107 protein-coding genes and 1 pseudogene (2 of these 108 cut by a window edge) are annotated in these 112997 nt (G+C 66.6%); 54 read left to right on the top strand and 54 right to left on the bottom strand.

Annotated features, from left to right (window positions below):
• A protein-coding gene (locus tag IEY58_RS16440) for an RT0821/Lpp0805 family surface protein (protein WP_189047684.1) crosses the window boundary here: on the bottom strand, positions 1-424 show its 5' portion. The gene continues 80 nt to the left of window position 1, outside the view; 424 of the gene's 504 nt are visible here — the first part of the coding sequence; the start codon lies at positions 422-424; its stop codon lies beyond the left edge, outside the window.
• Positions 425-708: 284 nt separating this feature from the next.
• Here IEY58_RS16440 and IEY58_RS16435 point away from each other — a divergent pair, with 284 nt between their 5' ends.
• Complete coding sequence (locus IEY58_RS16435) at positions 709-1110, top strand: DUF983 domain-containing protein (protein WP_189047682.1); 402 nt, start codon at positions 709-711, stop codon at positions 1108-1110.
• Between the two features lie 37 nt (positions 1111-1147).
• Here IEY58_RS16435 and IEY58_RS16430 read toward each other — a convergent pair whose 3' ends face one another.
• From IEY58_RS16430 to IEY58_RS16420, 3 genes and pseudogenes are all read right to left on the bottom strand, one after another.
• Positions 1148-1600, bottom strand: coding sequence for a DUF6455 family protein (locus IEY58_RS16430; RefSeq protein WP_189047680.1), 453 nt, complete (start codon positions 1598-1600; stop codon positions 1148-1150).
• A gap of 94 nt (positions 1601-1694) precedes the next feature.
• Positions 1695-1754, bottom strand: a pseudogene (locus IEY58_RS34650) (5-oxoproline transporter, DUF979 family subunit); the annotation flags it as partial.
• A gap of 15 nt (positions 1755-1769) precedes the next feature.
• On the bottom strand, positions 1770-2756 hold the full coding sequence (locus IEY58_RS16420; protein WP_189047678.1) for a bifunctional riboflavin kinase/FAD synthetase: 987 nt from the start codon (positions 2754-2756) through the stop codon (positions 1770-1772).
• Positions 2757-2892: 136 nt separating this feature from the next.
• Between IEY58_RS16420 and IEY58_RS16415 the strand changes: the two genes are divergently transcribed.
• The 3 genes from IEY58_RS16415 (at position 2893) to IEY58_RS16405 (ending at position 7059) form a co-directional block, all read left to right on the top strand.
• The gene (locus IEY58_RS16415) at positions 2893-3942 is read left to right on the top strand and encodes an aromatic ring-hydroxylating oxygenase subunit alpha (RefSeq protein ID WP_229743760.1); all 1050 of its coding nucleotides are present in this window, start codon (positions 2893-2895) and stop codon (positions 3940-3942) included.
• A gap of 328 nt (positions 3943-4270) precedes the next feature.
• Positions 4271-5497, top strand: a complete 1227-nt coding sequence (locus IEY58_RS16410; RefSeq protein ID WP_189047676.1) for a DUF1501 domain-containing protein — start codon at positions 4271-4273, stop codon at positions 5495-5497.
• A gap of 11 nt (positions 5498-5508) precedes the next feature.
• The gene (locus IEY58_RS16405; protein ID WP_189047674.1) at positions 5509-7059 is read left to right on the top strand and encodes a DUF1800 domain-containing protein; all 1551 of its coding nucleotides are present in this window, start codon (positions 5509-5511) and stop codon (positions 7057-7059) included.
• 21 nt (positions 7060-7080) lie between these two features.
• On the opposite strand, the gene IEY58_RS16400 is transcribed toward IEY58_RS16405, so the two are convergent.
• The 6 genes from IEY58_RS16400 to IEY58_RS16375 all read right to left on the bottom strand — a co-directional run bounded on the left by IEY58_RS16400 (position 7081) and on the right by IEY58_RS16375 (position 12735).
• A complete protein-coding gene (locus IEY58_RS16400) occupies positions 7081-7875 on the bottom strand; it encodes a DUF6675 family protein (protein WP_189047672.1) in 795 nt (264 codons plus the stop codon).
• Positions 7876-8028: 153 nt separating this feature from the next.
• Complete coding sequence (locus tag IEY58_RS16395; protein ID WP_189047670.1) at positions 8029-9030, bottom strand: branched-chain amino acid ABC transporter permease; 1002 nt, start codon at positions 9028-9030, stop codon at positions 8029-8031.
• Positions 9030-9920 carry a branched-chain amino acid ABC transporter permease gene (locus tag IEY58_RS16390; RefSeq protein WP_189047942.1) on the bottom strand — a complete coding sequence of 297 codons (891 nt, stop codon included), beginning with the start codon at positions 9918-9920 and terminating at the stop codon, positions 9030-9032. The genes IEY58_RS16395 and IEY58_RS16390 overlap by 1 nt, the downstream gene beginning before the upstream one ends.
• Before the next feature lie 78 nt (positions 9921-9998).
• Entirely contained in the window at positions 9999-11204 is a 1206-nt protein-coding gene (locus tag IEY58_RS16385; protein ID WP_189047668.1) for an ABC transporter substrate-binding protein, read from the bottom strand.
• A gap of 63 nt (positions 11205-11267) precedes the next feature.
• Entirely contained in the window at positions 11268-11990 is a 723-nt protein-coding gene (locus tag IEY58_RS16380; protein WP_189047666.1) for an ABC transporter ATP-binding protein, read from the bottom strand.
• Positions 11983-12735: an ABC transporter ATP-binding protein gene (locus tag IEY58_RS16375; RefSeq protein ID WP_189047664.1), complete on the bottom strand. Its 753-nt coding sequence runs from the start codon at positions 12733-12735 to the stop codon at positions 11983-11985. Before IEY58_RS16375 ends, IEY58_RS16380 begins: the two co-directional genes overlap by 8 nt.
• A gap of 260 nt (positions 12736-12995) precedes the next feature.
• On the opposite strand from IEY58_RS16375, the gene hisI reads away from it, so the two are divergent.
• A complete protein-coding gene (gene hisI / locus IEY58_RS16370) occupies positions 12996-13406 on the top strand; it encodes a phosphoribosyl-AMP cyclohydrolase (RefSeq protein ID WP_189047662.1) in 411 nt (136 codons plus the stop codon).
• A 36-nt stretch (positions 13407-13442) separates the two neighbouring features.
• Positions 13443-14930 carry a M81 family metallopeptidase gene (locus IEY58_RS16365; RefSeq protein ID WP_189047660.1) on the top strand — a complete coding sequence of 496 codons (1488 nt, stop codon included), beginning with the start codon at positions 13443-13445 and terminating at the stop codon, positions 14928-14930.
• 1 nt (position 14931) lies between these two features.
• Here IEY58_RS16365 and IEY58_RS16360 read toward each other — a convergent pair whose 3' ends face one another.
• The 7 genes from IEY58_RS16360 to IEY58_RS16330 all read right to left on the bottom strand — a co-directional run bounded on the left by IEY58_RS16360 (position 14932) and on the right by IEY58_RS16330 (position 22454).
• Positions 14932-15441, bottom strand: a complete 510-nt coding sequence (locus tag IEY58_RS16360; protein ID WP_189047658.1) for a hypothetical protein — start codon at positions 15439-15441, stop codon at positions 14932-14934.
• Positions 15442-15625: 184 nt separating this feature from the next.
• On the bottom strand, positions 15626-16585 hold the full coding sequence (locus IEY58_RS16355) for a flagellin N-terminal helical domain-containing protein (RefSeq protein WP_189047656.1): 960 nt from the start codon (positions 16583-16585) through the stop codon (positions 15626-15628).
• Positions 16586-16800: 215 nt separating this feature from the next.
• Positions 16801-17547: a cytidylyltransferase domain-containing protein gene (locus IEY58_RS16350; RefSeq protein ID WP_189047654.1), complete on the bottom strand. Its 747-nt coding sequence runs from the start codon at positions 17545-17547 to the stop codon at positions 16801-16803.
• On the bottom strand, positions 17544-18614 hold the full coding sequence (pseI, locus tag IEY58_RS16345) for a pseudaminic acid synthase (RefSeq protein ID WP_229743758.1): 1071 nt from the start codon (positions 18612-18614) through the stop codon (positions 17544-17546). The genes IEY58_RS16350 and pseI overlap by 4 nt, the downstream gene beginning before the upstream one ends.
• 82 nt (positions 18615-18696) lie before the next feature.
• Positions 18697-19752 (bottom strand): UDP-2,4-diacetamido-2,4,6-trideoxy-beta-L-altropyranose hydrolase, encoded by a 1056-nt coding sequence (gene pseG, locus IEY58_RS16340; RefSeq protein WP_189047650.1) that lies wholly within the window; start codon positions 19750-19752, stop codon positions 18697-18699.
• A complete protein-coding gene (locus IEY58_RS16335) occupies positions 19749-21338 on the bottom strand; it encodes an EAL domain-containing protein (protein ID WP_189047648.1) in 1590 nt (529 codons plus the stop codon). Before IEY58_RS16335 ends, pseG begins: the two co-directional genes overlap by 4 nt.
• A gap of 105 nt (positions 21339-21443) precedes the next feature.
• Positions 21444-22454 carry a 3-oxoacyl-ACP synthase III family protein gene (locus IEY58_RS16330; protein WP_189047940.1) on the bottom strand — a complete coding sequence of 337 codons (1011 nt, stop codon included), beginning with the start codon at positions 22452-22454 and terminating at the stop codon, positions 21444-21446.
• A gap of 192 nt (positions 22455-22646) precedes the next feature.
• Between IEY58_RS16330 and IEY58_RS16325 the strand changes: the two genes are divergently transcribed.
• The 9 genes from IEY58_RS16325 (at position 22647) to IEY58_RS16285 (ending at position 30406) form a co-directional block, all read left to right on the top strand.
• Entirely contained in the window at positions 22647-22880 is a 234-nt protein-coding gene (locus IEY58_RS16325; RefSeq protein ID WP_189047646.1) for a phosphopantetheine-binding protein, read from the top strand.
• Between the two features lie 29 nt (positions 22881-22909).
• Entirely contained in the window at positions 22910-23674 is a 765-nt protein-coding gene (locus IEY58_RS16320) for an SDR family NAD(P)-dependent oxidoreductase (RefSeq protein ID WP_229743757.1), read from the top strand.
• Positions 23675-23687: 13 nt separating this feature from the next.
• On the top strand, positions 23688-24776 hold the full coding sequence (locus IEY58_RS16315; RefSeq protein WP_189047642.1) for an aromatic ring-hydroxylating oxygenase subunit alpha: 1089 nt from the start codon (positions 23688-23690) through the stop codon (positions 24774-24776).
• Entirely contained in the window at positions 24773-25876 is a 1104-nt protein-coding gene (locus IEY58_RS16310; RefSeq protein WP_189047640.1) for an aromatic ring-hydroxylating oxygenase subunit alpha, read from the top strand. The genes IEY58_RS16315 and IEY58_RS16310 overlap by 4 nt, the downstream gene beginning before the upstream one ends.
• Positions 25876-26448, top strand: a complete 573-nt coding sequence (locus IEY58_RS16305; RefSeq protein ID WP_189047638.1) for a GNAT family N-acetyltransferase — start codon at positions 25876-25878, stop codon at positions 26446-26448. Before IEY58_RS16310 ends, IEY58_RS16305 begins: the two co-directional genes overlap by 1 nt.
• On the top strand, positions 26435-27604 hold the full coding sequence (locus IEY58_RS16300) for an FkbM family methyltransferase (protein ID WP_189047636.1): 1170 nt from the start codon (positions 26435-26437) through the stop codon (positions 27602-27604). The genes IEY58_RS16305 and IEY58_RS16300 overlap by 14 nt, the downstream gene beginning before the upstream one ends.
• Positions 27605-27704: 100 nt before the next feature.
• On the top strand, positions 27705-28778 hold the full coding sequence (locus IEY58_RS16295; protein WP_189047634.1) for a 3-oxoacyl-ACP synthase III family protein: 1074 nt from the start codon (positions 27705-27707) through the stop codon (positions 28776-28778).
• A gap of 3 nt (positions 28779-28781) precedes the next feature.
• The gene (locus IEY58_RS16290; RefSeq protein ID WP_189047632.1) at positions 28782-29555 is read left to right on the top strand and encodes an SDR family NAD(P)-dependent oxidoreductase; all 774 of its coding nucleotides are present in this window, start codon (positions 28782-28784) and stop codon (positions 29553-29555) included.
• Entirely contained in the window at positions 29552-30406 is an 855-nt protein-coding gene (locus IEY58_RS16285; protein ID WP_189047630.1) for an alpha/beta fold hydrolase, read from the top strand. The genes IEY58_RS16290 and IEY58_RS16285 overlap by 4 nt, the downstream gene beginning before the upstream one ends.
• A gap of 2 nt (positions 30407-30408) precedes the next feature.
• On the opposite strand, the gene IEY58_RS16280 is transcribed toward IEY58_RS16285, so the two are convergent.
• From IEY58_RS16280 to IEY58_RS16260, 5 genes are all read right to left on the bottom strand, one after another.
• Complete coding sequence (locus IEY58_RS16280; RefSeq protein ID WP_189047629.1) at positions 30409-31392, bottom strand: NAD-dependent epimerase/dehydratase family protein; 984 nt, start codon at positions 31390-31392, stop codon at positions 30409-30411.
• A complete protein-coding gene (locus IEY58_RS16275) occupies positions 31392-31904 on the bottom strand; it encodes a dTDP-4-dehydrorhamnose 3,5-epimerase family protein (RefSeq protein WP_189047627.1) in 513 nt (170 codons plus the stop codon). Before IEY58_RS16275 ends, IEY58_RS16280 begins: the two co-directional genes overlap by 1 nt.
• The gene (locus IEY58_RS16270; RefSeq protein WP_189047625.1) at positions 31904-32482 is read right to left on the bottom strand and encodes an NUDIX hydrolase; all 579 of its coding nucleotides are present in this window, start codon (positions 32480-32482) and stop codon (positions 31904-31906) included. Before IEY58_RS16270 ends, IEY58_RS16275 begins: the two co-directional genes overlap by 1 nt.
• Before the next feature lies 1 nt (position 32483).
• A complete protein-coding gene (locus tag IEY58_RS16265; protein ID WP_229743756.1) occupies positions 32484-33527 on the bottom strand; it encodes a GHMP family kinase ATP-binding protein in 1044 nt (347 codons plus the stop codon).
• Positions 33528-33686: 159 nt separating this feature from the next.
• Positions 33687-34706, bottom strand: a complete 1020-nt coding sequence (locus IEY58_RS16260) for a GDP-mannose 4,6-dehydratase (protein ID WP_189047621.1) — start codon at positions 34704-34706, stop codon at positions 33687-33689.
• 73 nt (positions 34707-34779) lie between these two features.
• Between IEY58_RS16260 and IEY58_RS16255 the strand changes: the two genes are divergently transcribed.
• Complete coding sequence (locus IEY58_RS16255; protein WP_189047620.1) at positions 34780-35850, top strand: FkbM family methyltransferase; 1071 nt, start codon at positions 34780-34782, stop codon at positions 35848-35850.
• 58 nt (positions 35851-35908) lie between these two features.
• Positions 35909-36634: a phytanoyl-CoA dioxygenase family protein gene (locus IEY58_RS16250; RefSeq protein WP_189047618.1), complete on the top strand. Its 726-nt coding sequence runs from the start codon at positions 35909-35911 to the stop codon at positions 36632-36634.
• A gap of 32 nt (positions 36635-36666) precedes the next feature.
• On the opposite strand, the gene IEY58_RS16245 is transcribed toward IEY58_RS16250, so the two are convergent.
• Together IEY58_RS16245 and IEY58_RS16240 are read right to left on the bottom strand one after the other, a co-directional pair.
• Positions 36667-37602 (bottom strand): hypothetical protein, encoded by a 936-nt coding sequence (locus tag IEY58_RS16245; protein ID WP_189047616.1) that lies wholly within the window; start codon positions 37600-37602, stop codon positions 36667-36669.
• A gap of 67 nt (positions 37603-37669) precedes the next feature.
• A complete protein-coding gene (locus IEY58_RS16240; RefSeq protein WP_189047615.1) occupies positions 37670-38479 on the bottom strand; it encodes an NAD-dependent epimerase/dehydratase family protein in 810 nt (269 codons plus the stop codon).
• A gap of 316 nt (positions 38480-38795) precedes the next feature.
• Here IEY58_RS16240 and IEY58_RS16235 point away from each other — a divergent pair, with 316 nt between their 5' ends.
• Positions 38796-39170: a hypothetical protein gene (locus IEY58_RS16235; protein ID WP_189047613.1), complete on the top strand. Its 375-nt coding sequence runs from the start codon at positions 38796-38798 to the stop codon at positions 39168-39170.
• A gap of 32 nt (positions 39171-39202) precedes the next feature.
• On the opposite strand, the gene IEY58_RS16230 is transcribed toward IEY58_RS16235, so the two are convergent.
• The 5 genes from IEY58_RS16230 to IEY58_RS16210 all read right to left on the bottom strand — a co-directional run bounded on the left by IEY58_RS16230 (position 39203) and on the right by IEY58_RS16210 (position 46110).
• Positions 39203-40180: an aldo/keto reductase gene (locus IEY58_RS16230; RefSeq protein WP_189047611.1), complete on the bottom strand. Its 978-nt coding sequence runs from the start codon at positions 40178-40180 to the stop codon at positions 39203-39205.
• 19 nt (positions 40181-40199) lie between these two features.
• Complete coding sequence (locus IEY58_RS16225; RefSeq protein WP_189047609.1) at positions 40200-42188, bottom strand: B12-binding domain-containing radical SAM protein; 1989 nt, start codon at positions 42186-42188, stop codon at positions 40200-40202.
• A 127-nt stretch (positions 42189-42315) separates the two neighbouring features.
• Positions 42316-43392, bottom strand: a complete 1077-nt coding sequence (locus tag IEY58_RS16220) for an alpha-ketoacid dehydrogenase subunit beta (RefSeq protein ID WP_189047607.1) — start codon at positions 43390-43392, stop codon at positions 42316-42318.
• Between the two features lie 14 nt (positions 43393-43406).
• On the bottom strand, positions 43407-44411 hold the full coding sequence (locus IEY58_RS16215) for a thiamine pyrophosphate-dependent dehydrogenase E1 component subunit alpha (protein ID WP_189047605.1): 1005 nt from the start codon (positions 44409-44411) through the stop codon (positions 43407-43409).
• A complete protein-coding gene (locus IEY58_RS16210) occupies positions 44392-46110 on the bottom strand; it encodes a glycosyltransferase (RefSeq protein ID WP_189047603.1) in 1719 nt (572 codons plus the stop codon). Before IEY58_RS16210 ends, IEY58_RS16215 begins: the two co-directional genes overlap by 20 nt.
• Before the next feature lie 191 nt (positions 46111-46301).
• Here IEY58_RS16210 and IEY58_RS16205 point away from each other — a divergent pair, with 191 nt between their 5' ends.
• The 3 genes from IEY58_RS16205 to IEY58_RS16195 all read left to right on the top strand — a co-directional run bounded on the left by IEY58_RS16205 (position 46302) and on the right by IEY58_RS16195 (position 51131).
• On the top strand, positions 46302-47030 hold the full coding sequence (locus IEY58_RS16205) for a nucleotidyltransferase family protein (RefSeq protein WP_189047602.1): 729 nt from the start codon (positions 46302-46304) through the stop codon (positions 47028-47030).
• Positions 47031-47145: 115 nt separating this feature from the next.
• A complete protein-coding gene (locus IEY58_RS16200) occupies positions 47146-49089 on the top strand; it encodes a tetratricopeptide repeat protein (protein ID WP_189047600.1) in 1944 nt (647 codons plus the stop codon).
• Between the two features lie 11 nt (positions 49090-49100).
• Positions 49101-51131, top strand: a complete 2031-nt coding sequence (locus IEY58_RS16195) for a motility associated factor glycosyltransferase family protein (protein WP_189047598.1) — start codon at positions 49101-49103, stop codon at positions 51129-51131.
• A gap of 28 nt (positions 51132-51159) precedes the next feature.
• Here the strand turns inward: IEY58_RS16195 and IEY58_RS16190 are convergent, their stop codons facing one another.
• Entirely contained in the window at positions 51160-51984 is an 825-nt protein-coding gene (locus IEY58_RS16190; protein ID WP_189047596.1) for an N-formylglutamate amidohydrolase, read from the bottom strand.
• Between the two features lie 355 nt (positions 51985-52339).
• Here IEY58_RS16190 and IEY58_RS16185 point away from each other — a divergent pair, with 355 nt between their 5' ends.
• Entirely contained in the window at positions 52340-53770 is a 1431-nt protein-coding gene (locus IEY58_RS16185; RefSeq protein ID WP_189047594.1) for a sensor histidine kinase, read from the top strand.
• A 55-nt stretch (positions 53771-53825) separates the two neighbouring features.
• Here IEY58_RS16185 and IEY58_RS16180 read toward each other — a convergent pair whose 3' ends face one another.
• The gene (locus IEY58_RS16180) at positions 53826-55277 is read right to left on the bottom strand and encodes a PilZ domain-containing protein (RefSeq protein ID WP_189047592.1); all 1452 of its coding nucleotides are present in this window, start codon (positions 55275-55277) and stop codon (positions 53826-53828) included.
• A gap of 192 nt (positions 55278-55469) precedes the next feature.
• A complete protein-coding gene (locus tag IEY58_RS16175) occupies positions 55470-56345 on the bottom strand; it encodes an IclR family transcriptional regulator domain-containing protein (RefSeq protein ID WP_189047590.1) in 876 nt (291 codons plus the stop codon).
• A gap of 100 nt (positions 56346-56445) precedes the next feature.
• Here IEY58_RS16175 and IEY58_RS16170 point away from each other — a divergent pair, with 100 nt between their 5' ends.
• From IEY58_RS16170 to IEY58_RS16155, 4 genes are all read left to right on the top strand, one after another.
• Positions 56446-57714, top strand: coding sequence for a glycerate kinase type-2 family protein (locus tag IEY58_RS16170; RefSeq protein WP_268237579.1), 1269 nt, complete (start codon positions 56446-56448; stop codon positions 57712-57714).
• Between the two features lie 44 nt (positions 57715-57758).
• A complete protein-coding gene (gene pyk / locus IEY58_RS16165) occupies positions 57759-59195 on the top strand; it encodes a pyruvate kinase (RefSeq protein ID WP_189047586.1) in 1437 nt (478 codons plus the stop codon).
• Between the two features lie 98 nt (positions 59196-59293).
• Entirely contained in the window at positions 59294-60868 is a 1575-nt protein-coding gene (locus IEY58_RS16160) for a peptide ABC transporter substrate-binding protein (RefSeq protein ID WP_189047584.1), read from the top strand.
• Between the two features lie 102 nt (positions 60869-60970).
• Positions 60971-61636 carry a tRNA-uridine aminocarboxypropyltransferase gene (locus IEY58_RS16155; protein WP_189047582.1) on the top strand — a complete coding sequence of 222 codons (666 nt, stop codon included), beginning with the start codon at positions 60971-60973 and terminating at the stop codon, positions 61634-61636.
• Between the two features lie 3 nt (positions 61637-61639).
• On the opposite strand, the gene IEY58_RS16150 is transcribed toward IEY58_RS16155, so the two are convergent.
• From IEY58_RS16150 to IEY58_RS16140, 3 genes are all read right to left on the bottom strand, one after another.
• Positions 61640-62482 carry a response regulator gene (locus IEY58_RS16150; RefSeq protein WP_189047580.1) on the bottom strand — a complete coding sequence of 281 codons (843 nt, stop codon included), beginning with the start codon at positions 62480-62482 and terminating at the stop codon, positions 61640-61642.
• Positions 62483-62642: 160 nt separating this feature from the next.
• The gene (locus IEY58_RS16145) at positions 62643-63893 is read right to left on the bottom strand and encodes a DUF1501 domain-containing protein (RefSeq protein ID WP_189047578.1); all 1251 of its coding nucleotides are present in this window, start codon (positions 63891-63893) and stop codon (positions 62643-62645) included.
• Positions 63894-63898: 5 nt separating this feature from the next.
• The gene (locus IEY58_RS16140) at positions 63899-65278 is read right to left on the bottom strand and encodes a DUF1800 domain-containing protein (protein ID WP_189047576.1); all 1380 of its coding nucleotides are present in this window, start codon (positions 65276-65278) and stop codon (positions 63899-63901) included.
• Positions 65279-65496: 218 nt separating this feature from the next.
• Between IEY58_RS16140 and IEY58_RS16135 the strand changes: the two genes are divergently transcribed.
• Both IEY58_RS16135 and IEY58_RS16130 read left to right on the top strand, forming a co-directional pair.
• On the top strand, positions 65497-66228 hold the full coding sequence (locus tag IEY58_RS16135) for a glycosyltransferase family 2 protein (protein WP_456057524.1): 732 nt from the start codon (positions 65497-65499) through the stop codon (positions 66226-66228).
• Positions 66228-66884, top strand: a complete 657-nt coding sequence (locus IEY58_RS16130; protein WP_189047573.1) for a TVP38/TMEM64 family protein — start codon at positions 66228-66230, stop codon at positions 66882-66884. Before IEY58_RS16135 ends, IEY58_RS16130 begins: the two co-directional genes overlap by 1 nt.
• A 28-nt stretch (positions 66885-66912) precedes the next feature.
• On the opposite strand, the gene glcF is transcribed toward IEY58_RS16130, so the two are convergent.
• From glcF to IEY58_RS16100, 6 genes are all read right to left on the bottom strand, one after another.
• Positions 66913-68205 (bottom strand): glycolate oxidase subunit GlcF, encoded by a 1293-nt coding sequence (gene glcF / locus IEY58_RS16125; RefSeq protein ID WP_189047571.1) that lies wholly within the window; start codon positions 68203-68205, stop codon positions 66913-66915.
• A gap of 5 nt (positions 68206-68210) precedes the next feature.
• Complete coding sequence (glcE, locus tag IEY58_RS16120; RefSeq protein ID WP_189047569.1) at positions 68211-69431, bottom strand: glycolate oxidase subunit GlcE; 1221 nt, start codon at positions 69429-69431, stop codon at positions 68211-68213.
• A 25-nt stretch (positions 69432-69456) separates the two neighbouring features.
• Positions 69457-70944, bottom strand: coding sequence for an FAD-linked oxidase C-terminal domain-containing protein (locus tag IEY58_RS16115; RefSeq protein WP_189047567.1), 1488 nt, complete (start codon positions 70942-70944; stop codon positions 69457-69459).
• 243 nt (positions 70945-71187) lie between these two features.
• The gene (gene ykgO, locus IEY58_RS16110; protein WP_189047565.1) at positions 71188-71313 is read right to left on the bottom strand and encodes a type B 50S ribosomal protein L36; all 126 of its coding nucleotides are present in this window, start codon (positions 71311-71313) and stop codon (positions 71188-71190) included.
• 160 nt (positions 71314-71473) lie between these two features.
• Complete coding sequence (locus IEY58_RS16105) at positions 71474-72460, bottom strand: methyltransferase domain-containing protein (RefSeq protein WP_189047563.1); 987 nt, start codon at positions 72458-72460, stop codon at positions 71474-71476.
• A 52-nt stretch (positions 72461-72512) separates the two neighbouring features.
• Positions 72513-74801 carry a histidine kinase dimerization/phospho-acceptor domain-containing protein gene (locus IEY58_RS16100; protein WP_189047561.1) on the bottom strand — a complete coding sequence of 763 codons (2289 nt, stop codon included), beginning with the start codon at positions 74799-74801 and terminating at the stop codon, positions 72513-72515.
• 237 nt (positions 74802-75038) lie between these two features.
• Here IEY58_RS16100 and IEY58_RS16095 point away from each other — a divergent pair, with 237 nt between their 5' ends.
• From IEY58_RS16095 to IEY58_RS16075, 5 genes are all read left to right on the top strand, one after another.
• Positions 75039-76292: an ABC transporter substrate-binding protein gene (locus IEY58_RS16095; RefSeq protein WP_189047559.1), complete on the top strand. Its 1254-nt coding sequence runs from the start codon at positions 75039-75041 to the stop codon at positions 76290-76292.
• 297 nt (positions 76293-76589) lie between these two features.
• A complete protein-coding gene (locus IEY58_RS16090; RefSeq protein WP_189047557.1) occupies positions 76590-78662 on the top strand; it encodes a hypothetical protein in 2073 nt (690 codons plus the stop codon).
• A gap of 69 nt (positions 78663-78731) precedes the next feature.
• A complete protein-coding gene (locus IEY58_RS16085; protein ID WP_189047555.1) occupies positions 78732-79130 on the top strand; it encodes a hypothetical protein in 399 nt (132 codons plus the stop codon).
• Between the two features lie 34 nt (positions 79131-79164).
• Positions 79165-79320, top strand: a complete 156-nt coding sequence (locus tag IEY58_RS16080; protein WP_189047553.1) for a hypothetical protein — start codon at positions 79165-79167, stop codon at positions 79318-79320.
• Between the two features lie 128 nt (positions 79321-79448).
• Positions 79449-80420, top strand: a complete 972-nt coding sequence (locus IEY58_RS16075) for a DMT family transporter (protein ID WP_229743755.1) — start codon at positions 79449-79451, stop codon at positions 80418-80420.
• A gap of 75 nt (positions 80421-80495) precedes the next feature.
• Here IEY58_RS16075 and IEY58_RS16070 read toward each other — a convergent pair whose 3' ends face one another.
• The 3 genes from IEY58_RS16070 to IEY58_RS16060 form a co-directional block, all read right to left on the bottom strand.
• Positions 80496-80783, bottom strand: a complete 288-nt coding sequence (locus IEY58_RS16070; protein ID WP_189047551.1) for a hypothetical protein — start codon at positions 80781-80783, stop codon at positions 80496-80498.
• A 65-nt stretch (positions 80784-80848) separates the two neighbouring features.
• The gene (locus tag IEY58_RS16065; protein WP_189047549.1) at positions 80849-81418 is read right to left on the bottom strand and encodes a Spy/CpxP family protein refolding chaperone; all 570 of its coding nucleotides are present in this window, start codon (positions 81416-81418) and stop codon (positions 80849-80851) included.
• Positions 81419-81532: 114 nt separating this feature from the next.
• On the bottom strand, positions 81533-82330 hold the full coding sequence (locus IEY58_RS16060; protein WP_189047547.1) for a prepilin peptidase: 798 nt from the start codon (positions 82328-82330) through the stop codon (positions 81533-81535).
• 87 nt (positions 82331-82417) lie between these two features.
• Between IEY58_RS16060 and IEY58_RS16055 the strand changes: the two genes are divergently transcribed.
• The 10 genes from IEY58_RS16055 to IEY58_RS16010 all read left to right on the top strand — a co-directional run bounded on the left by IEY58_RS16055 (position 82418) and on the right by IEY58_RS16010 (position 92417).
• The gene (locus IEY58_RS16055) at positions 82418-84160 is read left to right on the top strand and encodes a GspE/PulE family protein (protein ID WP_229743754.1); all 1743 of its coding nucleotides are present in this window, start codon (positions 82418-82420) and stop codon (positions 84158-84160) included.
• A gap of 4 nt (positions 84161-84164) precedes the next feature.
• The gene (locus IEY58_RS16050; protein WP_189047543.1) at positions 84165-85385 is read left to right on the top strand and encodes a type II secretion system F family protein; all 1221 of its coding nucleotides are present in this window, start codon (positions 84165-84167) and stop codon (positions 85383-85385) included.
• A complete protein-coding gene (locus IEY58_RS16045) occupies positions 85369-85854 on the top strand; it encodes a GspH/FimT family pseudopilin (protein ID WP_189047936.1) in 486 nt (161 codons plus the stop codon). Before IEY58_RS16050 ends, IEY58_RS16045 begins: the two co-directional genes overlap by 17 nt.
• On the top strand, positions 85844-86263 hold the full coding sequence (locus tag IEY58_RS16040; RefSeq protein ID WP_189047541.1) for a prepilin-type N-terminal cleavage/methylation domain-containing protein: 420 nt from the start codon (positions 85844-85846) through the stop codon (positions 86261-86263). Before IEY58_RS16045 ends, IEY58_RS16040 begins: the two co-directional genes overlap by 11 nt.
• Positions 86253-86870 carry a prepilin-type N-terminal cleavage/methylation domain-containing protein gene (locus IEY58_RS16035; protein ID WP_189047539.1) on the top strand — a complete coding sequence of 206 codons (618 nt, stop codon included), beginning with the start codon at positions 86253-86255 and terminating at the stop codon, positions 86868-86870. The genes IEY58_RS16040 and IEY58_RS16035 overlap by 11 nt, the downstream gene beginning before the upstream one ends.
• Positions 86871-87038: 168 nt before the next feature.
• Complete coding sequence (locus IEY58_RS16030) at positions 87039-88082, top strand: PilN domain-containing protein (protein WP_189047537.1); 1044 nt, start codon at positions 87039-87041, stop codon at positions 88080-88082.
• The gene (gene gspM / locus IEY58_RS16025; protein ID WP_189047535.1) at positions 88083-88652 is read left to right on the top strand and encodes a type II secretion system protein GspM; all 570 of its coding nucleotides are present in this window, start codon (positions 88083-88085) and stop codon (positions 88650-88652) included. It begins immediately after the preceding gene.
• A complete protein-coding gene (locus tag IEY58_RS16020; protein ID WP_189047533.1) occupies positions 88649-89317 on the top strand; it encodes a hypothetical protein in 669 nt (222 codons plus the stop codon). The genes gspM and IEY58_RS16020 overlap by 4 nt, the downstream gene beginning before the upstream one ends.
• Positions 89314-91563 (top strand): type II secretion system secretin GspD, encoded by a 2250-nt coding sequence (gene gspD, locus IEY58_RS16015; RefSeq protein ID WP_189047531.1) that lies wholly within the window; start codon positions 89314-89316, stop codon positions 91561-91563. The genes IEY58_RS16020 and gspD overlap by 4 nt, the downstream gene beginning before the upstream one ends.
• A gap of 2 nt (positions 91564-91565) precedes the next feature.
• A complete protein-coding gene (locus IEY58_RS16010) occupies positions 91566-92417 on the top strand; it encodes a type II secretion system minor pseudopilin (protein ID WP_189047529.1) in 852 nt (283 codons plus the stop codon).
• Between the two features lie 5 nt (positions 92418-92422).
• Here IEY58_RS16010 and gspG read toward each other — a convergent pair whose 3' ends face one another.
• Complete coding sequence (gspG, locus tag IEY58_RS16005; RefSeq protein WP_229743753.1) at positions 92423-92887, bottom strand: type II secretion system major pseudopilin GspG; 465 nt, start codon at positions 92885-92887, stop codon at positions 92423-92425.
• A gap of 146 nt (positions 92888-93033) precedes the next feature.
• Here gspG and IEY58_RS16000 point away from each other — a divergent pair, with 146 nt between their 5' ends.
• From IEY58_RS16000 to IEY58_RS15990, 3 genes are all read left to right on the top strand, one after another.
• Positions 93034-93732, top strand: coding sequence for a Rieske 2Fe-2S domain-containing protein (locus IEY58_RS16000; protein ID WP_189047527.1), 699 nt, complete (start codon positions 93034-93036; stop codon positions 93730-93732).
• A gap of 117 nt (positions 93733-93849) precedes the next feature.
• Positions 93850-95634, top strand: a complete 1785-nt coding sequence (locus tag IEY58_RS15995) for a patatin-like phospholipase family protein (RefSeq protein ID WP_189047525.1) — start codon at positions 93850-93852, stop codon at positions 95632-95634.
• 160 nt (positions 95635-95794) lie between these two features.
• Positions 95795-96799 (top strand): TIM44-like domain-containing protein, encoded by a 1005-nt coding sequence (locus IEY58_RS15990; protein WP_189047523.1) that lies wholly within the window; start codon positions 95795-95797, stop codon positions 96797-96799.
• Between the two features lie 48 nt (positions 96800-96847).
• Here the strand turns inward: IEY58_RS15990 and IEY58_RS15985 are convergent, their stop codons facing one another.
• Positions 96848-97558, bottom strand: a complete 711-nt coding sequence (locus tag IEY58_RS15985; RefSeq protein WP_189047521.1) for a GntR family transcriptional regulator — start codon at positions 97556-97558, stop codon at positions 96848-96850.
• A gap of 55 nt (positions 97559-97613) precedes the next feature.
• On the opposite strand from IEY58_RS15985, the gene IEY58_RS15980 reads away from it, so the two are divergent.
• The 3 genes from IEY58_RS15980 to IEY58_RS15970 all read left to right on the top strand — a co-directional run bounded on the left by IEY58_RS15980 (position 97614) and on the right by IEY58_RS15970 (position 99198).
• Positions 97614-98090 (top strand): OsmC family protein, encoded by a 477-nt coding sequence (locus tag IEY58_RS15980; RefSeq protein ID WP_189047519.1) that lies wholly within the window; start codon positions 97614-97616, stop codon positions 98088-98090.
• Positions 98091-98203: 113 nt separating this feature from the next.
• On the top strand, positions 98204-98650 hold the full coding sequence (locus tag IEY58_RS15975) for a YybH family protein (RefSeq protein WP_189047517.1): 447 nt from the start codon (positions 98204-98206) through the stop codon (positions 98648-98650).
• A complete protein-coding gene (locus tag IEY58_RS15970; RefSeq protein WP_189047515.1) occupies positions 98647-99198 on the top strand; it encodes a PAS domain-containing protein in 552 nt (183 codons plus the stop codon). Before IEY58_RS15975 ends, IEY58_RS15970 begins: the two co-directional genes overlap by 4 nt.
• 26 nt (positions 99199-99224) lie before the next feature.
• Here IEY58_RS15970 and IEY58_RS15965 read toward each other — a convergent pair whose 3' ends face one another.
• A complete protein-coding gene (locus IEY58_RS15965) occupies positions 99225-99656 on the bottom strand; it encodes a hypothetical protein (RefSeq protein WP_189047513.1) in 432 nt (143 codons plus the stop codon).
• A 482-nt stretch (positions 99657-100138) separates the two neighbouring features.
• Here IEY58_RS15965 and IEY58_RS15960 point away from each other — a divergent pair, with 482 nt between their 5' ends.
• Positions 100139-100693, top strand: coding sequence for an RT0821/Lpp0805 family surface protein (locus tag IEY58_RS15960; RefSeq protein WP_189047511.1), 555 nt, complete (start codon positions 100139-100141; stop codon positions 100691-100693).
• Between the two features lie 48 nt (positions 100694-100741).
• On the opposite strand, the gene IEY58_RS15955 is transcribed toward IEY58_RS15960, so the two are convergent.
• The 5 genes from IEY58_RS15955 to ugpB form a co-directional block, all read right to left on the bottom strand.
• A complete protein-coding gene (locus IEY58_RS15955) occupies positions 100742-100933 on the bottom strand; it encodes a hypothetical protein (RefSeq protein WP_189047509.1) in 192 nt (63 codons plus the stop codon).
• A gap of 158 nt (positions 100934-101091) precedes the next feature.
• Entirely contained in the window at positions 101092-102156 is a 1065-nt protein-coding gene (locus IEY58_RS15950) for a sn-glycerol-3-phosphate import ATP-binding protein UgpC (RefSeq protein WP_189047507.1), read from the bottom strand.
• A gap of 11 nt (positions 102157-102167) precedes the next feature.
• Positions 102168-103013, bottom strand: coding sequence for a sn-glycerol-3-phosphate ABC transporter permease UgpE (gene ugpE / locus IEY58_RS15945; protein ID WP_189047505.1), 846 nt, complete (start codon positions 103011-103013; stop codon positions 102168-102170).
• Positions 103013-103894 carry a sn-glycerol-3-phosphate ABC transporter permease UgpA gene (gene ugpA / locus IEY58_RS15940; RefSeq protein ID WP_189047503.1) on the bottom strand — a complete coding sequence of 294 codons (882 nt, stop codon included), beginning with the start codon at positions 103892-103894 and terminating at the stop codon, positions 103013-103015. The genes ugpE and ugpA overlap by 1 nt, the downstream gene beginning before the upstream one ends.
• A 28-nt stretch (positions 103895-103922) precedes the next feature.
• Positions 103923-105245: a sn-glycerol-3-phosphate ABC transporter substrate-binding protein UgpB gene (gene ugpB / locus IEY58_RS15935; protein ID WP_189047502.1), complete on the bottom strand. Its 1323-nt coding sequence runs from the start codon at positions 105243-105245 to the stop codon at positions 103923-103925.
• A 223-nt stretch (positions 105246-105468) separates the two neighbouring features.
• Here ugpB and IEY58_RS15930 point away from each other — a divergent pair, with 223 nt between their 5' ends.
• The 4 genes from IEY58_RS15930 to IEY58_RS15915 all read left to right on the top strand — a co-directional run bounded on the left by IEY58_RS15930 (position 105469) and on the right by IEY58_RS15915 (position 110264).
• Positions 105469-106122 carry a M48 family metallopeptidase gene (locus tag IEY58_RS15930; protein ID WP_189047500.1) on the top strand — a complete coding sequence of 218 codons (654 nt, stop codon included), beginning with the start codon at positions 105469-105471 and terminating at the stop codon, positions 106120-106122.
• 349 nt (positions 106123-106471) lie between these two features.
• A complete protein-coding gene (locus tag IEY58_RS15925) occupies positions 106472-107497 on the top strand; it encodes a sulfotransferase family protein (protein ID WP_189047498.1) in 1026 nt (341 codons plus the stop codon).
• A gap of 33 nt (positions 107498-107530) precedes the next feature.
• On the top strand, positions 107531-109216 hold the full coding sequence (locus IEY58_RS15920) for a methyl-accepting chemotaxis protein (protein ID WP_189047496.1): 1686 nt from the start codon (positions 107531-107533) through the stop codon (positions 109214-109216).
• Positions 109217-109286: 70 nt separating this feature from the next.
• Positions 109287-110264, top strand: a complete 978-nt coding sequence (locus tag IEY58_RS15915) for a methyltransferase domain-containing protein (RefSeq protein ID WP_189047494.1) — start codon at positions 109287-109289, stop codon at positions 110262-110264.
• Positions 110265-110302: 38 nt separating this feature from the next.
• On the opposite strand, the gene IEY58_RS15910 is transcribed toward IEY58_RS15915, so the two are convergent.
• Complete coding sequence (locus IEY58_RS15910) at positions 110303-111061, bottom strand: substrate-binding periplasmic protein (protein ID WP_189047492.1); 759 nt, start codon at positions 111059-111061, stop codon at positions 110303-110305.
• 74 nt (positions 111062-111135) lie between these two features.
• Positions 111136-112997 carry the 3' portion of a transglycosylase domain-containing protein gene (locus IEY58_RS15905; protein ID WP_189047490.1) on the bottom strand. Its footprint extends 232 nt past the window's final position, so the window shows 1862 of its 2094 coding nt (coding positions 233-2094); its start codon lies off the right edge, out of view; its stop codon occupies positions 111136-111138.

Here is a 112997-nt window from a genome sequence, read left to right as displayed (position 1 = left end):
CGACCGTCTGCTGGAACTCGCGGCAATATTGCCCGGGGTTCGGCTGATACGTGCGGACTGGCACGACCGTACCGTAGTGGCCGTTGTCCGGGTTGCGCCACTGCACCGGCTGGTTGGTCGGCGCGCTCTCGAGCGCGTTCTGCGTCGACTGGTTGAGCGCCGCCTGGTCGGCGCGATCGAGCGAGGCGCCGACCGAGCCGCCCAACAGGCCGCCCAGGACCACGCCCAGCGCCGTCGTCGCGAGCTTGCCCGAGCCGTGGCCCAGCTGCGAGCCGGCGAGGCCGCCGAGGCCCGCGCCGACCAGCGCGCCGCCAGTCGTCTTGTTCAGGCCAACTTCACCCGGCGGGGCATAGCCCTGCTGGCCCTGCTGGGCACAGGCGGCCAAGGTGACCACACAGAGCGCGCTGATGAGAACCTTGCGCATCCAATCCTCTCCATTTCGGCCGCCGGCCCGATCGGCGGGACGGCGGAAATCCCGCTCGGACGGCGCACGGCACCGGATCCGATCCGCGGGGAAAATCAATCCCGATTATGGCGGCTTTAGGGCGTGCGTCAAAGGGGCTCGCACCCGGCCACGTCGTCTGCCCGATCACGTGTGCACGCATCAGATGCGCGTAAAGACCGCAACCCGATCCCTCGCATCCGCCGGCCGGGCAGTTTATCTCATTCCCCATCCGATCTCGTTCGTCCCGGCCCGGAGCCGCCGCAATGCCCTATCTCGACACCGTGGTTCGTCCCGGCACCATGACCGCGCTGCTGCGCGGCTTCCGCCGGTGCTGCCCGCAATGCGGGCGCGGCGCGCTGTTCAAGCCCGGCTGGCGCAACATCCTGAAGCTCGCCGACGCCTGCCCGCATTGCGGCGAACGGTTCGAGGGCATCCGGGCCGACGATGCGCCCGCCTATTTCACCATCCTCGTCGTCGGTCACATTGTCGTGCCGCTCATGCTCGTGGCCGAGCAGCACGACATGTCGACGCCCCTGGCGATCTCCCTATTCCTGCCGCTGACCCTGGTGCTGACCGCCGTCCTGCTGCCGACCATCAAGGGCGCCATTGCCGCCGTCATGTGGTCGTTCGGCCTGCGCAACCAGGACACGCCGACCGAGCCGTAAGGTATCGACGACCTCGATCTTCGCCGGCGGGCGAAGATCAGTTGCAGGCGCCCTGTCGCAGCAGCTCGAAATTAGGCCGGTTCGGACAGAAGGCCGGGGCGGCGCTGACGGCATCCGCTCGCAGCCATTTCTCGCATATCTTGGCGGCCGAGCAGTGCCGACACACCCGATCCATGTCGCGGATCAGCGCCAGGTCGCAAGTCTCGGCCAGCGCCTCGACGCCCAGCTGCCGCTGCATCGCCTGCAGCCGGCGGGCCCAGCCCCGCACCGGCCGTTCGAGGACGGCGAGATCGCTCGGCGACAGCCCGCAATCGGCCAACACCTGATCCAGCTGCCCAAGATCGGCAAGCAGCGCCAATTCGTGCCGGAGCGTCTGACGCGCCCGCGCTTCCAGGACAGCTGCCGTCGCTCGCCGCTTCAGCCTCGCTGCAAGGGCGAGAATGCTTGATCCTCCCACCGGCGTTCCCGCCACTCGTCCCGCGCCGCCCATGCTCGTCACTCCTACAGGATACTTCGAGCAATGCTGCGGCCGTCGCCCATGTCGCGTCTTTGCGCTGGGTCAATTCGCGTGGGATGGCCGCCGGTACGATATTGAAGTTGGTCGCCATCGGCGTCATGAGCGTGCCGCAGAAGCGCGACAGCATGCCGATCGAGCCGGCTTATCGATCTGGCATCCATTGGTGTGCGTGGATGAACCGGGCGTAGATCGTCCGAGCCTGGGCGGCATCGGCGGTGATCTGCTGCTTCAGTTCGTCGAAGCTCGCGAATTTGCGTTCGGGCCTGAGATAATCGATGAGCGCCACGCGCAGATGCGCGCCGTAGAGGTCGCCCGAGAAATCGAACAGGTGTACTTCGAGCCGGAGATCGGTGCCGCCGACCGTCGGCCGCGTGCCGATGTTGGCGACGGCACCGTACCAATCCGTCTGGTGCTCGTGCTCGATGCCGGCCCGGACCGCGTAGACGCCGGCCGCCGGCCGGAGATATTCGCCCAGCATCAGGTTCGCAGTCGGAAAGCCGATCGTGCGGCCGCGCTGGTCGCCGTGCTCGACCCGGCCGTCGATCTCCCAGAACCGGCCGAGGAGCCGCGCCGCGTCGGCCGGCCGGCCGGCCATCAGATGCTCGCGCACGCGGGTCGACGAGATCACCTCGGTCTCGGCATCGGCGGTCCCGGCATCGGCGACCGGTTCGATCACCTTGACGCCGAATCCATGCCGCGCGCCCATTTCCTGCAAGAATGCCACGGTGCCGGCACGGCCGCGGCCGAACACAAAGTCGTAGCCCACGACGACATGGCGGACACGAAGAGCGCCGACCAGGATCTCGGTCACGAAATTCTCGGCCGAGCGCTGGGCGAACTCCATGTCGAAATGCAGGCTGAACAGCAGGTCGGCGCCGAGCGCCTCGAGCTCGCGCGCCTTGACCCTAAGCGGCGTCAGGCGAAAGGGCGGATCGTCCGGACGAAACACCTGGCGCGGGTGCGGCTCGAAGCTCAGGACACCGTGCGGTGCGCCGAGTTCGCGCGCGATCGCCCCCGCCGCAGCGATCACCGTGCCGTGACCACGATGCACGCCATCGAAGTTGCCGAGAGCCAGCACGGCACCGGTCGCGTCGGCTGGGAGGGGGGCATAATGCCGGAAAAGACGCATGGCAACAGAGGAGGTAGCCTGAAGCGCTCCGCCGATCAAGCCATTGGGCCTTGCGGATTGCTCGCTTCCGTCCTGGCGCGCGTGGCTGTAGTGTCCGGGCCGACAATCGTTCCCCATTTTCCCGACGAGTGAATCCTTGGACGCTCAAAGCACACCGCCGCTGCGCGACGCCTGGTATTACGCGCTTCCGAGCGAGCGCCTGAAAAAAGGCGACATGGTGCCGAAGAACCTGCTGGGCGAGCCGGTCATCATCGGCCGCGACAAGGAAGGCAAGGCCTTCGCGCTCGTCGACATCTGCCCGCACCGCGGCATCCCCTTGCGCTTTGGCAAGTTCGACGGCTGCGAGATCGAGTGCTGCTACCACGGCTGGCGCTTCGCGCCGTCGGGCGTCTGCACCGACATTCCGACGCTCATCGACGAGCAGAAGCCGGAGCTGACCAAGGTCAAGGTGCGTTCCTACCCCGTGCAGGAGGTGCAGGGCGGCATCTGGATCTTCTTTGGCGACAAGCCCGAGACGGCGCCGCCGGTGCCGGTGCTGCCGGGGCTCGAGGGCCATGAGCCCAAGATGGTCGTCACCATGATGTTCGACGGCAGCATCGACCATTCGGTCGTGGGCCTGGTCGACCCGGCGCACGCGACCTTTATCCACAAGGCCTGGTTCTGGCGCTCGCCCAAGTCGATCCGCAACAAGGCGAAGAAGTTCGCGCCCTCCCCATTCGGCTTCACCATGGTGCGCCATCCGCCCTCGGCCAACTCGCGCGCGTACAAGCTCCTGAACTTCTTGCTCGGCAAGCCCGAGGGCACGGAAATCGTGTTCCAGCTGCCGGGCGTGCGCTACGAGCACATCCGGGTCGGCGGCCATATCATGTGCCACCTGACGACGCTCACGCCGATCACCGAGTTCGAGACCGAGATCAATCACTCGGTGTTCTGGACGGCGCCGATCCTGACCCTGCTGCGCCCGCTGTTCTGGCCGTTCGCCCGCACCTTCCTCCGCCAAGACCGCGACGTCATCTCGCAGCAGCAGGAAGGCTTGAAGCACAACCCGCAGCTTCTGCTGCTGGGCGACCCCGACGTGCAGGCGCGCTGGTACTTCCGCCTGAAGAACGAGTTCGTCCGCGCCCAGGAGGAAAACCGGCCGTTCGTGAACCCGATCAAGGAACGCACGCTGCAGTGGCGGAGCTGACGGCGCCCGATCGAAGTCCGGGCAACGCCGTACCATCCCGAAGACCATGACGGCGCTCCGCAGGTGAAGTCTGCTCGAACGCGAGCCGATCCCGATCCGATGCGCAACGCGGCCAACTTCATCCAGGGCAATTTCACCCGGGGCGGCGGCGCCATTCCGCCGACCCATACACAAAATTCAATCCCATAAAATTATTTACACAAAACCTTAATATTTTTCACAATTCTTACGCGAACAATGAGTTGACTTAAATATTAGATCCAGCAGATATTGGAAAATAGTCCAGCGAAGCACATCCTAAGCACGATCCCGTCGGGAGCACACTGCCATGGGTATGGTTCGTCGCGACTTCCTGCGGGGCGCTGCGCTCGGCACGCTGCTCGCTGCACTCCCCCCTGGCGCGCGGATCGCTCTCGGCGCCACGACCGGCACCAAGGATGCATTGCTGTTTGTCATCCTGCGCGGCGGCATGGACGGCCTCAACCTGCTCGCGCCGGTTGACGACGCGAACCTCAACGCGGCCCGGCCGAAAACGCTGTTGCCGGCAACGGGTTTCCCACTCGCGAACGGCCTGACGAAGCAGGACTGGCGCCTGCATCCGTCCGCGCCCGAGCTCCAGGCGCTCTATCAGGCGGGTCATCTGGCACTTGTGCCTGCATCGGGCACGCCGGCCGCCTCGCGCTCGCATTTCGAGATGCAGCAGCTCGCCGAATGCGGCGTCACCGATCTTAACATTACCAGTCAGTTCGGCGGCTGGGTCGGGCGCTATGCCAATGCGACGGCGGTAGAGGGCACGTTTGCGGCCATGGCGTGCGGCGAGGCGACCTTGCCCTTGTCGATCAGCGACGACCTGTCGGCGCTCTGCATCGCGAACGCGGCCAGCTTCGCTGTCAGCAGTGCCCAAAAGCTCGCCTTCCTCGAGCAGGAGTACGGCGCCGCGGCAATCACCGCCCGCGGCTTGGCCGGTGCCCTCGCCCGCCAGGCGATGGCCGGGGTCAATGCGGTGCAGCGTTTCGAGACGATCAACAGCGGCTATGTGCGGCCGGCCACCTACGGCACCGACACGCTGGCGACAGGGCTCGCAATCGCGGCCGAGCTGATGAAGCAGGGTGCGGGCCTGCAACTGGGCGTGTTCGAATATGACAACTGGGACACGCACGTAAACCAGGAAGCCCGGTTCGCCCCTGCGGTCGCCATCCTCTCGCAGGCCTTGGGCGCTTTCTGGAACGATATCAACAGCACCACGACGGCCGGCGTCACGCTGATCGTCATGAGCGAGTTCGGCCGCCGCATCGTCTCCAACGCCAGCGGCGGCACCGATCATGGCCACGGCAACGTGATGCTGGTCTTGAGCAATGCCGTCGCCGGCGGCCGGATGTACGGGGCCTGGCCGGGCTTGGCACCCGCCGAGACCGACCTCGGCGACGTGGCGATCACGACCGACGCCCGCCAGGTCATCCTCGAAGCCATCACCGCCCGGCGCCACGATGCACCGGCCAACCTATTCCCCGGGCTGCAGGTGCAGCGCCCGCTGAACCTGTTCGCGGCGCATTAGAGGAGCCCGCCATGACGATGCCTTCGGTGGCCCTCGCCTACAACCGGCTGACGTTCGGCGCCAAACATGGCGATCCGGCCGCCCCGACCCCGCTCACGCTCAACGCTTGGCTGAGCGCGCAATTGACCGAGGCCGCGACCGACACGCCAGCGGTGACGGAGTCCTTGGTCAACGTGCGCCTGAAGTTCGTCGGCCAGGATCCGACGACCGGTGATCCGCTGCCGCCGCAGATGTTGCCGCTCACTTGGCTCAACGCCGACGAAGCGGCGCTCTGGGCGAATTTCAGGACGGCGGGCAAGGATTACGCGCAGACGCAGCGACCGGGCGCCGAGATCCAGGCCGCTTCCTACATCCGCGCGGCCCAGTCGCCGAACCAGCTCGCTGAGCAGATGGTCGAGTTCTGGCACAGCCATTTCAACGTTCAGGTCAATTCGTCCGAGCAGGCCGGCTCGACCTACCCGGCCTTCGACGCCGTGCTCCGCGCCAACGCACTCGGCAATTTCCGCAGTATGCTCGGCGCCGTCGCGAAATCGGCGGCGATGATGTTCTACCTCAATCAAGTGCAGTCGACCGGCAAGGCGCCGAACGAGAATTACGCCCGCGAGGTCATGGAGCTCCATACGCTCGGCATTCAGCGCTATCTCGGGCTCACGACGCCGCCAAACGAGGTGGGCACCGGCTATTCCGACACCGACGTGAAGCAGGGCGCGCTCATCCTCTCGGGCTGGACCATCGACTACGAGACCGGCGCCTTCGTGTTCAGGGCGGGCGAACATGCGTCCGGCGCCAAGGTCTATCTGGGCCACACCATCCCGGCGTCGGGCCAGGCCGAAGGCGAGCTGCTGTTCGATATCCCGGCGAACCACCCCGGCACCGCCAACACGATCGCCACCAAGCTCTACAAGCGCTTCGTCGGTGACACGCCGCCGGCGAACAGCGCCGCCGTCGCCGCCATGTCTCAGGCCTTCCTCGCCAATCTCCAGGCGCCCAATCAGATCGCTCTCGTGCTGCAGGCGCTGATCCTGTCGCCGGAGTTCGCGGCGTCGAGCGGGGCCAAGTTCAAGACGCCGTTCGAATTCGTCGTATCGCTGCTCCGCGTCGCCGGTCTGCCGATCAATCCCACGGCGACGCTGAATTTTCTGCTGAGCCAGATGGGCGATCCCCGCTTCGCCTGGGTGCCGCCGAACGGCAGGCCAGACGTTTCGGGACCGTGGATGAGCAACGGCTCCCTGCTCGAGCGTTGGCGCGCCGCGGAAACGATCATGGGCGTCGCCGCAGAGATCCTGCCGGGCGATTTGACCGGGATCTTCGATGTCCTGCAGCGCGTGCGGCCGGGCGGGCCGATCGAGCTCACGAATGCCGCACAAGCGGTCGACCGTGTCGTCGACGTCATGATCCCGAACGCCGGCCAGACGACGCGGGCCGCCCTCCTCGCCTTCGCCAGCACGCCGGAGATTCTGGGCACGCCTGGCACATTCACCAACGCGACCAGGCTGCGCGTGGCGCTGGGCCGGCTCGTCGCGACGGCGGCCGCGACCTCGGAGTTCCAGTTCCGCGGCTGACCGGTCGGCTACCCGCCGGCCCTACTCTTCCGTTGCAGCCGGCGGCTCCTGATCCTCCGGGATGCCGGCGAAATGGCGATAGATCGCCATCGCGCGGTTCTCGAACGAGCCGATATGGGGGCCGAACAAGCCCGTCAACCCGAGATGGGTCCCGCCGACCGCCCAGTAACCCCAGTCGTCGTTGCCGAGCCGCCGGAAGAAATAGACCGAATTGAGGTCACCGGGCGCGAACAGGCGGATGAACAGGAAATTGATGCTGCTGACGTTGGTGACCGAGACGGAGAACCCGTCCGGCCCGTTCGTCAACACATGCAGGCGATAGACAATGTCTTCGCGCCCGCGATTCTCCCGCTGCAGAAAATAGAGGTCGCGCCCGGGCACGAATTCGCCCGGCGCAAAATCCGGGCGGGCCTGCCGCGTTTCGGGATCGGTTACCGCCGCCGACCGTTCGAGCAGCACCTGCCAGCGCTCGTCGCTGATCGACCAGTATTTGAGGCCGGTCATGCTGGAAAACCGGCCGAAACCGGCCAGCACGGCCTCGACCCCGCCCGGATGCCGGAACCGGCCGGCCATGGCCAGCATGATCGAGAAGTCGAAATCGGGCCAGCCAAGGCAGGCCGGCACCGGGGCCGTGCGATCGAGCGCGTCGCCGCGCCAGACCGCGAAATTGGGCGGCGCACCGTCCGCCGGCAACGCGGGCAACGCTGCGAGCCGTGCACACGGCGGCACCGGCACGCTGGCGGCCGCGGCCGCCGTGCTCCATCCGAGTCCTATCGACAGGAGCGCCGCGGAGAGGCGTCGGGCGGCTAAGATCATTGCGAGCGGCTCTCCGTCCGGCGAAGGGCGCCGCACCGTGCCGCCTCCGGCCGGTGCGGCTTGTTCGGACCCAGAGGGCCACTCCTTAGTGATGCTAGGGACTGAGCCGCAACGTCAAGATCGCGCCGCTAGCGCTTGGCAAATTGACGAAACTCAGTGGTGCCCGCCGCCCTCGCTCGGCTGCTCGCCCTTGCCGCGGCGGACGAGGGCCGCGATCTCGCCGACCACGCCCTTGCGGAAGGTGAGCACGCAGACCACGAAGATCGCGCCCTGGATCACGGTCACCCACGAGCCGAACTCGGCAAGATAATTCTCCATGGTGACCAGGATGAAGGCGCCGACCACAGGGCCGAACACGGTGCCAACACCGCCCACGAGCGTCATCAGCACGACCTGGCCCGACATGCGCCAGTCGACATCGGTCAAGGAGGCGAGCTGGAACACGATCGCCTTGGTCGAGCCCGCGAGGCCGGCGAGCGCTGCCGACAGCGTGAAGGCCAGGAGCTTGTACTGGTCGACCCGGTATCCCAGCGAGATCGCCCTGGGTTCGTTCTCGCGAATCGCCTTCAGCACCTGGCCGAACGGCGAATGGATCGTCCGGTAGATGAGCCAGAAGGCGAGCACGCAGATCGCCAGCACGAAGTAGTACATGCTGTAGGTGTCGCCGAGGTCGAGGAAGCCCAGGAAATGGCCGCGCGGCACGGCCTGGATGCCGTCCTCGCCATGAGTGAACTTCGCCTCGAGCGCCACGAAGTAGAGCATCTGCGACAGCGCCAACGTGACCATGGCGAAATAGATGCCCTGGCGGCGGATGGCGAGCCAGCCGAACACGACGCCGAGCAACGCTGCGAACGCCGTGCCCGCAATGATGCCGAGTTCGGGCGGGAAGCCCCAGACCTTGACCGTGTGGGCCGCGATATAGGCGGCACCGCCGAAGAAGGCGGCATGGCCGAACGACAGCAGGCCGCCGTATCCCAGCAGCAGGTTGAACGCGGCGGCGAACAGAGCGAAGCACAGCGCCTTCATGAGGAAGATCGGGTAGAGCCCGAACGGTGCCACGAGCGCCAGGACAAAGAGCGCTGCAACGCCCACCTTTGCCAGGTTGCCGTTGCTGCCGGGCGCCACCGCCGCCGAGGGAATATGCACGCTGCTCATCACGCCGCCTTCCCGAACAGACCGGCGGGCTTGACCAGCAGCACGATCGCCATGACGACGAAGATCACGGTGTTGGACGCCTCCGGGTAGAAAACCTTGGTCATGCCTTCGATGATGCCGAGCCCGAAGCCGCTGATGACGGCGCCGACGATCGAGCCCATGCCGCCGATCACGACGACGGCGAACACGACGATGATGATGTCGGAGCCCATGAGCGGGCTCACGTGATAAATCGGCGCCGCCAGCACCCCCGCCATGGCGGCGAGTGCCACGCCGAAGCCGTAGGTCAGCGTGATCATGCGCGGCACGTTGATGCCGAACGCTTGCACCAGCTTCGGGTTCTCGGTCGCCGCGCGCAGGTAGGAGCCGAGCTTGGTGCGCTCGATCGCGAACCAGGTGCCGAAGCAGATGATGAGCGAAGCGACGACGACCCAGCCGCGGTAGGTCGGCAGGAACATGAAGCCCAGGTTATTGCCGCCCTTCAGCAGGTCCGGCACCGCGTCATAGGCTTGGCCGGACACGCCGTAGTAGTTGCGGAACAGGCCCTCGATGATAAGCGCCAGGCCGAAGGTGAGCAGCAGCCCGTAGAGATGGTCGAGCTTGTAGATCCGGTGGAGGAAGGTTTTCTCCAGGATCACGCCGAACGCGCCGATCAGGAGCGGGCTCAGGATCAGCGCCGGCCAGTAGCCGATGCCGAGATGATCGAGCATCAGCCACGCCGCAAACGCGCCCATCATGTAGAGCGCGCCGTGAGCGAAGTTGATGATGTTGAGAAGGCCGAAGATGACGGCGAGCCCAAGGCTCAGCATGGCGTAGAAGGCGCCGTTGATCAGTCCCAGCAGCAACTGGCCGAACAGCACCTGTGGCGGAATGCCAAGCAATGGAATCACGTACATGGATCGAACGTCCTACCTCGGCGGTCTGCAGGCGGGAGCCGCCTACGAGAGCGGCTCCCGAACTCGGGTCAATCAGCCCTTGACCAGCGGGCAGCCACCGTCGGCGAGCGGCCGGGTCACTTCCGCTGCCGGGATCTGCCGGATCAGCTTGTAATAGTCCCACGCCCCCTTCGATTCCTCGGGCTTCTTGACCTCGAACAGGTACATGTCGCGCACGGCCTTGCCGTCCTTGCGCAGTTGGCCGTTCTTGGTCATGAAGTCGTTGATCGGGTTGGCCTGCATCGCGGCCATCACCTTGTCGCTGTCGGTAGAGCCGGTCGCCTTCACCGCCTCGAGATAATGCTTGGCCGCCCCGTAGAGGCCGGCCTGCACCATCGTCGGCTCCTTCTTGTTACGCTCGAAGAAGCGCTTCGAGAAGGCGCGCGTCTCGTCGTTCAGGTCCCAGTAGAACGATTCGGTCAGTTCCAGGCCCTGGGCGGTTTTCAGGCCGAGCGAATTGACGTCGGACAGGAACACGAGCAGGCCGGCGAGCTTCTGGCCGCCAGACGTGATGCCGAACTCGGCCGCCTGCTTGATCGAGGTGACCGTGTCGCCGCCGGCATTGGCGAGGCCGATGATCTTGGCCTTGGACGATTGCGCCTGCAGCAGGAAGGACGAGAAGTCCGGCGACCCCAGCGGGGTGCGCACTTCGCCTAGCACCTTGCCGCCGTTCGCCTGGACGACCGCGGCCGTGTCGCGCTCCAGCGCCTGGCCGAAGGCATAGTCGGCGGTCAGGAAGAACCAGCTGTCGCCGCCCGACTTGGTGACGGCAGCACCGGTTCCCTTCGCCAGGCCGTAGGTGTCGTAGGTCCAATGCACGCCGGTCGGCGAGCACTTGGCGCCGGTCAGGTCCGACGAGGCGGGGCCGGAGAACATGACGATCTTGTGCTTCTCACGCGCCACTTCCTGGACTGCGAGCGCCACACCCGAGTTCGGCACGTCGAAGATCGCGTCGACATGATCCTGGTCGTACCATTGCCGCGCGATCGAGGTGCCGACGTCGGGCTTGTTCTGGTGGTCGGCCGAGACGACCTCGATCTTGTTGCCGTTGATGGCGCCGCCGGCGTCTTCGACCGCCATGCGCACCGCGTCGACGCCGCCGGGGCCGGACAGGTCGGTGTAGACACCCGACTGGTCGTTCAGCACGCCCAGCTTGATCGTCTCTGCCGAAGCCGTCATCGCGAAGCCGGATGCAAGTGCGGTCGCCGCGAGCAGCGCGGAAATTCCCTGAAGACGCATGCTTGTCTCTCCCCCTAAAAACCGCTGATTTCTGTTTTGGAACAGCGCCTTCGGCGCTGCCTATCAGACACCCAGATAGGTATGCAGCTTGTCCGCGTTGGCCGCGATTTCACTGTTCTTGATCATGTCGATGACCGTGCCGTGCTCGACCACATAATGCCGGTCCGCCACGGTCGAGGCGAAGCGGAAGTTCTGCTCGACCAAGAGGATGGTGAAGCCCTTGGCCTTCAATGTCCGGATCACCTCACCGATGCGCTGGACGATGACGGGCGCCAGGCCTTCGCTTGGTTCGTCGAACAGCAAGAGGCTCGCCCCCGTACGCAGGATGCGGCCGATCGCCAGCATCTGCTGCTCGCCACCCGAGAGCTTCGTGCCGGGGCTCCGGCGTCGCTCGAGCAGATTGGGGAAGATCTCGTAGATCTCTGGCACCGTCATGCCGCCCGGCCGCACGACCGGCGGCAGCATCAGGTTTTCCTCGACCGACAGGCTCGCGAAGATGCCGCGCTCCTCGGGACAATAGGCGATGCCGTGCTTTGCGATCTTGTTGGACGCGAGGCCGCACATCTGGCGGCCCTCGAACTGGATCGAGCCCTGGGAACGGCCCAGCATGCCCATGATCGCGCGCAAGGTCGTCGTCTTGCCGGCGCCGTTGCGGCCGAGCAGCGTTACGACCTCGCCCTGCCGGATCTCGAAATTCATGCCGTGCAGAATGTGCGATTCGCCGTACCAGCCGTGCAGGTCGGCGACCTCGAGCAGCGTCGTCGTCGCGGCGGATGCGTCAGGCATGCCCGGTCCCCACATAGGCTTCGATCACGGCGGGATTGGCCGACACTTCGGCATAGACGCCTTCGGCCAGGATCTCGCCCCGGGCGAGCACGGTGATGCGGTCGGAGAGATCGGCCACGACCGAGAGATTATGCTCGACCATCAGCACCGTCCGGTCGGCGGCGACGCGCTTGATGAGCGCTGCGATGCGGCCGATGTCCTCGGTGCCGAGCCCCGCCATCGGTTCGTCCAAGAGCAGCATCTCGGGGTCGAGCGCCAGCGTGGTCGCGATCTCGAGCGCGCGCTTGCGGCCATAGGCGAGCTCGCTCGCTTCGTGATGGATGAAATCCTGGAGCCCGACCGCGTAGACCAGCTCCTCCGCCCGCTCGTTCAAACTGTCGAGCACGGACTCGCTGCGCCAGAAATGGAACGAGTTGCCGAGCGGCCGCTGCAGCGCCACGCGCACGTTCTCGCGCACGCTCAGGTACGGAAATACCGCCGAGATCTGGAACGAGCGGACCATGCCGCGCCGGGCGACATCGGCCGGCTTGACCCAGGTCACGTCCTCGCCCTTGAAGGTGATGGTGCCCCTGGTCGGCTTCAGGAACTTGGTGAGCAGGTTGAAGACCGTGGTCTTGCCGGCGCCGTTGGGGCCGATCAGCGCATGGATCGTGCCGCGGCGCACCTGGAGATTCACGCCTTTGACGGCCGTGAAGCCCAGAAAGTCCTTGGTCAGTCCCGCAGTCTCTAGGATGTAGTCGCTCACGCCCCCGGCACCCCTCCCACGAAAATACGATCGGCCCGAACTTGTTTTGTAGTTCTATTGTTGCGCGGACGAACCGCTAGCGGAAGCTAACCAAAGGCGCCTGCGAACACAAGCGCTCGCCGCGGTGCCGCGAAGCCCGTCGCTGCACCGCCAAATCGGAACGGCCACCGCATCAGAGCGGGCGTGCATCGCGCGCCCCTTGCCTTCATGAGCCAGCGGCGCTCAACTGTGGACGTCTTCGATCGGAGGAATGTCGCGGCATGACCGCCCCCGCCCGCACCACGAGCGCCGCAATGCTCGACGAGATCCGCTTTGATGCCGCCGGCCTCGTGCCGGTCATCGCGCAGCAGCACGATAGCGGCGAAATCCTGATGATGGCCTGGATGAACCGCGACGCGGTGGCCGAGACGCTGGCGACCGGCCGGGTCTGCTACTGGTCGCGCTCGCGTGCGGCCCTTTGGCGCAAGGGCGAGACCTCGAGCCAGGTCCAGCGGCTGATCGAACTACGGCTCGATTGCGACGGCGACACGCTACTGGCGCTCGTCGATCAGACCGGGGTCGCCTGCCACACCGGCCGGCGCTCCTGCTTCTTCCGGGCGGCGCGCGACGGCGACTGGCAAGTGATCGCCGCGGTCGAGACCCCGCCCGACGAACTCTACGGCGACCGCTGACACGCCGATACGCTGACACGAGGGGGGAGACGGCCGATGCGCCTGCTGATCGCGATGATGAAGCACGAGACCAACAGCTTCTCGCCGATCGCGACACCCTGGCAGCGCTTCGTCGATTGGGGCGCCTTTCACGGCCCCGACGTGGTCCGGGCCTATCGCGGCACCGCCATGCCGATCGGCGCCTATATCGACCTCGCCGAGGCGGCAGGGGCGGAGATCGTGAGCCCGATCGCCGCCGAGGCCATGCCGAGCGGCATCGTTTCCGCCGACGCCTACCGCTGTCTGACCGACCCGATCCTCGAGGCCGTCGCCAAGGGCGGCATCGACGCGGCGATGCTCGATCTGCACGGCGCCATGGTCGCCGAAGCGACGCCGGACGGCGAAGGCACGCTCTTGGAGCGGATCCGCGCGCTTGCCCCCGGGCTGCCGATCGCCGTCACCTGCGACCTGCACGCCAACCTGACCGAACGGATGGTCGCCAACTGCACGGCGCTCATCGGCTACAAGACCTATCCCCATGTCGACATGCATGTGGTCGGCCGGCAGGTCGGCCGCATCCTGCTCGATGCGCTCGACGGCAAGGTCAAGCCGGTGATGGCCTGGGGCAACCGTCCGATCCTGGCTCAGACGCTGCGCATGGGCACGGACGACGAGCCGATGAAGGGACTGGTCGACGCCGCGAAAGCGGCCGAGCACGGCTCGATCCTGGCGGCGACGGTGTTCGGCGGCTTTCCGCTCGCCGACATGCCGGATGCCGGCCTCTCCGCAATCGTCGTCGCCGACGGCGACGCGGCCGTAGCAGCCGAGACGCGGGACCGGCTGCTCGACCAGGCCTGGCGGCAGAAAGAGGAATTCATCTATCGCCACGAGCCGCTCGGCGAGGCGGTTGCCCGGGCGCGGCAGATCGAGCAGGGCCCAGTGCTGCTGCTCGACCATGCCGACAATTGCGGTTCAGGCGGAACGCAGGACGTGATGACCGTGATCGAGGAGGTCCTGCGCCAGGACCTGCCCGATGTCGCCGTTGCCGCCGTCTGGGACCCGGACGCCGTCGAGGCGATGGCGCGGGCCGGCGTCGGCAGCACCGTCACCCTGCCGCTCGGCGGCAAGACCGACATGCCGTCGATCGGCCTCAAGGGCCGGCCGCTCACGGTCACGGGCAAGGTCAAGCTGGTATCGGACGGCGAGTGGGTCTGCCGCGGACCGATGTATACCGGCGTCACCGTGCAGATGGGCAAGACCGCCGTGCTGCAGGTCGGATTGGTCGAGATCGTCGTCGTCTCGCGTCATCACGAGCCGTGGGACTTGGGCGTCTTTACCTCGGTCGGCATCGATCCGCGGGCGAAGCGCTATCTGGTGCTGAAATCGCGCATCCATTACCGTGCCGGCTTCGCGCCGATCGGCCGGGCGACCATCACCTGCGACGGCGACGGCGTCACGACCTCCGACAATGATCTCCTGACCTTCAGGCACCTGCGCCGGCCGGTCTACCCGCTCGACCGGCCGAACGATTGGCCCTGGTTCTAGATCACTCCTGCGCCGGACAGGTGAGGTTGGCCTTCACGGTCTCCAGCGCCTTCGCGTCCAGGCTGCGGGTCGTGCAGAACGCGTTGTAGCTGTCGGTCTGCGCATTGTACTGCGCCACCAGCTTCTGCAGTTGCGGCGTCAGGTCGTAATAGAACTCCGCCATCGTCCGTTCCCGCTCCTCGACAAGGCGGCGATAGGCCTCGACCTGGTCGGGCTGCTTGACGTCGACGTTCGCCTTGCTGTCGGCCAGTTGCTTGTCGAGCGCCGCGAGCCGGTCCTGGACCTCCTGGTGATGCTTGGTCTCGGTGGCGAGCCGGGCATTCAGCGTGTCGACGGTCTGATGCGCGCACAGGCAATAGCGGATCTCGTCCGGCGCGGTGACCGGTCCGCTCCCCGGCGCCGGCGTCTGCAGCGGTGCGGCCGATTGGGCGAGCGCCGGACCGGCCGGGGCAACTGATACCGCGGCGGCAGACAACGCAGCGACTGCGAACAGGACGATCGAACGGGCCATGAACTTGGGTCCTCCAGCGGGCTGAGCAATGACGGCGCGGGCTTGCGCCAATGTAGGAACGCCCCGTCGGCGAAACCAATGCACCGGCGTCGCAGGGCGACACCAGCGCAAAAAATTGGACATGGGAAAGAAAAAGGGGCTCCCGAACCGGGAGCCCCTGGAAGCTTCGCCTGGAAGCGGCTCTTTAGCGGAGCAGCGTCAGGATCGAGGAGTTCTGCGTACCCGTGACCGACAGCGACTGGATGCCGATCTGCTGACGGAGCGTCAGCGCCTGGGAGTTCGCCGCCTCGACGTTGAGGTCGGCCAGCGTCAGCTTGTCGCCGCCACCCGAGAGCGTCGCGGAGTAGCTGGCGCTGAAGTTCGAGCGCGCCTGCAGGATGTTGATGTTGGTACCGAGTGCTGCGGTAAGCGCGCTGTTCTGGCTGATCGCCGCATCGATCCGGTTGTCGCTCGCCGTGAAGATCGCCGCCGCCTGCGACGCCGTGACCAAGGAGCCATAGTTCGTCGAGCTGGTCAGGCTCAGGGCCGAGAAGCCCTTGATCGTGCCGGCGCCATTCGCCGTCGACGCGATGACGTTCGAGAAGAGGAGCGTGCCGTCTACCTTGAACGCCACGACCGCCGCGGTGAACAGCGAGTTGGCGTTGCCGGCCGCGGTCGAGGTGTAGGAGAAGCCGCTGATGACGAACGTCGCCGCCGTCCGCTCCGAGAACTGGGTAGAGAGGCTGGCCGTGGTCTTGGTCAGCAGGTTGAGGCCCTGGTAGGAGGCGTCATTGACCAGCTGCGCCAGCTGCTTGGCGATGTTCTTGAACTGCACCGTCGCCGAGACGCGCGACGAGGTCGTGGCACCGCGGGCGCCTTCGAGCACGCCCTTGAGCTGCTTCAGCAGGCCGTCGACCGCCGAGGTCGCATCGAGCGCGGCCTGGACCGTCTGGATCGACTGATCGACGTTGGCCTTGCGGGTGAGGATGTTGCTGGACCGGTCGTAGAGCGACTTGGACCGGAAATAGGCGACTGCGTCGTCCGAAGCCGAATTCACCTTCTTGCCGGTGTTCAGCTCGTTCTGCGTCGTCGTGAACAGCGCCGAGGCAGACTGCAGGGACTGAATGGTCGCGGTTTGAGTCGCGGTAAGCGTAATGCCAGACATATGCGTCATCCTTTAAGGATGTTGAGGCCGAGGGCTTAGCCCTGCGGTTTCCCCATTTGGGGAGGTCGGGTTTCAGACGGCGGATCGGAAATTTTTTCCCACCCGTGGCCCGTCTGATAGACGTTATGGCCGAAAAGATTGACGAGAGTGTTAACGCGACGCGCTTTTTTCTGAAATTTCTGTGCCCGGGAATTTCCACACGCCCTTCGACGGCGTCACGCCACGGGCGTCTGCGCCACGTCCATGTTGAGCGCAGCCCAGTCCGGCCGCGCCCGCATCAGCGCCACGATATCGGTCCAGCCGAAATCGGCCCCGGCGAATTGCTCGACGATCCGGCGCGCGAGCTCGAAATCTGCCGGCGTGTCGACGCACCAGCGATAGGTTCGCTCGAGAGGCGCCGTCGACAGGAAGCGCGCCGCGTAACGTTCGGTGTTGCGGCGGATGAACGGCGTCACGTGCTCGCGATCTTCGCGCAAGACCGCCTCCGCCGCTGCCTCGTCGAGCGCCTGGCGGCTGAATACCTCGCAATCGAGGCCGCGCGGAAAGGTGCTGACGTCGAGGCTCGCGTAATGGCAGGCGTCGCCGGCACTCTCATAGAGCGCGATGGCCTGGTCGATCAGCGCCGGGTCGATCACCGGGCAATCCGACGTCACGCGTACGATCGTCGCGGCCCCCACGAGGGCTGCGGCCCCGGCGAACCGATCGAGCACGTCGTGCTCGGACCCTCGGAACACCGCCGCCCCTGCTGCCTCGGCGATCTCGACGATAGCGTCGGCCGCCGGCTCGCCGGTCGTCGCGACCACGATCCGGTCGACGCGGCGCGCCCGCTTCAGCCGGTCGAGATGCCACCACAAGAGCGGCTGGCCGGCGATGAGGCGCAGCACCTTGGCGGGCAGGCGATAGGAATTGATCCGGGCCTGCGTGATGCAGACAACCGGCCGCGTCGCCAGCTTCGTGCTCATCGGCCGCTCTCCGTGCCCGGTCCGACCATGGTCCAGTCGAGCGGCTCGCCCCGCTTGAGGGCCCGTGTCGCGGGCCGGCCCAGCACGTCGGGCAGATGTTTCGGCAGGAGGCCGAAGCCCGGCCGGATCGAGCGCACGTTCTTGGCCGTGAGCGGCGCGCCCGCGGCAATATCCTCGACGACATAGAGCGAGCGGCGCACGAAGCGCCCACCCCCCTCGCCCGGGCTCACGCCATAGTCGACCTGGCCCAACGCCGCCCAGGCCGTGCGGCAGGCGGCAACCATGTCCTTGAGTTCGGACGCCTCGAGTGAGAAAGCGGAGTCGGGGCCGCCGTCAGCGCGGGCGAGCGTGAAGTGCTTCTCGATGGCGACGGCGCCGAGCGCCACGGCGGCGACCGGCACCGCGATGCCCATCGTGTGGTCGGACAGGCCGACCGGCACGGCGAAGCCGTCCGCCATATGCCGGATCGTCCGGAGATTCGCCTCTTCCGGCGGCGTCGGATAGGCGCTCGTGCAATGCAACAGCAGGATCTGGGCGGCGCCAGCAGCGCGCGCGGCCGCGACCGCCTCCTCGATCTCGCCCAGGGTCGCAAGCCCTGTCGACATGACAAGCGGCTTGCCGGTGCGCGCCGCCCGCTGGATGAGCGGCAGATCGATCAGTTCGAACGAGGCGATCTTGTAGGCCGGCGCGTCCAGGCTCTCCAGCAGCTCGATCGCCGTCGGATCGAACGGCGAGGAAAAGATCGCGATGCCGCGCCGGCGCGCATGCTCGAACAGCGGGGCGTGCCATTCCCAGGGCGTGTGCGCCTCGCGATAGAGGTCATGGAGCGTCCGCCCCGCCCAGAGCCCGCCCTCGAGCCGGAAACCCGGCCCGTCATGGTCGATGGTGATCGTGTCGGCCGTATAGGTCTGCAGCTTGACCGCGTCGGCGCCGGCCTCGGCCGCGGCGTCGATGAGCCGCATGGCGCGCGCGATGTCGCCGTTATGGTTGCCCGACATCTCGGCGATGACATAGGGCGGATGAGCCTGACCGATCTTGCGGCCGGCGATCGTGACTTCGTCACTCACGGGCATGCGGCTCCCATCAATTGGACGGCGCCGTTCAACGGCGACCGGAGGCATAAGACAGCGGACCTTAGCGACAGTGTGGTTACCAGAGTGTTTGCATCGCGCTTACCAGCGCGTCGGCAACCCGGTCGACCCCGCCGGCATCGATGAGCCCGGCGGTCCGGTCCGCCATCGCCTGGCGCAATGGCGCATCGGCCCAGAGGGCGGCGGCGCGCGCCGCCAGGGTCGCGACGGCGCCGGATGCGCGGGCGTCGACGGCTTCGCACCAGCCGGCAGCGGCCGAGGCGGCAGCGCCTGCCACCTGGTTTTCCGCGACGATCGCGATCAGCGCCGGCACGCCCAGCGCCGCAAGCTCGCCGATCGTGCCGCCGGCAGCGGAGACCGCAAGACCGGCCCGACCCATGAGCGGCGCCATCTCGATCGGGTCGAGATGGACCGAAACCCGCGGGTCGAGCGCGGCGACGCGGTCGACGAGCCCAGCGCCGTTCGGCACGCTGCCGCCGATCACCACGTCGAGGGTCGCCTCCGGCCCCAGTACGCCTGCAAGCGCCGCTGTCACCGGCAGGGTAAGGCCAGTGGGATCGGCGCCGCCGAAGGTGACGAGCAGCGCCGAGCGGGCGGCGACCGGTCGCTTTGGCGCCGCCACGGCCCGGCGCAGCTCGCGGCGCAGCAGCACGTACCGCGGCCCCGTGAGGAAGGTTGCGGCCGGCGCCGCCCGGCGCCATTTCGTCTCTTCGGGCCGGGCGGCCGCGTTCAGCACCAGGTCGGCGTGGAGCGGCGCGCCGTCGTCCAGATCCTGGAACGCAAGGATGGGCACGCCCAGCGACCGGACCGCCTGGCGCCACGCGGCGCTGAAATGATAGCCATCGACGACCAGCGCGTTGGCACCGAGCGTGCGGCCGAGCGCTATTGTCGCCGCGGCGTCGTCAGGGTCCCCGGCGGGATGCACGTCGATGCGCTCGGCCGCGAGCCGGTGGGCAATCGACGGCGTCAGCGCCGCCGCGACGAACGCGACATCGATCGCGCGGTCGCGCAAGGCCTCGGCGAGCGCCAGGCAGCGCATGACGTGCCCAGTGCCCATGGCCGGCGTGGCATCGGCGCGAAACAGGATCAACGGTTGCAAGATCTTGGGGCTCAAGCCGGCACCTCTTCGCGCGGGGCCTCCTCCGCCTTCAGATGATGCGCACAAGGGCTCGGATGCGTCCGCCGAAAGTTCTCGAATTCGGCGAAGGGCAGCGGCTGCGCAAACAGGAAGCCCTGGGCGTAGGGCACGCCGCGCTGGCGCAGGTATTTGAGCTGCGTCACGGTCTCGACGCCCTCGGCGATGATCTCCATGTCGAGCTCGCGCGCGAGGTTGATGATCGAATCGACCACGGTGCGCGTCACGGCGTCGGTGCCGATCGTCTGCACGAAGGTCTTGTCGATCTTGAGATAGTCGCCGTGGAACTTCTGCAGGTAAGCGAGCCCGCTGTGGCCCGTGCCGAAATCGTCGAGCGCAATGCCCGGCCCCATGGTGCGGAGCGCGTCGATCACCTTGCGGCCGGCGTCGTCGATCGGGAACCGTTCGGTCGCCTCGAGCACGAGCATGGCCGGGGACAGGTTGCGCCCGCTGAAGATGGCGCGGATGTCGTCGACGATCGTGCGGTCCTTGAACTGGACCGGCGCCAGATTGATCGCGATGTGGAAGTCGCGCGGCAGGTCGACACCCTCGAAGTCGTCGCGGACCCGGTTCATCAGCCAGCGGGTGATCGGGATGATGAGCCCGGTTTCCTCGGCGACCGGGATGAACAGGTCCGGGCGGATCAGCCCCCGGTCGGGATGGCGCCAGCGGATGAGTGCCTCGGCGCCGACGCAGCGGTCGTTCTGGATGTCGATGACCGGATGGTAATGCACTTCGAACTGGCGCCGGCGGAGCGCCGCGCGCAGGCCGCGCGTGAGCGATTGCCGATTGGCGATGCCGCGGAGTGCGAGCCAAGCCAACATTGCCGACAGCATCACACCGGCCGCCCCGAACAGCGCCAGCTCGCGCCGGAACAGCGACCAGACCATTGCCCGCGGCACCGTCACGGTCGCCGCGACGTCGAACTTGTGCGAGCGCCGGCTGACGCAGAACGGGTGTTTCGCCATGCTTTCGATCGGCCGGCCGGCAGTGCGCAGCGGCGTCGCCTCGCCCAGCACGACGCTGACCGCGCCTGCGCCCTCGAACGACAAGGGTGTCGCCAGCTGGTCGAACAGTGCCAGATCGGCGACGGCGCCGATGCCCGCTTCGTCGTCGCGCCGGAGCTGGACGATGAGCGAGGTGCGATTCGTGACGATGGCGCGGCCGACGCGCATGACGAGACCGCCGCGTCGGGTCGAGCCCGCTGCCGTGCTGATGTCGGCGCGGAAGGCCCCCCGACTGGTGCAATAGAGCTGCCCCTTCCCGTCGAACAGTCCGGCCGAGCGGACGAGGGGCGATTCGTAGGTGAGATGGTCGAGCTGCTCGATCGTCGCGGGCGTGCAGTCGGTGCCGACCAGCCCCTCGCGCTCGTGCAGCCCGGTGACGATGTCGCCGATCAACCGGTCGGCGTCGGCCACGGCCGTATCCGCCGCGGCGTCCAGTTGCCGCTCGAGCTCCAGATTGGCTGTCCGCCAGCACAAGCCAGCGATCACCACGAGCGGCAGCAAGGCTGCCAGAAGGACGATCAGCCCTTCCGGCGACCGCATCAGGCTGGGTTTCAGCATGCTGGAGACACCGCGGATCCGAAGGATCGGAGCGAACGCCCGTCGCGCACAACACGATATTGGCCGGGGCGAAGCCGGCGCCGCCATTTCGGGAAGGTCATCGGGCTAGCACCAGGTCAGCAACGTGGCAGCCCAGGAATAGCCGACACCGAAACCAACCAGCATGACCCGGTCCCCGGCCTGCAGCCGGCCCTGGCTCGCCGCGCGACGCAGCGCGATCGGAATGGTCGAAGAGACCGTATTGCCGGCATCGGCGAGATCGACGAAGAACCGCTCGACCGGGATTTCGAGCTTGCGCCGAAGCGCCTCGAGCATGGTCGTGTTGGCCTGATGGAACACGAACAGGTCGACGTCCGCCATGGTGAGCGCAGCCTTGTGCAACAGGGCACGCACCGCCGCCGGCACGGCCGCGATCGAGAAATTGAACACCTCGGGCCCGTTCATATGCAGCGGCCGCCCCGCGCGCCGACGACCGCCATGGATGATATAGCCGTCATCTGGCGAGGCTTCGTCGACCGGCGCGCGCAAGCCGCCGGTCGGGACGATCAGGTGCTCGGCCCCCTTGCCATCGGTGCCGTAGACGAAGGGCCCGATGCTGCCGCCCCCGGCCTCGACAAGCGTCGCCGCCGACCCGTCGCCGAAGATCGAACGGACGCTCAGGTCCTCGACATCGATGAATTTGGAATAGGTATCGGCCGTCAGCAGCAGGACGCGGCTTGCCTGGCCGGAGTGAATGAGGCCGGAGGCCAGGCCCAACCCGTAGACGAAGCCCGAACAGCCGAGGTTGATGTCGACCGCCCCTGCTTCGGCGGGCAGGCCGAGCCGGCCATGGACGACGCAAGCACTGGTCGGCAGGAAATAGTCGGGCGCCTGCGTGCAAAAGATCAGATGGTCGACGCTCGTACGGTCGATGCCCGATTCGGTGAAAAGGCGCTCGCCCGCCGCCACCGCCAGATCGACCGCCGTCTCGTCCGGGGCCGCGACATGGCGCCGGTCGATGCCGGTCTTGGCCTTCACCTTCTCCGGCTGGAAGCGCGGATTGGCGGCGGCCAGGCTGGCGTTGTCCAGCACGGTCTCCGGAAGATGGTAGGAAATGGCGGCAATGCCGACTTGCATCACGACGGGGTCCCTGCGAAACGATAATCGCATCCTGTCAGGGAGTTGTTAGCCAGACTTTAACGCGCTGTGATCACTGACGGACGACGATGTTCGCTGCTTTAGGTCCGGGCGCGACAAGCGTTCGTTAACCATTATGGGCCCAGATTTGACCGACGGCTAAAGCCGGTCATCGATGATATGAGCGAACTCATGAAAACCTCCGATTTCCTCACACTCCTGGACAATACCCTCGATCTGCCGGAAGGCACGCTCCAGGGGAACGAACAGCTGAGCGACATCCCCGAGTGGGACAGCCTAGCGGTGATCAGCTTCATCGCGCTCGTGGACGAGCAGTTCGGCGTGATCCTCGAAGGCGAGAAGCTCGCCGAGGCAAAGAGCGTCGCCGATCTTCTGGCGTTGCTGAGCGTCCAGCTAGAGGCCTGAGTGACCTTCCCTCCGTCATGAGTTCCGCAATGCCGGTCGTCAATCCAATGGATCTGAGCGGCCGTCATGTCCTGGTGACGGGCGCCTCGTCCGGCATTGGCCGGGCGACGGCGGTGCTCTTGTCCCGGCTCGGCGCGCGGGTAACGCTGACCGGGCGCGACGCCGACCGCCTGCAGCAGACGGTCGAGATCATGGCCGGCGACGGCCATCGCGCGGCCCCGTTCGATCTGGGTGCCATCGACGAGATCCCGGCCTGGCTTCGAGACTGCGCCCAGGTGGGCGGACCGCTCTCGGGTCTCGCCCATTGCGCTGGCGTGCAGGTGTCGAAGCCGATCCGCAACGCCGACGCCGCCTTCATGAGCGACATGTTCCGCATCAATATCGCGAGCGGCCTGGCGCTCGCCCGCGCCTTCCGCCAGCGCGGCTCGGCCGTCGAGGGCGCCGGGATCGTGTTCGTCGCCTCTGCCTCGGCCTTCGTCGGTCAGGCGGGCAATGTTGTCTACTGCGCGACCAAGGGCGCTGTCGTCTCGGCCGCCCGCGCGCTTGCCGTCGAGCTCGCGCGCGACCGGATCCGCGTCAATTGCGTCTGCCCGGCCTTGGTCGACACGGAAATGGCCGACCGCTTCCGCTCGACCATGAGCGAGGCGCAGTTCGAAGAATATCTGCAGCATTATCCCATGGGCATCGGCCGGCCCGAGGATGTCGCCAACGCCATCGCCTTCCTGATCGCCGACACCGCGCGCTGGATGACCGGGACGAGCCTGCTGCTCGACGGCGGCCTGCTCGCCGGCTAGGACGATGGAGCCGATGACCGAGGCGCTGGCGCCGTCGACCTATTTCTCGCTGGAGGTCTCGGCCGCCGAGCGTCAGCGGATCTTCGAGCCCAGCTGGCAGCTCGTGGCATTGCGCCAGGAACTCGCCCAACACCAGGACTTCGTCGTGGCCGACCTCGCCGGCCGCAGCATCCTGGTGCAGAATTTCGACGGCGCGCTGCGCGGCTTCGTCAATGTCTGCTCGCACCGCCACGCGCGCCTGCGCCAGGCCGAGTGCGGCAACGGGTTGTTGCGCTGCCCCTATCACGGCTGGACCTACAATGGCGACGGCGTGCCGGTCGGCATCCCCGGCAACGCCGACTATTTCGGGCTCGACCGCGAGGGCCGGCAGGCGTTGGCGCTGCGCCCGGTCGCGGTTGCCTGCTGCGGCGACCTGGTCTTCGCCCGTCTCACTGCCGATGGCCCCGATCTGGCGACGGTCCTCGGCGCCTATGCGGAGCCGCTCGCCCATCTCTCGACGACGCTCGGCCGGCCGTTCCAACGCGCGGCGGTCACGTGGGCCGCGAATTGGAAGATCGGCGTCGAGAGCGCACTCGAGGGCTATCACCTGGACATGATCCACCCGCACTCGTTCCGCCCGATGACCGGCACGGTCAGGCCGAGCGAATTCGCGGGTCCCCATTCCTTCGGCCCGACTGATCTCGCGGACGAGGCACGCGCCTCGATGCGGCGCATGGCGACACGCCTCGGCCTTGCCACGACCGAGCGCTTCACCGGCTACGACCACTTCTTCCTGTTCCCGAACATGATGGTGATCGCGAGCGCCGGCACGTTCCTGAGCCTGCAGGTCTACGAGCCGACCGGCCCCGAGGTGACGCGGCTCAAGTTCTGGATGGCGGCCGGTCCGTCGAGCAAGCCGGAGCAGCGCCAGTCCGTCACCGGCCGCGCGATCGAGCGCAGCCTTGTCGAGTTCAACGACCGAGTGCTGGGCGAGGATCAGCGGATCTCGGAAGAGGTCCAGCACGGCAAGCACTTGGCCGAACGCCCTGCCCGCCTCGGCCAAAACGAGGACCGGATCGCGGCGTTCCATGAAGCGTGGCGTGCCGCGATGGAGGGCCGATGACCGAAAGCACGCTCTACACCCTGGCGCGCATTCCGCCCACGTTCTATCGGTCGGCGGATATCCTGACCGAGGAACAGAGCCGCATCTTCGAACGTAACTGGCAGTTCGTCGGCTTCACCGACGAGCTAGAAAATCCCAACGATTTCGTGACGGCGACGATCGGCCGACAAAATATCGTCATCCAGAACTTCGACGGGCGTCTGCGTGGCTTCCACAACGTCTGTTCGCACCGCCATGCGCGCCTGCGCGCCGCAGCATGCGGCAACGGCTTGCTGCGCTGCTCGTATCATGGCTGGACATACAACGAGGCCGGGGTTCCCGTCGGCATCCCGGCCAACGCCGAAGCCTTCCAGATCGACCGGAATGCACGCGAAGCCCTGGCATTGAAGCCGATCGCTGTCGAACGATGCGGCCGCTTTGTCTTCGCCCGCATCGCCGCCGACGGCGAGAGCCTTAACGCCGCGCTTGGAGCGTACGCGGACGCGGTCGCCGAACTGTCGGAAACCTTTACCGACTCGATTGCAGATTGCTCGATCGTCTGGACCGCCAATTGGAAGCTGGCGGTCGAGAGCGCCATCGAGGTCTATCATGCGGGCCTCGTGCATCCGACGACCTTTGCGAAAGTGACACCAAACGCCCCCGTATTCCAGGGCGAGTGCCTGGGCGAGCATTCCTATGGGCGCCTCGCCATGTCGGGGGACAATATCGCCTGGTGGGAACGCGTCGTCCGCCGCCTGAAGCTGCAGCGGCTGGAGCGATACCGGGCCTACGACCATTACCAGCTGTTCCCGAATCTGCTGATTGCACTCAGCTACGGCAGCCTGATGTGCCTTCAGACCTATCAGCCGATCGATGCCGGTCGATGCTTGCTGCGCTACCGACTGCGCTTCGCGCGTTCAACCGGCGAACAAAATCCCGCGGTGCGAAAGGCGGTCGTCGACGCGTTGACGGAGTTCAACAGCGCGGTGGTCGCGGAAGACATCGCTGTCACGACACGCGTCCAGGAAGGTGTCGCCGATGCGGCCGGGCCGGCGCTCCTCGGCGCCAACGAACGCCGCCTCGCCCATTTCCAAGATCGCTACATGGCCCGGATGATCTGATGCCCTTCACCTTCCGCCGCCCGACGATCGAGGACGCGAAGCTGCTGCTGGACTGGCGGACGCAACCCGACATCACGCGCTACATGCTGACCGACATCGATTATGATCTCGAAAGGCAGAAGCGGTGGCTCGCCGCAGTCGCGCATCGCAGCGACTATGAGCATTTCATCGTGCTGCGCCACGGCATGCCCGTCGGCCACCTGTCCTATTCCGAGATCGACCGCGTCAATCGCCATTGCGTGCCCGGAACTTATCTCATCCTCGAGCCGCATGAACGGCATCTGGCCGCCTATACCAATTCCTTCATCCTCGACTATTGCTTCTATCGCCTCGACCTGAACAAGGCGATTTTCACGATCATGAGCGGAAATGTGAATTTCGTGAAAGCCAAGCGCCTGATGGGTGTGCGAGAGGTCGGGGTGCTCAAGGAACATGTCTTCAAGTACGGCCAGTTCCACGATCTGCACATGTTCGAACTGACGCGCGCCGAATGGGAGACGAGGCCTCGGCTGTTCCCGCGGGAGAAGACGCTTTCTGCCTTTCCGAACGAGGACGATCATGCTGGACAATGATGCCCTGCGGCGCGCGCTCGATCGACTAGCCGAGCGCTGGGAGCGCTCGGCCAATCCCACCTTCCGGTTGTTCGAAGACGATCGCGTCGCCGCACTCGACCTGGGCGACCGCCCGCTCGTGCTGATCGGTGCAACACCTTATGCTCGTGCCTTCGTCGCGCAAGCTGGTGCACTCGAGATCATCGCGATCTGCGATAACAACGCGGCCGGCAAGAAGCTCGGTCCTTTCGATATCGTGGCCGAAAGCGCGCTTGCCGATCTCAAGCAACAGCACCCGCGCCTTCTCGCCGCGATGATGGTCGAAAGCAAGGGCGCTGCCGCTCATTTCGGCGCTTATTGCGACGCCTGGCACATCGAATGGCTGGGCCTGATCCATGCCTTTCGACGCGCGGGCTTCGCCTATCCGGCCGTACAGGCAAAGTTCTACGATCGGCTGGTCGAGTCGGCCTGGGGGCGGCGCGACCGGTGGCAAAGCTTCGCCGGTGCGCTCGACGACGAGCTCAGTCGCGGCGTGTTCTATAGCGTGCTGCTGTTCCGATTGACTGGCGAGCGACGCTATCTAGAGGCCGCCCACTTGGCGAGCGCCGCTGCCGGCGAGCCTGCCTGGCTCAGGCCGACCACGACCCATGTCTATGTCGACGGCGGTGCTTATGACGGCGACACCGTCGTCAAATTCATCGAGAAGTTCGGCCCCGCCTATGACCAGATCTATGCTTTCGAGCCCGACGAGGCGAATTTCGCGCTGCTCGAGGAACGGACAAAGCATCTGCCGGGTATCCAGCGCTTCCGCCAAGGATTGTATTCCGACCGCCGGACCCTGCGTTTCGCCGCCGGCAACGACCAGGGCAGCTATGTGAGCGAGGGGGGCGATATCGCGATCGAAGTGACCGCGATCGATCAAGTCGTCGACCGCCCCGTGACCGCGATCAAGCTCGATGTCGAGGGCTCAGAGGCTTCGGCGCTGAGCGGCGGCGCGAGCCAGATCTCCCGGAATCGGCCGGGCCTCTGCATATCGGCCTACCACCAGACCGATGATCTTTTCGACCTTCCGGCACAGATCGCGTCGATCGCCCCTGGCTACAAACTGTCGTTGCGGCAATTCACGCCGTGGCTCTACGACACGAACCTCTATTGCCATCAGGGCGCGCGCCCGTAGCGACGGACACCACTCGATGTGTTTAGCGGCCATTAATGCCTGCAAAGCTACCGTAGGCGGGTCGCCATAAAATGGCGGAAGAGACGAAGAGAGGGTTGCGATGAAAGCGACGATCAATGGCGTCCGGATTGCTGGGCTCCATGCCGCGGTGCCGACGCAGCGTCATTCCTTCGTCGAAACGCCGGAAATGTTTTCGCCGGAAGAGGCGCGGAAACTCGCGACCTCGATCGGCGTCCGGGAGCGGCGGATCGCGCCGCCCAATATGCTGGCGTCGGACCTTGCGGTCGCAGCGGCGGAGCGCCTCCTGGCCGACCTCGACTGGGATCCGTCGACGATCGACGCGATCGTGTTCGTGACGCAGGGTCCGGACTATCTGCTGCCGGCGACCGCTTGCCTGATGCAGAAGCGCCTGGGCTTACCGACGAGCTGTGCTGCATTCGACGTCAACCTCGGTTGCTCCGGCTACGTCTATGGCCTGTGGCTCGTCTCGCAATTGCTCGCAGGGTCGCAGGGACGGCGAGCCCTGCTGCTCTGCGGGGACGTGAGCTCGCGCCTGCTGCTGCCAGGCGATCGCTCGACTCGCCCGCTCTTCGGCGATGCCGGCGCCGCCACGGCGCTCGAGCGGTCGGACGAGGCCGCGCCCATCCATGTGACCGTCGGCACCGATGCGCGTGGCGCCGAGCATATCTCGATCAAAGCCGGCGGCCTTCGGCACAACCTGGTGCCGGTGCTGCGCGGCGGCGAGGCCGGCACGCTTTACGAGGACGCGCATCTGCATCTGAATGGGCCGGAGATCTTCACCTTCACGCTCCGCATCGTGCCGGCGCTGGTGCGCGACATCCTCGACCACGCCGGCTGCGACCTCGACGCGATCGACTATTGCGTCATGCACCAGGCGAACAAGTTCATCCTCGAGCATCTGCGCAACAAGACCAAGATCCCGCCCGGGAAATTCATCATCGACATGGAGAGCTTCGGCAACACAAGCTCCGCCTCGATCCCGCTGGCGATCTGCCATTCGCTGTCCGAGCCGGTTGCGACGCGGCGCCCGAAGCTGCTCCTCGGCGGCTTCGGCGTCGGCTGGTCCTGGGGCGGCATGGTCCTCGACATCGGGCCGATCGTGACGCCGGGCGTGATCGAAGTGCCGGAAGATTTCCCGCGGCTGGCGCTCTAAGCCTTGTCACCCCCCTCGCCCTGCGCGCTCGCCGACCGGCGCATCCTCGTCACCGGCGCCTCGGTCGACAGCGACATCGGCCGTGGGATCGCGAGCGAGCTCGCCCGGAACGGCGCGCGGCTCGTCCTGGCCGGCCGGCGGGTCGAGGCGCTCGAAGCGACCAAAGCACTGCTCCCGGCCGCGGAGCAGCATCTCGTTGCGCCTTATGATCTCACCGAGCTCGATGGCATTCCGGCCTGGGTCAGGCAGATCGCCGAAAGCGGCGGCCCGCTCGGCGGCATCGTCCATAGCGCCTCCCACCAAGGCTATTCGCCCTTGAGCAAGATCGGCGCCGCCGAGTTCGACCGCTATTTCTCGATCAATGTCGGGGCCGCGATCCTGCTGGCACGTGCGCTCCGGCAGAGAGGCGTCGCCGCTCCGGGCGCCTCGATCGTCTATATCGGCTCGGTTGCGGGCTTGCGCGGGCAGAAGGGCCGGACGCTCTATGCCGCGTCCAAGGCGGCGCTCGTTGCCGTGACGCGCTCGGTCGCTCTTGAGCTCGCCGACCTCGGCATCCGCGCCAATTGCGTGGCCCCCGCAATCGTCAAGGGGGCACAGGCGAAGAAGCATTTCTCAATGCTATCGGCCGAGCAGAATGCCGCCCTCGCCGCCGCTCATCCGCTCGGGATCGGCATGCCTGGAGACGTGGCGCATGCCGTCTCGTTCCTGCTGTCCGACGCCGCGCGCTGGATCACAGGGACGGTCCTCCCGGTCGACGGCGGATTCATGGCGCAATGAGCACGATTACACAGCCTCGCAGCGCGCCCGGCCGCCTGAAGCCAGAGTATGTCCAGGTCGATGGCGCCGAGATCGGCCTGCTTCGCATGGGCTCGCCGGACCGGCCGCCCGTCCTGCTCGTCCACGGCTTCTCCGGCGACATGCTAACCTGGCAGTTCAATGTCGCCCCGCTCGCCCGTGACCGCCATGTCGTGGCCATCGACCTACCGGGGCATGGATTGTCGAGCGCGGCTCCCGGCATCGGCCCTTGGCGGGACATGGCCCATTGGCTCGCCCGGGCGATCGGGACGTTGGGCCTCGACCGGCCGCATCTCATCGGCCATTCGCTTGGCGGGCGCCTTGCTTTGGGGGTCGTCGAGCTCGACCTGATAGAGGCACGCAGCCTGACCTTGATCTCATGCGCCGCAATCTCGCCGGAGCACGACTACGGGTTCCTGAAGCGGCTCTCCGAGGTGTCGAGCTTGGACGAGGCGACCGCCTGCTCGCGACATCTGTTTGGCGGGGCCGCAATCGACGTGACGCGCTTTGCCCGCGGGTTGCTCGCCAAGATCGCAGTGCCGGAGGCTCGTGCCGCCATGGCTGAATTCCTGCGGCAGAACTTCGACGCGTGCTGCACCATGGATGTGATGCCAACCGATTGGCGCCGGATCTCCTGTCCGCTACAGCTCATCTGGGGGCACGATGACCAAGTCGTTCCCCTGCCCGGCCCAGCATGGCTGCCGACCGACGCGCCGATCCATCTGCTGGACGCGGTCGGCCACCTGCCGCATCTAGCGGCGGCGGACTGGGTGAATGCGCTTCTGGGCGACTTTGTGAGGCGAGCGGATGAACCTGTTCGCTCAGCCGGCTGAGCTCATCGAGCCGGTCGCGGCGTACCATGAGCGGCGCGGAATGCGTCAATCGTGCGCCGAAAGCCGTCCTCGATCGGCACCTGTGATTTGAAGCCCAATAGATTACGAGCCAGGGAAACATCGAACAACCGCTTGCCAATCGTCCGCGGCTTGCTCGGATCGAAATGGATCTCGGCCCCAACATACTCGTCCGCGCGGATCGCTGTCTGGACGATCTCGTGGATGGAATAGCCGCGACCGCTAGCGATATTCACGACGAAATGGCGCCTGTCGATGGCAAGGGCACGTAGCGCGCCCTCGACGAAATCATCGATATAGATGAGATCGCGGACATCGGTCCCGTCGCCCCAAACGACAATCGGTGCGTGACGTTCAATCACGCGCCGGATCTGCGCGGCCGTCACGTGCGAACGCGCAAAATCCCATTTATCGCCGGGTCCATAGACGTTCGAGGGGCGGACGACAATCGTTGTCATGGGCCGATCGGCGATCCGCTCGGCGTAGATCCGACACAAGATTTCCGTGTACCGCTTCATCCAGCCGACTGGGTAGTAGACGGGTGGCGGGTCGCCGCGAAACATCTCGTCCTCGCGCAGCGGATGATCTTCTCCAAGGTCCGGATAGGCAGCGCCGCTGCTGATGAACAGGAACCTCTCGACCCCGGCATGGTGCGCGGCTTCGAGCATGCGGGCATTCATGATCACGTTCGGCGTAACGTGAACCAGCGGCGTGCTCGTGATGGCGGCGGCGCCGGAGGTGTTGGCGGCGCACATGAGCACGTAGTCGGCGCCCACGCAGGCCGACGCGCAGGCCTGCTCATCCTCCAAATCCACGCGCAACCATTCCAGATTGGCGTGGTGATAGTCTGGAGCACGCGAGAGATGGCAGCCCCGGACCAGGGCGCCAAGCTCGACCAGCCGACGCGTGAGCGCCCCTCCCAGAAAGCCGCTCGCCCCCGCCACGAGGATCTTCCTGCCAGCAAACATCAGCCGACGCCTTGGTCGCGCTCCGATGTGATCGGGTCGCGGACCGGCCACCAGATATTCAAGGCAGGATCGTTCCAAGCCAGCGTAAACTGTGACGCTCTGTCGTATTCAGTCGTCTGTTTATAGTGGAAGATAGCGGTCTCGCTTAGAACAACGTGGCCATTACCGAACCCCGGCGGCACAAGCACCTGCTTCCGGTTGGTGTCGGACAAAGTGAAACCCTGCCACTTCCCGAACTGCTGCGAGCCCGGGACGTTGTTCACGACGACGAAATAAAACCGACCGTAAAGACAGGAGATCAACTTCCATGTCTTGCGATCGCCGTGGATACCTCGCAACACGTGACGACTGGATACGGATATGTCGTCTTGCAAGAAATCCTGATCGACGCCCGCCTGTTCATAGAGCGTCCGGTTGTAAAGCTCCACGTAGTGGCCACGAAAATCTTCGAAGATCGTCGGCGGCTCGATCACAAGCACGCCATCCAAATCCGTCTTAGCAACCTTGACCATTACACTTCCGCCCCGGCGCCGTCGACGGCGCGATAGATAACCTCGACTGGATCCGTTAGGAGATCGACGGAAAGCCCCATCGTCGCCATCCCAAGCAAACAAAAAACCGCACTCTGCTCGATTTGACCGTCGGCCAGCAGCTGGCGAAATGCGGCGCGGTCCATCACCAGAGTTTCCGCCCCACTCTCTGCGGGACCGTCTGATTCCGCGCCCAAACCCAAAAAGAAATATTCCGACCACGAACATCGATTGGGCAGCAATCGGCCACGGCCCAGCCGATGGATCCGGCGACATCTATAGCCGGTCTCTTCCATGACCTCGCGCAAAGCCGCCGCTTCCGGCGTCTCCCCCGGATCGATGCTACCTGCCGGGATCTCGAGCGTCATCTGGCCGATGGCAGGACGAAATTGACGGACGAGCACGATTTCGCCGGTCCGCGTCAAAGGCAGGCAGATCGCTCCATCGGGGCCAGCCAGCCGATAATACGGTTGGCTCGCCGGATCCGCCCCAACGCTCTCCTCAATGACAAACCAAGGGGTCGAGAACGCCGACCGAAAACGCTCGCGCCCTTGAGCCACCTCAAACCTCTTCGAGATTGATCAGCGTCGAACCGCTAAAATCGAACCGTATCGGCACCTCGATCAGGTTCCTCAAGGCTGCCCGCACCTTATCCTGCGATCGTTCGGGCACATAAAAGGCCATGAAGCCCGCCTGCCCGGCCCCCAGCAGCTTGCCACCGAGCGCGCCAGCCGCACGAGCCGTATCGTAGATATCGTCGACCGTGTCGTTGGAGATGCTGCTGGTCAGGCTACGCTTGAGCAACCAGCTCTCGTGCAGCAGGTTCCCCATGTCATCGAGATCGCCGTTTTTCAGGATCGGGATCGCCTGATGCAGGATTTGCTCCATGGCCTCGATCTCCCGGCGCTTCGCATCGAGATTATCGATGAGCTTCTTTGCGAGGTCGGTCGAAAGCCGCGTCGTGCCCGCGAAAAACATCATGAGGCGGCCTTCGAGCAGTTCGCGCCGCTGCGGCGCAAGGCCGATGGGCTCCACCCCGATGGAACCATCCGTGTTGAATCGGATGACGTTGAGGCCGCCATAGGCCGCAGCCACCTGGTCTTGCGAACCGACATGGTCCTTGAGCCAGTTCTGTTCGAGATCGATCGCCGCCAACGCCAGTTCGTGCCTGGTCAGGCGCCGGCCGTGCATGGCACTTACCACGTTGATCATCCCGACGGCGAACGACGAGCTCGAACCGATGCCGGAGCGCGCCGGCAAATCGCCCTCGTGATGAAGCTCGATACCGTCCGCGTCCTTGTGTCCCAGCATTTGCAAACCGACGCGGACCGCGGGGTGCAAAATCTCGGAGATGGAATTCACCGTCTCGATATGGGACCAGACGATGCGATGCCGGATGCCGAAGAATGGCGGCAACCGCCGGCAGCTTATGTAGCAGTACTTGTTGATCGCGCCGGATAAAACGGCACCGCCATGCTTGAGGTACCACGCCGGATAATCGCTGCCGCCGCCGAAGAACGAGAGCCGAAACGGCGTTCTCGAAATGACATGCGGCTGAAGCTCGCGGTCGTCGTCAGGCCCTGCGCTTACCTGCCCAAGTTCCACGAGACTTCTTTCCGGACCATGGCTCCATTCGCGTCGTTTCATGACGGGAGCCGAAGCGGCGAGATCTAAGGAACGCACTTTGTGAGCTCCAGGTGTTAAACGGCGATCAGTTAAAGCATTAGTGACGAATTGTCTCCAGATCGTTAATACGACCTTGTCTCAGCGCGTGAGAAACCGCCCTCCCTCCGCCGCGATGCGCTGCCGCCAATAATCAAGCAGATCGCGCATTGTTGTCTCGAACGGAATGGCCGGCCGCCAGCCGGTGTGCGCCGCGAACTTGGCAACATTCGGCACCTGGAGATCCGCATCGATCGGCCGCAGACGCTCGGGATCCACCGCAACCTCGATCTCATGGCCGCGCGGCGAGAAGCTGAGCAAAGTATCCAGCAGATCCTTGATCGTACAGCTATAGCTGCCGCCGATGTTGTAATAGGCGCCCGGCACCGGATTGACCGTGACAAGCATGTAGTAGGCGCGAACCGCGTCGCGCACGTCGGCGATGGTCCGCATGGACTGGAGGTTGCCGACCTTCACCACCGGCGGGATCAGGCCGTGCTCGATCATCGCGATCTGCTTGGCAAAGGTCGATTCGGCGAACACGTCACCACGCCGCGGCCCGGTATGCGTGAACATGCGCGTCGTCATGACGGTCATGCCATAGGCCTCGGCATAGAATCGCCCGACGAGATCGGTGCCGACCTTGGAAATTGCATAAGGCGAGGCCGGGTGGAAGCTGCACTCCTCGTCGATTGGCAGCTTTTCCTTGGGCACCCGACCGAACACCTCGGACGAGGCGCAAACATGGATCACCGCCTTGGGCGCGAGCGTACGCAGCGCATCCAACACGCGCACGGTGCCCTGCACGTTGGTGTCGAGCGTATCGAGCGGGGATTCGAAGCTGGTGCGCGGGAAGCTCTGCGCCGCCAGATGGAAGACATAGTCGGGCTTCGACTTGGCAACCACATCCTGGATCGACAGCGTGTCACGCAGATCGCCGTTCAGGAGATGGGCACGGTCGCCCCGATTGATGCGGTCGATGATCGGGGCGAGATTGTCGAGCGGGCTGCGCCAGCGGCACATGCCATAGATGTCCCAATCCGTTTCCCTGAGCAGGAATTCGGCGAGATGGGAGCCCACCATGCCGGTGATGCCGGTGATCAACGCTCGAGGAGATGCCACGACTGAACCTCTATAAGCCCATGATCCTTGCCTGATATATAACAGGACGGCCAGGGGCCTGTCGGGGTTATCGATGTCGAAGCACTACAATACCATTTCACATTCGGCTGCCTTCAAAGCCACATCGCTCGCAGCCGAGTTCTCCCGCGCCCCCCTCGGGTTCGTCGATGTCGGCGCGCGGGGCGGGGTTCATGACCTCGTCGCACCGATCGCCGACATCACTACGGTTCTCGCCTTTGAGCCGGATGAGGAAGCCTGCAAAGGCCTGCTCGCCAACCAAGCGCTGGTGACGCCTTGGGCGGACTTCCGACTCGAACCCCTCGGCTTGGGCGAGTTTGCCGGACCGGCAAGACTGCACCTGACAGCGGCGCCGACGAACCACTCGCTTCTACCGGGCAACGGACCGTTCATCGAGCGGTACAGGATGGAGAAGTTTGCCCCCGTCGGCACGACCGACCTTCAGATCACCACTCTCGACCAAGTCATATTTGGCGCTAAACAATCTCAGACGCCGCACGGCGAGATCATCAAGCTCGACACCCAGGGAACAGAGCTTGCGATACTGCGCGGTGCTGAAAAAACGCTGCGAGAACATACGATCGCCGTCGTTTCCGAAGTCGAATTTTGTCAAATTTATCAAGATCAGCCGTTGTTTTCGGAGATGGAGCTCTATCTTCGCGCACTGGGCTTTTCCTTTTATGGATTTCAATCGATCCATCTGCGTTCAGGGAAGCGGATCGACAAGGCTCGAGCGCGCGGCCGCGAGCGTGCGCTGTGGGCTGAAGCCGTGTTCTTCAAGGATCCGCTGCAGGGCTCGGCAGTCCCCGTCGCGCTGCCCGAACGCAGCAGGAAAGCCTTGGTCCTGGCCGCCATGGCCCTTGGCTATTTCGACTTCGCGCTGGAACTGGCGCTCGCCTCCTGGGCCACGGGAGATGAGGCGGAGCAGATCAATTCGCTCATCAAGACGCTCGCCGCCGTGGATTCCAATGATGCGGTCGCAGCAGTCGAAGCACTGACGGCAGCGGTAACGGCAAGCCCGGAACACGCCCACCTCCTGCTCGGGCGCTTCATCGATCGACGCCGATGGTCGTGGGACTATGATGATGTCCCGCCGCAATCGGGCGAACCACAACTGCTCCCGTAGTGAACGACTCAAGACTACGGAATTTGCTTGCTCGATAAGGATGAACGGATCCGCCAACATGATAGCGCCAGCCTCTCGGTTTACTTTTGCTGCCAACGCCAACGCGGCCGAGCAGGAGTTCGACGAACAAGGCTTCTTCGTCGAGCCCGATGTCTTCGATGTTGCAGAGGTCGACGCGCTCGTTGCCGCAAGCCGGGACTTCGACAACGCCAAGAATGGCAGCCTGCTCCCGACGATGAACCCTCATCGCATGGTCCCGATTTTTTGCCAGGCCGCCCAGAAACCCCGTCTGGTCCAGATTATTGCGCGCTTAGTGGGCGGCCGTCCGATGGGCTTGCAGACGGAGTTTTTCTTCGGGCGGCCGGGCACGAAGGGATTTACTCCTCACCAAGACAACTTCTATGTGCAAGCCCCTTTAGGCGCCTTTGCCTCGGCGTGGCTCGCCTTGGACGACGTCGATCTCGCGAACGGCTGCCTCAATATCTACCCCGGTTCTCACAAATTCGGACTGCTCGAGGTCTCCGCAGTTGAGCAAACCTCTACCTTCGGACAGGATCCGGACGCAAATCGTCTGGCGTGCGCCATTCCAAATCAAATCTCCCCAGTCTGCGTTCCGGCACGCCGCGGCTCTGTAATTTTTCTACACGGCCAGATTATTCATGAGTCCAACGACAACACTACAGCCGATCGCTCGCGCCGGGCTTTACTAATGACTTATATACGTGAGGGGGTTGATTTCAACAAAGGCCGGTCGGCTGGGCGGCAAACATTTCAAGTGACGTAGCCGCCGAGCAGTAGCCAAGCCCAATCCTGCGATCAAACGAGACAGCGCCAGGCGAGGATCGAGTTCGCTTCGACAAGAGTGCTGCCGAATGGGACTCTGCGCGCCTCGATGATCTCGATCTTTCCGGCTGCTTGCTCGCCCTCCAGCACCGGCAACAAGCCAGCCAGGAAGTTTCTCTTCCGGTGGATCGCCAAAGCCGTATAGTCGACCAAGTTTTCTGGATCGTACCATTCAACGATCGGCTCGGCATGCAGAACGAGCGACGGCTTCATCGAAATCAAATATTTTAAAAAGTCGCCGAATCGGTCGCCAACCTGCTCCAGCGCTCCGATCGTGACAACAGCAGATCCTTCCTCAATCTCGAAATCATAATCCGGATTGAAGAAGTCGAAAACACGACCAAATACATTGTAGCGCTGATATTCCCTCATCTTGTCGATAATCGCAACGGACTCAGGCACCCAGTCCGAACCAAAAATCCTGGATTCCGGAAATATTTCCGCCAACGTATTGATGTTGAAGCCGGAGCCGCAGCCAAATTCATATATATTTGGAAATCCGGCCAGATACCGTCGAAAAAGACCTTTTCTAAATATCTTTACGAATTTGATCTCAAACTCTGGATCCAAAGAGAACGCAAAGTTCTTGTGAATCCTTAGCGGAATACCGCTGCGAAAATATTTTGGAATGAGGGAGGAAACGCTGCCTCGCGACGACGTGAACTCGTCGAGATTTTCTCGCCAGCCAGCATGCCACCGGGACCGATCACCTTCTCGCGCTATCGAGTAGTTGCCGGTCTCCAGCCGCTTCAGGCAGTCGAGAATGACGGCATCTCTTTGCTCGTCTGCCAACGGTTGATAGCGCCAATCTCCCGCCCCTATCGCTGCGATCTCGTCAGCATGAAGAGGCGCACCAACGGCTAGCTCGAAATCTTCGACAGAAAGGTGGCGTTGTTCCAGGCGTTGCATCTCAGATCTCACCTATCGAGGCACGGAGGCCTTCCTCAAAATAATTCAATTTTGTCTTTTGTCTGTATCACAGTTCGATCTCCGGCAGATTGGCGCGGGAACTGCCGACATCACGCCCAAAGAAATCCACATTCACCAGAAACTCATGCAACACGTCGGCTGTAGTTCTTTGGAGCGCCGGCAGTATTCGTAGCGCCCGAGCGTTATCGACCTTGGCGACCTGATAGTGATAAGCACCGTACCTCGGCGCAACTCCAAGCCAGTTCGCGACGTCGGCCAGCCGCAAATAACCTGTGCTCGCAATGTTGAAGATGCCGACGGTCTGAGTAGCGATTGCCGCCTCGATGAAATCGACCACCATATCGTGGGAGATGACGTTATACCGAGAGTCCGCGGCGAGAAATAATTTAGGCTCGGCTTCCAGCAAGAGACGAGTGAGGGACATCGGCCTCGCGTCGCGGCCGATCAACGTCGTCGGCCGAAGAACAAGATGACGGGGACAATGCTTGCGCACATAGGCCTCGGCGGCAAACTTCGTGACGCGGTAGGCGCCGGCCAGCTCCTCCCCTTTGACCTCGAAGTCCTCATCATAAGGGCCGCCGCTCACAGGATAGAGATCGACTGTGGAAACATAGACGAATAGACAATGCGGAACGCTGGCGAGCGTTCTGGTTAGCAATATATTATCATCAATATAGTCGTTGACATTGCCTGCATCAATCGATTTCGCAGAATTGACAGCGCAGTGCACGATCACGTCGTAATAGTTCGACGAGACAGCCCCAAGGTCCGTATCGCGTTCGAAAGCCTCCCCGCCCATCCTTTCAAGGACGCGGCGGCCCAAGCCGCGACGGGTACCCGATATCAGCATTCTCATACGGGGACGCTCATCTTCAGAGAGGAAACAAATCACGTTGCCCAGTGGCGACGCACGGAAGTGGGCCCAGTTCGCTCGCGCGCACCTTCTCCTCGATATCCGTTGTGGGCAGCATGCCAGGATTGACCATAGAGACCGACGGATGACTCAAAGCAATAGCGCAAGGCAATTTGATACGCCGCGTGCGGTGCCCCGCTGACGATCGCAACCTAGAATAAGTTTTTTCGCTTATCTTGCAAATTATCGCCATCATGAGTTGCGGATCTTTTTTTTTAGGTTATTCGTCCTTTGGACTATCCCCTGGAGGAACGCCGATATGAATCGAACCCTTGTTGCAGGCTTGGCAGCTCTCCTCTTTTCCAGTTCGGTCCATGCAGAAGAACGGATCGGCGCTTCATATTTCGCTGCGACGATCCCGGCCAACTCGACAGCGACAGTATTTGCCGCATCAGCCAACGTGAGCGGAGCATCCGTCAGAACGGCGAGCATCGCAACATCCGGCTCAAACAGTTATCTGCAAGCCGATTTTCCCGACGGCACACATCGGGTCATCTATGCTGTCGAGGCTGTCGCTGGGCAGGCTTCCTTTGGGATGATGGCATATCCGATCTTGCTTCCGCCTAACGTGGGCCTCTCCATCAGCAACGTTGGCGCTGCCAGCCAGGGTTTTGTCACCTACGACTTGCACTAACGGCAGGTTCCTCTGACGCATTGCTGGACGGTCTAAGGAGCTAATCGCTCAGGCGGGCGCTCCACCAGCAAATTCTCCAACATCTCGATTCGCGAGCGATCTTCGGCCGGCAACGGCCCGAAATCGCTCGCACGCACGTTTTCCTGCACGTCAGCCGCACCGAGCATTCCCGGAATCACGGTTGAGACCTCCGGATAACTCAGGCAATAGCGCAATGCGATTTGCGCTCGCGTTCCTTCAGTCCCCGGCATCATGCAGCCGAAAGCGTCATCCGCCCCGTCGATCCAACGCCCGACCTGCTGTGGCGACCAGCGGTTGCGGTGATCGCCCGGCCCGAAGCGCGTCTGCCGGTTGACCGCCCCGGACAAGAACCCCGAGCATAGCGGCGTGCGCGCGATGACCCCAAGCCTGCGCTCTGCTGCTCGAGCCAGCACGCCGTCCGTTACCGCACGGCGATCGAGCATATTGAGATTGACCTGGATAACCGAGATCGCGTCCAGCTCATCGAACGCCCACAGGTCGCGCGGGCTTGCGAGTGAGATGCCGAGCGCCCGGACCCGCCCATCGTCGAGAAAGCCCCCAAGCACCTTGATCGCCGCAGGCCATTTCTCGAGCAGGGACGGCGGGGGGCTGTGCAACTGCAATAAGTCGAGCCGGTCGGTGCCCAAGCGCGCCAGGCTCGCGTCGAGCGAGGCTTCGAGGTGGCGCTCGCTGAAATCGGCAGGCTGGTCGTAACGGGTCATGCCGACCTTGCTCGCGATGATCACGCGATCCCGTCGCCCGCGAATGAATGTGCCGATCAAGCGTTCGCTATGGCCGTAGCCATACACGTCAGCGGTATCGAAGAAGTTGACGCCCAGCTCGAAGGCGCGCTCGAGCGCCTCGAGCGAGGCCGCGTCCTCGGTTTCGCCATAGGACGTGGAGCCGGGCGTCGTTCCGCCGATGCCCCAGGCCCCGAAGCCGATTTCCGAGACGGAGAGACCGCTCGAGCCCAATGACCGATAGCGCATGATCCGTTCTCGAACCGGCTCAGAAATGGCCCGCCAGTTGTGGCTCCATGACGCTGTTCTGGTAGAGATAGGCGCCCTTCTTGTTGCCCCACCAGACGACCTCGCGACACCACCCATCGAAATCGTCCCACGACTGGCTGGCGCGGTCGATGTGCAGGCGCGCGGGCGCGGGCGTCAAATCAACCGGCTCGTTGCCGAGCACGCCGCGATAGAGCGACGCCACATTGAAGCGCGTGGCAACGGTCAGGCTGTCTTTGACGAATGGCTGCTTCAGGGAGGCACGGTTGAGCAGGATGGCATCCTCGAGCGGCTCCAAGGATTGATGCGGCGCCCGCGCCGCCACCAGCTCGGAGAGGATCGTCCGCATCTCGCCATAGAAGGCATCGAAATTGCCTTCGGCCGTCAGCCTGATGAACATGTATTCGTCGGCCGGCCAATAGATGCCGAGCCATTCTTCGGAATAGACATATTCCGGGCCGCCCTGTTGGATCGATGCCGCCTCCGCCAGGAAGAAATCCCGGATGCCGGAGATCAACGGGAAGCGATCAGCCGGTGCGTCATGCACAGCCTGGATGATGGCGCGATAGCTGAGACCGGACAGTTCCCGCGTGACGACGATCGGCAGCTGGCACAGCTTGTCGAAATAGAGGAACGCCGTCATCCAGGCGAACGAGCGCGCCCGGCGCCAGTCGACCCGCGGCATGGAGGCCGTCGCGATCACCAGCGACTGCACCTCGGGCACATCGTCCTCGCTCACGAGCTTCTGGCCGTGGATGTTGATGATCTCGGACTCGATCACCTCCATGCCGAATTTCTGCTGATATCCGATGTCGCCCATCTCGGCGTTCGGCAGGATCGACAGGTTGTTGAACTGAATGCGATTGTGCTGGCCAGTCTCGATCAATGTGTTGATGCCGTCGGCGAACGAATCAAACGTCTCGCCGGGCAGGCCCAGGATCAGGTCCGAATAGGTTTCGACTTTGTCGCGGGCGAAGCGCCGTTGCAGTTCGGTGTAGGTATCGAGCGAGATGTTGTCGCGTTTGATGTTGACCAGCGTCGCCATGTCCACGGTCTGCATCGACAGCGCGACGCCCTTGTTGAGCCCGGCGTCCGACAGGATCTTTTGCGTCTCATAGGCGCGATCCGTCGCGTTCTTGGTGTTCTGCACCGAGAGCGCCCTCGGATAGCCGGTCTTGGCCTTGACCTCGGCGACATAGCTCGCGATGTCGACATCGCGCTTGAGGATGCCGAAATTGGCATCGCAGCAGAAAATATATTCGATCCGATTGCGCGCGAACCAGTCGACCTCCGCCTTCAGCCGGTCTTCTTCGAACTTATTGACCTTGGCCGCGGTCGCCGACCCCCAGTCGCAGAACGTGCATTGAAAGGGGCAGCCCCGGTTGGTCTCCCAAAGGCCGATCCAGCTTTCACCGGGCTCGGCGGCGATCAGGCGGTCTAACGTGCCGTCGAGAAACGGTGACGGGATCTCCTCGAGATCGCGGATCCGGGGCGCGTTCGGGTTGCGCCTGAGGCTGCCGTCACCATCCAGATAGCTGATGCCCGGAATGGCATCCCATGCCCGCGTCGGAAAGCATTCCAGGATCTGGAGAAAGGTCTTCTCACCTTCATTATGCACGACCAGATCGATGAACGGATGGTCCCGAAGGAATTGGGCCGGGTCGTCCGGCACATGAGGTCCGCCGAAAATGATCAACTGGTCCGGCTTCAGCGCCTTGAGGCGGCGGGCGATCTCTAGTGAGATCCGTCCGTTCCAGACGTAAGTGCTGAACCCGACGACATCGGCCTCGCGCAGCCGTTCGACCGCCTTGCCGACGGGCAGCCGCTTGTAGATCGACGGCAACATTCGATAGCGCGCGGGATCGGCCGCATATTTCCGCACATAGGATTCGAGCAGGCCGATCGAATAAGGCAGATAGTTCTGTCCAGAAAAGCTGTTGTTGATCTGCACCAGCCCTACGGCAACAGTGTCTCTTGACGCGGCGCCCATGCCTCATTCGTCCTTCTGCGGGGATCCCGAGGATAAAGAAGCCTCCTCCGAGATCACGGCGACCCGAGCTTCTATTAAAGGAAAGGAAGCGTTAACGCCGAGTTGAAGCAAACCGGCCTATCTTCGGCTAGAACGGCCCTTTGAAGTGCTTGTAGAAATCCGTCATGGATTTGGCGTCGAGTATCGGCACGCCATGGTCCTCGCGGCCGCGCACAAGACGGGCCGTCGCATCGACGAGCACATGCAGGTCGGGATAATACATATCTTCCAGCGCCTTGGCTGTCGGACAAGGGGCCGGCGCCATGCCGAGGGTGACGACTGGCGCCTTCAGCAGCCTAGGATCGCGCTCGGCCACAATGCGGCAGATCTCGGCACTGACGCCGTAAGGCTGCCAAGACGTGTCGGCAACGACCAGGCGACCGGTCTTGGCGATGCTATCCAAGATCATCTGATGGTCCGGATGGGAGATCGAATGGAGGTCGATGATCTCGCAGTCGATGCCATGCGCGGCAAGATGCGCCGCCGCCCGGCGCGCCTCCAGCACCATGATCGAGGTCGCCACGATGGTGACGTCACCACCGCTCCGTTCGACACGTGAGCCGAATGGATGGGGCACCGTCGCCTGCCGCGCCGTCTCGAACACCAAATCGTACATCAGTCGGTGCTCGAGCATGATGACCGGCCCCGCGTGATGGGCGATCGCGTGGGCATAGGACGAGACGATCGCTTCGGGCGTCGACGGCATCAGCACGACCAGACCCGGAATATGGGCGAACAACGACTGCAGGCTCTGGGAATGCTGCGCGCCCTGGCCCCAACTGCGGCCGATCACCATGCGCACCATCATTGGCACGTTGAACAGTCCGCCGAACATGTATTTGTACTTGGCGGCGAGATTGATGAGCTGATTGGCGGCCAGCAGGCCGAAATCCGCGCGGATGTGGATATTGATCGGATAGACGCCGTTCAATGCCGCGCCGATGCAGATGCCGGTCACCGAGTCCTCGGCGAGCGGCGTCTCGATCACTCGGCTGGGATGGGTTTCAGCCAAACCCAGCACGGTGCCGAAGATGCCTTTGAAATCGGTCACACCCTGGCCGATGATGATCGTGTTGTCGTGCTGGTCGAGCGCGCTGTGCATCGCGTGCGCCAGCGCCTCCCGATAGCTCATCTGTGCGGGAAGGCCGTTGTGGATCATGGTCATGGCGGTCTCGGCTCTCACAGGACATCCTTCAGCAACGCGCTTCGATCGGGCAAGGGTCCGGCTTCGGCAAAGGCGACCGCCTCGTCGATCTCCTTCATGATCGCCGGGGTCAGGTCGGCTACCAGGTCCGCGTCCGCGATCAGCGGGTCCTTGGCCATCCACGACTCGATCTCGGCCCGAGAGCGATAACCCGCGGCAAAATCCTCGCCCGGACCGACATGCTCCTTGTAACGGCGGGTCAGGATCTCGATGAAGCGTGGCCGGCCATCCCGCCGCATGGCCTCGACCGTAGCGCCAACCACATCGCCGACACGTAGGAAGTCATAGCCTTCCTCAATGCGGAGTGCCTCGATCCCATAAGTGCCGACATGGTCGATGATCCGGTAGGCTTGCCGTGCGTCGGGCCTCGTGTGGACCGCGAGTTCATTGTTTTCGCAGATGAAAAGCACCGGCAACTGATGGAGCGCAGCGAAATTGAGCGACTCGTGGTGGACCCCCTGCTCGGTCGCTCCATCGCCATATACCACGACGCTCAACTGTCCGGTCTTGCGCAGCCGCGCCGCAAGCGCTGAGCCCACGGCATGCGGAATGGTCGAGGCCACCACCGCCGACGCCCCCATCATGCCGACCTCTGGTGCCGCCAGATGCATGGAACCCGCCTTGCCGCCCGAGATGCCGTTGGCCCGCCCATAGAGTTCCGCCATCAGTTCCGGCAGCCGCCCGCCTTTGGCGATATAGAAGGCATGCCCACGGTAGGTCGTCGACAGCAGATCCTCGCGCGTCAGGCTCTCGCACACGCCGACGGCAACCGCTTCCTGGCCGATCGACAGATGTACGGGGCTTTGGATCTTATCGAACGGATAGAGCTCGATGAGCCGCTCCTCAAAGAGCCGGATGCGCAGCGCCTGCGCAAACAATGCCTCGTACCTACTCGTGCGGACCATCTTCTGAACCCTTGATGCAGTCTCGACGCTCAATGCTGTCCCACCAAACCCGGCGCTACACCCGACGCACCGCATCGCCCACCAACGTGCGGAATCGCTCGATGTCCACCGGGGAGAATTGATGCCGGCTGCCGTCCTTAAGGTTACGCTCGGACATCCGGCGCAACAGATCGCGACCCGTGATCAGCCGTCGGAGTGCAGCCTTGAAGGCAGCATAGAACTCGGCATCGCTCGGATGATCCACCGCGCCATAAAGTGCGCGCCAGTCGCTGCGAAAGCCGCCGCCCGAGACGACGTCCGCCAGTCGTTTTCGCCCCTCAACCACAAGGCCGTTAACCTCGTGGGAAACGAACTCAGCCGCGTAATGGCCATCCGAAACGACCGGAACCAGCCCGCGCTCCATTGCCTGGATCAGACCGTTGCGAAATGTCGCAATCGCCGGCGAAACAAAGATGTCGTTCTCCGCCAGCATCTCCTCGTATTCGGCTTGTGGGATGTACTCGCGCCGCCAGGTGATCGCCGGATGATGCTCGACCAGATCGGCAAGACGCGCAGACAGGCTGCGCGGCAACTGTCCGCACAGTATTAGCCGCAGGTGTGGGAACTCCTCGTAAAGCTCGGCGAAAGCATTGATCGCGTCGACACCGCCGCGCATGTAAAAGCCGTCCTCCGATGGCGCGAAGCTCGCAGCGAAAAGCAACGTTACGGTTGGCTCCTCGCCACGTGGGCGCAAGCGAGTGCTGATCTCAACATCGGGCTCGACGCTGGATAGGAAATTGATGAAATGCGCCTTCTGCCCGAGGCGAGGGTTGTCGAAGACCGCCGAGAGCAGGGACTTTTGGGTCTCGGTGTAGACCTGGAAGCCCAGGCAGGCCGGTGAATCGAGCTCATGGCCGATGATACGGAACAGCTCTTCGTCGTCCTCCGGGAAGCTCATGTGCTCGGTCGGACTGAACGGGTAAAACAGCATCGGCATGAAATCGAAAATGACAAAATACGGCAGTTCGCCAAGCGTCATGGTTTGCTGCAGGGCGAGCTCGATTGCGCACCCCTGATGATTGACGAGCAGGGTCGGAAAGCGGGAGGCGACATAGCGCGCAGCGGCACGACGGCCGACACCGATCCCGGCCGCCATCAGCCGCTCGACCGCAAAGGCTGCGCGAGGCAGCGCGTCAATCGCCGCCGCCAGCAACCCCGCGCCGTAGCTCTCTGGCCGATAGCGCGGGATCGGATCCAAATATTCGCAGAAACGAAAATAGAGCGGGTGCTCACCCCCAAGCGGCGCGATATGCGGCAGACGATTGGCCAGCAGGACACCGCCTTGTCCGTCAAACGCAGGCGGCAGCACGCGTGGATGTCTAACGATGATCGCAGCCGCTTCGGCACGAAGCCGAAGCTCGAGCCTTGGTTCGGCCAGAACGGCCTCCACGACCGGTATCAAAAGACGCCAGTCTTCCGGCGCTTGGCTTAGGGCGGTCATGCCGACGGCAAAGGCTTCTTCCAAAGCGCCGCTGCGCAGCAGGATCTGTGCCTGCCGGAACCAATCTTCATTCGAGGCTCCGCCACGAGCAAGATGCCGCCGACCGGCAACGACAGCCTCCGGGAAGCGTCCCATGCGAGCCCAGGCGACGCGCTCGAGCGCGTCACGATCGGGATGATCAGCCGGAATGGCGAGAGCCGCTGTCAGCGCGGCATCGTAGTCGCGACGCTGCAACAGATCGAAAACGGTCTTCGCCGCCGAGACTATCTGCTCGCCCGAATGACCGCTAGACATGCACAGCTTCCCCCTTCGCCCACTAACAGGACTGGCTCCGACCCAACAACCAGCCCGATCACCGCAACTACTGTCTGCCCGGTGAGAGAAAACAAATCGTTAAGCATCTATGATCGACGATGTGCCATTCCGGTGCTTACCACGCGGTTGGCCCGCACGCTTTCGCAGCCTGACCGTGGAGTGGGATCGAGATGAAGTCGGAACTCGTCGATTGCATAGTCCTCGCCGGCGGCAAGGGCACGCGCCTTGCGAGCGTATTGAGCGCCGTGCCAAAGCCCTTGGCCCCCGTTGCAGGTCGCCCCTTTCTCGATTACGTGCTGGATCGCCTGGCGGCGAGCGGCGTGATCGGCAGCGCCGTGCTGGCGCTCGGTCATCTCGCGGACCAAATCGTCGATCATTACAGTCGTTGTGCTCCGCCCCTGCCGGTGCGGATGACCGTCGAAAGCGAGCCGCTCGGCACAGGCGGGGCGTTGCGTCATGCCTTGCCACTGGTTACCACCGACACCCTTTTCGCGACCAACGGCGACTCGATCGTCTCGATCGACTGGCAGACCTTGCTCGACCACCATCGTCGAACGGGCGCCGGAGCCACGCTGGCGCTGGTATCAATCGCCGACGCGGCGCGTTTCGGTTCAGTGCGACTGGACGGCGATCGGGTCGTGGAGTTCATCGAGAAAAAGCCCGGCAAAGGCCTTATCAACGCGGGGATCTATGTTCTTTCCCGCGATCTGTTGGCGACGATCGCCCCAGGCCCCTGCTCTTTCGAACGCGATATTTTGCCCCATTGGGTCGAACGTGGCCTGGTCACAGGCGTTGCGGTGAGCGAAGAGCTCCTCGACATCGGCTTACCGGAGACTTACGCGGACGCTAGCCGTTTCCTCGCCAGACAGGGCAATCTGTCCGACGAATGGAAGGTGTAGGATCCGCAAGGATAGAGGACTATGCGCTGCGAGCGTTTTCCATTTCATTAACCCTCACTGCGCTAGTTCAATGAGCTGCCGACGCGCTTGAAATCACCGGACGCAGGACCCCCCATTGCCCTCCACCTCCCCCACCCCAGCCCCCGGCAGCCTGACGCGCGACGAGGCCGTGCGTGCGGCGCTGGCGGCGATTGCGGCGAATGATCTCGAGCGCGGCATCGCGCTGGCCCAGCAGGTGAACGCGCTCGAGCCCAACAGCAATGTCGGGCTGCATCTGGTGGGGCTGCTCTCGCTTCGGCTCAACGAGCCCGGCAAGGCGGTCGAGGCGTTCGAGGCGGCGCACAAGGTGGCGCCCGACGTGCGCGAGCATATCGATGCGCTCGCCATCGTGTTCTCCAAGACCGGCCGGCTCGTCGACGGCCTCTTCTACGGCAAGCTCGCGACCGCGGCGGCCCGGGACACCGGCATCCCAGGCATGCTGCCCGACTGGCTCGGCAGCTTCGACCAGGCCTTCTACAAGATCGCCGACCGGCCGCTCGTCAAGGAGGGGCAGAAGCTGCTCCTGGCCGGAAACTATGACGGCGCCTGCGAGGCGTTCCGGCGCGAGATCGAGGTCGATTCCCGCTCGCTCGAGGGCTGGCGCGGCTTCACGGAAGCGCTCTACCGCGCCCGCCGGCTGGACGACGCCCAGGTCGCGGCGGCGGCGCTCGTGTCGGTCAGCGACGTCTCGGCCAGCGATCGGCGTGCAGAGGATCTTTCGCTCCAGGCGTTGGTGCTCGGCGCCTGCGGCCGGTTCGACGAGGCGCTCGTCGCCGGGCGCGAGGCCGAATCGCTCGCTCCCGACGACGCGACCGTCGCCTGGCGCACGGTCCAGGCACAGGGCCGCAGGCCCGACCCGGACCGGGCAATGCTCGCCGCACTCGCCGAGCGCTGGGGCCAGCGCTTCCTCGCCCATGAGAGCCGGCCGAGTGCCGCGGCCCCGGCGGAGTTCGCGACACGCCGCGTGCGCATCGGCGTGATGTCGGGCCACTGGGGCCATGGCGAGGGGCTCGACCTCGTCATCCCGGCGTTCGAGCAGCTCGACCGCCGTCGGGTCGAGCTCTACGTCTACGCCGACGGCCTCATCGATGCCCCCCTCGCCCGACGGCTCCGTGCCCGCTCGAACGGCTGGCAGGACCTGACCGACCTCGATTTCGACACTGCCGGCCTCATGGTGCGCAACGACGCGCTCGACGTGCTGATCGATCTCGACGATCCGTTCGTCACCAACCATGCCGCGATCATCGCCCAGGCGCCGGCGCCGCATGTGCTGGCGCTCTATGCCGACCCGGCGGTGGCGCTGGCGGCAGGCTTCACCGGCGTCCTCGCCGACCCGGCCGCCCTCGGCACCGACATCGATCCAAGAGCGCTGATCCCGGTCGAAGGCGGGCTCGCGATCCAGCCGACCGACCTGCCGCCGCTCGATCTGGACGCCCTTCCGGTGCCCGCGGCCGCCCCGGGCGGGTTTGGCGGGGGCATTACGCTCGGCACGCTCGCCGAGGGCACGCAGATCGACGGCACGACGCTCGCCGCCTGGCGCGACATCCTGGCCGCCCGTCCAGACGCAACGCTGCTCGTCGATGTCGCCCAGCTGGGTGGCGAAGCATCGGTGCAGCGCATCGCCGGCCAACTGCCGCAGGGCCGGCTCCGGCTGTGCGAACCGGGCCCGATCCAGGCGTATCTGGCGACGGTCGACCTGCTGCTCGATCCGATCGGCAACCAGTTCGCCGACGGGCTGGTCGCCGCCGCGGCACAGGGCATTCTGGGTCTCACGTGCCGCCAGCGGTCGCCGCGCGCCAATCTGGTCGCTTCCTGGTTCGAGCGGATCGGCGCGGACGAGCTTCTCGCCCATGATGCCGAGGATTACCGCCGCAAGGCCATCGCCGCCATCGCCGATCCCGGCCTCAGCCGGCGCTTCGCCGAACGCGTCGCAGCCGACCGCGAACCTGCCGCGGCCCAGCAGGCCGACCGCCTGCTGAACGCCATCGCCCACCTCGTCAATACCCCGTCCCAGCTGTGACTGACCCCGCCATGACCGCCCCCGCCGTGACCAAGAGCGCCATGACCGACAGCCCCGACGACCTGTTCGAGCGCAACATGGCTGCGCTCCGTCGGCGCTATCCTCATCTTTATGTCCGCATGCGCGCGATCTCTGAGCCGAGCGGCCGGCTCGTCGGCAGCGTCGAGACCGGCGACATCAACATCGACCTCGGCCACACCCTGCTCTATCCGGTGGATGCCAAGACCCATGCCGAGCGGCAGCTCGACGAGTTCCGCCGGAGCCCGCACCGCTTCTTCATGAACCCGCCGATGCACCACCAGGCGCCGGTCAAGCCCTATCACCATGACTACGTCACGTCGGCGCTCTACGAGTTCCTGAAGGGCCGCCAGCTCACCAAGATCCCGACCCTGCCGACACCGGACTCGGGCTTCCTCCTGATCTACGGCATCGGGCTCGGTTTCCACATGCCGGCGCTGTTCGAGGAGATGGACGTGCGCCATTTCATCGTGGCGGAGGAATATCCGGAATTCTTCTATCACGCGCTGCACCTGCACGACTGGGCGGCGATCTTCGACAAGATCGAAGAGCGCGGCCAGACGCTGCATTTCACCTTCAGCAACGAGCCGGAAACGCTTGCCGAATATGTCCATTGGACCATGCGCGGCCGCGGCTTCGGGCTCATCGACGGGTCCTATGCGTTCCGCCACTATTCCTCGCTGGCGCTCGACAAGGCCTACGAGGAATTCCGCGAGAAGCTGCCGCTCCTGCCGATCTCGATCGGCTTCGTCGAGGATGAATGGGTCATGCTGCGCAATTGCGGCACGAACCTGATTCGCAATGAGTTCAAGCTGCTCGACGACCGGCCGCGGCTCGAGAAGAACCTGCCGGCCTTCGTCGTCGGCTCCGGCCCCTCGCTCGACCAGGCGATCGACGCCATCAAGCGGCTCCAGGGCCAGGCGATCATCTTCTCCTGCGGCACCGGCATCCTGCCGCTGCTCAGGAACGGCATCCGCCCGGACTTCCATTGCGAGCTCGAGAACGTCTGGTCGTCCTACGACCACCTGAAGCGGACGTCCGACCAGTTCGGCTTCGAGGGCATCACGCTCATCGGCTCGACCACGGTCTGGCCCGAGATGCCGGGCCTGTTCGACAACAAGGTGTTCTATTTCCGCGACTCGGTCTCGTCGACCGGCCTCTGGGCGCCGGACAAGATCGGGCTGTTCGGCACGGCGCCGACCTGCACCAATCTCGCGATCCGCGCGGCCCTCCTCATGTGCTTCCGCGAGATCTACCTGTTCGGCGTCGACCTGGGCTCGCGCGATGCGGTGAAGCACCATTCGCAGGACGCGATCTATTACAAGGCCGAGGACTGGGGCAAAGGCTACACGTCGAGCCAGGAGGCCATGACGATCGAGATGCCGGCCAATTTCGGCGGCAAGGCCTATACCAACGGCACGCTGCACTGGACGCGCATGATGATGGCGGCCGGCATCGAGCATTTCTCGTTCGCCAAGATCTTCAACTGCTCGGACGGGGTGCAGATCCCGGGCACGCTGCCGAAGCTGCCGCGCACGCTCAAGATCGAAGCACCACCGCACCGCAAGCCGCTGGCACTGCAGCGGATCCGCGCCGAGCTCGTCGACAAGCGGCCGGGCGAAATGGTGCCGACCGGCGATCTGGTTGCGATCGAGGCGAGCTTCACGCGCTGGTATGAAGACATGCTGGCGTTCATCGACGAGGCCGCCGCCACGGAGATGCCGTTCCTCGATTTCTACGAGCGCTCTCTGCCGATGATTGCGGAAAAGGGCGAGAATCCGCACCAGCCGGCGCTGCGCGCGGTCAACGTCGGCTTCCTCATGCTGTGCTTCCAGATCGGCTATTACTTCTACCGCCGCGTCGAGCCGGAACTGCAGGTCGCGACGATGGCGACCTTCCTGGACGCCGTCCGCGCGCGCTTCGAGATCATCCGCCGGGACTGCACGGCGCAGTTCGAGATTCTGCACGCGCTCGCCAAGGATGCGCCCGTCGCGGCCGAGGGCGCAGCGCAGCCGGCTGCCTAAGCCTTCCGATCCCGGCGGCGCGCCGCCGTCAGAGGTAGAGCGCCGGCCGGTAGAGCGCCGGATCGGCCAGGATCGGCGCGAAGGCGGTCTCGAGGAAATCGGCGTAGCGCAGCACACCCTCGTCGGTCCCGACCTCGTCCTGGCGCATTTCCAGGAGCACGTTCGGCAGCCCACGCGGATTGACGTGATGACGCAGCGTGAAGCCGTGCGGATCGCGCGCCGAATAGGGCTCGTTGTCGCCGACCGCAAGGCCGTGCAGCCGCGCGAGATTGGCGATGAGCGGCACGGCGAGGCGCGGGTCGCGGTCCCACAGCACGCCGACATGCCACGGGCGCTCGAGGCCGTTCATGCGGGGCGTGAAGCTGTGCATGGAAATGACGGCCGGCGCCACACCGGCGGCGGCGAACCGGTCGAGCGCCGCGGTGACGGCACCGTGATAGGGCCAGTAGCACGCAGTTGCCCGCGCCTCGATTTGATCTGCACTCAACCCTTGATTGCCAGGAACGGTGATGCCGTCGCTGACCGCCGGCATCGAGGTTGCTTCGCCGAGTGTGCGATTGCAGTCAACCACCAGGCGAGAGAACCCCGATAGCACGGCCGGGGCATCCCATCGCCGCGACAGTTCGTGCGTGAGGGCTGCGGCCCCAATGTCCCAGCCGACATGCTTCGCGAGATCGGCGTCGGCGAGCCCCAGATTATCGAGCGCGTTCGGCACCGCACGGCTTGCATGATCGCACAGCAGCAGCACTTTCGCCCGGCCATAAGGATTGATGACAGTGAAGGGCGACGGGTCGCCCATGCGCAGCAGCGACGCCCGCCCGTCGGCGTCGGACACGGTCGTTTTCTCCGGCATGATGCTGCTTCACCCTCTCTCGGCAGAACCTGGTGCGCCCGCCGCGCTGGGCGCTTTTCCTGCAAGTTCAATAAGACTAGATACAATTGCTTGCAATTGGTTAGCGGCCGATTTGCGATTTCGATGGTAAATTTTACCAACCGTTAACGGCTATGGCCGCTAGTTATGCTCGTAATTTAACCATAGCCTCCCGATCTGCGCGCTGCGGTTTCTTGGCGACATAAGGGAAACGAGTCATCAAGATCGTTCCGCTCCGGAGCGTGACCTTCCTAGTCTGGTTTTCACCGCCCCCCATGGAGCGAGCGTGACGATCGTAGAGCCCGAGATATCGCCGATCCGGCCGGAAGCGATGCGTATGAATCGCATCACGCTGCGCTTCGGTGACGGCGCGCTCGAGGATCGTTTTATCCGCGACAATCTGCGATCAGCACTTACCGTGGTGCGCATGTTCCTCGTCAGCGCCGCCTTCCTTTGCGCGCTGTGCGGGCTCATCGATCCGCTGTCGGCGCCCGACGAATACCATCGGATCTGGGCGATCCGTTTCGGCTTCGTCGTCATGTCGCTTCTGTCGACGGTCGCCCTCACCTACACCCGGATGTTCCTTGTCTACGCCCAGCCCATCCTGACGGCGGCGATGCTGACGTCCGGCGGCGGCATCCTGCTGATGATCGCGATCTCGACGGGACCGGCCAAGGAAACTTACTACGCAGGGTTGGTGCTCGTCGTCATCTACGGCTCGAGCCTGCTCAGGCTCCATCACCTGAACGCGCTCGCAGCGGCGCTCACGCTGTTCGCGACCTATCAGCTGATCGCGCTCGAGATCAACCCGCTGCCGCTGCGCGTGCTGTTCAGCAACGATTTCTTCCTGTCCGTTTCGATTCTGGTCGGCACGCTGTCGAGCTATTTGCAGGAACTCTACGTGCGCCGCAGCTTCGTCCAGCAGGAGATGCTGCTCGAAGGCAAGGCCCGCGCCGAGCGGCTCCACGAGGCGGCCGAGGCGGCGAACAAGGCGAAGAGCGAATTCCTCGGCATCATCAGCCACGAGCTCCGGACACCGCTCAACGCCATTATCGGCTTCTCGGACATGATGCGGCAGCAGATGTTCGGCCCGCTCGGCGGCGAGCGCTACCGGACCTACGCCGCGGACATCCACGACAGCGGCAACCACCTGCTCGGCATCATCAATACGATCCTCGACTTGAGCAAAGCGGAAGCCGGGCGCCTCGGCATCGACGAGGCGGAAATCGACCCGGTCGAGGCGGTGCACAACTGCCTGCCGATGTTCCGCGACGAGGCGGAGCAGGCGGAGATCAGGATCCGCGTGCTGCCGCCGGCGCGGCCCTTCTGCATCGCCGCCGACGAGCGCCTGTGCCGCCAGATCGTCATCAACCTCGTGTCCAACGCGGTCAAGTTCACGCCGCGCGGCGGCAGCGTCACGATCAGCTTCCCGTCCGACGATCTTGGCCGCCGCGGCATCGAGGTGCGCGACACCGGCATCGGCATCGCCGAGAAGGACCTGGAACGGGTGATCCTGCCGTTCGTCCAGGTCGAAAGCTCCCTGAACCGCAATCACGGCGGCACCGGCCTCGGCCTGCCGTTGGTCAAGAAGATCACCGAACTGCACGAGGGCGCCCTCCTGATCGACAGCCGCTTGGGCGTCGGCACGGTGGTGACCGTCTGGTTCCCGAGCCGCCGCATCCTGCCGCCCATCGAGCGGCCGACGATCGAGCGTCAGGTTCCCGGACGCCAGGCCACCGAGCGGCCCCTGATGCGGATCGCCGTCTGATTCCGGTCCCATCGCCCGTTTCGAGCGATGGGACCGGCGCCTCATAAGCCCCGCTTCAGCGGGGCTTGCGCACATAGAGCGTGCAGACCCGGCCGGATGCATCGTCGCGCACGTCGACCTCCGCAGCACCCAGCCCTTTGGCCAACGCTCGCATGTCGTCGTGGCTGCGATAGACCACGGTCCAATCGCAGATGAACTCCATCGGCCAGAAGCAGCTGATGTCGCTGTCCTTGAGGTTGCCGATCATCAGCAGGCCGCCCGGCGCCAGGTGCTCGTAGAGGGCGGCGATGAAGGTCTTGGCCCGCCGCGCCTGGAAATAGTCGACCAGGCCCACGCTGTAGATCAGGTCCTGCGGCGGCAGCTTGCCGAACAGCTCGCCGGTGCGCAGCAGCTGGATGAACGAGGCGTTCAGGCACTGCAGGTTGGCCGTCCCGCCGTGGCGGATCACCGATGGGTAGGTCCGCTCGTAGGCGTAGCTGAGCGCGCCCTGGTCCTGGTCGACCAGCGTGAAGTTCGCCCGGCCCGGCATCATGTCGCGGTCGAGATAGCCGATGACCTCGCGGGCCGAGCCGCAGCCGAGGCTCGCGATATGCGTCACCCGCTCCGGCGCGCGGCGGATCTCCTGGTCGATCGCCTCGCGGACCATGTCGGCTCGCGTTGCGACGCAGGCGGCATTCTCGAGGCCCAGGCGATGCTGCAGCTTCTCGTAGAGCGTGCTGCCGACGCGCTGCCAGTCGTAGACCTGGTTCATGATCTGATAGTCGCCGGGGTAGCCCAGCGGCTTCTCGTAGGACCGGCGCCAGATGGCGCCTGCCATGACCTCGGGCGTCAGCACCCGCTCGGTATAGCGCTTGGTCGCGGCGAGCGCGTCCGGGTCCTGCCGGAGCGGCTCGACCAGCGCGTTGGCGCGCTTCCAGAACGCGTTCCAGGCCGGCACCAGGCGCGCCTCGCACCGATCGAGGAATTCCTGCGCCTCCGGCCCCTCCACATCGCCACCGTTGGCGCGGATACGCGCCTCCGCCCGGTCGGCGATCGTCCGGAACTCGCGGAACATGAACAGGATATCGGACAGGTGGCGCCGGTATTCGCCCGGCACCAGATCGTTCTCGGGCAGGGCTGCCCGGTCGAGTTCGCGCTCCAGCAGCACTTCCTGGTGCCGGGCGACCAGGCGCCGGACGTCGAGGAAGCCGGAGTTGAGCTGTATCGCCATGCGCGCGCCGGCCGACGTCGGCTCGACGCGCCGGACCTCGGCCTCACCCTCGTGCAGGAGCTCGTCGCCGACGCGCAGCCGAACGACCACGCTTGAGCCGAGTGCGGGCGGCTCGCTGTCGTTGGCGCCCACGACCGAGATCCCGGACATGCTGAGATCGTTCAGGACGTGCGACCGGTTGTTGATTTCGACGGTCGGCAACACACGGCCGAACGCCTCCCGGGCTGAAAAGCGCTCGGGGCGATAGAAGATCCGACGTCCTTTGGCACCGGGAAGTTCTTCGTAGGCTCGCATCATGACCTCTGGTTCGGATGTATCGGCTGTCCGACACTCCTTAGCGAGGCCCGTGCCAACGAAGTATGCAGGCGCAACTATCTGATTTATCTAAGATATTCTGGAAGCACGCCCGCTGGGGCCGGCAGTCCCCGCCGCGCGCGAATGGCCGCCCGGCAAATTCTGCCGGCAAAAAAGACTTAAGGAATCAGGCGTTTATCCGACGGGTTGCCGGCCCGCGCCGAGTGCTGCGCCGATCTCGGCCGCCGCGGTCGCGACCAGACGGCCGAGCGGCGCCAGGCGCTCGGTCGTGACCCGCGCGGTCGGGCCCGAGCAGGAAATGGCCGCAACCGGCTCGCCATATTCGTCGAGGATTGATGCCGCGACGCAACGCAGGCCGAGTGCGAACTCCTCGTCGTCGATCGCAAAGCCCTGCGCCGCGATCGGCCGGAGTGCCGCTTCGAGTGCCTCGGCATCGGTCAGCGTGTGCTCAGTATAGCCCGTGAAGTCGATACGCGCGTAGAGCGGCGGCCGCTCCGCCGCATCGAGGGACGCGAGCAGCGCCTTGCCGACACCCGAACAATGCAGCGGTGCCCGGCCGCCCGGACGGGCGAGTGCCCGCATCATCGCGCGGCATTCGATCTGCGCCAGGTAGACGGCATCGGCGCCGTCGAGCACGGCGAGGCTGACCGATTCGCCGGAATCCTCCATCAGCTGCCGCATGACCGGCCGCGCGGCGGCCACGACATTGCGGGTCCTGAGGAATGCGGCGCCGACCGTGAAGGCCTGGACGCCGACGAACCACAGCCCGCGCTCGGCATCGTGGCTGACGTAGCGGCGCTGCTGCAGCGTCTTCAGCAGGCGGTGGGCGGTCGACGGCGCGAGGCCGGTCGCCTTGGCGAGCTCGGTCAAGCCCGCGCCCTGCTCCGCGATCGCGACGGATTCCATGAGGTCGAGCGCGCGTCCGAGCGACTGGACCGCTCCCGAGGCGCCGGCAGCGCCCGCCTGGGGCGGACGGCCGCGCTTGCGCTGCGGCCCGGCGGCGGTCGAGGGCTTGACGATCGGTTGGGGCACATACTTGGCGTCGGGCATGTTTTGGGCTTATTTTCCGTTGCTCGAAAATTTTTCCTTTTTCGCGTGGTTTTGTCGACCTTCATCGACGGCAAATCAGACAAATCAAGAGGCATCGATCGTGAAGGGCGCCCTCGATCCACGAGCTTTCCTTGAAGGATTGTTCCACACGGCCTGCGCGGCCGCCGACCCGATGCAGGTCCTGCCGCGCCATCTGCCCGCCCCGCCGAAAGGCCGCACGATCGTGGTCGGTGCCGGCAAGGCGGCAAGCCGGATGGCGCTCGCCGTCGAGGCCCATTGGCCGGGGCCGCTCGGCGGTCTCGTCGTCACGCGCCATGGCCAGCGCCTGCCGCTCGACCGGATCGAGATCGTCGAGTCGGCCCATCCCGTGCCCGACCAGCATGCGGTCGAGGGGGCGGAGCGCGTGCTGGCCGCGGTCCAGGGCCTGACGCCCGACGACCTGGTGCTGTGCCTCATCTCCGGCGGCGGCTCCGCGCTCATGACGCTGCCGGCGGACGGGCTCAGCCTCGACGACAAGCAGGCGGTGACGCGCGCGCTCCTCAAATCGGGCGCCACGATCGGTGAGATGAATACGGTGCGCAAGCACCTGTCGCGCATCAAGGGCGGCCGGCTTGCGGCCGCGGCCGCCCCGGCGCAGGTCTTGACGCTCGCGATCTCCGACGTGCCGGGCGACGATCCTGCCATCATCGCCTCAGGCCCGACCGTCGCGGATCCCACGACCTTCCTCCATGCGCGCCACGTGATCGAGCGGTACGGCATCGCGCTGCCGCCGGCCGTTGCCCGTCATTTCGAGCGGGCGGAAGACGAATCACCGAAGCCCGGCGACCCGCGGCTCGCCAGCAACCGCTTCACCATGATCGCGACACCGCAGATGGCGCTCGAGGCCGCCGCCGCCGCCGTCAAAAAGGCGCAACGCAATGCCGTTATCCTCGGCGACGCGCTCGAGGGCGAGGCGCGCGAGGTTGCGAAGGTGCATGCGGCCATTGCCAAGTCGATCGCGCACCATGGCCATCCGGCCCAGCCGCCGGCCGTCCTCCTGTCGGGCGGCGAGACGACCGTGACGGTGCGCGGCCAGGGCCGCGGCGGACGCAACGCGGAATTCATGCTGGCGCTCGCCATCGCGCTCGAGGATCACCCCGGGATCTTCGCCATCGCCGGCGATACGGACGGCATCGACGGCACGGAGGACAATGCGGGCGCGATCATCGATCCGACCACGCTCAGCCGCGCCCGGGCGATCGGGCTCGACCCGCAGGCGATGCTCGACAATAACGACGCTTATGGTTTCTTCAAGGCGCTCGGCGATCTGGTCGTCACCGGGCCGACCTATACCAACGTCAACGATTTCCGGGCGATCCTGATCCATTGACCTGATCCGTCCAGCGAAGCCCATTCCCAGAGGATCCGCCTATCGTGAAGCTTACCGTTCGCCGGCAGCGCAGCGCCAAGATCGTTGCGACCCTTGGTCCTGCAAGCTCGACCGACGCCATGATCGAACGCCTGTTCCTGGCCGGCGTCGACGTGTTCCGCCTGAACTTCAGCCACGGCAGCCACGACGACCACCGGGCGAACGTCGACCGCATCCGGCATATCGAGAAGCGCTATTCCCACCCGTTGGGCGTGATGATCGACCTGCAGGGGCCGAAGCTCCGGCTCGGCACGTTCGACCAGGGCCGCGTCAACCTGCCGACCGGCGCCAAGTTCCGCCTCGATCTCGAGCCGACGATCGGCGGCGACAAGCGCTGCACCCTGCCCCATCCCGAGATTTTCCAGGCGATCACTGAGGGCACGGACCTGTTGGTCGACGACGGCAAGGTGCGGCTGCGCGTCGAGCGTTGCGGCGCGGACTTCGCCGAGCTTACCGCCGTGGTGGGCGGCGTGCTGTCGAACCGCAAGGGCGTCAACGTGCCGAACGCCGTGCTGCCGATCTCGGCGCTCACCGAGAAGGACCGCGCCGACCTCGCCTTCGCTCTCGACCAGAGCATCGACTGGGTCGCAATGTCGTTCGTGCAGCGCCCCGAAGACGTAGCCGAGGGCCGCAAGCTGATCGCCGGCCGCGCCGCATTGCTGGCCAAGCTCGAGAAGCCAAGCGCGCTCGAGCACCTGGAGGCGATCGTCGAGCAGTCCGACGGCATCATGGTCGCGCGCGGCGACCTGGGCGTCGAAACCCCGCCCGAGGACGTGCCGATTGCCCAGCGCCGCATCGTCCATGCCTGCCGGCAGGCGGGCAAGCCGGTGATCGTCGCGACCCAGATGCTGGAGAGCATGATCAAGGCGCCGACGCCGACCCGGGCCGAGGCGTCCGACGTCGCGACCGCCGTCTATGAGGGCGCCGACGCGGTCATGCTGTCGGCCGAGACCGCCGCCGGCGACTACCCGGTCGAGGCGGTCGACATGATGAACCGCATCATCACGCGGGTGCACCAGGACCCGCTGTTCCTGGCCCGGCTCGACACGGACCATCCCGCCCTGCAGGAAACCACGTCGGACGCGATCACCGCGGCCGCGCGCCAGGTTGCGAGCACGGTCAAGGCCGCGGCGATCGTGACCTACACCACCTCGGGCTCAACCACGCTGCGCGCCGCGCGCGAGCGGCCGCCCGTGCCGATCCTGTGCCTGACCGCCAGCCCGCAGATCGCCCGGCGCGTCGCCATGGTCTGGGGCGTCCATCCGGTCGTGACCAAGGACGTCTCGACCTTCTCGGACATGGTGCACAAGGCGAGCCGGATCGCCTATGCCCACGGCTTCGCCCAGGAAGGCGCCCGTATCGTCATCACCGCGGGCGTGCCGTTCGGCACCCCCGGCGCCACGAACATCCTGCGCATCGCATGGGTCCAGGCGCCGAACTGAGGCCTGGATCCCGCGGCTTATCGGGATCTCGCCGCTTGATTGAGTGGCGAGCTTTCGCGACGATCGGGCGTCGCGACAGGTTGATGGGCGACGGGGGGATGGCGGTGCGCGCATTCGGCTTTGCCTGCTGGGCGCTCGTGCTGATGCTCTGGTCGATCACGGCCACGGCAGCGGGCGAGCGCGTACTGCACCTGCCGGTGCCGAACGAGATCGAGACGCTCGACCCGCAGCTGCGCACGTGGGCCGCCGAACGGGTCGTCACGACCATGATGCTCGAAGGCCTCACGCGCGAGGACTCGAATGGCGATGCCGTGCCCGGCGCCGCCGCTTCCTGGGACATTTCCGCCGACGGCCGAACCTATCTCTTTCACCTGCGGCCCGAGGCACGCTTCAGCGACGGCCAACCGGTCACGGCGGCCGACTTCGTCTATGCCTTCCGCCGCTACGTCGACCCCAAGACCGGCGGCCGGTCGACAAGCGCCATCGAATCCGTGCTACATGCCCGCGACTGCCTGAGCGGCAAGCTGCCGCCGGAAGCGCTCGGCGTCGCCGTGGTCGACGAGCACACGCTGTCGGTCACCCTGTCGCACCCGCTGCCGTTCTTCCTCAACTGGGCGACGCTCCTGACCCCGCTCGAACGCCAGGTCGTCGAGCGCTGGGGCTCCGCCTGGACGGAGCCCGGCCACATGGTCTCGAACGGGCCGTTCGTGCTGGCCGCCTTCCGCCGCGGCGACGGCATCACGCTGGTCAAGAACCCGGCCTATTGGAACGCCGACCAGATCCGGCTCGACCGCATCGAGCTCATCGTCCAGCCGAGCCGCCAGGCGGCGAAGGAGATGTTCGCCCACGGCGATCTCGACGTGCTGGGCCTGACCGACGAAGAGGTGCGGGACCAGCGAACCCTGATGGGCGACCAGATCAGGATCCAGCCGCTGAACCGTATCGCCTATTACTTCTTCAACATGCGGTCGGGCCCGCTCGCGGAAAGCCACAGCCTGCGCCGCGCGCTTGCGCTGACGTTCGAGCCGGAGGCGATTGCGCGCAAGCTCGCAGCACAGACCGCTGAGCCCGCGAACTCGCTGGTGCCGCGCAGCTTCCCTGCCTATGCCCATCCGCGCCTCGATTTCGCCGCCCGCCCCATGGCGGACCGCCTGATCGAGGCGCGGCGTCTTTATGCCGAGGCCCAGTACGGGCCACAGCACCCGCTCGTCGCGACCCTGCTCGAAGGCAGCTTTGACCGCTGCGCCGCCGTGGCGGGCCTTTGGAAGGCCGCCCTCGGTGCCGAAATCCGCTGTAAAATCATCGACGACGAAGTCGCCCGCTTCACGGCCTACCGCCGGGACGAGTTCGACATTGGTTTCGTCACCGAAAACGCGGCGGCGCCCGATCCGCTCGAACTGCTCGCCGCCTTCCGGGGCACGCCGCTCAACGCAGGCAATCTCGGTCATTACCGAAACGCCGTATTCGACGACCTGCTGCGCCAGGCCGACAATAGCCCCGACTTCCTCGCCCGCGCCGAGAAACTCGCCCGCGCCGAGCGGATCCTGCTCAACGACCTGCCGGCGATCCCGCTCTCCTATGGCCGCGTCGCCTATATCGTCGCACCGCGCGTCAAGGGCTTCCGCATGCTGCCGTCGCGCAGCTTCTACGTCGACGGCGCCAGCGTTGAGTAGGGGATTGGGCGAGTAGCACCCAGTCCCTTACTCAACGCTGGCGCCGGCCGCTGATCCTGCTTGTTCTCGACAGGCGCCGGCAAACCGGCTTTCCTGCCGGCCATGGATTTAGAACTTCCCCAGGACGAGACCTGCCCGCGCTGCCTCAAGGCGACGGCGCTCTGCGTCTGCACCACGATCGAGCCCCTCGCCAACCGGGTGTTCGTGCTGATCCTGCAGCACCCACAGGAGCAGGATCGCGATCTCGGCACGGCGCGGCTTGCCGCCCTGCATTTCCAGAACGCCGCGCTCAAGATCGGCCTCAGCTGGCCGAACCTGTCGAAGGCGCTCGGCCGACCCGTGGCCGACCCCAAACGCTGGGGCGTGCTCTACCTCGGCCCCGCCGCCTTGCCACCCGAGGCGCGCGAGCGCGAACTGGCGGTGCTCGATCGCAAGGGCGCGCTCGGCCCGGCCCAGGGCGAAGCGCTAGCGCAGCTCGACGGCATCGTCCTGCTCGACGGCACCTGGAGCCAGGCCAAGGCGCTCTGGTGGCGCAATGCGTGGCTGCTCAAGCTGCGCCGCCTCGTGATCGAGCCCAAGACGCCGTCGCGCTACGGCAAGCTCAGGAAGGAGCCACGGCGCGAGAGTGTGTCGACGCTGGAAGCGGCCGCCATCGTCATGAGCCGGCTCGAGCATCGGCCGGACCTGCATAGCCGCATGATCCGCAGCTTCGATGCTCTGCTGTCGGCCTATCGGCAGAGTCGCAAGGGGCCGCCGCCCGCCGCTTGACCGTCAGATCGCGCCCGGCACAGCGGACGCCGCGCGGAGGAAGCGCGCCGACAAGGCCTGCCGGGCCGCTGCGAGCGCCGGCCTGAGCTCGGCGATTTCGCGCATCAGGACGTCGTGCTTGGCGGCATCGGGCGTGCCGCACGCCGCCTCGACACGATGCGCCGCGGCCGCCAGCTGCAGTGCGCCGACATTGGACGCGGCCCCCGCGAGGCTATGCGCCTCGCGTTCGAGGCTTGCCTGGTCGCCGGTCGCATGGGATTCCGCGATGCGCTCCAACCGCTGATCCGCGTTGTCGATGAACGCGCGCACCATCGCCGCGAATTTCGGCCCGGCGATCCTCGCTTCGAGGCCGGTCAGCCGGCTTTCGTCCAGGATCGGCACGGCCACGACATCGCCAGATGCATGGGGCGCTTCCGGCACGCCAGACCCATTGTCGATCCATCGGGCGAGGACCATCCGCACCATGGCGAGATCGAACGGCTTCGCCAGGCAATCGTTCATGCCGGCGGCGAGGTAGCGCTCGCGGTCGCCCGGCCTCGTATTTGCCGTCAACGCGAGAATCGGCGTCGTGCGATTCGGCCCTTCTTCGGCGCGCAACCGAAGGGTCGTCCCGATCCCGTCGAGCTGCGGCATCACGACATCCATCAGGATCGCATCGAAGCGATGGAGGGCCGCTTTCTCGAGCGCCTCGAGCCCATCATTCGCGATGGTGACGCGGTAGCCGTCGCTCTCGAGAAGCGCCGAAGCGATCATCTGATTGATCCGGTCTTCCTCGACCAGCAGCAAGGCCGAGCCCGTCTGTACGTCCCTCGCCGTCTCCACCGCCCGCAGCTGCGCCGTCGCCATCCCGACCCGCCCTCTCGTCGCCTCGTCACACGACAGAGGCCAGATACCGCATGATTACCGGAAAATTAACGCCGTGTCCGCTCTTTCGAGAGAAGGCCGAGCACTTTGCAACCTGTTGATTTTACGAGAAGAGTTTGTCCAACGGACGGCTGCACAACCTCTAGGCTCTGACGAGGCCACCCAGCGGTTTCACTGCTGCGCTGTCGGGGAAGACCGCCGTGTCGAGATGGGCCTGCGCCACGCCCAGATGATCACGCAGCACGCCCTTGGCAACCGCACGCAGGTCGGTCGCCATGCGCAGGTCGCGATTCTCCTCGAGCTGGCTCAGGCCCGGCCAGTCGCCGGCGACGCGCCCGCCCCTGACGGCGCCGCCCAAAAGCAGCGCCACCGACGCGGTGCCATGGTCGGTGCCGTTGGTGCCGTTCGGCGCCACCGTCCGGCCGAATTCGGTCATGATCAGCACGACGGTCCGGCCCCAGGCCGGGCCCAGGCTGGTCTTGAGCTGCGCCAACCCGTCGGCGAGGCCCCGCAGGTTGTCGGCGAGCCGGCCCTTGACCGTGCCCTGTCCGACATGGGTGTCCCAGCCGCCCATGTCGATCACCGCCACCCGCGGGCCGTCCGCCGCCGCGAGCAGGCCGCCTGCCGCCTCAGCCATCGGCTTGAAGGCGCCGGGGCCGTAGCCGCCGGCCTTGGCGAAGCGCGGCTTGCCGTCGGCATCCATCATGCCGGAGCCCAACACCTCGTCCGACAGGTTCTGTGCCTTGATGCCGTCGGCAAGCGCCGGGCCCAGGAGCTTGTCGCCGGCATACATCTGAGCGAGGGCGGCGAGCAGCGTCGGGTCGGCCGGCTTGAGGTTCGGCGGTTCCCAGGACGCGACCGCGACGCTGCCGCGCAGCATCAGCGGCACCGCGGGGCCGACCGCGAGCCCCAACCGCCGCTGCCGGTCGCCGCCCTGGATATCGACGAGCGCCCGGTTGAGCCAGCCGCTGGGCGTGCCGTGCCGCTCGACCAGTCCCATTTCCAACAGGTCCTGGGCGTCGAAATGGGACCGCGTATGATAGCCGCCCGCCGTCGCCGGCACGATCAGCAGCTCGCCCGCCGACCACATCGGCTGGATCGACGCGAGCGCCGCGTTGAGCGCGAACGTGCGGTCGAGCGGCAGCATGCCGTCCGGCTGACCCGGCATCGGCAGGGCCAGGTTCGCCCGCCGTTCGGGGTAGCGCGAATCGCCGTAGGGCGGCACGGCGGCGAGCCCGTCGAGCGCACCGCGCAACATGACGACGACCAACCGGTTCTCGGTCGGTGCCGCGGCAAAGGCGATCCGCGGCAAGCCGAGTGCCGCCAAGCCGGCGCTGGCACCGAGCGTGCCGATGAGCCGGCGGCGGCTGATGAGAGTATCGAGCGAGGTCATGGCGGTCACCGACGTTGGAAGGCGGGGCTCGCCAGCAGCATGGCGAGCGCGATCGGACGGCTTTCGGCGCGGGCGATGGCCTGGTGCTGGTCGGCGGCAATCGTGTCGCCCAGCACCGCCTCGGTCAGCACCGCCGGATCGACGTCGTCGCCGACCTGTCCGGCATAGGCCTGGGCCCATTCGACGCGACGCAGCACTGCCTCCGGTCCGACCCACGATGCGGCGTCATCGGGCCAGCCGGCCGGCGACGGCGCCATGTGCAGGCCCTGCCCTAGCCGGTTGAGCCCGTTGATCGCCTGTTCCGGTGTCAGCGGCTTGCCTGTTGCACGGATTGCCGAGGCGACGAAGTCGAACGGCGTCTTGATCTTCTGCAGGTAGCTGCTCCAGGCCTCCGGCTGATCGACAAGCGCCAGGCTCACGGCGCGGAGGTCGCCGCCGGTCTGCATGAACACCTGGGCGAGCCGGTCGACCGCGGCCGGCGGCGGCTGGTCGGTGATGAAATGCTGGGCCAGCTGCCGCGCCACATGCCGGGCGGTCGACGGATGGTTGGCGATGACCCGGATCGCCGCCAGCCCCTCGCCCATGCCCGCTTCCGGATAGCGCCGGCCGAGGAAGATCTTGTCGCCAGGCTCGTGGATCGCCGGCACGAAGCGGAAGCGGCCCGGCTCGTCGACCCGCGGCCCGCCGATCGACCAGCCGGTCAGGATGCGGGCGAGCGCGCGGACGTCCTCCTCGCTGTAACCGCCGTCGACGCCGAGCGTGTGCAGCTCCAGAAGCTCGCGGCCCAGATTCTCGTTCAGCCCGCGCGTGCTGCGCTGGCCGACGCGGGAATCCGGCCCCACCGAAACCCAATTGTCGAGATAGAGGCCCATGGCCGGGTGCTGCACGGCGGCCAGCACCAGATCCTCGAACCGGCCGGCGACATGGGGCCGGATCGCCTCGCGCTCGAAACTGCCGGCGAGCGGCCGCACGATCGGCCGGACGCCCGACACGGTGAAATGGTTGGACCAGAAGCTGACCAGCCGCTCGACAAAGGGCTTGGCGCTGGTCGTAACCGCGTCGAGCTTGGCCGCCGTCTCCTGCAGCACAGCCTGGCGCAGGACGCGCTGTTCCGGCAGCATCTGGTGCCCTTGGGGCTCGCCCGCGGCCGATGGCCGCGGCGACGCCTCGGCCTCGGCCTTGGCCTGCCGACGCTCCTGCCGCAGCTGCTGCAGGGTCACGACCAGCTCGGCCGAGCCCGGCAGCCCGGCGAAACGGGGCAACAGCGGCGCCTGCGGCGCCAATTGCGCCTTGAGCCAGCCGCGCGGATCGGCCGCGAACGCGTGCGTCCCGTCCGGTCCGGCGCCATAGCCGAACCGCGACGCGGCAATGATCGCCTCGTTCATTACAGAACCTCGAAAAGATACGCGCGGCCGATAGTTGTCGAACGGGGCCGCAACTGCGTGATCGGAAGTAATACGCGCGGCCAGACCCCGGCATCCCCTCGGCGCTCACCAGGATTGTCCGGTGGTCCGGCGGAAGTCGGTTGGTATGACCCGGCAAAACGTGGTACATGCCGCCGCTTCCAACCCCAACTAACGATCAGCACAGGACCGGCACCGCCTTGGATCTCTCCGTCGTCATTCCCGTCAAGAACGAGGCCGAGAACCTGGCGCCGCTGATTGCCGAGATCCATGCGGCGCTCGACGGCCTCGTCCAGTACGAGATCGTCTATGTCGACGATGGCTCGACCGACGACAGCGCTGAGCGGCTCGCCCGGATCCAGCGGGACGACCCGGTGCTGCGCCTGGTGCGCCACGCCAAGAGCTGCGGCCAGAGCACGGCGGTCCGCACCGGCGTCAAGGCCGCGCGCGGCCGCTGGGTCGCCACCCTCGACGGCGACGGGCAGAACGATCCGGCCGACATCCCCAGTCTCTGGCGCCTGGCACTCACCGCCGAACCCGGCCGCCCGGCGATCTTCTGCGGCCACCGCGCGAAGCGCCGCGACACGCTCGTAAAGCGGCTCTCCTCGCGCTTCGCCAACGGGTTGCGCTCGCGCCTGCTCGGCGACGCGACGCCCGATACCGGCTGCGGCCTCAAGCTGTTCGCGCGCGCGACCTTCCTCGAGCTGCCCTATTTCGACCACATGCACCGCTACCTGCCGGCACTCGTGCTGCGCGCCGGCGGCACGGTCGTCTCGGTCAAGGTCAACCACCGGCCGCGCGAGCGCGGCAAGTCGAACTACGGCACGCTCGACCGGGCGCTGGTCGGCATCGTCGACTTGTTCGGCTTGATGTGGCTGCAGCGTCGCGCCAAGGTGCCGGTGCTGCTGGACCCGGCGGACCCGCAGGCCTGATGCCGAAGCTCGGGAGCACCCTGCTGCGGATCGCCCTCGTGGCCCTGATCGTCGTGGCCTTCGCGCTGGTCTGGCGCGAGCGCGGTGAGTTCCAGCCGGCGCACCTCAAGGAGCTCATCGCCGGCAATCCTTACGCGCCGCTGATCTTCATCGCGATCCATATCGCAGCGAGCCTGCTGTTCGTGCCGCGCACGCCGCTGTCGATCGCGGCCGGCCTGATGTTCGGGCTGTGGTACGGCACGCTCTGGGCCGTGCTCGGCGCCATGGCCGGCTCGCTCGCGGGCTTCGCGCTCGCGCGCTACGTCAATGCCGGCTGGATCCGGCCCGACCGCCTGCCGAAGCTCGGCGAGCTCCTGGCACGGGTCGAGCGCGGCGGCTGGCGCGCGGTGGCACTCATCCGCCTCGTGCCGATCATGCCGCATACGCCGGTCAACTACGCCTTCGGCCTGTCGCGCATCTCGCTCGGCAATTATCTCGCGGGCTCGCTCGTCGGCCAGCTGCCGATCACGGTGTTCTGCGTCGATGTCGGCTCGGCCGGCGGCCAGGTGCTGACCGGCTCGCTCAACTGGATCGAGCCCACGCTCGTCGGCGTCGGCGCGCTGGCCCTGTCGCTTGTCCTGCCGAAACTCGCGGCCTCACGCCGGGATCAGCCGTGACCGAGGCCAGTCGCTTCGTCTGACGCTGCTATTGGCTGAGCGCCGCCGGCTTCGGCCCGCCGGTCGCCCAGTCCAGGAGCTCGACCGTGTGGACGATCGGCAGGGTCGTGCCGCTCGCGATCTGGGTGATGCAGCCGATGTTGCCGGCGGCGATCAGGTCTGGCGCGGTCGACAGGATGTTCTCGATCTTGCGCGCCTTCAGCCGCTCGGCGATCTCCGGCTGCATCAGGTTGTAGGTGCCGGCCGAGCCGCAGCAGAGATGGCCCTCCGGCACTTCCTTGACCGTGAAGCCGGCCGCCTTGAGCAGCGCCTTGGGCTCGTCGCGGATCTGCTGGCCGTGCTGCAGCGAGCAGGCCGCGTGATAGGCGACGGTAAGGCCGGGCGCGTGCTGCGTCGGAACCTCGAGCCCGAGTTCCGTCATCAGCTCGCTCACGTCCCGGGCCAGCGCCGAGACGGCCGCCGCCTTCTTGGCGTAGACCGGATCGTTGCGCAGCATGAAGCCATAATCCTTGAGCGTCGTGCCGCAGCCGGACGTGTTGACGACGATCGCGTCGAGCCCGTCCTCCTCGATCTCCAGCATCCAGGCGTCGATATTGGCCTTGGCCGCCGCGTGGGACTCTTCGGTGCGGCCCATGTGATGCACGAGCGCGCCGCAGCAGCCGGCACCCGACGCCACCACCACTTCGCAGCCGTGCCGGGTCAAGAGCCGGATCGTCGCCTCGTTGATGCCGGGCGCCAGCACCTGCTGGGCGCACCCGTTCAGGAGCGCCACCCGCTTGCGCCGGAGCCCCTCCGCCGGGAAGACCTGCGGCAGGTCGACGGGCGACGAGGTCGGCAGCGAGCGCGGCGCCAGGCGCAGCATCGCTTTCAACCGTGGCGGCAGCAACGGCGCCAGCGGCCGGGCGAGGCCGGCGCCCAGCAGCGCCAGGCGGAACAGCCATGGCCGCGGCAGCACCAGGGCCAGCACGCGCCGGATCTGCCGGTCGAGCCAGGGCCGCCGGTAGGTCTTCTCGATCCAGGCGCGACCGTGATCGACCAGATGCATGTAGTTCACGCCCGACGGGCAGGTCGTCATGCAGGACAGGCACGAGAGGCAGCGGTCGACATGGCGCACGACCTCCTCGGTCGCGGGCTTGTTCTGCTCCAGCATCCCCTTGATCAGGTAGATGCGGCCGCGCGGGCTGTCGAGCTCGTCGCCCAGCAGCACGTAGGTCGGGCAGGTCGCCGTGCAGAAGCCGCAATGGACGCAGGTGCGCAGGATCTTCTCGGATTCCCGCACGTCCGGGTCGGCGAGCTGGACCAGGGAGAAATTCGTCTGCATCGCGGCTAGCGCCCCTCAACCATGCGGCCGGGATTGAGCAGGCCAAGCGGATCGAAGCTCGCCTTGATGCGCCGGCTGAGCGCCGTCAGCGCCGGCGGCTCCGGCTCGAAGACCTGCGTCCGCGCCCGGGCCTCGGCACCCGCCCGAACCAAGGTCGCGTGGCCGGCCTGGCCCTTGGCCTGCCGTACCCGCGCGGCACCGCCGTCGGTCGAGGCCGGCAGCGCCAGCCAGACGAGCCCGCCCGCCCAGTCGAGATAGGCCTCGGCCTCCGGCAGGGCTGCGATCAGCCGGGCACCGTCGAGCGGCGCCACCGAGACGCGCCAGAGATCGCGCGCCGGGTCGGATGCCGGCGGATCGGATGCCAGCGGGTCGGATGCCAGCGGGTCGGCGTTGCCGACGGCGCGCCAGAACGCGTCCGACGCCACCCCCTCGAGCCGAGCCGCGGCGCCGGGAATGAGCGAGCCCAGCGCCGCCACGCGGTATGCCACCGATTCGGCCAGGCCCTCGAAGCGCAGCGCCGTCACCGCCGCTCCCTCGCCGATGCCGAGCCGCCCAGCGAGCGTCGCGGGCAGCCAGGCCGCACCCGAGACCTCGTTCGAGCTGCCGAGTGCGGCTGCCATCGAGCCGACCGCGGTCGCAGCATCCTGGCCCAGCAGCAGCAGGGTCGCCGCCGTCTCCGGCCGGGGCAGCACCTTGAGCGTCACCTCGGTCATGACGGCGAGCGTGCCGAACGAGCCCGCCATCAGCTTCGACAGGTCGAAGCCGGTGACGTTCTTGACCACCCGCCCGCCGCTCTTGAACGGTTCGCCCCGGCCGCTCACGGCGTGGAAGCCCAGGAGGTGGTCGCGCGCCGCCCCGGCAGTGAGCCGCCGCGGCCCCGCGAGGTTGCAGGCGATGATGCCGCCGATGGTCTGCGTACCGGGTGCCGCCCCGTAGAGCCCCGCCCAGTCCGGCGGCTCGAATGCCAGCTGCTGGCCCTTCTGCGCCAGCGACAGCTCGATCTCGGCGAGCGTCGTGCCGGCGCGGGCCGAGAGCACCAGCTCTTCCGCCTCGTAGAGCGTGATGCCGCGCAGGCCGGCAAGCGACAGCCCTTGAGCCGCCTCGACCGGCCGCCCCCATCCGCGCTTGGTGCCGGCGCCCGTGATCTCGAGCGGGGTCCGCTCCGCGGCGGCGGTCGCAATCGCCTCCTCGACCGCGGCGGCACTGTCGGGTCTCAGCACATTCATCGATCGGCTTCTCTTATGAGACGCGCTAGAAGCGCTCCAGGTCCGGGAACGGCAGCTCGCCGTGGTGCACATGCATGCGGCCGAGTTCGGCGCAGCGGCGCAGCTGCGGGAATACCTTGCCCGGATTGAGCAGATGGTCCGGGTCGAAGGCGCATTTGAGCCGCATCTGATGATCGAGGTCGTGTTCGTCGAACATCGCCGGCATCAGGTCGCGCTTCTCGACGCCGACGCCGTGCTCGCCGGTCAGCACGCCGCCGACCTCGACGCAGAGCTTGAGGATCTCGGCGCCGAACTCTTCGCAACGCTCGAGCTCGCCGGGCTGGTTCGCGTCATAGAGGATGAGCGGGTGCAGATTGCCGTCGCCGGCATGGAACACGTTCGCGACCTTGAGGCCATATTGCGCCGACAGCGCCTCCATCCGCGCCAGCACCTCGGCAAGCCGGCGGCGTGGGATCGTGCCGTCCATGCAGTAATAGTCGGGCGAAATACGACCGACCGCCGGGAAGGCTGCCTTGCGGCCGGCCCAGAATCCCAGCCGCTCCGCCTCGCTCCGGCTGACGCGGCACGAGACGGCGCTGCACTCGCCGGCGATCGCCTCGATCCGCACCATATAGGCGTCGATCTCGCATTCCGGCCCGTCGAGCTCGATGATCAGGAGTGCGCCGACGTCGAGCGGATAGCCCACGTGGACGAACGCCTCGGCCGCATGGATCGCGGGTTTGTCCATCATCTCCATGCCGGCCGGGATGATGCCGCCGGCGATGACGCGCGCGACGCATTCGCCGGCCTGCTCGCTTGTGGGGAAGCCGATCATCATGGCCTTCAAGTGCGACGGCTTTGGCAACACCCGCACCGTGACCTCGGTCACGACGCCCAGCAGGCCCTCGGACCCGGTCAGCACGCCCATGAGATCGTAGCCGCCGGCATCGAGGTGCTTGCCGCCGAGCCGCACGACCTCGCCGTTCATCAGCACGAATTCGAGGCCGAGCACGTTGTTGGTCGTGAGCCCGTATTTGAGGCAGTGCACGCCGCCCGAATTCTCGGCGATATTGCCGCCGATCGTGCAGGCGATCTGGCTCGACGGATCGGGCGCGTAATAGAAGCCGGCATGCTCGACCGCGCGGGTGATGCCGAGGTTGGTGACGCCCGGCTGCACCGTCACCGTCCGGTTCGGGAGATCGATCTCCAGCACCCGGTTGAGCTTGCCCAGGCCCAGCGTGATGGCGTCGGCGAGCGGCAGTGCCCCGCCTGAGAGCGACGTGCCGGCGCCACGCGGCACGATCTTGATACCTTCCACCTGGCAATAGGCCAGCACCGCCGAGACCTCGGCCGTCGAGCTCGGCAGCACTGCGATGAGCGGCGGCTGGCGATAGGCGGTGAGCCCGTCGCTCTCATAGACGCGGCGCTCCTCGTCGGACGCGATCACCGATTCGGGCGCAAGCAAGCGCTGCAGATGATCGGCGATCTCGCGCCGGCGCGCGACGATGGCGGCGTCCGGAGTCGGCATCTTCATCGGCGAATTCCGTCCCAATCCCATGGCCGGCGGCCGGATGGATGGCCGGCCCCCAGCCCAATATGTTGGGACTCATGATCTCAGCCCGGCGGCGAGGCTGGCAAGGCCGGAGTTTCGACGGCGGACGGATGCACCGAAATGACGAAAGGCCGACGAATCCTCGATTCGTCAGCCTTTCGCCTGTAACGCGATCCTATGTAACGCGGTCTTGAAGGCGCGAGGTCGCTTGGGACCTCGCCCGGCTCAGCCCTGGCGGGCCTTGAAGCGCGGGTTGGCCTTGTTGATCACGTAGACGCGGCCCTTGCGGCGCACAACGCGGCAGTTCTTGTCGCGCTTCTTCAGCGTCTTCAGCGAATTCACGATCTTCATGACGAGCCCTGGCGATGCGGCATGGATAAACTTGGAAGCCGCGGAACCTATGGTAATGCCCTGCCCCTGTCAATCCACCGCAGCCACCTTTCGACGCAACGCGCGCCTGCAGGGGCTGCGGGGCGCCGGAGCGGGATGGCCGGGGGACGGCCAGGGGGAATCAGCTGACACTGCCGTAGGTCGACACCGCGTAGAAACGATAGACCTGCAGCACGCCGCTCTGGATCGCGGCAATCCGCGTCATCCAGAGCTCGGCCTCCTCGGCCACGGCGCGCTGGGTCGCCCGCGTCATCAGCTTCACGTCATAGGTCTGCACGAACTGCGCCCAGCCGAGTGCCACGTGGCGGATATAGTGCTCGGTATGGTTCTCGGCGATGCGCACGTCGAAGCCGGCGGCGTTGAGGCAGTCGGTATATTGCTTCACCCGCCAGGGCATGGGGGTGAAGCGCTCGAGCCTGCGCAGCGCGTCGAGCCGCGGATCCTCGAGCTCGCCCTCGGCCAGCACGAAATCGACGAAGCTGAACTGCCCGCGTGCCTTGAGGCTGCGCATCACCTCGCGGAAGAACCGGTCCTTGGCCGCGACCGACGCGGTCAAATATTCGCCATAGGCGCAATCGAAGGCGTGCGGCTTGAGCTCGACCGTCTCCGGATCATAGGCGGTGATCGGCACCTTGCGGCCGAGACCCGCATCGACCGACATGCCGTGGCCGCGCTTGGCGATCTCGGGTGCCCGCTCCATCGCCGTGATGTAGACGTCGAAGAATTGCGAGACGTGGCGCGACGGTCCGCCGAGGCCGGCGCTCAAATCCAGCATGCTCATGGCGGGATTGACGCCGAACAGCTTCACCATCGTCATGACATAGTCGGCGCCGCCCGGCACCAGGAAGCCCGATCCCCAGATCTTCTGCGCCAGCGCCAGGCGGTCAACCGGCTCCTCCGCGACGTCACGCACGTCCTCGACGGGTTCCGGCTCGGGCGTCGCCTCGATCGGGATGACGCGCGGATCGAACCCGTACCACCAGACGCGCAGGCGGCTGAACAGGAGGCCATCGAGACCGTTCAGCGCCGTCCCGGCGCCCGATGCAGCCCCCTGCCGCAGCGACGTCCCGAGAGCCGAGCCCAACTCCAGTACCGCATCCAAACGCAAGACCGCGATCCCCTCCCTAGGGAAGCTCTCCATCCACCATACCGCGGAAGGCTTAAGCGTTGGCTGAGATTCCGGGGGCGGCGACTCCGGAAGCCGAGACTCCAGGCCTGGCCGCCGTCCGGTCAAGCACACGCGTCGCCGGGAACCACAGGGTCACCGTCGTGCCTTCGCCGAGCTCGCTCTCGATATCGAGCAGCCCGGCATGAAGCCGCATCTGCGCATCGGTGATGGCGAGGCCCAGGCCCGAGCCCTCGTATTTGCGCGACAGGTGATTCTCGACCTGACGGAACGGGTCGCGCACATAGGCGAGATCCTCCGCCGCGATGCCGATGCCCGTGTCGGCGACCCAGATCTTGAGCCAGCCCGCGCGCTCGCCGCCCGGCGGCTCGATCTCGGCGCCGACCGTGATCGCCCCGCCCTCGGACGTGAATTTGACCGCGTTCGACAGCAGGTTGAGCACCATCTGCCGGACCTTGAGTGTATCGATCCAGCACGGCGGCAGGTCGGGCTGGCACATCGCCCGAATCGTGAGGCCGCCCTGCGCCGCACGCGGGCGCATGATCGCCACCTGCCCGTCGATCAGCTCGACGAGATCCGCCGCGTCCTCGCGCAGCTCCGCATGGCCGGCCTCGATCTTCGAGAGATCGAGCACGTCGTTGATGACCTCGAGCAGATGCGCGCCCGAGCCGCGGATATCCTCGACATATTCGCGCTGCTTGTCGTTGAGCGGCCCGAACACCTCGAGCTTCAGAAGTTCGGCAAAGCCGATGACCGCGTTCAAAGGCGTGCGCAGCTCGTGGCTCATGTTCGCCAGGAACTGGCTCTTCGCCCGGTTCGCGACCTCGGCCTTGTCGCGCGCCGCGGCGAGGTCGCCCGCGAGCTTCGCGAGGTCGTCGGCCTGGCGTTGCGCCTGGACGCGCGCCTCCTCGAGCGCCTTGATGGTCTGCGTCAGCTGATCCTCGTTCAGCCTGAGCTGCGTCTCGTGCTCCTTGATGCCGGTAATGTCGGTGCAGACGCCGACCGTGCCGCCGTCCGAGGTCCGCTGCTCGGAGATCTGCAGCCAGCGCCCGTCGGCCAGCTGACGGTCGACCGTGCTGCCGCAGACGCGGCGATGCTCGGCCAAGGTGCCGGCCGTCCAGCCGTCGATCTCGCCGGGCGGCACGTCCAGATATTCGCCATGCTCGGCGCCATAGCGGATGATCTGCTCGCGACCGGCGCCCGGCGCGATCGCCGGCGCGCTCCGGGCAAAGATCTGGCGGAACCGGCTGTTGCACATGACCAGCCGCTCCTGCCGGTCGAACAGCACGAAGCCCTCGCTCAGGTGCTCGAGCGCGTCCTGCAGCAGCCCCTGGGCGCGCCGCTGCCGGTGGAGCAGCATGACGAGCAGCAGCGCGAAGGCGGCACAGCCGGCCGTGCCCAAAAGGAAAACCACGGCCAGCACGCGCGCCTCCTCGTCCCAGGCGCCGAGCGCGTCGGACAAGTCGATGCCGGCCTCGACCGCGAGTGGCCGGACGGGGATCGCCTTGGAGGAGACAATGGTGCGGGTGCCGTCGGGCGCGTCCGACGCGACCGTCGTCGTGACCACATCGGACTGGGGCTTGGCCAGACGATCCGGACCAACGATGCGCTGGCCAATCCTGTCGTCGGCCGACGGATCGGTCGCAAGCAGCGTCCCGTCGCTTGCATAGAGGCAGATCTTCGTCGCCTTGCCGGCGTCGAGCTTCTTATAGAAGTCGCTGAACGTCTCGACCGGAACCTCCGCCGCGATCCGGCCGACGAACCGGCCACCCTGCAGGACGATCGGGCGGCTCAGGTAGATCGACCAGCTCTCGGTCACGGCCGACCGGATCGGCCGGCCGATGAACAGCGTCTGTGCGTCGGCCCCCTCGCCGTGCGGCAGCGCGAAATCCCGGTCGGCGAGCGAGCGCCGCTTGCGCAGGACAGACGCGGAATCGTTGACCTGGAACCCCTGGTCGTCGATCAGCAGGATGTCCCTGACCGAAAAATTCTGATCGTCGAAGATGCGCAGCAGGTCATGGACCTGCGGCCCGTCGATCGGCACCTCGCGCGGCAGGTTGTCGAGCGCTTCCGCCACGGCCGACAGCATCGCGTCGATCGAGAGCACGGTCCGCGCAGTCGCCGTCTCGGCCGCGACCACGAGGCTGCCCGTTGTCGCCCTGGCACTTTCGATCGCGCTGTTCCGGCTGCGGTCCAGCATGAAGGCAAGCACGGTGCCGAACGCCAGCACGGCGAGGATGCTGAAGCCGATGATGCCGGCCTCGAGATCGAGCCACCGATGGATACCCAGCCAGGTGCGCTGCAATCGGAACGGCGTGCTCACGACGGCGCGCCCCCTGCGGTCGGCCCCCGATACGGCGCCGCCATCAGCATTCGAACACGTCCGCCGCGTGATCGCATCGCCGCCGCCCATTAAGGACCCGCACCTGTGAAGTTGAAAGAAGAGCGACGAATCTGCGCCATTACAAGCACTAAACGAACAAAGTCACCATTGCGCTGCAACTGAGCGCCCCGCAAGCTGTCGGACGAGCCGGAACCGGGCGTTCAGGGGGCGATCCGGATGACGAAGGGGGAAACCATGGATCTGCGGGCGATGATGCCGTCCGCTTTGCTGCTGCTCGCGCTGATGGCGCTTCCAGGCACGGCGACCGGCGCCGATGCGCCGCCGGCGGTCACGAATGTCGAAGCACCGTCCGCGGTCAAGATCGGCATCCTGACCGACGAGAGCGGCATCTATGCCGAGGCCGGCGGCCCCGGCAATGTCGTGGCGGCGCGGCTTGCGATCGCCGATGCCGGCGGCACGGTCCTCAGCCGCCCGATCGAGCTGCTCGACGCCGACCACAAGAACGACCCCGCCGTCGGCACCCAGATCCTGACGGGCTGGTTCTACGATGGCGTCGACGCAGTCGCCGGCCTCTCGACCTCGAGCGTGGCGCTCGCCGCCCAGCAGATCGGGCGCGCCCGCGACAAGACCCTGCTGATCGCCGGCGCGCCGGATTCCGACCTCATCGGCACGGCCTGCGCCGCGACCTCGACCCATTGGGCCGAGGATACCTATGCGCTCGCCCGCAGCACGGCAGAGGCGGTCGTGCCGAGCGGCGGCGACAGCTGGTTCTTCGTCACGGTCGATCACGCGTTCGGCCTGGCCATGGAGCGTGACGCGAACGAGGCCGCACGCGCCTTGGGCGCGCTCGTGCTGGGCCGCGTGCGGCATCCGCTGGGCACGGCCGACTTCTCGGCGGTTATCAATGCGGCCAAGGCATCGCATGCCAAGATCGTGGCGCTGGCCGACGCGGGTGCCGACCTCGAGCACATGATCCAGCAGGCCGGTGCGGCCCATCTCGATGCCGGCGGACAGACGCTGGCGGGGCTGCTCGTCTACCTGACCGACATCCATGCCGTCGGCCTCGCGGCGGCACAGCGGCTCTATGTGACCGAGGGCTTCTATTGGGACCAGAACGACGCGGCGCGCGCCTTCGCCAAACGCTTCGAGACCGAGATGCACCGGATGCCGACGAAGCAGCAGGCGGCGACCTATGCCTCGGTCCGCCACTACCTGGCAGCGGTGGCGGCAGCCGGCACGACCGAGGCGCGCGCCGTCAACGCCGAGATGCGTAGCCTTCCCATCGATTTCTTCGGCCGCCCGGCGACGATCCGGCCCGACGGCCAGGTCGCCTATGACCTGACGCTCTACCAGGTCAAGAGCCCGGCGGAATCGCAGTACCCGTGGGACTATCTGAAGAAGGTGCGCGACATCCCGGCGGCGCGCGCGTTCCGGCCGGTCGCGGAAGGCGGCTGCCCGCTCGTGAAATAGCGCCGAAGCGGAACCCTCGTGCAGGCCCCTCGCCGGCACGCGTCGCCTTCGAAAATTCCCGTCAAACTATTTCAGAGTGACCTTGCTCACAAGAATTCGGCCGCCCGCGACGTAGCATTCTACCGCGGGCGGAGAAATTCACGACGACGGGATATCACGCGGCCAATATGCCGCAAATGATTCCGGCGAGATCTGATTTGCGCTCCGCGGGTCGCTTTATTTTCGCGTTTTGGGTAGGCGGCGAAAATCGCCGCTGAATTGGCTCTGCTCCCTAAACGCACGCATAGGAGCAGGGTCATGGCAAAATCAAAGCGTGTTGCCGGCAGTGCCATTAGCACGACGCCGGACAAGGTCAAGCTGACCGGGCTCCAGGCACAGCGCCTGGCGCAACTCACCGGCACGGAAGCATCGAAAATCGAAGGCCGCGATATCGCCGAGCTTTCGGAAGCACTGAAATGGCAGATCGATCCGATCAACTTCCTGTTCCAGCGCGTCTGCGGGCAGGTCGTCCGCTGGGATCCGGCGAGCGGGCTCTATCAGCCGGTGCCTTTCGCCACCGTCCATGTCATGGACACGGACTGCGACTTCCTCGGCTATTTCCCCGAGGGCGTGAAGCTCGGCTGGCTCTACCCGATCTTCTGCCATGAAGAGCAGATCGCGGAAGTCGTCACCGACGAATGCGGCAAGTTCTGCGTCTGGGTCCCGCGGTTCGACATCGATTGGGTCGTCCGCTGGCGGCTCGAGCGCTATTGCTTCCCGGAAGTCCTGGTCAGACCGAACCTCGGCGACCTGCTGCAGCAGGCCGGCGTGCTGCCGACGCCGATCCCGGGACCGGATCCGGGCCCGATCGAATTGCGCAATGCCGGGCTGTCGCTCGACCGGCTCGCCGCCATCACCGGGCGCGAGACGGCGAGCCGGCTGCTGCTGGCGGAGCAGGCCGCGACGCTCGGCGGCAATCGGTCGGTCCTGCAAGGGCTGCTCGACCAGCCGGCCTATCAGACGCGCGTGCCGCCGCCGACCTCGCCCAAGCTCGCCGAGCTGCAGCAGCACCTGCAGAAGCATGGGGTCAAGGGGCTCCGCGACTTCGTGCGGGGTGCCACCGGCCGTGACTACAAGTTCGATCCGAACCGCTATATCGGGCCCTTCCCGCTCTGGAAATGCGAGTGGATCCTCACGGAAGAGCTGGTGCCGATCCTCGAGGTGCCGGACATCACCTTCTGGGTGACCCAGGACACGGACGGCGACGGCGCCCAGGAGACGATCTATTCGGATGGCTGGTTCCAGATCGGCTGGCAGTCCGGCCCGCTCTCCGACGTGATCCTGCACGCCGCACCGAACGCGCGCATCAACGGCAATTGCCAGGTGCCGCCGGTCGGCGACTGCACGCAGCCCGAGATCCTGTTCGCCGGACTGATGCCGGTGACGTCGGCCTATCTCGACACGTCTGCCGGGCCGACCCGCGGCTACGCGGTGCGCCCGAACCCGCCGCACGCCGACGGCGTCGTCCGCGCGTCGGTCTTTCCGCCGGCCGTGACCCCGGACACGCCGGCCAACGCGCCCTTCATGGGCACGGTGCAGCTCTATGGCTGCAACCAGTTCAAGGGCGGCAGCTACTACCGGCTGCTCTACTCGTTCAATGGCGCCCCGGCGGTGCCCTTCACCAATCTCGACTGGTACGTCGACCCGTGGCCGGGCCCCGGCGCACCGCTGCATGTCGTGCCGGACGCCCAGGGCTGGTACCCGATCCTGGCAACGCCGGACGCCTGGTTCCCGCAGAACGAACTCCTGGACTGGCCGACCAGCGCCTTCCCGGACGGTCTCTACGACGTGACGCTGCAGATCGGCGACGCCGGCAAGAACCCGATCTTCACCACGCCCGCCGCCGTGCCGTTCCGGCTCGACAATTCGGCCCCGAAGCCGCTCATCACCAGCCTCGCCTGGCGCGTGCTGCCGTTCGGGACCTGGCACGTCTTCCCGAACCTCATCTGCCCGATCGTCGAGCGGCCGACCGGATCGGACATCGAGTTCAGCGTCACCTACCAGGTGTCGGCAGAGCACCTGTTGAAGACGTCGCTCATCGACTCGGGCTGCGGCGGCGGCACGATGCTGCCGTCGCCGGAACCGTCGAGCCTGCCCTACATGCATTGGCACACGAGCAGCGCCGACAATTTCGTGTCGCAGACCGCGACCTTCACGCTGCCCGGCTCGGCATTGCCCGGCTGCTACGGCTTCAGCCTCAACGGCTACAGCCGGGCGTTCAACCCCGCGGGCGGCGATCCGTCCGACCCGCAGGCCCATGACTGGTACATCGACGCCGCCTGGCTGAACTGGAGCCAGTACAACGTCTCGGTGGCCGTCGTGAACGTCTAGATGATCGAACCGGCCCGCTCCGTCCTCGATGTCGGGGCGGGCCGGACGACGCCCCGGATGGATCCCACCATGGCCACGCCCTTCTACCCCCTGGTCCTCGGCATCCTTGCCGTCTGGCGCCTGACCCATCTCCTCCATGCTGAGGATGGGCCGGGCAATGTGCTGGCGTCGCTGCGGCGGGCCGCGGGCCAAGGCTTTTGGGCGAGCCTGCTCGATTGCTTCTATTGCCTGAGCCTGTGGCTGGCGCTGCCGCTCGCCCTGCTGCTCGGCCAGGGCCTCGCGGGGCGGCTGCTGCTGTGGCCGGCGCTCTCGGCCGGCGCCATCCTGCTCGAACGGCTGACCCGGAAGGGCGAACCGCTTCCCGCTGTTTTCTATAGCGAAGACGAGGAGAACGACCATGTGCTGCGGCAGGAACAGGACGCAACAGCGGACGGCATCCCGGGCACCGACCCAGTCGCCGGGCGCTAGCCCCTACGTCGAACACGCGCGGCGGGAGCGCGCCGTGGCGTTCGTCTATATCGGCAATACCGCCCTCAGCGTCCAAGGCCCCGTCTCGGGCAAGGCCTATCGCTTCGATCGTCCGGGTGCCCGGCTCGAAGTCGATCCGCGCGACCGGATCCTGCTCGCCTCGCTCCGTCAGCTGCGCCAGGTCCTCTGACATACCAGGTCCTTCGGCATACCAGGTCCTTTGGCGCATACGCGCCCCTCGTCGGCTGCTTGGCTGCGGACGGACGGAGAATGCTAGGGTCTGTCCCCTCGTACAATTTGTCGCAGTCTGGTTGTGCCATGACCGAGAGCGCCGTCCCGATCGCCAAGGCCGGTCCTGCCGCATCGATATCGCCCACAGCATCGATATCGATGGAGCGCACGGCGGAGCGCCAGTCGGACGATCCGGTCCGCGGCATCATGCTGATCGTCGCCGCCATGGTGTTCTTCTCCATGTCCGACGCCACGGCCAAGTTCCTGGGCCAGCGCATCCCGCCGATCGAGGTGGTATGGCTGCGCTATGCCGGCTTCACGATCCTGATGGTGCCGGCCCTGATCCGGCACCCGTCCCGCCTCCGCTCCGCCGCCCCGTTGCTGCAGATCGGCCGCGGCCTCGGCCTCTTGGGCTCGGCGCTGTTCTTCACTTCGGGCCTGCGCTATCTCGCCATGGCCGACGCCACCGCCATGAGCTTCGTCTCGCCGCTGTTCATCACGGCGCTCTCGATCCCGGTGCTGAAGGAAAAGGTCGGCATCCGGCGCTGGAGTGCCATCGTGGTCGGCCTCGTCGGCGTGCTGATCGTGGTCAGGCCCGGCACCAGCACCTTCAACCCGGCCTCGGTCCTGCCGCTCTTGTCCTCGGTCAGCTGGGCTTTCGGCATCGTGCTCACCCGCAAGATGACCCAGGGCAGCGACCACACGGTGACGACGCTCGCCTATGCCGCGATCACCGGCTTGGTCGTGACGAGCCTGATCCTGCCGTTCATCTGGGAACCGCCCAGCTGGCAAGTGGTGGCACTCGGCGGCTTCATCGCCTGCGTCTCGACCACGGCGCAATGGCTGGTCGTGCTGGGCTACCGCCGGGCCAGCGCCTCGGTGCTGGCGCCGTTCTCCTATACCCAGCTCGTCTGGTCGAGCCTCGCGGGCTTCCTCCTGTTCGACATGATCCCGGACAGCCTGACGCTCGTCGGCGCCAGTATCATCATCGCAAGCGGCCTCTACACCGCCCATCGCGAGCGCATCGTCGCGCGCCAGCGACTGGCCGGCAGCGCCTGATCCAAAGCTCCTGGCGGCCGAAACGAAACGGGGCGGCCTTTCGGCCGCCCCTCGCCCGTGCCCCATCGGCAGCGGTCAGCGGATCGGGAAAGTCAAGGTGATGCCCGGCGGCGGGGCCGGCGGCGCGTAATAGACCGGCGGCGGCGGCGGTGCGTAGTAGTAGCCGCGGTCATGCCACCCATGGTCCCGGTCCCGATAGTCCCGGTCCCGATACTCCCGGTGTTCCCAGCGCTGGTGCTCGCGCCCGCGGTCCCCGCGCTCGTCTTCAGCACGGGCCGGTCCGCCGGCCAGCATGAGTGCCAGCGGTGCCAGGGCGAAAAGCAGGGCCAGCCGAGCCGGCCACCCGAGCTTGCTCGTGCTCATGATGCCATTCCTTTCAAAGGAAAGGGACGGAGCCGGGACGTCGGGCCCCGGCTCCGTCAACTGCGTCAGGACTTCTTTTTGGCGGGCTCGTGCTCCGTCCGGCCGTGCCGCCGCTGCTCGAAGATCGTGTCGGCGTTCTTCTTCTGCTCCGGCGACAGGCTGTCGTAGAGCGGCTGGAACGCGGCCGCGAGCTTCTGCACCCCGTCGGCGTGGGTCTGCGCGATCTTGGCGTAGGACTGCAGGTCCTGCACGGCGCTGATGCCCTTGCTCGCGTCACGCTCCTGCAAGGCCGTCTCCATGGCGGTACCGTTGTCGCGCATCACCTGAGCGAAATCGTCCCACTGCTTGCTCTCAGCGTCCGTGATCTTGAGCCGCTTCTTGAGGTCGGCGATATGGGCCTCGACGCGGGCCGAATGCTTGGTGGCCTGGGCGGTCGGCGCGGCCGCGGCCGGTGCTGCGGCGGTCGTGGGCGACGTGGTGGGCGGCACAGCGGCAGGCGCGGGGGTCGCCGGAGCGGCAGCCGGCACCGGCGCAGCAGGCGACGTCTGGGCCAGCGCCGACCCTACGACGGCGATGCCGCTCAACAGAGCCGCAGCGGCGACCGCCCGGGTCGCTGGACGAAATGCTCGGAACATCTTTGAACCCACTTTTCGTTGTGATTTCGGCGGCATCTTGGGAAAGCCGTCCTCTCGACAACGTTCGACGGCGCAAAATCATCCCATCGCCGCCGCGGCTTGGAAAACCATAGGTTAAAAGAGACCGAGAAACGGCCCGTAAAGCCGCACAACCCAGATTGCAACGGCGAGCGCCGGCCCGAACGGCAGCTCGACCGGACCTGGCGCTGCATCCGCCGCAAGATTCTCCGTCGCGGTATTCGCCGGCCGGGCGATGAAGTACCAGAGCAGCCCGGCGAGCGCACCGCCCAGCACCACGTCGCCGAGCGCCTGCCAGCCGAGCCAGGCGCCGGCGACCGCGAGCAGCTTCGCATCGCCGGCACCGAGACCTTCGCGCCCGCGGATCTGCCGATAAGCAAGCGCCACCAGCCGGAAGACGACGTAGCCGACCGACGCCCCTGCGGCGGCATCGACGATCGGCGGCCATTCGAGCACCCAGGCGGCCCCCAGGCCGGCCAGGATCAACGGCAGGGTCAGAACGTCGGGCAGCAGCAGATGCTCGGCGTCGATCCAGGCGAGCGTCACCAGCGTCCAGCCGAGCAGGCAGTCGAGCCAGAGTGCCGCCCCCACGTCGATCGTGCCGGCCCAGAGCGCCACGCCCAGCGCCGCGAGTTCGACCAGCGGATAGAATTCCCCGATCGGCTTGCCGCAATGCCGGCAGCGCCCCCGGTTCGCGAGCCAGCTCAGCAGCGGCACAAGGTCGCGGACGCCGAGCCGGGTCCCGCAATGGTCACAGCGCGAGCGCGCGTTGCCGATCGGCAGGTCGGCCGGCAGCCGGCGGATCAGCACGCCCATGAAGCTGCCGATGAAGGGCGCCAGCACATAGGCCAGCCAATCCGGAACCAATGCATCCTCCGCGGGTGGCACTGTCATAAGCTTTCCACTTGCCTCAGGTACGGTCCTCTACACAGTGTGTGATCCATTCGACAATCTTTCTGGCATTCAAGGCCGATGACTGACTTGGCTGCGACCTCCCCAAGCTCCAATGCGCCCGGTTCCGCTGCCCCCGGTGCCGACGACCGGCTCGAGGCGTTGAGCGGCGTGCTGCTCGAGCGTGGCCTGGTCGACGACAAGACGCTGGAGCGCGCGCGCCGGGTCGCGGCCGAGACCGGGCAGCGGCTCGACGCGGTGCTGACCCAGCTGGGCCTGGTCTCCGAGCGCGGGCTCGCGGAATCGCTCTCGGCCTATCTCGCCCTGCCGCTCGTCGGCGCCGATCGCTATCCGGATGCGCCGCTGCTGCAGGACCGGCTGAAGCCGCGCTTCCTGCGCAAGGTCCACGCGCTGCCGATCGCGGTCGAGCCCGACCGGCTGGTGCTCGCCATGGCCGACCCGCTCGATCCGTTCACGCGCAACGCCGTCGCGGCTGCGACCGGCCGCGCCGTTGCGGTCGAGATCGCGCTGCCGATCGAACTCGAGGCGGCCCTGAACCGGCTCTATCCGGAATCGGGCGACGCCGTCGCGGCCGATGCCTCCGCCGACAGCACGGACGAGCCGCTCGAAGAGGATGCCGAGCGCCTCAAGGACCTGGCGAGCGAGGCGCCGGTCATTCGCCTCGTCAACCAGATGATCGCCCGCGCGGTCGAGACCCAGGCGTCCGACATCCATATCGAGCCGTTCGAGGACCGGCTGCGCGTGCGCTATCGCTACGACGGCGTGCTGCACGAGGCGGAGGCACCGCCGACACGCCTCACCGCCGCCATCACGTCGCGCATCAAGATCATGTCGCGGCTCGACATTGCGGAGCGCCGCCTGCCGCAGGACGGGCGCCTGAAGCTTGCCGTGCGCGGCCAGGAGGTCGATTTCCGCGTCTCGACCATCCCGTCGCTCTACGGCGAGACGGTCGTGCTGCGCGTGCTCGACCGCACCGCCGTCGAGTTCGACTATGCGAAGCTCGGCCTGCCGCCCGTGGTCATGGGCAACCTGCAGCGGCTCTTGGACCTGCCGAACGGCATGGTGCTCGTCACCGGGCCGACCGGCAGCGGCAAGACGACCACGCTCTATACCGGCCTGCTGAACCTGAATTCCGTCGCGCGCAAGATCGTCACGGTCGAGGACCCGATCGAATACCAGCTGAGCGGCATCAACCAGATCCAGGTGAAGCCGCAGATCGGCCTCAACTTCGCGCATCTCCTGCGCTCGATCCTGCGCCAGGATCCGGACGTCATCATGATCGGCGAGATCCGCGACCTCGAGACCGCGCAGATCGCCGTGCAGGCGTCCTTGACCGGCCATCTGGTGCTGTCGACCCTGCACACGAACTCGGCCGCGGCCACGGTGACACGCCTGCGCGACATGGGGCTCGAGGATTATCTCATCACCGCCGTGGTCAAGGGCGTGCTGGCCCAGCGCCTGGTGCGCCGGCTCTGTCCGCAGTGCAAGCGGCCGACTGAAGCGCCGCCCGAGCTGGTCGAGCGCTTCAGCCTCGACCGCCGCACCACGGCCCGGCCGATCGTGCTGCATCACCCGGTCGGCTGCCCGCATTGCCGCGACACCGGCTATCGCGGCCGCCAGGCGATCGCCGAGCTGCTGATCCCGAACGACGAGATCGAGCGCCTGATCTTCGCCCGCGCCGACCATGCCGCGATCGAGCGCGCGGCCATCGCGGGCGGCATGACGTCCATGTTCGACGCCGGGCTCGACGCGGCGCTTGCCGGCATCACGACGGTCGAAGAAGTCGTCCGCTCGATCCGCGCGGAGGGCTAACCCCATGCCGGCCTTCCGCTTCACCGCCATCGACCCGCAAGGACAGGTCCAGCGCGGCGTCATGGAGGCGCCGGACCAGGCGGCGGTGATCGACCGGCTGCAGCGCCAAGGCCATATGCCGATGCGCGCGGAGCCGGCGACGGGCGGCGGCTGGAGCGCCTTGTTCACGGCCGAGCTCGGCCGCCGGCGCGGCCTGAGCCGGCAGGAAATGACCGACGTCACCCGCGAGCTCTCGACCATGCTCGCCGCCGGCCAGGACCTCGACCGCGCGCTGCGCTTCATTGTCGAGACCGCACCCAACCCGCGCGTCGCCAAGATCATGGACCGGGTGCGCGAGCGGGTGCGCGGCGGCAACGCGCTGGCCGCGGCGCTTGCCCAGGAGCCGCAGAGCTTCCCCAAGCTTCATGTCGGCCTCGTCCGGGCTGGCGAGGCCGGCGGCGCGCTCGCCGAGACGCTCGACCGGCTCGCCGGGCTGCTCGAGCGCGAGCGCACCCTGGCCGCAACGGTGCAGTCGGCGCTGATCTATCCGGCGCTGCTGCTGACCGCGGCGATCGGCTCGATTGCCGTGCTCATCGGCTATGTGCTGCCGCAGTTCGTGCCGTTGTTCGCGGAATCGGGCGCCGAGCTGCCGCTCATGACCAAGCTGCTCATCGATTTCGGCGACACGATGCAGGTGGCCGGCCCCTGGCTGCTGATCCTTCTATTGATCCTGGGCGTGGCGCTGCGCCACGCGCTCAAGAACGACAATTTCCGGCGGCCGTTCGACCGCTTCCTGCTGCGCGTGCCCGTGCTGGGCGGGCTCATGCGCGAAAGCCTGGCGGCGCGCTTCACGCGCACGCTCGGCACACTCCTCAAGAACGGCGTGCCGCTGATCGGCGCCCTCGGCATCGTCAACGAGACGATCGGCAATCTTGCGGCCGTGGATGCGATCGGCCGGGCGACCGACAGCGCCAAGGGCGGTGCCGGCCTGTCGCGGCCGCTCGGCGAGGCGCACATCTTCCCAGAGCGCACGATCCATCTCCTGCGGCTCGGCGAAGAGACGGCCCAGCTCGCCGCCATGGCGCTCAAGGCGGCCGATATCCATGAGGAAAAGACGCGGATTGCGGTGCAGCGGCTGGTGGCGCTGCTCGTGCCGACCATTACCATCGCCATGGGCATCGCCGTCGCGACAATCGTGGGCTCGCTGCTGATGGCGATGCTGGGCCTCAATGACCTGGCGCTCTGAGATCTGTTGCTCCGGCCGGCCGTCGCGGCGCCGAGCGGGCGGCTTCACCCTCATCGAGATGGTCGTCGTGCTGGCGATCATGGGGCTCGTGCTCGCCATGGTCGCGGCGCGCGGGCCCTTGGGCATGCGCACGCTGACGGCGCGCGCGGCGGGGAACGAGCTCGCCTCCGGCTTCCGGCAGGCGCGCGCCCGCGCCATCGCAGACAATCGGCCGGTCGAGGTCAGTATCGACCTTGCGGCGCATAATTGGCGCATCGGCAACGATCGCCCGACCGCCTTTCCGCGTGGGCTCGAGATCGCCGTCCTGACCGTCGCCGGCCAGACCCGGGGCGACCAGCTCGCCCAATTCCGCTTCCTGCCGGACGGCAGCTCGACCGGCGGTCGCGTCGAGCTCAAGGACGGCCGGCGCCGGCTGCGCGTCGGCATCGACTGGCTCAATGGCCGGGTCAGCGTCGGCGATGCGAACTGAGCGCGGCTTCACCCTGCTCGAGGTGCTGATCGCGTTTGCGATCGCGGCACTGGCGCTCACACTCCTGTTCAAGGCGGCGTCCAGCGGCCTCCTGTCGGTCCGCACGGCCGGCCGCTACGAGGAGGCGGTCGCCCGGGCGCGCTCGCACCTGGCCGCGATCGGGCGGGATTCCGCCCTCCTCGCCGGCTCCAGCGACGGCGATGACGGCAGCGGTTTTCACTGGCATCTCGACGTGACGCCGCTTGCCACCGCCAAACCCGCGACGAACGGCCCGCTGTCGATCGCCGGCCCTCCGCCGGCGGAGCTCTATGCCGTCGCCGTCGCGATCTCCTGGCACGAAGCCGGCAAGGACCGGCAGGTCGTGCTGCGCACCGAGCGCGTGGGCCAGGGCAGCAACGATGACCGCTGATCGCCGCTCATCGGGCCGAAACCGCGCGGCCGGCTTCACCCTGATGGAAATCCTGGTGGCCCTCGTCGTGCTCGGCATCCTGATGGCGGCGATCGGCCAGGGCATGCGGCTCGGCATGGCCGCCTGGACCCGGCAAGCGGCGCTCGTCGGCGAGACCGCCGACCTCGATGCGGTCGACCGGACGATCCGCGGCCTGCTGACCAGTGCCACGACCGGCGCCATCCATGGCCGCAACGACTTCACCGGCGAGGCGGACAACATCGCCTTCGACGGCATCCTGCCGCAGGCGGTCTCGATCAGCGGGAACCACGCCCGGATCTCGCTGGCGGTCGACGACCAGCACCGCCTGATGCTGCGCTGGGAGAGCATGCTGATCGACCCCAACACGGGACATCCTTCGACCGGCGAGGCAGTCGTCCTCGACCATGTCGACCATGTCACCTTCGCTTATTGGCAGAGCGGGCTCGACTCGCCGGGCTGGCAGGAGCGCTGGACCGCGACCACGCCGCCGGCGCTCATCCGCCTGCACATCGATTTCGTCGAAGGCGACCGGCGCCATTGGCCCAACCTGGTCGTGGCACCGCTCATCGAAGAAGGCGGCGGCTGAGATGAATGCACCCTTTCCCTTTTATATCTTTGAGGAGACGGCTATTAATCTCGCCGCCTACCGGGCGCGGCATAAGCGCATTGTTGGACTGGCCTCCTCCGCCCGGCGCCGTCGGACGGAACGCGGCCATTCGACCGACCGGACAGAGGGGAGCGTGCGCGGCCTATCGTGACCATCGGCACTTTCTTTTCCTGGTGGGGCGAACAGCTCCGCTCCCTGCTGCCGGCCAATCTTGCGGCCGCGATGCCGCTCGACCATGACGCGGTGCTGCTGACGCTCGATGCGAACGGCGAGCCGGCAGCCGTCGAGGTGGCGCTGCGCAAGCGCGGCCAGACGAGCCGGCTCGGCCGCTTCACGCTCGACGGACCGGGTCTTCGCGCGCTCAAGCAGGCTGCGGCCCTGCCCGGCCGTCCCCCGACCATCGCCCTGGGCCTCGACCCTGCGTTCCTGCTGGAGAAGCAGCTGACGCTGCCGCTCGCAGCCGAGCGCGAGCTCGTGCGCGTCCTGGGCTTCGAGATGGACCGCGAGACCCCGTTCTCGGTCGACGAGGTCTATTGGGACGCGGCCGTGCTGGAGCGCGACCGCCGGCAGAACCGGCTTGCGGTCCGCCTGTCGCTGGTGCCGCGCGCACCGCTCGCCGACCTCATGCGTGATCTGGCAGCGGCCGAGATCGCGCCGACGATGCTGGCGCCGCGGCTGCCCGACGGCACGGTCCGATGGATCGCGCTTGATCACAGCGGCGTCGGGAATCGCGGCTGGCGCGGCCGGGCCGTCCCGGCGATGGCCGTCGCGGCGGCCGTCCTGGCGCTCGTCGCGATCGGCGTGCCGTTCACCCGTCAGATCCTGGTGCTCCGCGAGGTGGACGCCCGGATCGCGACCCTGCAGCCCGCGGTCGACGAGGCCGCCAAGCTGCGCCGGCAGATCACCGGCGGCGGCGGCGAGGCGATCGCGGCCGAGCGGGCGAAGTTCGCGAACCCGATCAAGGTGCTCGCCGCCGCCACGGAAGCGCTGCCGGACGACACGCACCTGACCGATCTCTCACTGAAGAACCGGAAGCTGTCGCTGATCGGCCAGTCGGCCGCCGCGGCGCGGCTCCTGGGCCAGCTCGCCGCCGATCCCGGCTTCAAGGACCCTGCCTTCGCCGCGCCGGTGACCAAGCTCGAAGCGAACCGGCAGGAGATCTTCTCGATCACGACGGAGGTACGGCCCTAAATGGGCACTTCCCTACCGACCGGACGCCAAGGCCGCCTGCTGGCGGTGGGCCTCGTCTTCCTGGTGGCTCTCGTGCTCTGGCTCGGGATCGCGGCGCCGCTCGCCGATCTCTATGCGAGCCAGCAGACGAAGCTTGCACAGCGGACGGCGCTCGCCGAGCGCATGGCGCAGCTCGCCGGCCAAGTGCCGGCGCTGCAGGCGCGTGCCGCCTCAGTGCCGGCGAACAACGGGGCGGCGACCTTCGAAGGCGCCACCGACGCGCTTGCCGGCGCCAGCCTGCAGTCGCTGCTGCAGACACTCGCTACGACGTCAGGTGCCACCCTGTCGAGCATGGAGACGCTGACCGCCGAACAGGCGGGGCCGTACCGGCGCATCGGCGTCAAGCTCAGCATCAGTGCGCCGCTGACCGTGCTGGTCAACCTGATGGCCGAGATCGAACGGGCCCATCCGCCGATGCTGATCGACGACCTGCAGATCCACGGCTCGCCGATCGTGCTGCCCGGCAATACGACGGCAGCGCTCGACTGCGGCTTCACGGTCTATGGCTTTCGCAGCGGGAACGCGCCATGACGCCGCGTGACCTGGCCCTCGGCGGCCTCGGCATCGCCTCGGCGATACTTGTCGTCGTGATCGCGCTCGAGCTCGCCGCACCTGCGGCCGCCCCGCCGCGGAGCGCGCCGCCGGCCGGGCTTGGCGATCTGCCCGAAGCCACGACCGAGGATGTCTCGGGCCTGGTGCCGACCATTCTCGCGCGTCCGCTGTTCGCCGCCGACCGGCGGCCGAAGGCGAGCCCGGCCGCCGCCTCCGGCGGTCCGGGGGATCAGATGCCGCGCCTCGCCGGCATCCTCATTGACCGGACCCAGCGCCGCGCGATCTTCCAGCCGGCCGGCGACGGCAAGCCGATGGTGCTGGCCGAGGGCGACCAGATCGCCGGCTGGCAGATCCAGCAGATCGCGGCCAGCAGCGTCACGCTCACCGGGCCCGGCGGCAACCAGACGCTGGAGCCGAAGCCGGACCCGGCGCTTGCCGCGGCCCCGCCGGTGCCCCCTCCGCCCCCCGGCGTACCCGCGCCGCAGAACCCGCGCCAATACCTACCCGGCGGCCTGCAGCTGCCGCCCGGCGTGCCGAACCCCTTCGCCGGACAGGCGACCGCAACCCCAGGGCGGCCTCAGGTCGCACCGCCACCCGCCAGCCGCCAGCCAGGGAGCGCGCCTAACGCGCAGAAACGTCGATGAAGCTACGCCTGACCGCTCCCGTCGTCCTCCTGGCGCTCGCCGCCTGTCACGCGCCGCCGCCGCCCGAACCGCTGACGCCCCTGCCGGGCGACGTCTCCGGCGACCGCGGTGTGGCGAGCCCGCGGGTCAGCGGCGGGCTCGCCGCCGACTTGGCGTCGACACCGCAGCCGCAGGTGGCGCTCGGCTCGAATGCCGAGGCCGCGGCCGGCCGCAAGCCCGCGGCACCCGGCCCGGGCGACGTCGTGCTGAATTTCGTCGATACCGATATCCGCGAAATCGCCAAGTCGATCCTGGGCGGCACGCTCAAGGTCAACTACACGATCGACCCGGCAGTGCGCGGCACCGCCACGATCGAGACCGCGCAGCCGGTGGCGCGCGACCAGCTGCTCGGCATCCTCGAGACCCTGCTCGCCCAGAACGGCGCCACGCTCAACGAGCAGAACGGACTCTATCGCGTGCTGCCGGCGAATGGGCCGGGCGCCAACGCCGGCCTGCTCGGCGCCGACGGCTTCGGGTCGGGCACCCAGTTCGTGCCGCTGCGCTATGCCTCGGCCAAGGACCTGGCCAAAGTGCTGGAGCCGTTCGTGTCGGAGGGCGGCAAGGTGAGTGCCGACCCGAACCACAACGCGCTCGTCGTCAGCGGCGATCCGACGGCGCGCGAGAGCCTGGTCGGGCTCATCCGCGCCTTCGACATCGACCTCTTGGCCGGCCAGTCCTATGCGGTGTTCCCGGTCAGCACGGGCGACCCGGCCAAGGCCGCGGGCGAGCTGTCCAAGGCGTTCGGCAGCGAGCAGGACGGGCCGACGTCGGGCCTGGTCAAGGTCATCCCGATGGAACGCGTCAACGCCGTGCTCGTCGTCGCGTCCCAGGGACGCTACATCGACGACGCGCGCCGGCTGTTCGGCCTGATCGACCGGGCGAAGAAGGCGACGGCGCGCAACTGGCATGTCTATTACGTCCAGAACGGCGACAGCCGCGACCTCGAAAACCTGCTGCAGCGCGCCTTCACGCCCGGTCACGTCTCGAGCACCAGCGGCGGCACCGGCTCGACCACGCCCAGCCTCGACCAGATCTCGCTCAACCAGGGCTCGTCGACGGGCGGGTACGGCGGCGCGGGAACAACCGGCGGCTTCGGCACATCCGGGACGACGGGCGGCCTGCCGGGTGCTACGGGCGGCCTGCCCGGCTCGAGCGGGAGCACGGGTACCGGCGGGTCGCAGAGCCAGTTCGGCGCCGGCACCCCGCAGGACAATAACGCGCCCGCCCAGGAGGCGCTCTCGACCCCGTCGGGTGAGAAGGAGGGCGACGAGAACCGGATGCGCATCATCGCCAACCGGCGTAACAACGCGCTGCTCATCTATGCGACGCCCGAGGAGCAGAGCGTGATGGAGTCGATGCTGCGCAAGATCGACATCCTGCCCCTGCAGGTACGGATCGATGCAACCATCGCCGAGGTGACGCTGAACGATCAGCTGCAGTATGGCACGCAGTTCTTCTTCAAGGACGGCGGCCTGCAGAGCGTCCTGTCGACCGGCACGAGCAGCACGATCAACGGCGCCTTCCCCGGCTTCGTACTGGCCAAGACCTCGAGCGTGGTGCACGCGACCCTGAGCGCGCTCCAGGCCGTGACCACCGTGCGGGTGCTCTCGTCGCCGCAGGTCATGGTGCTCGACAACGAGAAGGCGACGCTGCAGGTCGGCGACGACGTGCCGATCCTGACCCAGAGTGCGACGTCCCAGGTTACCTCGACGCCGCAGACGGTCAACAGCATCTCGTACGTCAACACCGGCGTGATCCTGCAGGTCATCCCGCGCGTCAACACCGGCGGGCTCGTGACACTCGACATCTCGCAAGAGGTGAGCACGCCCTCCAACACCACGACCTCGACCATCGGCTCGCCGACTATTTCCGAGCGCAAGGTCACGAGCCGGGTCGTCATCCAGGATGGCCAGACCGTCGGCCTCGCCGGCCTGATCCGCGACGACACCAGCGAAGGCAACTCGGGCATCCCCTGGTTGAAGGACATCCCGATCCTCGGCAGCCTGCTGTCGACCCAGGACAATAACCGGCAGAGAACCGAGCTTCTGGTGCTGATCACGCCGCATGTCATCCACGACCAGCGCGACGCCCGCGCGCTCACCGACGATCTGCGCGCGAACCTCAGCCACGCCGGCCTGGTGCCGCAGGAGCTGAACAGTCTGCCCCTGTCCGGCTCGCCCAACCCGAACGCCGCCCTCACCAAGTAGCCATGCGGCGCGCGGCCTTCCAGAGACGCGCGCAGAGGCTCGGTGAGCGCCGGAGCCACAGCCGCGGCTTCGCCCTGCTGATCGTGCTCTGGGCGCTCGTGTTCCTGGCGCTGATCGTGACGGAGCTCGGCAGCAGCGGCCGCGTCGAGGCGAAGATCGCACGCAACCTGATGGCCAATGCCGTGGCCGAGGCGGCGGCCGACGGCGCGATCCATCAGGCGATCTTCAGCCTGTCCGACAGCGGCGGCCAGGGCTGGCAGATCGACGGCACCGTGCATCGCGTGACGGTCGGCTCGATCCCTGTCGAGGTGCGGCTTGAGGATGAGGCCGGCAAGATCAACCCGAACGTCGCCCAGCCGGAAGTGCTGCATGCACTCCTGACCGTGCTCGGCGCCCAGCCTCAGGTCGCAGACACGGTCACCCGCTCGATCATCGAATGGCGTGGCGCCATGTCACCGGACCAGCAGGCACCGATCATCACTCGCTACCAGGCGGCCGGCCTCAAGTACCAGCCGAGCTTCGCGCCGTTCGAATCGGTTCAGGACGTGGGCCTCGTGCTGGGCCTGCAGAAGCCGCTCGCCGACCTGCTGCTGCCGCATCTCTCGACCTACCAGATCGGCATCACCGACCCGACGCATGCCGATCCTATTGTCGCTCGGGCGCTCGGCCAGCTGCCGGGGGCGACGGCACCCCCACCACCCAATCTGCCGACGGCCTATCGCAGCGTCACGATCCGGGCGCTCGCCCACGGCCCTGGCGGTGCGCTGTTCACGCGCCGGGCCATCGTCCGGATCGGCCCCGGCCTGCCGCACGGCTATGCCATGCTGACCTGGGACGCGCCCGGTATCGATTAGGTCTTTTACTGGTTGCAGATCGTCGCGTTCTCGCCGCTGCCGCCCGGCTGGCCGGACGCTCCATAACTGCAGATGTCGTAGGGCAAGCCGGTGCGGCTGCTGGGGCTGCGGTACTGGAACGGCCGGCCCCAGGGATCGACCGGCGCCTTGCCGTCCTTGAGATAGGGTCCGTGCCAATTGTCGACGCCGGACGGCTGGGTCACCAGCGCCTGAAGCCCCTGGTCCGACGTCGGATAGGCGCCGACGTCGAGCCGGTAGAACTCGAGCACGTCGTTCAGCTGCCCGATCGACTGCTGGGCGATCTTCTGCTTGGCGTTGCCGAACAGCGTCATGACACGCGGCGCCACGAGTGCCGCCAAGAGGCCCAGGATGGCGATGACGACGAGCAGTTCGAGCAGGGTGAAGCCACGCTCGCGGCGGCGCTTCCGCATCTCAGGAGCGGGCGGGGTCTCGACAATGACGGCAGGCATGAGTGAGGGTATCCAGGTTCCGGAACGACCGCGCCGGAGTGTGGCGATATTCGCCGGCCGAGACAACCCGGCTGGGTGTCGCGCGCATGAGGATCGGGCGGCCGGTCACAATCTCTTCATCGAACCCTCACTGTCCTGGAGCAATTTTGAGCGCCGCGACCGATTCCACCGCCGCTTCCCCTTGGCGTCACCGCTGGTTCTTCGTCTGCCCGGTCGACCGGCTGGCCGAAGATGAATGCCATGTCACGGTCGACCTGCCCGACCTGTCGATCACCCTGCAGAACGACCGCGGCACGCTCGTGGGATTCCGCAACGTCTGCTCGCACCTGGCGCTGGCACTCCGGCCGGCCGGCTATGGCCAGGGACCGCTGCGCTGTCAGCACCACGACTGGACCTACAACGGCGAGGGCATCCCAGTCGGCATTCCCGACGGCGACGAGGAAGCGAGCCTCGACCTGGCCGGGCGCCGCAGCCTGGCGCTCCGTCCGATCGGCGTCGCCCAGATCGAAGGGGCGATCTTCGCCCGCGCCGATGACGATGGCAGCCTGCCGGACGCGCAATGGCTCGAGAACGCCGAGCTCGCGGGCGCCACCCAGCGCCTGGCGATCGAGCGGGAATTGCCGGCCGGCGCCCCGCCGCCGGCCGACGGCCCCACGCTCGGCAACCTGTCGATCGACCTCATGGGCGACTTCGCGCTCCTGGGCTGGGTCGTGCCGCACGGCCCCGACAGGATCCGCGCGACCGTCGCGCTCTATGCGCTCGCCGGGGCGCCCGATGAGATTCCGGCCGAGACCCGCGCCCGCTACGACCGGGCGGCGCAAGGACTGGCCCAGGCTGCGGGCTGACCCGCCCGGCAGGGTCCATTAACAGGCGCCTGCCCGGCCGCCCGTTAATGGACCCTGCACCGTCAAAGTGTCATGATCGAGCGTATGAAACCCGCGGGAGACGGGTCCCGGAGCCGCATGAACCACGACGCCACAAAGCACGAATCGGGCGAGATCATTGGCACCCATTGGCCCGTGTTGGCCGACCTGCCGCCGCTCGAGATGCTCGCCCCCCGGACCCTGGCCGCGCTCACCCCGGAACTGCCCTGGTTCAATCTGCCCGGCGGCCGGGCCCTGTTCGATCAGGGCGAGCCGGCCGACGCGCTCTATATCGTCGTGTCGGGCACGCTGGGCGTGGTCGTCTCGACGCCGGACGGCGGCCAGCAGCTGATCGCGACGATCCGCTCCGGAGAGACGATCGGCGAGATGGCGCTGATTACGGGTGCGCCCCACAGCGCCACGATCGTGGCGCTGCGCGACAGCGAGCTCGTGATCATGCCGCGCGAGATCTTCGACCGGCTGATCGCGGAAGAGCCGAAGTTCCTCACCTGGCTCAACCGGCTGCTCGTCGACCGCCTGCACCGCACGACGCTCCGGACCGCGTCAGCCGCACCCAACGCCGCCGTGGCGGTCGTGCCGATCGACCGTTCCGTGCCGATGGAAGAGCTGATGGGGGCGCTCATCGATCGGCTGCGCCGGACCGGCAAACGGGTCCATCGCTTCGGGGACGACATGTCGGGCCAGCCGATCGAATGGTACGACGAGATCGAGCGCTGCCACGACCTCGTGCTCTACGAGGCGAGGCCCGCCGAGCCCGAGCTCGACGGCTGGAGCCGGTTCTGCCTGCGCCAGGCCGACCGCATCATGCTGGTTGGCCGGCCCTTGAGCCGCATTCCCGATCCGCTGCCGATGGCGCCGATCGACAAGGGCGGCCGCATCCTGCCGATCGAACTGGTGCTGATCGAGCCGGACCGCGCCGGGCGGCGCGCCCATCCGCCGCGTGAGCCGGAGCGCTTCACCGCGATCCATCACATCCGCCTGCATGAGGACGGCGACATCCGGCGCCTGGCGCGGCACATGGCCGGCCTCGCGGTCGGACTGGTGCTGGCCGGCGGTGCCGCACGCGGCTTCGCCCATATCGGCGCCATCCGGGCGCTGCGCGAAGTCGGCGTGCCGATCGACCGCATCGGCGGCGCCAGCATGGGTGCCATCGTCGGTGCCTGCGTCGCGGCCGACTGGGACGATGACGAGATCGCCGACCGCATGCACACCGCGTTCGTCAGGAGCAACCCGCTCGATGATTACAACGTGCCCTGGGTCTCGCTCTTCCGCGGCAAGTCGGTCGACCGCCTGCTCCAGGCTGCGTTCGGCGACACGGTCATCGAAGGCCTGTGGCGGCCGTTCTACGCCGTCTCGACCAACCTCACCCGCGGCGGCATGTGCGTGCATCGTGCGGGCCCCTTGTGGGAAGCACTCCGCGCCAGCGTCGCGATCCCGGGCGTGCTGCCGCCCGTGCTGCACGACGGCGAGGTGCTCGTCGACGGCGGCGTCATCGACAATTTCCCGGTCGACATCATGGCGGCGGAGCGCAAGGGACCGATCGTCGGCATCGACGTGGCCGGCGACCGGGCGCTCATGCCGGGTAGCGAGGTGCCGCTCAACCGGCATGGCGTCATCGGCTGGTTCCGGCCCGACACGAGCCCGCTGCCCGGCATCGTCAGCATCCTGATGCGCGCCGGCACGGTGAGCTCGCAGCTGCAGACGAGCATCGCCAAGACGCAGACGGCGCTCCTGATCGAGCCCGAGCTGACCGAGGTGCCGCTGCTAGATTGGCAATCTTTCGACCGCGCCGTCGAAGCGGGCTATCGGCAGACGCGGAAAGTGCTGGAGCAGGCAAACCTGTCGGCGCTCGGGCTCGCCTGAGCCATCGCGGATTTAAATCCTCTGGTACTCGGGCACGCACTTGCCCATATTCCTCTCGCGGCCAAGGGGTGGCGCGACACGCCCCTTCGTTCAACCGCTCAGCCGCCGTCCGGATCGCCCGTCAGGGGTGCCGCGGCGGATCTCTCGGAGAGAGCCCGACATGTCGTTTCTTCGCAGATTTATCGCTTCGGCGCTGGCGCTGGCGCTCGCCGTTGCCCCTGTCGTCGCCGACGCGCGCGCCGGCGCCTCGTCGATGGGCGGCAGGTCCAGCTATTCGAGCATGGGCAGCCGCGGCACCCGGACCTATGCCCCGATACCGGGTGCCCAGTCCATGCAGCGCAGCCTGACCCCGCAAGACGGCCCATCCGGTCTCACCGGACCGGCAGCACCCCTCGGCCCGAGTGCCACAACTGGCTATGGCGGCTACGGCTCCAGCTATGGCTATGCCCAGCCGAGCTTCGCCCAGCGCCACCCGTTCGTGACCGGTGTCTTGGGCGGCCTCGCCGGCTCCTGGCTCGGCGGCCTGTTCTTCGGCCATCCGGGCTATGGCTACGGCTACGGCGGCATGGGCCATGCCGGCGGCGCCGTCGGCTCGTTCCTCATGCTGCTGGTACTGATGGGTGTCGGCTGGGCGGTGTTCCGGGCGCTTCGCCACGGCATCGCCGATTTCGCGCTGATGGGCCGGCCCAGCGCCTACGCGGCTGGCGGCTTCGCCCCGGCTGGCGGCGGCCGCCCGCCGCAGACCGGCCTCATGTTGACCGATGGCGACTTCCAGATCTTCGGCGATGCGCTCAACCAGGTGCAGGCGGCCTGGAGCAACGGCGATCTCGCCCACCTGCAGCGCTACGTGACGCCGGAGATGCTGAGCTACTTCTCCGAGCAGCTCGCCAACAACCAGAGCCAATGCCTGCAGAACCGCGTCCACCATGTGGTGTTGCTGCGCGGCGAGCCGCGCGAGGCCTGGGCCGAAGGCGTCATCGAATATGCCACGGTCTCTCTGCGCTGGAGCGCCGTCGACTATACCGTCCGGACCGACCGGCGGCCGACCGATCCCGACTTCGTGGCTGAGGGCGATCCGCGCCGGCCGGTCGAGGCCGACGAGATCTGGACGTTCCGCCGTACGCAGGGCGGCCGCTGGCTGCTCTCGGCGATCCAGCAGGTCTGACGGCCCGCGCCCCAACCTCGCCGCCGCAATCCCGGCGCCCGACGACACTCATGCTGCGCCGTCGGGCGCCTCTTCCGCCTTGAGCCCGGCAAGCACGATGGCACCCGCCCGTGCCAGATGCTCGTGCAGTACAAGGCGCGCCATCTCGGCATCGCGCGCGCGGCATGCGGCCACGATGCGGCGATGGTCGTCGAGCCATGCCTCCGTATGGGCGGGCAGCGCCTCGTAGGCCGTCCAGTAGCGGTCGACCGTGCCGCGGAGTGCTGCGATCATGGCCGATTGCCGGGGATGACCGGCCGGCTCGTATAGAGCGGCATGGAATGCGCCGTCGAGCTCCGCCCAGTCCGGGTCGCCCCTGTCCGAATCGATGGCCCCCCGTTCGGCCCGATCCATCGTCAGCTCGATACGCTTCAGGTCGGCATCGGTCATCCGCCGCACGGCGCGCGCGAGTGCGTCACCCTCCAGCAGACGGCGCAGGTGATAGATCTCGCGCACCTCGTCGGCCGTGAAGCGCGTCACCACGGCGCCGCGGTTGGGATAGACCGCGACCAGCCCCTCGCCCTCCAGGCGCAGCAGCGCCTCGCGCACCGGAATCCGGCTGACGCCGAAGCGGTTGGCGAGTTCCTCCTGCGGCAGCGGCTGGCCGCCGGCCAGCACGCCGCGACGGATTTCCTCGCGCAGCTCGTCGGCAATGAGGTCCGGCGTGGTGCGATAGCGCTGCACCCGGTGACGGGTAGATTCGAGCTTGGCCTGTTTCATGAATGCATGATAGCATGTATACAATATTGGTCAAGCAGTTGAAGGAACGAGATAAATGGCGGGAAAGACCCATCGCTACAGCTTGGCTGTCACCTGGACCGGCAATCGCGGCGTCGGCACGGCCGACTATCGCGCCTACGAGCGCAGCCACGAGATCTCGGCGCCCGGCAAGCCCACGATCCCCGGCTCGTCCGACCCCGCGTTCCGCGGCGACCCGGCGCGCTGGAACCCGGAGGAGATGCTGGTCGCCGCCGTCTCGACCTGCCATCAGCTGTGGTATCTGCACCTCGCATCCGCCGCCGGCATCCGGGTCGTCGGCTACGAGGACCAGCCGGTCGGCGAGATGGCGGAGACGACGGACGGCGGCGGCCATTTCACCGGCGTCACCCTGCATCCGCGCGTCACCATCGCCCCCGGCGCCGACATTGCCCGTGCCGAGGCGCTGCACCATGACGCCCATGCGCTGTGCTTCATCGCCAACTCGGTCAAGTTCGAGATCGGCTGCATCCCGGAGACACGCGTCGAGGGCTGAACCGGCCGCGCAACGCTGCTTCGATCCACGATCGACCCAACGAGAAGATTCCATTAGGAACCTCGGCCCTATCCTCGTCTTCCAAGCATTCTTCGGAAAGCGAGTGCCGGCCCATGCGTGCCTGGTTCGTCCTCTTAATCCTCGTCTGCGGCCTGTTCCACGGGTCTGCCGCCCGGGCGGCGGATCCGTCTTGGACCGCCGACGAGCAGGCGGTCGCTGCCGCGGACGAAGCCTTCTTCGCCGCCGCTGAAGCCCGGCATGGCCAAGCCTGGGCCGAGTTCGCCGACGAGACGGCCACGGTCCAGGGCGGCCACGGCAAGGCCGAGATCGGCCAGAAGCTCGACAAGCTCTATGCGCGGCCGGGCTTCAGCCTGACCTGGCACCCGAACTACGCCAAGGTCGTGGGCGACATCGGCGTGACGAGCGGGCCGTACGAAATGCACCGGCAGAACGCCGACGGTCACGACCAGCGGTCGACCGGCCGATACGTCACGGTGTGGCAGCGGCAATCGGACGGGCAATGGCGCTTCGTCTGGGACGGCGGGACAGAGGACAGATGATCCCTTCCACCGACCCAGGGTTCCCCGGGCTCGAGACCGAGCCCAGCCGCGTGCTGCTCGATCACTGGCTGACCGTCCGCGGCGACGCGCCCATGCCCAAGCGCGCCGCCATCGATCCGGGCGCGCTTAAGCGGGTTCTGCCGCATATCTTCATGCTGAACATGATCGACGCCGAGACGGCGACCTACCGCCTGGTCGGCACCGCCCATCGGGCCCGCTGGGGCGTCGAAATGACCGGCCTCGTCTGGGGCCAGTTCCTGGATCCAGCCCTGCGCGTAACACGCACTCGCCGGCTATGGCGCGCTGTCGACCAGCCGTGCGGCTTCGTCGCGCGCTACGACATGGTCTTCACCTCCGGCGCCCATGACCCGGTCGAAACCCTGCTGCTGCCGCTCCGGCCCAATGATCCATCGGCCTGCCCGATCATGATCGGCGCCAACCACTCGCGCCGTCAGGCAGAATGGATCAGTCAGGCGGGCTTCATCGCCGCGCGCACGGCCGAGCAGGTCCGCTTCCTCGATCTCGGATGGGGCGCACCCTCGATGTAGGGACCCTCGATCTTAAGACTGGGCTATCAGTGCGTCTCGGTGCGGTCGAAGCAGGCGCCGATACTGCCGAGCCCGACCAGGAACGCGCCGATGGCACCGCCGATCCCCGCGTAATAACCGGCACCGCCCTCCGCCCGCGCCGCCACGAACAGGCAGGCGATGCCGAACAGGCCGAGCAGCGGCAGTCCGACCCAGAGCGTGTTGAAATCATCGATCAGCAGGTCGCCGAGGCCGAGCGGCGGCAAGCCGTCGAAATGCCGCTTGATCTCCAGGAACAGGAGGAGGCAGCCGACGATGAAGACGCCGATTCCGCAGGCATAGGCCGCGGCATCCGTCGACGCCGCCGCGCCATAGAGGCCAAGGATGCCGACCACGGCGATGACCGCCCGCCTGATCGCCACGCGCACGCCCTGCCAGAACGCCTGATTGATCGCCGGTTCCGTGGCCCCATCCACCATGCCGCCCTCCGCCTTTCGACGCTTGTTTGGCACCAACTATAGCATGCCGATCAGGGACTTGCGCCGGTTCGCACAAGATGCCAGGTGCGGGGTTACGTTGCACGCCGCGCAACCATCCCCGCGGCGATTGCAAAATAAATCCTGGAGATTTCGGGGATGAACCTCCCCCGTGACCTCGTTTCATCAAGGAGAGGCCGGCCTGTCAAGGCGGGTCTCCCGGAAACTGGAGGTTAAACTATGCCCGCCGTCCCATCCCGTCGCAACCGAAACTGGAGTCGGTGGATCGCCAACTTCGTGATCTTTGGAGCGATCGCCGGTGTTCTCTCGGCCTGCTATGTCTATCCGGCGCCGCCGCCGCGTCCGCATTACTATTATTACGGCGGGTATTACTACCGCTGACGCGCATTTGCCGCGCGACAGGTTCGGGTTTAGACTCGAACCTGTCACTCCCGCCCTGAGCGTGGCCCCAAGAGCGCGGCCCCATGATCCCATTTCGGAATTTCACGACATTCCTCGTCGGCGGCCTCGCCCTATCGGTGCCGGCGATCGCCTGTGCAGACCCGCTCGATGCGGCGGACGCGGCCTTCCGCGCCGCGGCCTATGGCCGGGCCTGGGCGGCGCCGCTGGGCGAGACGCAACGCTGGACAAATCCCGCCACCGGCCATGCGGGCTCGGTTCAGCCGCTCAAGGAACGGGTCGATCCCGCATCCCGGCAACCGTGCCGCGAAGTGGCGGAGACGCTGGTGAGCGGTGGCCCGGCTGCGGTCGGCTATGCCGTGGGCTGCCGGGCGCAAGACGGCAATTGGCGGATCGTCCAGTCGAGCACGACAGATGCGGCCGCACGGCCGCAAGCCGACGACCCGGCCGCACCGGCCCCGGCCGACGTCACACCCTATGTCGCACCGGCCGATATCGCGGCCGACGGCAGCGGCACCGGCAGCAACGGAACGGGCGACCTCGGCGGCCTGCCGGCCGAAGTCCGCATCCTGGCGCCTTGGCGCGGCGCACCCGGCACGCTACCGCCCCCGCCGCGTTGAGCGGCGGCCCCGGTACGCGTTAGTTCCTGCGATGAAGTCTTAAGACGGTCAGACGACGAGATTGACGACCTGGCCGCGGCCCGTTGCATTGAGCGGCTGCGCACCAGTCTGCTTGGATGCGTTGTTCGACAGGGTATTGGCGTTGTTGTCCGCCGGCTTGAATTGCTGCTTGTTGCCCTGGACCTGGTTGTTTGTGGTCGAGGGTGTGACCGGCCCCTGGCCGACGTTCGAGATGCTCATGCTGACCTCGCCTTCAAGACCGGCCGCGGAAGGCGACTTTGTCGCGGCTGCACCGGTGATCCGGCAGGGATTTATCCCCGAGGAACCGCCGACATATACGCCGACTCGAGGTTAAGAGTCCATGAAGCTCGCGCCCACCGTGCGTCGTCCTATACCGCTCAGAGGCGGCGGCCGGACTGCCGATCGAACAGGTGCAGCCGGTCCGGCGGGAATCCTAACGGCAGGCGCTCGCCGCTCGCGACGGTCGCGATGCCGTTCAACCGCAGCATGAGCGCCGGCCCGCCGGCGCCGAGCGTGCCGTAGACGACCGTGTCGGCACCCAGCAGCTCGACCATCTCGACATGGAGATGGGCCATGGCCTCGCCGTCCGTCGCAAGCACCAGATGCTCCGGCCGGACGCCGAGCGTCACGTCGATGCCAGTCGGAACCGCGACGGGTCCCGTGAGGACAGTGCCGCCGGTGAGCGTGATTCGGCCGCCCTCGCCCACCGTCGCCTCAAGGAAATTCATCGCCGGCGAGCCGATGAAGCCGGCGACGAACAGGCTCGCCGGCCGCTCGTAAAGCTCGATCGGCCGGCCGATCTGCTCAGCAACGCCGGCGTTGAGCACGATCAGCCGGTCAGCGAGCGTCATCGCCTCGACCTGGTCGTGGGTGACATAGATCGAGGTCGTGCCGAGCCGCTGCTGCAGACGCTTGATCTCGACGCGCATCTGCACCCGGAGCTTGGCGTCGAGGTTGGAGAGCGGCTCGTCGAACAGGAAGACCTGCGGCTCGCGCACGATGGCGCGGCCCATGGCAACGCGCTGACGCTGGCCACCGGACAATTGCCGCGGCGTCCGTTCCAGGAGCTGGCCCAGCTGCAGGATCTCGGCCGTCCGGTCGACCCGCGTGCGGATCTCGTGTTTCGAGAGGCCGCGGATCCGGAGCCCATAGGCCATGTTCTCGAACACGGTCATGTGCGGATAGAGCGCGTAGTTCTGGAACACCATGGCGATGTCCCGGTCCTTGGGCTCGACCCTGTTCACGACCCGGTCGCCGATCGCGATCGTACCGCCGGTGATGGCTTCGAGGCCCGCCACCATGCGCAAGAGCGTGGACTTGCCGCAGCCGGACGGGCCGACGATGACGATGAACTCGCCGTCGGCAATGGCGCAGTCGATGCCATGGATCACCGGGTTGCCGGCGTAGGATTTGGTGACGGCGGAAAGGGTGACGGTCGCCATGCTCGCTCTCGCTATTTCTCGCTGTCGACCAGGCCCTTGACGAACCAGCGCTGCATCAGCAGCACGACCGCCGCGGGCGGCACCATGGCGAGGATCGCCATCGCCATCACCAGATGCCAGGGCGTGTTGGCATCCACCGTCAGCATGCTTTTGATGCCGACGACGAGGGTGGTCATCGAGGCCGTGTTCGTCACCAGGAGCGGCCAGAGATACTGGTTCCAGCCATAGACGAACAGGATCACGAACAGGGCGGCAAGGTTTGTCGAGCTGAGCGGCAGCAGCACGTCCTTGAGGAAGCGGAGCGGCCCTGCACCGTCAAGCCGCGCCGCCTCGATGAGCTCGTCGGGTACGGTCAGGAAGAATTGGCGGAACAGCAGCGTCGCCGTCGCCGACGCGATGAGCGGGATCGCGAGGCCGCCGTAGCTGTCGATCAGCCCCAGGTTCGCCGTCACCTGGAAGGTCGGCACGATGCGCACCTCGACCGGCAGCATGAGCGTGAGGAAGATCATCCAGAAGCAGACCATGCGGCCGGGGAAGCGGAAGAACACGATCGCGTAGGCCGACAGGAACGAGATCACCATCTTGCCGAGCGCGATCGTGAGCGCCATGACCAGGCTGTTCAGGAGCAGCCGGCCGACCGGCACGCCCGAGAGCTGCGGCATGCCCTGCGTCAGGGCCTCCAGGTAATTCTCGACGAGATGGCCGCCTGGCAGCAGCGACATGTGGCCGGACAGGATCTCCGGCGTCGTGAGCGTCGAGCCGACGAAGGTGACGTAGATCGGAAATCCCACCAGCAGCAGCCCTGCAATGAGGATGAGGTGCGGCAGCCAGGCGAGATGGCCGGAGCGGCTTTCCATCAGTAATGGACCTTGCGCTCGACGTAGCGGAACTGGATCGCGGTCAGGGCGATCACGATCACCATCAGGATGACCGACTGGGCCGACGAGCCGCCCAGGTCGAGCCCGACCATGCCATCGTAATAGACCTTGTAGATCAGGATCTCGGTCGCCTTCGACGGGCCGCCGCCCGTGACCGCGTGGATGACGCCGAAGGTCTCGAAGAAGGCGTAGACCACATCGACCACGAACAGGAAAAAGGTGGTCGGCGACAGGAGCGGCAGCACGACGGTGCGGAAGCGATGGAAGCCACCGGCGCCGTCGATCGATGCCGCTTCCAAGAGCGATTTCGGGATCGCCTGCAGGCCGGCGAGGAAGAACAGGAAATTGTAGCTGAGCTGCTTCCACGCCGCGGCGACGATGACCAGCAGCAGCGCCTGGTCGCCGTTCAGCACATAGTTCCAGTCGATGCCGAGCCAGCGGAGCATGTTCGCGACGATGCCGATGCCCGGCGCGAACAGGAACAGCCAGAGCACGCCTGCGATCGCCGGTGCGACCGCATAGGGCAGCATGAGCGCCGTCTTGTAGACGGCGGCGAAGCGCACGACCCGGTCGGCCATGACCGCGAGCAGCAGCGCCGGCAGCATGGCCAGCAGCGTCACCGAGACCGAGAAGACCGCGGTGACGCCCAGGCTGTGCAGATAGGCCGGATCGGCGAACACGGCCCGGAAATTGTCGAGCCCGACGAACTCGGTCGAGAGCCCGAACGCGTCCTGGGCTTGCGTCGAGAAATAGACCGCCTCGGCCGCCGGCCAGAAGAAGAAGACGAGCGTCACGGCAAGCTGCGGCGCCACCAGGAGCATGGGTAGCAGCTTGCCGTCGAACACCACGCGACGCTGCATGGTTGACGCTTTTACCGGCGAAGAATGCTTAGGACGCGGTCTTCTGGAACTGGCGCAGCAGCACGTCGCCGCGGCTGACGGCGCTATCGAGCGCTTCCTTCGGCGTCTTGGTGCCGTTCAAGGCCGCCTCGACCTCCTCGGCGACGATGTCGCGGATCTGCGGCAGGTTGCCGAGGCGCAAGCCCTTCGAATTCTCGGTCGGCGCCTTGTTGGTCAGCTCCTTGATCGCGACGTCGAAGCCCGGCGTCTTGTCGTAGAAGCCTTCCTTCCCGGTCTCCTCGAACGCGGCCTTGGTGATCGGCAGGTAGCCGGTCTGCTCGTGCCAGCGCACCTGGATCGGCGTCTGGCTCAAGAACGAGAGGAACTTGGCGACGCCCTTGTATTCCGCGGGCTTCTTGCCGCCCATCACCCAGAGGCTGGCACCGCCGATGATCGTGTTCTGCGGCGCGCCGGCGACGTCCGGGTAATAGGGCAGCGGCGCCACGCCGAAGTCGAACTTGGCGTTGGCCTTGAACACGCCATAGCCGCCCGACGAGGTTTGGATCATGGCACACTCGCCGGAGACGAACTTCGCCTCGGGCTCCGTCGTGCGGCCGGCGTAGTCGAAACTCTTGTCCTTGGCAGCATTGACCAGGTCCTGCAGGTGCTTCACCTGCAGCGGCCCGTTGATCTCGAGCTTGGTATCGGTGCCGCCGATACCGTTCTCGTCGGTCGCGATCGGCTTGTTGTGCCAGGCGCTGAACACCTCGAGCTGGGTCCAGGCCATCCAGCCGATGGTGAAGCCGCAGGCGCTGCCGCCGGCCTTGAGCTTCTTCGCATCGTCGAAGAATTCCGGCCAGGTCTTGGGCGGCGCGTTCGGGTCGAGGCCCGCCTTCTTGAAGGCGTCCTTGTTGATGTACATGACCGGGGTCGAGCTGTTGAACGGGAAGGACAGCATCTTGCCGTCCTTCGTCGAGTAATAGCCCGTTATCGCCGGCAGGTAGGACTGCGGGTCGAACTTCTCGCCCGCGTCGGCCATCACCTGATAGACCGGCTTCACGGCACCCTTGGCCGCCATCATCGTCGCGGTGCCGACCTCGAACACCTGGAGGATGGCCGGCGCCTGGCCGGCGCGGAACGCGGCGATGCCGGCATTGAGCGCGTCTGCATAGCCGCCCTTGAACACGGGGACGACCTTGTAGTCGGGCTGGCTCTTGTTGAACTCGTCGGCGAACTGGTTGACGAGCTCGCCATTCTTGCCGGCCATGGCGTGCCACCACTGGATCTCGACCGGATCGGCATGGGCCGGCACGGCGAGTGCCGTCGTCGAGAGTGCCGCGGTGGCGAGCGCGAGCGTGCGAACGGACAGCATGGGTTTCCCCTCCCCCAGGAAAGAACTTCGAAAGCGCTTGGACTACGCTCTTATCGCGCGAGACATTGCCGTTTCATGACGATCTTGTGAAGCATCGAATGTCGCGCGGAGCCCGTCGCACGCTCGCGGATTTTGCGCTATCACGGAAGCGATGTGGCCCTCCCGCCCCCCGCGCGAAATCCCCCCACTCCGCCTGCCGACCGGCCAAACGATCCCGGTGACGGTGCGGGTCAGTCCGCGTGCCCGACGCATGGCGCTCCGGCTGCACCCGGCGGTCGATTCGGTCGAGCTCGTGCTGCCGGCCGGCGCCTCGCTCGCGGTGGCGCTGGGATTCCTCGACGGCAAGCGCGGTTGGATCGCGGCCCAGGTCGCGCGCATGCCGCCGCGCCTGCCCTTCGTCGATGGCGCCACCATTCCGGTGCTGGGCCAGGGCCGCGAACTGGTGCTGCATGAGCTCGACCGCGGCCGCCGGCCGGTGTTCCGGCTGACCCAGACGCAGATCGAGGTGACGGGCGATACCGGCAGCCTCGCCCGCCGTACGCGCACCGGCCTCGCCGAGCTCGCGCGCGGCATGCTGGCCGACAAGACCCGCACGCTCGCCCGGCGGCTCGACAAGACCGTCGCGCGCGTCAGCGTCGGCGATCCGCACAGCCGCTGGGGCAGCTGTGCCTCCAGCGGCAACATCCGCTATTCCTGGCGCCTCATCCTGGCACCCGAGCCGATCATGGACTATGTGGTCGCGCACGAGGTGGCGCATCTGGCGGAGATGAACCATAGCCAGCACTTCTGGCGCCTCGTGGCCGACCTCGATCCCGGCCATGACCAGGCGCGCGCCTGGCTGAAGCGCAACGGCCCGCAGCTGCTGCGCTACGGGTGATTGTGCGCCGCACAATTCTGGCGTCTTTAGCGCGAAATCTTTCCTATTATTAACTCAAATCAGCGAGACGCACGTCGCTGCTTGATTTGACCGTTACATTTCAATTGTCGAAAACGCGACGAATTTACTCACCTGCGCGGCGTTGCGCTGGTCAAATTTTTACAATCGGGAAATGACTCGATCGGTAGAGTTGTGCTATTGAATTAAACCCTCTTATAGGTGGCGTCATGTCGTCACAGCACCTTTGTTTCTGCGGAAAAATCGAAGATTCCCAGTCGCACGCACCGGTTGAGTGGCAGGCGTCCGATCGCAGCCTGTCGATTGAGGTCTCGGCGATTGGGGGGCGGCCATGAGCGCCGTGACGAATATCGCCGAAATGGAGTGCCTGGCGGATCTGATCCGTCGGGATCACCCGTCGCTGAAGGCGCTCTCGCTCAGGCCGGACGGCAAGTATCAGTCCCGCCAGATGGCGGCCGATCAGGTGACCGACGCGGTCCGAGCCTGCCTCAGCGCCGCCTTCCGCGATCGGGCGCCCGAGGATTTTCCCCGGCTCTACTGCGCCTGGGGCAAGGCACGCGTGGGTTCGACGGCACTCAACAATCTCTTCGGGCTGAGCGGCCTGCCGTCCTACTACCAGCCGACCAAGGCGATCCTGCGCTGCGCGCTGGCACAAGCCCCGCTCGTCGCCTGGCAGCCGCCGTCCGCGAGCGAGCATCCGGCGCTGTTCAGCAAGGAGACGGCCGGGCCCTATCTCGTGGCCGAGTGCCTCTACAACCCGATCCAGCTGCTGATCGAGGCCGGCTATCCGGCGGACCGGCTGCACCTGATCCTGCTCGATCGGGAGCCGACCGCCTCGCTCAGCTCGTGGTTCGCGAAATGGTCCGACCGGGTGCCCGCGCCGACGCTCGCCACCCATTACGTGCTGGCGACGCTCAACATCTGGCGCATCCGCAATTTCGCCCGCCGCCACGGTGTGCCGGTCACCCACTATGTCTATGAGGCGAGCCGGGATCCCGCGACGAGCGTCGCGGCGCTGTTCCGGCGCCTCGGCCTCGCCGACCGCTTCGATCCCGGCATCCTGACCGACTGGCAGGGCATCGACCGGCTCGACGCGGCGGAGAGCCGCATCCTGTTTCCGGGCGAACCCGCCGTCTTCGAAGTGCCGGGCCTGCATGCGTCCACCGCCGCCTATCGCTATCGGCCGCGGCCGGCCTCGACCGAGGTCGACGCCTATGCCGAGCTGCTGCACCGCACCGGTGTCCACGACACGTACCTTCATTCGGTTGAGCGCTGTGCGGCGGATCTGGCCCTTGCGCCGGACACCGCGGCCCGCCTGTTTGGTCACGGCCTTCCCTGGTTCAGCGCGGCGGCCTGACCGCCGCGCCGGCGCCCCAAGAGGACGAAGACGATGCTGCAACGATTCGCCATCTCCTACCGGCTGATGTTGTTCATCCCGGTCCTGCTGTTGGCCATGGGCGCCAGCATGTACCTGAGCCTGACCGAGCTCCGGGGCAGCCTCGTCGATGACCGCAAGGAGGCGCTGAAACACCTGGTCGAGGTGGCGCAGCATGTCATCGCCGGCTGGCACGCCAAGGAGCAGGCGGGCGGGCTCACGCGCGAGCAAGCCGAAAAAGGCGCGGCCGAGGAGCTGTTCCAGCTGCGCTATGGCGACGACACGTATTTCTTCGCCCAGCGCTTCGACGGCACCACCATGGTGCATATCAATCGCGAGTTCCTCGGCAAGAACCGGCTCGACGCGACCGACGTCGACGGCAACCAGACGGTGCGCAGCCAGATCGAGGCGGCGAAGCACGGCGGCGACTTTGTCTATTACCGCACGTCGCGCACCGGCACGCTCAACGACGCGAGCCGGCTGCAGAAACTCTCCTATTGTTCCGCGTTCGAACCCTGGCAATGGTCGGTCTGCACCGGCATCTATATCGACGACGTCGACGCGATCTATAACCGGATCGCGCTTTTGAGCGGCGGCCTCAGCCTGATCGTGCTCGCGCTGGCCAGCGGCTTCGCCTATCTCATCTCCCGCAGCATCAACACCCAGCTTTCGCGCGTGACCGCCGGGATGAGCCGTCTCGCCGACGGCGACCTCTCGGTCGAGGTGCCGTATCTCGACGACAAGCACGAGATCGGCCGGCTGGCCCATGCGCTCGACGTCTTCAAGCTCAACCGCCGGCGCGCGGACGAGCTGACTGCGGCGCAGGAGCGAGAGGAGAGCGCCAAACGACGGCGCCAGGAGGTCATCGAGGAACTGAGCGCCGACTTCGGCCGCCGCGCCGGCCAGGCGATCGGCCTCGTTGTCGACGCGGCGGAGCAGGTCCAGACCCACGCGGCCCAACTCGCCGCCGCCGCGACGCAATGTCTGGCCCAGGTCGAAACGCTCAATCATGCAGCCAACGAGACCTCGGGCAACGTGCAGACGATCGCCGGCGCGGCGGAGGAGCTGTCGGCGGCCGTTTCGGAGGTCAACCAGCAGATCTTCCGCTCGACCGACGTGTCGGATCGGGCGGTCGCCGAAGCCGGTCAGACGAACAGCACGATGCAGAGCCTCGCCGAAGCGGCGCAGCGGATCGACGTCATCGTCCAGGTCATCCACAACATCGCCTCCCAGACCAACCTGCTGGCGCTAAACGCCACGATCGAGGCTGCGCGGGCGGGCGATGCCGGCAAGGGCTTCGCCGTGGTCGCAAGCGAGGTGAAGGCGCTCGCCAGCCAGACGACCAAGGCGACCGAGGAGATCCAGACCCAGGTCGCCGGCATCCAGACTGAGACCGCCCGGGCGGTCGAGGCGATTTCGAGCATCGGCCGGACGATTTCGGACATCAGCGCGATCTCGACCGGCATCGCCTCCGCGATGGACGAGCAAGGGGCAACGACTCAGGAGATCGCCCGCAGCATCAGCCAGGCGGCGGAGGGCACCAATGCCGTGTCGTCGAACATCGTCGGCGTCGCCGAGGCGGCGAAGACGACCGACACCGCCGCAGCCGCACTCCATCGGGCGTCGGCAAACCTGCGGCAGGAAGCGCGCGGCCTGCATGACGACATGCAGCGCTATTTCGACAAGATCCGTGCCGCCTGAGACACAAAAGACATCCGAGACGCCAAAAACATCCGAGACGCCAAAAAAACCGAGACGACGGAGAAAATTCATGACCGACGCCCCCGCGCCGCCCACCCGGGGCGACGTCTTTTTCTCGGCCGCCATGCACCTGCGCCTGCTGTTGCGCGTCGATCGCATGCAGGCGATCCGGCTCGCCATGCGCCGGGCGATCCGGCCGGGCATGCGTGTGCTCGATGCCGGCTGCGGCTCGGGCATCCTGTCTTTCCTGGCGCTTGAGGCCGGCGCCCGCCACGTGGTCGCGATCGATCGGGACAATGTCGAGCTGGCGCAGGCACTCGCCCGCGAAAACGGCTTCGACGGCCGGATTGATTTCCTTGAGGCCGATCTCACGACGCTCGCCCCGGCCGCGGTGCCCGAGCCGGTCGATGCCCTGATGGCGTTCGTCTACACCAATCACATCGTAACCGACGAGGCACGCTCGGCATTGGTGTTCGACTTGCGCCGGCGCTTCGGGACGGCCGACTGCGTCACCATGCCGAACCGGGTCAGCTATCGGGCTATTCCTTGCGACTGGCCCGAAGCCGATGCCGCGACCGAGCTCGCCGACCTCAGCGCGGCCGTCGGCGACATGGAGCATCGCTACGGGCTCAAATTCGGCGCGCTGCTCGATGCGGCAGGTGCCGAGGCCATGTTCGAGCGCGCCCGGCCGCGGGTCTATGGCGAACGGAAATGGCAGCCCGGCGCCTCGAACGGCGGCTATCGTCACGGCCGCGCGGGTGTCCGCTACCTCGGCGAGCGAACGCCGGTCGCCACATTCCGCTACGATACCGGCGGCGGCTTCGAACCGCTGCCCGGCCAGGTCACGGTGCCGATTGCGGCGCCGGGAACCGTCACCGCCGTGCTCTGGGTCCAGGAGCTGTGGTTCGACGACATGCTGCTCTGGTCGTCCGAATCCGTGAGCCCGGCGGCGACGCCCCTCCCGGTCCGGGCCGGCGACCGGCTCACGCTGGCGCTCGACGAGCGGTGGCGGGCGACCAACCTGATCGCGCTCGAGGCGGGAGCCTGAGCCCGATCGACCGGTACAGCTGTACTGCTGCCTGGCGTTCAGTCGGTCTCGATGCTGAAATGCGCGCGAATGATCCGTTCCGCGCTGCCGTCCTGGCGCAGCATCGCGACCGCTTCGTTCAATTGGCGAGCCGCGTCGGTCTGAGCGAACGCCTTGTTGAGCTGCAGCGCGAGCTCGACGTGTGCCAGCACGAAATCCTGGTCGAAGCGATCGGCGCTGGCGTGGCGCTGCATGATCCGATGCAGGGTCAGGAACGAACCGACGACACCGTCGGCGTGGCCGCCCTCGACCATGGTCATGGCCTGCTCGTAACCGTAGACCGGCACCTTGCGCAGGTCCGGATCGTGGTCGAACGGATCGCCGATCAAGAGACCGCGCGGCAGCGCGATCGTCAGGCCATGCAGCTGGTCATAGTCAGCGAGCTTCAAGCCCTTGCGGAGCGCAACGCCATAGTCGAGCGCAGCCATGGCCTCGCCGCGGACGATGCGATCCGACCGCCCGGCAGCCCACGAAGTGATGGTGAAGCTGCAATTGCCCGACGCGACGTCGTCCAGCGTCCGGGCCAGCGGGGTCGGCGTATAGTCGATTGCAAGTCCGGTATACGCCGCGATCCGCCCGAAGATATCCGGATAGATGCCCCGGTGCGGGTCCGCGGCGGCGCCCCACGGCGGCTCGTCGATCATGCAGGCATCGAGATGCGCCGCCAACTCGGCGGCGATGCCTGACCGGCCCACGCCCAACAGCAGAAGCACGCCGAGGCCAGCCCAGGCAAGCCGCCATCCCTTCCCGAAACACACGCTCAATGATCCACCCCTGCCGGCCACTCCGTCGCCGGCAGCATATCGCCATCCTTGCGACGGAGGCAGTCGGCTTATCGCCCGCCGCCGTTGACGGGCGGCATCCAGCCCGGCCGCTCTTCGCCGGCCGTGGCGGGCGCGCGGGCCGGCGTCACGGTCGCCGGTGCCATGGTCGCCGGCGCCACCTTCGTCGCCTCCTCGAGCACGCGCATGAAGCCGGCGTGGTCTTGCCCCTCGTTGGCCGCGACCGGCGTGTCCGTCTCGTCGGCCGGGCCGGTCGGCAGCGGCCGCGCCGGCATGCCCTTCAGCGCCTCGGTCATGAAATCGTGCCAGGCGCGCGCCGGCAGCGAGCCGCCGGTGACCTTCACCATCGGCGAATTGTCGTCGTTGCCGAACCAGATGCCGGCGACCAGGTCGGCGGTGTAGCCCATGAACCAGGCGTCACGGAAATCGGACGTGGTACCGGTCTTGCCGGCGGCCGGCCGGCCGATGGCAGCGGCCTTGCCGGTGCCGTGCTGGATCACGCCCTGCAGCATGCGGTCCATGTCGCTCACGTACTGCGCCTGGATGATGCGGCCGTTCGTGTTCGGCTGGCGCTGGTAGAACACCTTGCCCGACGCGTCGCGGATCGAGGAGATGCCGTAGGGCCACACCGCGTAGCCGCCGTTGGCGAAGGTCGAATAGGCGGTCGTGAGCTCCATCAGCGAGACCTCGCCGGTGCCGAGCGCCAGGCTCGCATCCTCATTCAAATCGCTCGTGATGCCGAGCCGATGGGCCGTCGCGATCACGTTGTGCACGCCGACCTTCTGCATAACCTGGGCCGCGACCGTATTGATCGATTCGGCAACCGCCTCGGCCATGGTCACGTCGCCCATGTAGCGGGGTTCAAAATCATGAGGCTGCCAATTGCCGATGCGCGTCGGCCCATCGACGAAATGGTCGTCCGGCCGCATGCCGCGCTCGAGTGCCGTCAGATAGACGAACGGCTTGAAGGACGAGCCCGGCTGGCGCACCGCCTGGACCGCGCGGTTGAACTGGCTCGCCTGGTAGTCGCGACCGCCGACCATGGCGCGGACGGCGCCGTCCGGCGACATGGCAACGAGGGCCGCCTGGCTCGCCGCCGCCTTGGCGCCGTCCTTGGCCAGCACCGCTTCGAGCGCGTTCTCGGCTGCCATCTGCATCTTGGGGTCGAGCGTCGTCACGACCGTGATGTCGCCCGAGAGCCCGAAGGTTGCGGCCTGGTCCTCGACCCAGTCGGCGAAATAGCGCATGCCCGGCCGGGTGATCGGCACCTTGCCCAGCACGATGCTCTGCTTCTGGATCGCGTTCGCCTCGTCGGCGCTCAGGTACCCGGCCGCGACCATGTTCGCCAGCACCTGGGCCGTACGCGTCGCAGCGCGCACCTGGTCGCGCGCCGGGCTGAAGCGCGTCGGCGCCTTCACCAGGCCGGCGAGCACCGCGCATTCGTATGGCGTGAGCTGGCGGGCCGACTTGCCGAAATAACGGCGCGAGGCGGCGTCGACGCCCCAGGTGCCGGCACCGAAATAGACGCGGTTCAGATAGATCTCGAGCAGCTGGTCCTTGGTGAAATGCCGTTCGAGCCAGATCGCCAGCACCGCCTCCTGCACCTTGCGCAGCAGCGTCTTGTCAGGCGTCAGGAACAGGTTCTTCGCCACCTGCTGGGTGATCGTGCTGCCGCCCTGCACCATCTGGCCGGCCCGCAGGTCGACGAAGAGGGCGCGCGCCAGGCCCACCGGATCGATGCCGAAGTGATGGTAGAACCGGCGGTCCTCGGTCGCGATCACTGCCTCGGGCAGCGCTTTCGGCAGATCGGAGAGCTTCAGCTCCTCACCGTAGAGATCGCCGTAGGTCGCGATCAGCGAATCGTCGGCGGCCCTGAGCGTGATGCTCGGGTGCCGGCTGGGCTCGGCCAGTT

This window comes from Aliidongia dinghuensis, assembly GCF_014643535.1.
GTDB classification, from domain to species: Bacteria; Pseudomonadota; Alphaproteobacteria; order ATCC43930; family CGMCC-115725; genus Aliidongia; species Aliidongia dinghuensis.
The sequence above is the reverse complement of the archived record's forward strand: the minus strand, read 5'-3'. Positions and strand labels throughout refer to the sequence as shown.

Bases quoted from the DNA above. Each gene is read 5' to 3' on its own strand.
- IEY58_RS16435 (WP_189047682.1), top strand. From the start codon at position 709: ATGCCCTATCTCGACACCGTGGTTCGTCCCGGCACCATGACCGCGCTG.
- IEY58_RS16430 (WP_189047680.1), bottom strand. From the start codon at position 1,600: ATGGGCGGCGCGGGACGAGTGGCGGGAACGCCGGTGGGAGGATCAAGC.
- IEY58_RS16420 (WP_189047678.1), bottom strand. From the start codon at position 2,756: ATGCGTCTTTTCCGGCATTATGCCCCCCTCCCAGCCGACGCGACCGGT.
- IEY58_RS16410 (WP_189047676.1), top strand. From the start codon at position 4,271: ATGGGTATGGTTCGTCGCGACTTCCTGCGGGGCGCTGCGCTCGGCACG.
- IEY58_RS16405 (WP_189047674.1), top strand. From the start codon at position 5,509: ATGACGATGCCTTCGGTGGCCCTCGCCTACAACCGGCTGACGTTCGGC.
- IEY58_RS16400 (WP_189047672.1), bottom strand. From the start codon at position 7,875: ATGATCTTAGCCGCCCGACGCCTCTCCGCGGCGCTCCTGTCGATAGGA.
- IEY58_RS16395 (WP_189047670.1), bottom strand. From the start codon at position 9,030: ATGAGCAGCGTGCATATTCCCTCGGCGGCGGTGGCGCCCGGCAGCAAC.
- IEY58_RS16385 (WP_189047668.1), bottom strand. From the start codon at position 11,204: ATGCGTCTTCAGGGAATTTCCGCGCTGCTCGCGGCGACCGCACTTGCA.
- IEY58_RS16380 (WP_189047666.1), bottom strand. From the start codon at position 11,990: ATGCCTGACGCATCCGCCGCGACGACGACGCTGCTCGAGGTCGCCGAC.
- hisI (WP_189047662.1), top strand. From the start codon at position 12,996: ATGACCGCCCCCGCCCGCACCACGAGCGCCGCAATGCTCGACGAGATC.
- IEY58_RS16365 (WP_189047660.1), top strand. From the start codon at position 13,443: ATGCGCCTGCTGATCGCGATGATGAAGCACGAGACCAACAGCTTCTCG.
- IEY58_RS16360 (WP_189047658.1), bottom strand. From the start codon at position 15,441: ATGGCCCGTTCGATCGTCCTGTTCGCAGTCGCTGCGTTGTCTGCCGCC.
- IEY58_RS16355 (WP_189047656.1), bottom strand. From the start codon at position 16,585: ATGTCTGGCATTACGCTTACCGCGACTCAAACCGCGACCATTCAGTCC.
- IEY58_RS16350 (WP_189047654.1), bottom strand. From the start codon at position 17,547: ATGAGCACGAAGCTGGCGACGCGGCCGGTTGTCTGCATCACGCAGGCC.
- IEY58_RS16335 (WP_189047648.1), bottom strand. From the start codon at position 21,338: ATGCTGAAACCCAGCCTGATGCGGTCGCCGGAAGGGCTGATCGTCCTT.
- IEY58_RS16330 (WP_189047940.1), bottom strand. From the start codon at position 22,454: ATGCAAGTCGGCATTGCCGCCATTTCCTACCATCTTCCGGAGACCGTG.
- IEY58_RS16325 (WP_189047646.1), top strand. From the start codon at position 22,647: ATGAAAACCTCCGATTTCCTCACACTCCTGGACAATACCCTCGATCTG.
- IEY58_RS16320 (WP_229743757.1), top strand. From the start codon at position 22,910: ATGCCGGTCGTCAATCCAATGGATCTGAGCGGCCGTCATGTCCTGGTG.
- IEY58_RS16315 (WP_189047642.1), top strand. From the start codon at position 23,688: ATGACCGAGGCGCTGGCGCCGTCGACCTATTTCTCGCTGGAGGTCTCG.
- IEY58_RS16310 (WP_189047640.1), top strand. From the start codon at position 24,773: ATGACCGAAAGCACGCTCTACACCCTGGCGCGCATTCCGCCCACGTTC.
- IEY58_RS16305 (WP_189047638.1), top strand. From the start codon at position 25,876: ATGCCCTTCACCTTCCGCCGCCCGACGATCGAGGACGCGAAGCTGCTG.
- IEY58_RS16300 (WP_189047636.1), top strand. From the start codon at position 26,435: ATGCTGGACAATGATGCCCTGCGGCGCGCGCTCGATCGACTAGCCGAG.
- IEY58_RS16295 (WP_189047634.1), top strand. From the start codon at position 27,705: ATGAAAGCGACGATCAATGGCGTCCGGATTGCTGGGCTCCATGCCGCG.
- IEY58_RS16285 (WP_189047630.1), top strand. From the start codon at position 29,552: ATGAGCACGATTACACAGCCTCGCAGCGCGCCCGGCCGCCTGAAGCCA.
- IEY58_RS16280 (WP_189047629.1), bottom strand. From the start codon at position 31,392: ATGTTTGCTGGCAGGAAGATCCTCGTGGCGGGGGCGAGCGGCTTTCTG.
- IEY58_RS16275 (WP_189047627.1), bottom strand. From the start codon at position 31,904: ATGGTCAAGGTTGCTAAGACGGATTTGGATGGCGTGCTTGTGATCGAG.
- IEY58_RS16255 (WP_189047620.1), top strand. From the start codon at position 34,780: ATGTCGAAGCACTACAATACCATTTCACATTCGGCTGCCTTCAAAGCC.
- IEY58_RS16250 (WP_189047618.1), top strand. From the start codon at position 35,909: ATGATAGCGCCAGCCTCTCGGTTTACTTTTGCTGCCAACGCCAACGCG.
- IEY58_RS16245 (WP_189047616.1), bottom strand. From the start codon at position 37,602: ATGCAACGCCTGGAACAACGCCACCTTTCTGTCGAAGATTTCGAGCTA.
- IEY58_RS16240 (WP_189047615.1), bottom strand. From the start codon at position 38,479: ATGAGAATGCTGATATCGGGTACCCGTCGCGGCTTGGGCCGCCGCGTC.
- IEY58_RS16235 (WP_189047613.1), top strand. From the start codon at position 38,796: ATGAATCGAACCCTTGTTGCAGGCTTGGCAGCTCTCCTCTTTTCCAGT.
- IEY58_RS16230 (WP_189047611.1), bottom strand. From the start codon at position 40,180: ATGCGCTATCGGTCATTGGGCTCGAGCGGTCTCTCCGTCTCGGAAATC.
- IEY58_RS16225 (WP_189047609.1), bottom strand. From the start codon at position 42,188: ATGGGCGCCGCGTCAAGAGACACTGTTGCCGTAGGGCTGGTGCAGATC.
- IEY58_RS16220 (WP_189047607.1), bottom strand. From the start codon at position 43,392: ATGACCATGATCCACAACGGCCTTCCCGCACAGATGAGCTATCGGGAG.
- IEY58_RS16215 (WP_189047605.1), bottom strand. From the start codon at position 44,411: ATGCGGTGCGTCGGGTGTAGCGCCGGGTTTGGTGGGACAGCATTGAGC.
- IEY58_RS16210 (WP_189047603.1), bottom strand. From the start codon at position 46,110: ATGTCTAGCGGTCATTCGGGCGAGCAGATAGTCTCGGCGGCGAAGACC.
- IEY58_RS16205 (WP_189047602.1), top strand. From the start codon at position 46,302: ATGAAGTCGGAACTCGTCGATTGCATAGTCCTCGCCGGCGGCAAGGGC.
- IEY58_RS16195 (WP_189047598.1), top strand. From the start codon at position 49,101: ATGACCGCCCCCGCCGTGACCAAGAGCGCCATGACCGACAGCCCCGAC.
- IEY58_RS16190 (WP_189047596.1), bottom strand. From the start codon at position 51,984: ATGCCGGAGAAAACGACCGTGTCCGACGCCGACGGGCGGGCGTCGCTG.
- IEY58_RS16185 (WP_189047594.1), top strand. From the start codon at position 52,340: ATGAATCGCATCACGCTGCGCTTCGGTGACGGCGCGCTCGAGGATCGT.
- IEY58_RS16180 (WP_189047592.1), bottom strand. From the start codon at position 55,277: ATGATGCGAGCCTACGAAGAACTTCCCGGTGCCAAAGGACGTCGGATC.
- IEY58_RS16175 (WP_189047590.1), bottom strand. From the start codon at position 56,345: ATGCCCGACGCCAAGTATGTGCCCCAACCGATCGTCAAGCCCTCGACC.
- IEY58_RS16160 (WP_189047584.1), top strand. From the start codon at position 59,294: ATGGCGGTGCGCGCATTCGGCTTTGCCTGCTGGGCGCTCGTGCTGATG.
- IEY58_RS16155 (WP_189047582.1), top strand. From the start codon at position 60,971: ATGGATTTAGAACTTCCCCAGGACGAGACCTGCCCGCGCTGCCTCAAG.
- IEY58_RS16150 (WP_189047580.1), bottom strand. From the start codon at position 62,482: ATGGCGACGGCGCAGCTGCGGGCGGTGGAGACGGCGAGGGACGTACAG.
- IEY58_RS16145 (WP_189047578.1), bottom strand. From the start codon at position 63,893: ATGACCTCGCTCGATACTCTCATCAGCCGCCGCCGGCTCATCGGCACG.
- IEY58_RS16140 (WP_189047576.1), bottom strand. From the start codon at position 65,278: ATGAACGAGGCGATCATTGCCGCGTCGCGGTTCGGCTATGGCGCCGGA.
- IEY58_RS16130 (WP_189047573.1), top strand. From the start codon at position 66,228: ATGCCGAAGCTCGGGAGCACCCTGCTGCGGATCGCCCTCGTGGCCCTG.
- glcF (WP_189047571.1), bottom strand. From the start codon at position 68,205: ATGCAGACGAATTTCTCCCTGGTCCAGCTCGCCGACCCGGACGTGCGG.
- glcE (WP_189047569.1), bottom strand. From the start codon at position 69,431: ATGAATGTGCTGAGACCCGACAGTGCCGCCGCGGTCGAGGAGGCGATT.
- IEY58_RS16115 (WP_189047567.1), bottom strand. From the start codon at position 70,944: ATGAAGATGCCGACTCCGGACGCCGCCATCGTCGCGCGCCGGCGCGAG.
- ykgO (WP_189047565.1), bottom strand. From the start codon at position 71,313: ATGAAGATCGTGAATTCGCTGAAGACGCTGAAGAAGCGCGACAAGAAC.
- IEY58_RS16095 (WP_189047559.1), top strand. From the start codon at position 75,039: ATGACGAAGGGGGAAACCATGGATCTGCGGGCGATGATGCCGTCCGCT.
- IEY58_RS16090 (WP_189047557.1), top strand. From the start codon at position 76,590: ATGGCAAAATCAAAGCGTGTTGCCGGCAGTGCCATTAGCACGACGCCG.
- IEY58_RS16085 (WP_189047555.1), top strand. From the start codon at position 78,732: ATGGCCACGCCCTTCTACCCCCTGGTCCTCGGCATCCTTGCCGTCTGG.
- IEY58_RS16075 (WP_229743755.1), top strand. From the start codon at position 79,449: ATGACCGAGAGCGCCGTCCCGATCGCCAAGGCCGGTCCTGCCGCATCG.
- IEY58_RS16070 (WP_189047551.1), bottom strand. From the start codon at position 80,783: ATGAGCACGAGCAAGCTCGGGTGGCCGGCTCGGCTGGCCCTGCTTTTC.
- IEY58_RS16065 (WP_189047549.1), bottom strand. From the start codon at position 81,418: ATGTTCCGAGCATTTCGTCCAGCGACCCGGGCGGTCGCCGCTGCGGCT.
- IEY58_RS16060 (WP_189047547.1), bottom strand. From the start codon at position 82,330: ATGACAGTGCCACCCGCGGAGGATGCATTGGTTCCGGATTGGCTGGCC.
- IEY58_RS16050 (WP_189047543.1), top strand. From the start codon at position 84,165: ATGCCGGCCTTCCGCTTCACCGCCATCGACCCGCAAGGACAGGTCCAG.
- IEY58_RS16045 (WP_189047936.1), top strand. From the start codon at position 85,369: ATGACCTGGCGCTCTGAGATCTGTTGCTCCGGCCGGCCGTCGCGGCGC.
- IEY58_RS16040 (WP_189047541.1), top strand. From the start codon at position 85,844: ATGCGAACTGAGCGCGGCTTCACCCTGCTCGAGGTGCTGATCGCGTTT.
- IEY58_RS16035 (WP_189047539.1), top strand. From the start codon at position 86,253: ATGACCGCTGATCGCCGCTCATCGGGCCGAAACCGCGCGGCCGGCTTC.
- gspM (WP_189047535.1), top strand. From the start codon at position 88,083: ATGGGCACTTCCCTACCGACCGGACGCCAAGGCCGCCTGCTGGCGGTG.
- IEY58_RS16020 (WP_189047533.1), top strand. From the start codon at position 88,649: ATGACGCCGCGTGACCTGGCCCTCGGCGGCCTCGGCATCGCCTCGGCG.
- gspD (WP_189047531.1), top strand. From the start codon at position 89,314: ATGAAGCTACGCCTGACCGCTCCCGTCGTCCTCCTGGCGCTCGCCGCC.
- IEY58_RS16010 (WP_189047529.1), top strand. From the start codon at position 91,566: ATGCGGCGCGCGGCCTTCCAGAGACGCGCGCAGAGGCTCGGTGAGCGC.
- gspG (WP_229743753.1), bottom strand. From the start codon at position 92,887: ATGCCTGCCGTCATTGTCGAGACCCCGCCCGCTCCTGAGATGCGGAAG.
- IEY58_RS15995 (WP_189047525.1), top strand. From the start codon at position 93,850: ATGAACCACGACGCCACAAAGCACGAATCGGGCGAGATCATTGGCACC.
- IEY58_RS15990 (WP_189047523.1), top strand. From the start codon at position 95,795: ATGTCGTTTCTTCGCAGATTTATCGCTTCGGCGCTGGCGCTGGCGCTC.
- IEY58_RS15985 (WP_189047521.1), bottom strand. From the start codon at position 97,558: ATGAAACAGGCCAAGCTCGAATCTACCCGTCACCGGGTGCAGCGCTAT.
- IEY58_RS15980 (WP_189047519.1), top strand. From the start codon at position 97,614: ATGGCGGGAAAGACCCATCGCTACAGCTTGGCTGTCACCTGGACCGGC.
- IEY58_RS15975 (WP_189047517.1), top strand. From the start codon at position 98,204: ATGCGTGCCTGGTTCGTCCTCTTAATCCTCGTCTGCGGCCTGTTCCAC.
- IEY58_RS15970 (WP_189047515.1), top strand. From the start codon at position 98,647: ATGATCCCTTCCACCGACCCAGGGTTCCCCGGGCTCGAGACCGAGCCC.
- IEY58_RS15965 (WP_189047513.1), bottom strand. From the start codon at position 99,656: ATGGTGGATGGGGCCACGGAACCGGCGATCAATCAGGCGTTCTGGCAG.
- IEY58_RS15960 (WP_189047511.1), top strand. From the start codon at position 100,139: ATGATCCCATTTCGGAATTTCACGACATTCCTCGTCGGCGGCCTCGCC.
- IEY58_RS15955 (WP_189047509.1), bottom strand. From the start codon at position 100,933: ATGAGCATCTCGAACGTCGGCCAGGGGCCGGTCACACCCTCGACCACA.
- IEY58_RS15950 (WP_189047507.1), bottom strand. From the start codon at position 102,156: ATGGCGACCGTCACCCTTTCCGCCGTCACCAAATCCTACGCCGGCAAC.
- ugpE (WP_189047505.1), bottom strand. From the start codon at position 103,013: ATGGAAAGCCGCTCCGGCCATCTCGCCTGGCTGCCGCACCTCATCCTC.
- ugpA (WP_189047503.1), bottom strand. From the start codon at position 103,894: ATGCAGCGTCGCGTGGTGTTCGACGGCAAGCTGCTACCCATGCTCCTG.
- ugpB (WP_189047502.1), bottom strand. From the start codon at position 105,245: ATGCTGTCCGTTCGCACGCTCGCGCTCGCCACCGCGGCACTCTCGACG.
- IEY58_RS15925 (WP_189047498.1), top strand. From the start codon at position 106,472: ATGAGCGCCGTGACGAATATCGCCGAAATGGAGTGCCTGGCGGATCTG.
- IEY58_RS15920 (WP_189047496.1), top strand. From the start codon at position 107,531: ATGCTGCAACGATTCGCCATCTCCTACCGGCTGATGTTGTTCATCCCG.
- IEY58_RS15915 (WP_189047494.1), top strand. From the start codon at position 109,287: ATGACCGACGCCCCCGCGCCGCCCACCCGGGGCGACGTCTTTTTCTCG.